Source organism: Thermostichus sp. MS-CIW-15 (genome assembly GCF_054060575.1).
The window spans coordinates 55,355-139,716 of record NZ_JBSSDI010000002.1 but is presented as its reverse complement, the minus strand read 5'-3'; the positions used below and the strand labels follow the sequence as shown (position 1 = coordinate 139,716).

The following is an 84,362-nucleotide window of genomic DNA, read 5'->3' as shown; positions in this document are numbered from 1 at the left end:
CTCCGTCCCGCTAACGCGAATGGAAACAAGCAGAATGCTATCGCTGCATAGTTGAACAGTGATGTTCAGCAGTGTTCAGCGTAAATGTATCAGCGCCCTCAAACAAGCCTTCGACCAAATGCCGCCCATCGAGTGGAACCACTCAGACCCAGCGGATGCCGATCAAGAAGAGCTGATCGACTGAGGGGGGAGATTGGTAGGATAAGGTATCCCTGCTCAGCCCTTGGTATGTCAGCCCACACCTTTCAGGACTTGATCTTTCGCCTGCAGCAGTTTTGGGGGGAGCAAGGCTGCCTCATCCTGCAACCCTACGACCTGGAAAAAGGCGCCGGCACCATGAGCCCCCACACGTTTTTGCGCGCCCTGGGGCCGGATCCCTGGCGGGTGGCTTATGTGGAACCTTGTCGCCGCCCCACCGATGGGCGCTACGGCCAAAACCCCAACCGTCTGCAGCACTACTTTCAGTACCAGGTTCTGATCAAGCCCTCCCCCGACGACATCCAGGAGGTGTACCTGGAGAGCCTGCGGGCCCTGGGCATTGACCCGGCAGAACACGACATTCGCTTTGTGGAAGATGATTGGGAATCTCCCACCTTGGGGGCTTGGGGTGTGGGCTGGGAAGTGTGGCTAGATGGCATGGAAATAACCCAATTCACCTACTTCCAGCAAGTGGGCGGGCTGGATTGTCGCCCCGTTTCTGTGGAGATTACCTACGGCCTAGAGCGCCTGGCCATGTACCTACAGGGGGTGGACTCGGTTTTCGACCTCTGCTGGGGTGAGCACCCTTCCCTAGGCCGGATTACCTATGGGCAAATCTATTTCCAAAACGAGGTGGAGCAGTCCTACTACAACTTCGAGTATTCGGATCCCGAGATGCTGCTGGAGCTGTTCCGCCTCTACGAAGCTGAAGCCAAGCGCCTGATCGAAACCACACAGCAGAAGCTGCAAAAACAGGTGCTTCCCGATCGGCTGGCGGTGTCGCTGCTCCTGCCCGCCTACGACTATGTGCTCAAGTGCTCCCACACCTTCAACCTGCTCGATGCCCGCGGCGTCATTGCCGTAGCCGAGCGCACCCTCTACATTGGGCGCATCCGCAACCTGGCCCGACAATTGGCAGAGCTGTACGTTAGCCAAGCCGACCGCCCTGGATCCAGCTATGCCCTGCGGCAGCCGGAACCCACCCTGATCTCCAAAGGCGCCTGGGCTAATGGCTAGGGAAAAAGATCCCTGTTTTCGCTATGATGGGTGATCGGTATCAGCAGGCGCTGGCCTGCCGTGGCCACCCTTACCTTAGGATAATCGACACTCTCGTTTTCACCCTCTTTTCCTGACCAGTCCACCTTTATTCCGAGAAAAATCTTTATGTTTCGCCATCCCGTCACGCGGGTTTCCATCTTTATCGATGGGAACAATATGTTTTATGCTCAACAAAAAAATGGCTGGTTTTTCGACCCGCGCCGAGTCTTGGATTATTTTGTCAGGTCACAGCCCAACGTCGAGCTAGTCAACGCATTTTGGTACACCGGCATCAAGGATCCCAACGATCAAAGGGCCTTTCGAGATGCTCTGATCAGCTTGGGTTTTACGGTGCGCACCAAGATCCTTAAAGAGTATCGAGACGAAGACTCTGGCCGCTACTCCCAGAAGGCCAACCTGGATATCGAGATCGTCATCGATATGTTCAACACGGTTGGGCAATACGACAGGATCATCTTGTTTAGCGGCGATGGCGATTTTGAGCGGGCCGTTGAGCTGTTGCGCTCCAAAAACACTTTGATTACAGTCGTCTCCACTGAAGGAATGATCGCCCGCGAGCTGCGCAATGCCACCGATCGCTACATCGACCTCAACGACATTCGCCCCTACATCGAGAAGCTGGATAAGTAGGGCCGATCCCTCTACTCTCGAGCTGGCCCCACAGCTCCCCGGCGGAGTTGTCACAACCCACCTGAGGTCCTTCGGGTTTCTCCGCCTTGAGAGAAAGTCTGCTTGGTAAAATTGCTGCCACGCAAGCGACCCATCTGTTACACCGGCCATCGTCGGCGTTGCCGGGAAAAGCTGTCCCAGCCACTTTAACTTCTGGGCAACCTTGGCCCAGGCAGAGGGCCAAAGAGGCTAGCATTGTAAAAAATCTTTGCCCCAACCAGGTTTTTATGACCGACGTTCCCGTCTCCCGCATTCGCAACTTTTCCATCATCGCCCACATCGACCACGGTAAATCCACCCTGGCCGACCGGCTGCTGGAGGCGACCGGCACCGTTTCAGCCCGCGAGATGAAGCCGCAACTGTTGGACAACATGGAACTGGAACGGGAGCGGGGCATCACCATCAAGCTGCAGGCGGCCCGCATGAACTACCGCGCCCAAGACGGCCAAGACTATGTCCTCAACCTCATCGATACGCCGGGGCATGTGGACTTTACCTACGAAGTCTCCCGCTCCCTGGCCGCCTGCGAAGGGGCGCTGCTGGTGGTGGATGCCTCTCAAGGTGTGGAGGCGCAGACCCTGGCCAACGTCTATCTGGCCCTGGAGAACAACCTGGAGATCATCCCGGTCATTAACAAAATCGACCTGCCGGGGGCGGAGCCGGAGCGGGTGATCGCCGAGATCGAGCAGGTCATCGGCCTCGATTGCAGCGGAGCGATCTTGGCCTCTGCCAAGGTGGGTATTGGCATTCAAGAGATTCTGGAGGCCATTGTGCAGCGGGTGCCCCCGCCGCGGGATACAGTGGCGGATCCCTTGCGGGCCCTAATTTTCGATAGCTACTACGACTCCTACCGCGGCGTGATTGTCTATGTGCGCATCATGGATGGGGAGGTGAAGACGGGAGATAAGATCTGCTTCATGGCCTCCGGTCGGGAATACGAAATTACCGAGCTGGGGGTGATGCGCCCTCATCAAGAGTCCGTTGCGTCTCTCCATGCTGGGGAAGTGGGCTACATTGCCGCCGCCATTAAAAGTGTCGAGCACGCCCGTGTCGGGGATACCATCACACTTGTCCATCGCAAGGCCTCTGAGCCTCTGCCCGGCTACAAAGAAGCCAAGCCGATGGTCTTCTGCGGCCTCTTCCCCAGCAACTCCGATCAATACGCCGAACTCAAAGAAGCTCTGGAAAAACTGAAGCTCAACGATGCCGCCCTCTACTTTGAGCCGGAAGTTTCCCCTGCGATGGGCTTTGGCTTCCGCTGTGGTTTCTTGGGCCTGCTGCACATGGAGGTGGTGCAGGAACGCCTGGAGCGGGAATACAACCTGGATTTGGTGATCACCGCTCCGACGGTGGTGTATCAGGTTACCCTCAACGATGGCTCTGTGATTCGGGTAGACAATCCCAGCAAGCTGCCTCCCCCCAACGAGCGCACCAGCATTGAGGAGCCGATTGTGAGGGTAGAGGTGATTCTTCCTGAGGAATTTGTCGGTACCGTGATGGAGCTGTGCGAGACCAAACGCGGCACCTTTAAGGACATGAAATACCTGGCGCAGGGTCGAACTACGCTCGTGTATGAGCTACCGCTGGCAGAAGTGGTCACCGACTTTTTCGATCAACTGAAATCTCGCACCCGCGGCTACGCCAGTATGGATTACCAAATGGTGGGTTACCGCGCCGACGACCTGGTGCGCTTGGACATCCTCATCAACGGCGACGTGGTGGATTCTCTGTCCACCATTGTGCATCGGGACAAAGCCTTTTATGTGGGCCGGTCTTTGGTAGCCAAGCTGCGCGAGCTGATCCCACGCCACCAGTTTGAGGTGCCCATTCAAGCAGCAATTGGCTCTCGGGTGATAGCCCGCGAAACTATTCCTGCCCTGCGCAAAAATGTCCTGGCCAAGTGCTATGGGGGGGATGTGACCCGCAAGCGCAAGCTGTTGGAAAAACAAAAGGAGGGGAAAAAGCGCATGAAGGCGGTGGGAACCGTCGAGGTGCCCCAAGAGGCGTTTATGGCGGTGCTGAAGTTGCAAAATGACTAGCCCGGTCTTACGGCGGGAAGAGGTGTTGGCCTGGCTCCAGGAGCAGGTGCCCCCCCCTCGCCTTCGCCACATCTTGGGGGTAGAGGCGATGGCCCGGCAACTGGCAGCTCACTATGGGCTGGATGAGCAAAAAGCTGCTTGGGCAGGGCTGATGCACGACTTGGCCAAGTCCTTCCCCCCGGAGCAACTGCTGCAGAGCGTCGCTCAGGAGCGGGAGTTGGACGAGATCGAGCGGGCCGAGCCCCACCTTCTCCATGCCGAGGTGGGATCCCTGCTGGCACGGGAGCGATTTCAGGTGCAGGATGCGGAGATCTTGGCAGCCATCGCCAACCACACCCTGGGACGGCCCGGCATGGATCCGCTCAGTTGTGTGGTTTTTGTAGCCGATGCTCTGGAACCCAACCGCGGCAACAGTCCGGAGCTAGAACATCTGCGACGACTAGCTTTTGTAGATTTATCTAAAGCTGTGGTGGGGGTTTGCGATCTCAGCCTGAGATTTCTGCTAAACCGGTATCAGGTGATCCATCCACGCACACTCATGACTCGGAATCATTTTCTGCTGCATCCTTTGGGTAAAAAAGGTTCGGAGGAGATTGTGTCTCCAGTCAATTCAGTCGTTTCAGGAGGGTTTTAGTTGCTACAGTCCATGCCTGTCCGTGCCAGGGATCCCATCTATCGCATGGCGTTGAGCGCAGCTCGCGCAGCAGAAGAAAAAAAAGGCGGCGACATTGTCCTGCTGGATGTATCCCAAATTTCCACGTTGGCGGATTACTTCCTTTTGATCAGTGGCTACTCGCTTACGCAAGTACGGGCCATTGCCCGAGCAATCGAGGAAAAGGTTTGGGAGGAGTGGCAACAGAGTCCGCGCCGCATCGAAGGTCAAGAGTCAGGCTCTTGGATACTGATCGACTATGCCGATCTCATCGTCCATGTGTTCATGCAGGAGGAAAGAGACTATTACGACCTGGAATCTTTCTGGATCCAGGCTCAGCGAGTCGATTTGCCAATAGCAGGCTAGACATAGTTTTAGATCCTTAGATCTTGGCAGCTTTTCAGAGCTTGTAGCCAGGCGAAGAGTTGCTCCGCTTAGCTCTTCAAGTGGGTGTCTTTGCCAAACGAAAGTGTTAGCCGATCGTCAAGAAATGTGCAAACTTCTTAATAGTCCCATAACTTCCTACATAGTTACGTGTTAGCGTATTGGAGGAGGAGTAGCTGGGTAAGATCTTCTTCCCTCTTGCGGTTGAGTTTCTATAGTCTTTGTTAAATGGCCTACCCTGTCCTTCTCAAAAAGCCGATAATTTTTCGTTGGTACCGGATACCAGCGAAGAGATTTTCCGGCTGCTGATTGTTGGCTGCTTTCAGCGGCAGAGGGGAGGGCAAACGGGGCAAATAGAGGGAGCTAAGGATTGGCCGCAGGGGAGATCTTAGCAGACAAATCCACAACCTCTTCCCGCTGGTGGACTGGATCTGCCGCCGGCTCAGCTATCCGGCCTGTAGGCAAGAGTCCGAGGCAAAGAGCGGCGAAGGAGGAAAGGAGAAAGTTGCACTTTTTGTTTAATGCCTGTTTTAAGAGCGACGGGGATTTTTAGGAGGGACAAATGGAAAAGATGTTGGTTAATATCGTTGAGTACCTGGCTTTGGGAGAACTGGAAAATGTCCTCTGTACTGAGCACCCCCATCAGCAGGTTTTCCACGATGCCAGGGAGCGGGAAGCGCTGATGCAGCAGATCTTAAACCGGGTTCCTGCTGTTTATATGTGGCTGGCTGCCGATGAGTGTCCCAGCCGCGATCAGCTCAACCCTTCTGAGCTGGAATTGCTCCGCTCGGTAGTGCGGGAGGTGGTCAATCAAAAGCTGCAACAAGCTTCTTTTGGCGTTGATCCCTATGCGGGATCCATGTCGGAAGCCTTCTACGGGTAGAGGGAAGATGGGCTTAGGCTAGACTGCAAGAACGCTACCTTGCCCTGGTATGTTGCCCGTTTACTATTCTGAGACTTTTCTCCGCCACGACGCCGGGCCGTTTCACCCCGAGCGTCCGGCTCGCCTGCAGGCCATTGTCAAGGCGCTGCGCGGTGCCTCTTTCGCCGAGCATCTGGAATGGCGGGATCCCCCCTTGGCCGATCTTGCACAACTGGAGCGGGTACACCCGCGCTGGCACATTCAACGGGTGGCCGAGTTGGCTGCGGCAGGAGGGGGTCGCCTCGATGCCGATACCGCCGTTTCCCCAGCGAGCTTTGAGGCGGCGCGGCAGGCAGTTGGAGCCTGGATTGCTGCTTCGGCCTCGGTTTTGACCACGGCTCAGCCTGCTTTGGTGCTGTGTCGTCCGCCGGGGCATCACGCGGAGCCGGAACGGGCAATGGGGTTTTGTCTCTTCAGTAACGCCGCCATTGCCGCCCTCTGGGCCCTGGATCAGCCGGGGGTGAGGCGGGTAGCCATTTTCGATTGGGATGTGCACCACGGCAACGGCACGCAGGCGGTGGTGGAGCGTCACCCCCAACTGGCCTATGCCTCTATCCATCAGTTTCCCCTCTACCCTGGCACGGGCTTGGCCGAGGAAACCGGGATCCACGGCAACCTCTGCAACGTGCCTCTGCCTGCCAGGTCAGACTGGTCGGTCTACAAAAAAGCTCTCGATGAGAAGGTCTTGCCGTTTTTGCGGGCCTTCCAACCGGATTTGCTGCTGGTGAGCGCCGGCTTTGACTGTGCCAAAGGGGATCCCTTGGCCAGTATGCTGCTGGAGCCGGAAGACTTTGGCCGCATGGCCCACCTCTGCCTGGAGGAGGTGACCCGCAAGACCGTCTTCGGGTTAGAAGGGGGCTATGACCTGGAGAATCTGGCCCGCGGCTGGCTGAGCCTGGCCCAAGCTTGCCTGGAGAGCTAGCCCTTCCACTTCACCTTGGGCAGGATCTGCCGCACATCCACGCGGTCTTTGTACTTGAGGGCGAAGTTGAGCAGCGAGTCCAAAAGCGAGTCAGATAGGTAGTGGGGTTGTAGGCCCAGGTCTAGGAGCTTGGTATTTTTGGCGTTGTAGTAGTGCTCCTCCAGCTCGACACGGGGGTTTTCCAAGTAGTTGATTTCCACCTTCAGGCCCATGGCGGCTCCGGCCTTTTGCACCATCAGCGCCAGTTGCTCCACGCTAAATTGCTCGGTGAACTGGTTCATCACCCGGAACTGACCTGGCTCAGGAGGATTGGCGATGGCCAGCTCCACACAGCGCACCGTATCGCGGATATCCAGGAAGCCACGGGTTTGGCCCCCCTTGCCGTACACCGTCAGGGGGTGGCCCACTGCGGCTTGAACGCAAAAGCGGTTCAGGGCCGTGCCGAACACGCCATCGTAGTCGAGGCGGTTGATCAGCACCTCATCCATGCCGGTTTCTTCTGTTAACACGCCGTACACCACCCCTTGATTGAGGTCGGTAGCCCGCAGGCCCCAGACGCGGCAGGCGAAGTGGATGTTGTGGCTGTCGTGCACCTTGGAGAGGTGATACATGGAACCCGGCTGTTTGGGATAGGGCAGGGTATCCTTGCGGCCGTTGTGCTCGATGGTGATGTACCCCTCCTCGATGTCGATGTTGGGGGTGCCATACTCGCCCATGGTGCCCAGCTTCACCAGGTGGCAGTCGGGAAACTCCTCCTTGATGGCGTAGAGGATGTTCAGGGTGCCCACCACGTTGTTGACCTGGGTCATCACCGCATGTTCGCGGCTAATCATCGAGTAGGGAGCAGAGCGCTGCTCGCCAAAGTGGACGATGGCCTCCGGCTCAAAGCGACGCATGCAAGAAATGAGGGCCTCGTAGTTGGTGACGTCGCAAACGAAAATGGGAATATCCTTGCCGGTCAGCCCCTTCCAGCGATCCACCCGCTGCTCGAGCTGGGCAATGGGCGTCAGGGTAGAAACCCCTAGCTGCAGATCCCAGAGGCGGCGCACGTAGGAATCGAGAATGGCCACCTCATAGCCCCTGTTGGACAGGTGTAGGGCCGTTGCCCAGCCGCAGTATCCGTCACCACCAATAACCAGGACTTTCATCGGGGAAGCAAAATTCGGCTGCTCACGAATCTACCAAGTTATGGCACCGAAGACAAATACCCTGGGATCCCACTTTTAATCGCGGATTGGGCCGCCAGATTACTCGACCTGAGGAGGGTTGGCCAGGGTGTAGACGGTGGTCTCAGCAGCAATGGCACGGCGCAGGTGGGCGGGAACCTGGTAGAGTCCCAGGAGGGTGATGCCATCGATGAAGCGCAGCGCTCCGCGGTCGGGATCCAGGTGTTGGGCCAGGATCTGGTCGACCTGTTCGGGCTCCGGCCTGGAAGAGATGGGATCCTGGGCTGCCAGGGCAAACCCCAGCGGCCCGCCGTAGGTGGGGGCGTAGATAGCGTAGGGCTGCACAGCAGCAAACACCGTTTTCAAGGTGTGAACGATGCGAGTGTGCTGCCACAACTCCACTGGACCCGTCGGCCCAGCTTGGATGACAAAAGCCCCAGCGGTCTGCAACTTGGAGCGAACCTGGCGGAAAAACTCCTGGGTAAAGAGGCGGTAGGCCGGGCCGGCCTCAACGGGATCCGACAGATCGGAAAGGATCGCGTCCCAGATCGGCTCCGTCTGGCCAAGAAAGTCCAAGGCGTCGGCGATCACCACCTCTGCCCGCGGATCCGCAAAGGATCCTTGGTGCATTTCCGGCAGATGCTCTCGACAGGCTTCCACCACCTCCCCGTCGATATCCACCATCACCACTTGCTCCACCGAGCGCCAGCGCAGCACCTCCCGCAGCGTCGCCCCTTCCGCACCACCCAATATCAACACTCGCCGCGGGATCCCACCCGCCTGGACGACCTGCACCAGGGCCGGATGAACCAGAGCCTCGTGGTACAGGAATTCGTCCGCCGTGGTGGACTGCCAGTGGCCATCCAGCATCAGGCCCTTGCCATAGGCTCCCGTCTCGGCGATCAGCATCTCCTGAAAACGGGTTTTTCGGTAGGCCAGAATGCGCGTGATGGCACGGGCAGTGTAGTCCCAGGGGGTGAAGTACTCCTGCGCCCAGAAGAAGCTCTTTGGGGTGTTCATAGGACACCTGACAAAAAGTGGCGGGATCTCAGCGCCTTCGTCCGGCCGTTTCACAGCTTAGCGCTTCGGGAAAATCCGCCATCTCTTCAATGGGTGCCGCATCCGTGGTTCGGCGAGGTAGCTTGCGCAGCGAATACCGCCGCGCTTGAAACACCTGGATCAAGTATTCACAGGCTGCTTCGGGCCGCGTGTGGCGACCACAGGTGAACACATCCACCGCTGCATAGCCCGCTTCGGGCCAAGTGTGAATGGAGATATGGGATTCTCCCAAAAGGGCCAGAGCCGTGATCCCCTGTGGCTCAAACGGATGGCAAAGCTCGCCCAAGAGGGTGGAGTTGGAGCGTCTTGCTGCCTCCCGCAAGGCCTGTTGCACCAGGGAAACATCATCCAGAAGTTTGGCCGGGCAGTCGTAAAGCTCTAGGATGCAGTGGATCCCGATCAGAGCCAGAGACCTATCCCCTAATTGGCCAGATAGTGTGTGCAGCATACTATCCCCTAATTGGCCAGATAGACTACCGAAGCCGTGCGAACAAAAAGCACAGCTTTACCATCTTCTCATAGATGCAGCGGGATTACACCCCGCAACGGCTTTTTTCTTAACTGAGAATTAACCTTGACGTTGTCCGCAGCCCTGCCGGCTTGCTCCCACGCAGGGGGAGAGCGGCGATTCTTTCACAACTTGCAGTAGCTGCTGGCAGGCAACCCCCACTTGCTGTGCCACACCATCCTTTGCTGCTCTGCCCGATTTGCCTATCCAGTTGGCCAAGCCCGATATCTGCCCACCCCGCTGGCGGCATCTCGAACGTGGTGCAAGGGGAATTGCTCAGCAGTTCGGCTTCCTACCCAACGACCGGCTGACAGCGCCAAGGAGCGGGGATCCCTGGAAGAGTCCCCCTCTCAAAGCTCCCAGAGCGGTTAGTCTAGACTGTGGACAGTGACGTTCCTCTCAATCCGAGCAGAGGCTGTCGATGGACACCGCCGAGGCCCTCCAAGTTCTCAACCTGCCGCCGGATGCCAGCGAACGGGAGATCCGGAGGAAGTGGTTTCGAGAATATCAAACCCTCAGTGCCGCCCTCTTGGAGCTGGAGGACGAACGGCAAAGGCCCTTGCTGGAGGCGCAACTGGCACGGCTCAACGAGGCGCGGGATGTGTTGCTCGGCGGCGGATCCCAGGCTGAGAAGGAGTTGGCTTGGGCTAGCCCGGAAGACTTGCCTTCCCAGGTCATCGTGCTGCTTTACCAAGCCAATGGCCAAGAGGGGATCTGCACACGCCAGATCGGGGGGCAGGACATTGTCATTGCGTTTGAGAGCGCCTTTGGGGCGAAAAAATATGCCCAAAGGCTGGCCCAGCAGGGGCTGCCCAAGCCGCTGGCCGAGCGCTTTGATACTCAGGAGATCGTCGATTTTTGTCGCGAAGGGGGCTATGGGTTGATGGTGGTTCCAGCCAGCGAGGTGCTGGAGCCGCTGGAGGAGAGTACGGAAGCCGCGCGGAATTGGCAGGGCAAATCCTAACGGCCTGGACTTCAACCCAGATTGCGTTGCGAGGGTCTTCGATGATCACTGCCGAACCAATCTCTCTAGAGGAGTTTCGCCAGATCATGGATGCGGATCTGGAGGCTTGCTGTGAAGCATTTGGCCTGAGGGAAGGGTACCTGCGTCTGCAACAACAACAACTGCGCTTCTGGGTTATGCTGGCCCTCTGCCTGTTGGTGGTTGCCCTGGTGATCTTTTTGGGGATGCGGGATCCCGGCTATTGGCTACTGTATACAGTGGCCGTCGTGTTGCTGGCGGTGGTTTTGCTGGGGCTCCTCTGGGCCAGCTTGGAGCTGCAGCAGAGCCTGCGCCGCATTCGCCAGCGCTGGCAGGAGGCCCACCTCCTAAATAGCCCTCCCAAGATCATGGAGTTTGCCAGCGATCTCGCCCGCAAGGTAAAAGAGTACAACCGCTGGGTGCAAGAGCTCCAACAATCGCTGGAGGGGGGCCAGTATTGGCGAGATTTTCGCCAACTGAGCGAGGCCGAGCAGCGGTATATCCAGTCGCTCTTTTTGCAGGTGCGGGCCCAGTTGATCACGGCTTTGCAGATGTGCAGAGCCTTGATCGAAGACCCACGGGTTCCCGTAGAGCAGTACTTTAACCAGATGGTTGCCCGGGATCAGCAACTGCTGGAGCAATTTATCGCCAAAAACTTGACTGCCAACCGCTACGCAGCCATAGCTCGCGAGCTATCTGCCCTGGAAGCAGATCTGCAAACCCAGCTCAGAGCCCTGGGATCCCGGTGATAGTCTGGTGTCGATGCTCGGCAGCTTGTTCATGAGAAGCAGAGGCACCGCAACGCTGTACATCCTGCTGGGGCTGGGCCTGCTGGGGTGCGGGGATCCCAATGTGCCGCTGACCCAACCTCCCCCCGATGCTTTTCGGGTCAGCACCCCCCGTCCGCCGCGCTTGGATCTGTACCCCACCCCACCACCAACGCCCACCCCTACTCCCACACCGCCCCCCAGCCTGCTGGAGCTCACGGCCCGTTGGCTGGGGATCCCGTGGCCGCCGCAACGGCGCGAGATCAGCCCGGTGCGGTTGAGCGCCCGTTTCCTTGAGATCCCACTGCCGCCCAAGCCTCGCCCCTCACCCCAACCTTCCCCTAGCCCGGAAAGAGAGGAGAGAAAGGAGCAAGGTCGCGAGACCTAGTCCACACCGCTGGCCTCGGGGCATCTAGGCGCCCACCGTCACCGGCTCCGTCTCTCGCACGCGCAGCTTTTCGCAAGGGATGATATCCGTCAGGATGGAGCTGGCCATCATGCCCGTGTGGATCTCCAGTTTGGCTCCCAGCACTGCCTCAAACAGCAGCCGCTGCCCTGGGAAGACCACCCGCTCAAAGTACCAGTTCTCGATATTTGTGATGCGAACCACCTGAACGGAGCTGGTCGCGTTGATGTAGCTACAGGTTATTCGCTCTACTCGTTTTTTGTCGGGGATCGCATCAAGTGTTTGCATAATTAGATCACCAGCCCACTCTGCTCAGCCTATTATCTACCCTAACACCGCCTGGGGATCGCTGCAGTAGCCTTTGATACGGCGATCCCAACCAGCAAAAATGAATCCTGGAAAAGTAATTTCTGTATTTTATCTTACAGTTTTGATTTTTCAGAATGGCCCTTCAAATCAGGAGGGATTTGGATTGAAATTTCTCCCTGCGGCGAGGCAATTTCTCACAGAGAATCTCCGCAGAGCAGTAGTTAAGATTACATTTTGAGTCCCCTTGGGAGTTTGGGGATCACGGCTCGTGGAGGCTCGCTCCGGTCGTCGGCTTCGGCGAGGACTGGCGGGGATCCCAGTTCAGGCCCTCCACCCGCAGCTCCAGCGCCCCCGACTGACGCACCGGATTGTATTGCAAGCTAAATCCATAGGTGCGGCGGTCGTAACCCAGGCGATAGGTGGTATCCACCTGCTGGCCGGATTGGAGATCCAGTGTGGTTTCGGCCCCCACCCGCAGCGGGCCGTACAGTTGCTGTAAAAAGCCCAGAACAAGCTGCTCCCGCGTGGTGATGCGGTCGAACAAAAACGGCGAGGCCCCCGCCAAAAAGCCATTGGAGTAGGTCACCCTCAGGTTGGTGTAGTCGAAGGTATCGGCCACGAAAGCCCCGATTACCGCGTCGAGGCCAATGCTGCCGGCAGTATAGCTTTGGGCACGGCCATTGGAGTAGAACGACTGGCTGCTGCTGAGGCCGGTGTTGAGCCAGATTCCCTGTTCGATGGGCAAAGCGGAAAAGCGGGGTGGGGGATCTGCTGCCGTCTTGGGGGGCCGCCAAATGGGAAAGGAGCGGCTCACGGTTGCCCCCAGTTGCAGTCGGGTGAGCTGGATGCGGTCGGTGGTCTTGGCCAGGGCTAGATCGGGATCGGTGTCGATGTCGCCGAGTTGTCCTAGGGCGTCGATGGAGTCGGCGGCTATGCGGTAGCTGAAATTCAAGCCGGTGTCGCCGAGAAGGAGGGTGGGCGAGTTGTAGCTGACACCGAAGCGATTTTCCACGATCTGAAACCCCAGCCGCCCGCTGAAAAAACGCTCCCGATAAGCATAGGTGTAGGTGACTTGGCCGCCGTCGCCGGTGGTAACGCGGTGTTCGACCTGCGCCCGCAAGCGCCGAGCAAATTCCTCGAAGACGATCCCGCGCAGCTCGGCAAACAGCGAGGTTTGGGCATTGGCTTCCGGTTGCCGCCAACGAAAATCCGTCCGCAGCCCAACCCCATCGCGGATCCCTTGGAGGCTCCCCCAGAGGCGCTGCGGATACAGTTGGGGGGAGAGCACCAAGCTGAGGTTGGGATCCTGCAGCAGCTCGATGTTGGCTTGCAGGATCAGGCCGCGCCGCAGTTCTTCCCGGTCGAAGTCATCGTAAAAAAGGCTGACCGGAGGCTGACGGTTGAAGGAGTCAAGACGCAGCCGAATGGGCAGGGGCAAAAGAAAGACCTGGTCGAAAACCAGTTGCCCCGCCTCGGCCATCAGCAGGCTGGAACCATCCGGCTGCAGGGCGGAGGTCACTCGCGGGCTGCGAATCTCCAGCTCTGGCGGATCTAGCGGGTCGTTGGTCAACTGCACTTGCTCTCCTTCCCAGTTGTTGGCAGCGAAGCGGATGCGAACGGCGCGAAAGCGCACCAGCCGCTGCGGCGAGAGGGCCGCTGCCGGGGATCCGGCGGCCTGCAACTGGCCGATATCCACCTGCCCGAAGGCCTCTTCCAAAACTCCCTGCTCCCGCTCAAAGTCGTATTCCAGGCGGGATCCCTGGATGCGCTGCCGATGCAGCTCCACCGAGACATTGCCCTCGGCCACGGCTCGCCGCTGTTGCAGCTCGATGCGCAGGCGGTCTGCCCGCAGCACAGAGCGGCCCAGCCGCATCTCCACATTTCCTTCCGCCTGGAAAACCTGCGCCCGTTGGTCGAAGGTTTGGCGGTCGGAGCGCAGCCGTAACGTGCGATCCGCAAGGGTATCGGGGGCACTCGTATCCCCAGGCTGAGCGGCTGCCACCTGGTCTTTCTGGGCTGAGGCAGGAGCAGCCGTTGCCAGGCCAAACACCCCCAAGCAAAGCCAGAGCCACCAAAACCCTTTCATACTCCCCCAAACCTGCGCAAAACTTCAGCCCAAGCCCCCGGGCTGGCTCAGCCCGTTGTCGGCGGGGGCGGGTTGAGGGCGCGGTTGAGCTTGCCGCTGCGGTAGCCCTCCAAATCGAGACTGACGTAGAGGTAGCCGAAGGATTGCAGAGCCCTGACCAGCGCTTCCAGATCGGTTTTTTGCACAAACTCTCGGATCTGGTGAGGGGGCAGTTCGATGCGAGCAGTATCTTTCTCGGAGCGCACCCGCACCTGGTGCCAGCCCAAGCTGCGCAAATAGCGCTCTGCCGCCCCCACTCGGCCCAGCTTCTCGGCAGTGATGGCCTCGCCATAGGGAAAGCGGGAGCTGAGGCAGGGCTGAGCCGGCTTATCCCACCAGGGCAGGCCCAGATGGCGAGACAGTTGCCGCACCTCCAGCTTGCTCATCCCCACCTCCGCCAGGGGGGAACGCACGCCCCGCTCTCGAGCTGCCTGCACTCCCGGCCGGTAGTCGGCCAGATCGTCGGCGTTGAGGCCATCCACCACGTAGTCGTATCCTTGGGCTTGCGCCAGCCGGCACAGCAGGTCATGCAAGTGGCTTTTGCAGAAGTAGCAGCGGTTAGCGGGGTTGGCGGCGTAGCGGGGATCCTGCAGCTCCTGGGTCTCGACGATCTGGTGGCGGATGCCGATGGATTGGGCTTGCCAGATGGCCTCCTCCAGATCTTCGGGCAAAAGGGCAGGGGAGGCGGCAGTGACGGCCAGGGCCCCCTCCCCCAACTGATCCCAGGCCAGCTTGGCCACCAGGCTGCTATCCACCCCGCCTGAGTAGGCCACCAAGACCCGCCCCATCTTGGCCAAGATCTGGGCAAGCTGCTCAAACTTTTGCTGCAGCACGGGATCCCACTCCGTCGCCAGAGCTGGGGCGGGGGAAGGGATGTTCCTGTCTTGGTTGGTGTCCATGGGTCCAGGACATGCCGAAGAGGGAGTCGCTTGGGGGGATCCCCTCTTTACTTCTCCTATTCTTCCGCAGAGCTTCTCGACTTTCCAACGCTTTTCTCCCAAAGAAGGTGCCGGATCCCTCCTAGAGCCCCTAACCCTTAGACCAGCAAGTCGTCGAGGCGGTAGGCTGGATTGCAGTTGGGGTTGTTGCCGTCCTTAACCGTTTTCTTCCCTTGACACGCCATGGCTCTGCAGCTCGAACCCGCCGGCCCGTCGGAAGTGTCCGTCTATCAGCCCTATTACGCGGTTGCCCGCCGGCAGTACCTGCCCCTGGCCGTGGGCCTTTACAAAAAAGGCAGCCTGGAAGGACAGAGGGCCATCGAGGGAGACAAGCCCGTGCGTTTCCTGGCCAGTTGGCACACGTCGCTGTTGCCCGCAGATCTGACCGTGGTGCAGGTGGTCTTCGATCAGGATGCCGAGCTCACTTACCAGCTCTCCATCGTCAACTACGAGTTTGTGGACTACCTCATCGACGTGGTAGCGCTGGTGCAGCGGGGGCAGCCGCCGGATTTCACCACCGCCTTTTACAAAAAGTTGATGCGGTATGAAGACTGAAGCAGATTCTCCGGTCGCCATCACCCTCTACGACACCACGCTGCGGGATGGGGCGCAGCGGGAGGGGCTGTCGCTGTCGGTGCCAGATAAGGTGCAGATTGCCAAGCTGCTGGATCGGCTGGGGATCCCCTTTATTGAGGGGGGCTGGCCGGGGGCCAATCCCAAAGATGGACAATTTTTCTGGCAACTGCGGGAAGAGCCGCTGGAGCAGGCGGAGCTGGTGGCCTTTTGCTCCACCCGCAAGCCGGGGCGGCGGGCAGCCGATGACCCCCTGCTGCAGGCCATCTTGGCGGCGGGAACCCGCTACGTGACGGTTTTTGGCAAGTCTTGGGATCTGCATGTTACGGAGGGGCTGGGCACCACGCTGCAGGAAAACCTGGCCATGATCCGCGACACCATCGCCTATTTGCGCTCCCAAGGGCGGCGGGTGATCTACGATGCCGAGCACTGGTTCGACGCCTACCGCCACAACCCCGACTACGCCCTGCAAACCCTCGTGGCGGCTGCCGAGGCAGGGGCGGAGTGGCTGGTTCTCTGCGATACCAACGGCGGATCCCTGCCCCACGAGATCGCCGCCATCACGGCAGCCGTCTTGGCCGAATCCCATCACCTGGGGCATTTGCCCTTGGGGATCCACACCCACAACGACTCTGGCACTGCTGTGGCCAATGCCCTGGCGGCAGTACAGTCGGGGGCGCGCATGGTGCAGGGCACCATCAACGGCTACGGGGAGCGCTGTGGCAATGCCGACCTGTGCAGCGTTATCCCCAACTTACAACTCAAGCTAGGCTACCGCTGTCTGCCCGAGGGAAAGCTGCAACACCTAACAGAGATCTCCCGCGCCATCAGTGAGGTGGTCAACCTGGCCCCGGACGACCATGCTCCTTTCGTGGGCCGATCCGCCTTTGCCCACAAGGGTGGGATCCATGTCAGCGCTGTTCAGAAAAACCCTCTTACCTACGAGCACATTGCTCCGGAGCAGGTGGGCAACTGCCGGCGCATCGTCGTCTCGGAACAGGCGGGGCTGAGCAATATCCTCAGCAAGGTGGCCGAGTTCGGGATCCGGCTGGACAAGTCGGATCCCCAGGCCCGCTTGATCCTAGAGCGGCTGAAGACCTTGGAGCTGCAGGGCTACCAGTTTGAGGCCGCTGAGGCCAGCTTTGAGCTCTTGGTGCGGGAGCTGTTGGGGCAGCGCTCGCATCCGTTTGAGGTGCTCAGCTTCCATGTCAGCGCTACCACCCGCTCCGACTGGAGCAGCAAAGACTGGGATCCCAGCGGCGAGGCAACGGAGGTGCAGTCCTTGGCGGCGGTGAAGATTGCGGTGCGGGGGCAGACGCGGGTGACGGCAGCGGAAGGCAATGGGCCGGTGGCGGCTTTGGATGGGGCGCTGCGCAAAGCCTTGCTGGAGTTTTACCCGCAACTGGAGGCCATTCACCTGGCCGACTACAAGGTGCGCATCTTGGACGGGCGGGCCGGCACCTCGGCCAAGACGCGGGTGCTGGTGGAGTTTAGCGACGGCCACCGCCGTTGGACCACGGTGGGAGTTTCCACCAACATCATCGAAGCCTCCTGCCGGGCCTTGGTGGAAGGCTTTGAGTATAGTCTCTTAACAGAACCTTGCCTTTCCCCACCCTCTGCCCAAAGGGCCTCGCCTTGAAGGGGATCTCCCCTCTCCCTCTGGGAGAGGGGCTGGGGGTGAGGGCCGGCGCGGAGCGCTTGGGCCTGTCTCCAACTCATTTGAAATCACCCAGCTCCCATGAGAATCATCGGCCTGACGGGCGGCATAGCCACAGGCAAATCCACGGTGGCCCGCATCTTGGAACGGCACGGGATCCCGGTGGCCGATGCAGATCAGATGGCGCGGCAAGCCCTAGCGGTGGGATCCCCCATCCGCGAGCGGGTGCTGCAGCGCTACGGCCGGGCCATCCAGGATCCCTCTGGAGCGCTGGATCGCCGCCAGTTGGGGCGGATTGTCTTTGCCGATGCCGCCGAGCGGGCCTGGCTGGAAGCCCAGATCCATCCTTTTGTCAAAGCGCGGCTGCGGGAGTTTCTCGAGGCCCACGGGGCATCTGCGCCGCCTGAGGAAGCGACTGAGGCTCGACCCAGTTGCCAATGTCCTCACGGGGAAGGCCATCCCACCGTTTGCCTGATGATCCCGCTCCTGTTTGAGGCCCACATGGAAAACTGGGCCAGCGAGATCTGGGTGGTGACCTGTACCCCGGAGCAGCAGCGGCAGCGGCTGGCGCAGCGGGATCTGCTGACGGCGGCAGAAATCGAGGCGCGCCTGGCCAGCCAGTGGCCCCTAGAAGAAAAGGCCCGTCGCGCCCATGTAGTGCTGGACAATTCCGGATCCCTGGCGCAGCTGGAAGCCCAGGTTAGGCAAGCCCTGGGGGCTCACCCCAGAGAAGGAGGGGCCATTTGCCCCACCCCGCCGAGCCGGATAGAGTGACGGGGGAGGGATCCCTTTCTTTGCAGCTATGTCTGGATGGATCGAGAAAGAGGCGATGCAGGAAGCACTTTGTGGCAGCGGGAGAGAGTCTTTGTGGACCTCAGCGCTGGCGGCGCGGGAGCGGGAGATCCAGCTTTTGCGGGAGCGCAACCGCCTGCTGCAGAGCCAGATCGACCTGTTGGAGCTGCGCCAAGAAAAGCAACAGCGGCAAATTCGCAGCTACGAGGCCGAGATCGAGCAGCTCTACCAAGAAAAGCAGGTGTTGGAGCAGATGCTCCAGGAGCTGCCGGAGCTCTACCGGCGCAAACTTCAGGCCCGCCTGCAGCCCATCCGCGAGCGCATCGCCGCCATGCAGGCAGAAAATCGCCGGCTCAAGAGGGAACTGTACCAGCTCAGCTACCGGCTGCAGCACGTGGATCAACTGGATGCCCCCGGCTGGAAGGTGCAATTGCCGCAGATCCCTCCGCTGCGCCGCCGGGATCCCAAAGCTCTGCCCGCCCAGGGAGCGACATCTCCTCCCAGGCCCAGTATCGCTCTTGAGGGACAAAGGGAGAAGCCAGAATAGGGGAGCCCCCCTGGGATGCCTCAGCATTGCCCAGCAAGAGCGGTTTCGGCGGGGGCGCGCTTGCAAGGCGACTGGAGAGCTCGAAAAAATGGCCGTTGCTGGCAAGTACGAACCCCTTCATTTGAAATACCGCCCGCAGCGCTTTGCCGAGGTGGTGGGCCAAGGGGCAGTCGTGCAGACTTTGGCCAATGCCATCCGGCTGGGGCGGGTGGCGCCGGCCTACTTGTTCTGTGGGCCGCGGGGCACCGGAAAAACCTCCAGCGCCCGCATCTTGGCCAAGTCTTTAAATTGCGAGCAGGGGCCAACGCCGGATCCCTGTCAGGTATGCAGCCAGTGCCGCGCCATCACCGCCGGCTCTTCTTTGGACGTGATTGAGATCGACGCGGCCAGCAACACCGGCGTGGACAACATCCGCGAGCTGATCGAGCGGGCCCAATTTGCGCCGGTAAATAGCCGCTACAAGGTCTATGTCATCGACGAGTGCCACATGCTCAGCAATGCCGCCTTCAACGCGTTGCTGAAGACGCTGGAAGAGCCGCCTCCTCGCGTGGTGTTTGTGCTGGCCACCACCGACCCCCAGCGGGTTCTGCCCACCATCGTTTCCCGCTGTCAGCGGTTTGACTTCCGCCGCATCCCCCTCGACGACATGGTGGCCCACCTGGGCCAGATCGCCGCCCAGGAAGGGATCCCCATTGCACCAGAAGCCTTGCACCTGGTGGCCCAACTGGCCCAGGGCGGGCTGCGGGACGCCGAGCGCCTGTTGGATCAGCTCAGCTTGCTGGAGGGATCCATCACCCCAGAAGCCGTATGGGACTTGGTGGGCGGGATCCCGGAGCGGCAGCTTTTGGATTTGACCGATGCGTTGCTGGCTCAGGATGTGCAGGCGGTGCTGGCCCAGACGCGACAATTGCTGGAGCGGGGCAGAGAGCCCCTGGTGGTGCTGCAGAGCCTGGTGGTTTTTTACCGGGATCTGCTGCTGGCCAAGACGGCCCCCCAACAGCGGCAGTTGGCGGCCGTAACGGATCCCACCTGGGCAGCTCTGCAGCAGCGGGCTCCTCGCTACTCGGTGGAGATGCTGCTGGTGGCCCAGAGCCACCTGCGCCAGTGCGAGCCGCAAATTCGCCAGAGCGGGCAACCCCAGCTTTGGTTGGAGATCGCCCTGCTGGATCTGCTGGGCCAGCTTCGCCAGAGTGCCGTCCCGCTGCCGTCAATAGAGGCCAAAGGCGGAGAGCCGCTCCCAGCCGTCGGCCCGCCAACGGTCGGAAAGACCCCTAGCCCCACCGTCCCAGCCAGCGAGGAGCTGACAGCTCCTACGACAACCCTTCCAGAGACCCCAGCCCCTTCCCCTGCTGCAACAGGGGGATCCCTCCCGCCGTCGCAAACGGCAAAGCCAAGTCGGGAGAAGCCGGCCAGCCCGGAAAAAGCGAAAGATCCGCATCCCCTCAAGCTGCTGCGGCCCCGGTGGGAGGAGTTTCTTGAAAACCTTCGCCCCATCACCAGAGGCCTATTGGCATCCGGCTATTTGCAGCAGGAGTCTCTCGTTGGCTCTGACGGGACGGAGACCTTAGAGATTACCCTTGCTTTTCCCAATAAGGGCTTAGTGGACAAGGTGCGCAGCAAAGAAGCCGAGCTCTGCTCTGCGCTCCACAACCTGCTGCAGCGCCCGGTGCGGCTAAATTTGGTGGTGCAGCAGGGACCTTCGTCCCGCCATCGTGAGGGGAGTGCTGGCGAAACCTCAGGTCGCGAAAAGGCTCCACCCCTCGCCCCTGCAAAGTTGCAGAGCCGAACCCCCAGGGGCGACAACCTCCCCAAAGACTTATCGCCATCTCCCAAGGCGGGATCCCAAAGCTACGGTAGAGTCGGGCAACCTCCTCCTGCTGAGCCAGAGACCCCTGGCGAGAACTCCATCCCGCCAGCGCAAGCGGCAAAGCCTTCCTCCTACCACCTTGCCCACGAGCTGGCGGAGGTGGCCCGCCGCTTTGCCGACCATTTCAACGGCAGCCTGATAGATTTGCAAGGGATCCTGGCCTCGCCCGAGGAGGCGACGGCAGAACTGTCCGCTCTCGAGAGCCTGGAAGCAGAGGGATCCCCGGATCTGGGTGAAGCCTACGGCCCGCCGGCAACCCAGTCCCCCCTAGCCCCCGCAGAGGAGGAGCATGACTCTAGTCAATAATAAGCTCAACTATACTGAAAATAATGTATAATATGTTCAGTACGGATTACTACCAGTTGATCTTTCTGTTTACTTTCGAGTCTGCCAACATGGCAGCCAAAGCAAAGCAGAAAATTGGTAGTAAGACGACACGGAAACTGCGCTTTGGGTATTCTACTCAAAGCTTTGCGGGATACCGCCATTCTGTTTGGACTCCGTCCCGCTAACGCGAATGGAAACAAGCAGAATGCTATCGCTGCATAGTTGAACAGTGATGTTCAGCAGTGTTCAGCGTAAATGTATCAGCTACCTTTCTAGGCGTTACTTTGGGATTGTCTTGACCCTTGGGCCCCATGATCTGATCCGCTTCTCGGCGCAGGCGCCGGACTGGGCGCTGGTTCTGCCCCTGCCACTTTGGCTGGCCCATCAAGGAACGCCTCTAGCGCTGGGATCCTTAAGGGCCAGCCCAGCTAGAGAGAGCGACCGCCTCCACCCGTTCCGTCAATTGAGGAGATATCTCCTGGATCCCTGCGTCGGGGCAAACCTTATTCTGATCCTGGGCATCCCTGGGGGCGGATGAGTTCGATCGGCAGGCCATCGGGATCGGCGATGAACGCCACCTCATAGACTTGGCCGCCAATTTGCTGGCACTGCGGCGGCAACAGCAAGGTAAGGGGCACCTGTGCCTCCAGATGCTGTAGATAGTCGGCCAGGGATCCCCATTCAGGGCCGATCTCCAAAGAGGGATGGTAGTAGCCCACATAGTGGGGATCCCCGAAAGGATCCGGCGCAGGATGGGGCTGCGGCACCTGCATCAGCTCCAGGCGACCCCAGGGGCTGAGCATCCAGCAGGCTAAGGTGATCCCAGCGGTAAACCGTTCTTCCACCACAAAGCCCAGACCCTCGTAAAAGGCGATGGAGCGAAAAATATCGGCGGTGCGAATGGAAAAGTGATGCAGCTTCATGGTTGTGCTAAGAGGTCGAATAGGAGCAGACTGCCCAGGTCAACCGCCCAGGATCGCTAGCCAAGCACAAGCAGACTTGCTAGGCTCCAGAAGAAGTAGCGATAGATCCATAGGTAGACCCGATTGTGGGCGCCGATCCGCCGCACCCCTGGGTCGGGAGGCTCACCACCTTCAGTCGATTCCTTCTAGTCAACATCATCATGCCCAAGCTGGTCATTGTCGAATCTCCCACCAAAGCCCGTACCATCCGCGGCTTCTTGCCCGCCGGCTATGAGGTGCAAGCCTCGATGGGACATGTACGCGATCTGCCGGAGTCGGCCTCTGACATTCCCGAAGAGGTGAAGGGAGAAGAGTGGAGCCGTCTCGGGGTCAATGTCCACGCCAACTTCGAGCCTCTCTACGTGATCCCCAAGGACAAAAGAAAGGTAGTCAAACAGCTGAAGGAGGCGCTTAAGAAAGCCGACGAGCTAATTCTGGCCACTGACGAAGACCGGGAGGGGGAAAGTATCAGTTGGCACCTGCAACAGGTGCTGCAGCCCAAGGTGCCCACCCGCCGCATGGTGTTCCACGAGATCACCCGCGAGGCCATTCAGGAGGCGCTGCAAAATTGCCGTGAGGTGGACGAGCAACTGGTGCGGGCCCAAGAGACGCGCCGCATCTTGGATCGCCTGGTGGGTTACACTCTGTCGCCGCTGCTGTGGAAAAAAATTGCCCCCAAACTCTCGGCAGGTCGGGTGCAGTCGGTGGCGGTGAAGCTCTTGGTGGATCGGGAGCGGGAGCGTCGCGCCTTTAAAAAAGCCACCTACTGGGATCTGAAAGCGGATTTGCAACCGAGGACAGCAAGCCAAGCGGCCTCTTTCCCGGCAGAGCTGGTGAGCCTGGGCGGCAAACGTCTGGCCAGCGGGCAAGACTTCGATCCCAGCACCGGGCAGCTCATAGCCGGACGGGATGTGGTGCTGTTGGATCAAGCCCAGGCCGAGGCCCTACGGGATCGCCTGCTGGGGAAAGCTTGGGTCGTCAGCTCGGTCGAAGAACGCCCCTCCACCCGCAAGCCCGCCCCTCCCTTCACCACTTCCACGCTGCAACAGGAGGCCAACCGCAAGCTGCGCCTGTCGGCTCAGCAGACGATGCGCATCGCCCAAAAGCTCTACGAAGAGGGCTACATCACCTACATGCGCACCGACTCGGTACACCTGTCGGAACAGGCCATCCGCGCCGCCCGCGCCTGCGTGGAGTCGATGTACGGCAAGGAGTACCTCAGCCCCGAACCTCGGCAGTACACCACCAAAACCAAAGGGGCGCAAGAAGCCCACGAGGCCATTCGTCCCGCCGGCTCGGAGTTTCGCCTGCCCAGCCAAACCCCCCTCACAGGGCAGGAGCTGGCCCTCTACGACCTGATCTGGAAGCGCACTGTCGCCAGCCAAATGGCCGAGGCGCGGCAGACCCACACCATCGTGCTCATCGCGGTGGACGATGCGGTGTTTCGGGCCAGCGGCAAGCGCATTGACTTTCCCGGCTTCTTCCGCGCCTATGTGGAGGGATCCGACGACCCAGAGGCGGCTTTGGAAGATCGGGAAGTGCATCTGCCCCTGTTGCGGCAGGGGGATCCCTTGAGCTGCCTGCAGTTGGAGCCGGTGGGCCACGAAACCCAGCCGCCGCCTCGCTATACGGAAGCATCCTTGGTCAAGGTGTTGGAAAGCGAGGGCATTGGCCGCCCCAGCACCTACGCCACCATCCTGAACACCATCATGAGCCGCGGCTACGTCAGGTCGATGGGGAACGCCCTCGTGCCCACCTACACCGCCTTTGCGGTGACCGAGCTGCTGGAAAAATACTTTCCCAACCTGGTGAACACCCGCTTCACTGCCGAGATGGAGCAAACCCTCGATGACATCGCTTCTGGCCAGGCAGACTGGTTGCCCTACTTGCGCCATTTCTTCCTGGGCGAGCAGGGCCTAGAAGGCCAGGTGAAGGCGCGCGAGTTGGAAATCGACTCCGGCCTGGCCCGCTCCATTTACCTGGAGAACCTGCCCGTCAAGATCGGCATCGGCCCCTACGGCCCCTATGTGTCGGTAGAGACTGAATCAGGAGAGGTGCGCGCCAACCTGCCGGAGGATATTCCCCCCGCCGATCTCAGCGCCGAACACATCGAGGAGCTCATCCGGCGCAAGCAGGAAGGTCCCAAGCCCATCGCCTTCCACCCGGAAACCCAAGAGCCGGTCTACGTAATTCCCCAGGGTCCCTACGGCCCCTATGTGCAGTTGGGAGAGGTGTCGGAGGAGAACAAAAAGCCCAAGCGCACCTCCCTGCCCAAAGGGCTGAAGCCGGAGCAGGTCACCCCTGAGATTGCCCTGGGGCTGCTCAGCCTGCCCCGCACGTTGGGGGAGCACCCGGAATCGGGGAAAAAGGTGCAGGCCGGCATTGGCCGCTTCGGCCCCTACGTGGTCTGCGACGGGGATTTCCGCTCGCTGCCTGCCGATGAGGATGTGCTGACCATCAGCCTAGAGCGGGCGCTAGAGCTGCTGGCCCAGCCCAAAAAAGGCCGTGGGCGCGGCCCGGCCAAGCCCCTGCGCGAGCTGGGATCCCATCCTGAGGATGGCGAGCCGGTCACCTTGCACGACGGCCCCTATGGTCTGTATGTCAAGCACGGCAAGGTAAACGCCTCACTGCCCAAAGATCTCTCCCCGGAAGCCGTGACGCTGGAGATGGCGCTGGAGTTGCTGGGTTCCTCCGCCAAAGGGAAGGGTCGCTCAACCGGCAAGGCGCAGGCAAAAGCCAGCACCACGGCCAGGAAGGCTGAGGGAGCTGTCCCGTCGGCAGGATCCCAAAAGGAGCGCACCTCGCAAAGCCGCCCTAGCAGCAATGGGACGGCCAAGGCGAGCCATGTTCAAGAGACGGCCCAAACGGGATCCCGTCCCACCATCCCAGAGGTCACTCCCAAAGCGCGGGCCTGAGAACCGTTTCTCCAGCTTGTTACCCCAAAAAATGGGTCCAAAGCCCCGTCCTACCGCTGCGCGGTTCGCCTTTGGCGGGCCGTAGGCCCTAAAGACGCAGGTTCAAGGTTTTGGTCTTTGAAGCTGCCCAGTACCGTGGGGCATAGGGGAACTGACTCGGCCTCGCATGACTCGGCGCGGAGTGCTCCAGCCAACGACTGGGGAGACCCACCTGGGTTAGCGGGCCGTAGACCCCAACGGTAGGCGCCGCTGCTGCTCGCCCAAGCGGAACAGAGTTCTCACCGGTAATCCTGACGCGGGGAGATTCGGCGGCTCCATTGGAGGGCAGCTCGTCTCAGCCTCTCTCCCTCCCGCAAGGGGGGATGTAGGGGGGGCGGTCGGAGCCGGGTAGTTTACGAGAAATTCAAGCCTAGCTGGCTTGCTCGAAGACGCGCTGAACCAAGCCGCTGACGATGGAGAGCACGATGGCGCCGACAAACGAAAGTCGGCAATGGCTAAGCAGATGCCGTTTAAAATCAGCCAAAACAAACCTAGCGTCAGGATTGTAATCGGCAGGGTGATCAACTGCAGAAACGGCTTCACCAAGCTGTTGACTAGCCCAATGGCCAGCGCCGCCACCAAGGCACCTCCAAACCCGGAGACGTGGATCCCGGGCAAAAGCCAGGCCAAAATCATCACGCTCAAGGCCGACATCAGCCAGGTGGCCAAAAGAGCTGCCATACTTCCTCCCTTACCCCGCTGGGGCAGCCATTTCGCCCTCTATGCTATCCAATTGTGAGGGATCCCGGCTGTCGGCACCTCTTCCGGGCTGTAAGTTTGCAACGCCAAAGCATGGATACTCTGCCCCATCTCCTCGGCCAGGGCGGCGTACACCAGGCGATGCCGTTGCAGAGAAGTTTTGCCGGCAAACAGAGGCGACACCACCTGCACGCGGTAGTGCCCCCCGGATCCCTGTTGCCGTTCCCCATGGCCGGCATGGCGGTGTGATTCGTCCTCCACGTGGACGTAGAGGGCTTGCAGCTTCTCAGCCAAGAGCTGCCGAAGGCGGTTCGAGGTGAGCATGGGATCCTTTAAGATTGAGTGCCGGCCTTGGCAAAAGCCGCCTCGACCAGGGGACGCAACTCGTTGCGGGCGTGCATCTCTTGGAGGATGTCGCAGCCGCCCACAAACTCCCCGTCAATATAGATCTGCGGAATGGTCGGCCAGTTGGAAAACTCTTTGATCCCTTGGCGAAGCTCAGGATCCTCCAGCACGTTAATTGCCGTGTAGGGGAAGCCCAAGCTATCCAATATGCGAACGGCGGCGTAGGAAAACCCACACAGGGGCATTTCTGGGGTGCCCTTCATGTAAATCAGCACCTTGTGCGTGCGGACCTGGTTGCGGATTTTCTCTTCCAAAAGGGGATCCAGCATGGTAGCCAGCCAGTTTAGCGACAACAGGGGACAGGCCAATTCGGCTCCTATCGTGATCTCATTTTCATCTGCTTTTGACGAAAAGCGTCAACAGGCATCCTGGAGCTTGGCGGGGGATCCCCCTGCTGACAACAAAAAGTGCTAGAAGGGGAAGCAGTGGAGGTTTCTCACCGGAGGCCATTCATGCTAACGGAGTCCTCTCGTGTTAGCGGGACGAAGTCCTTGCCGTCGGCGGTGGAAAGCCCCGAGACAGGGGGGAGTGATTCTCCCTCTTCTGCCAAGCCGGAGCCAAAACTGGGGTTCTGGCAGCAATTCTGGGAAGACATCGACTGTGTCTTCGAGCGGGATCCGGCGGCGCGCAACCGCTGGGAGGTGCTTCTCACCTACCCAGGGGTACATGCTCTCTTCCTGCACCGCATCGCCCATTGGCTGTGGAAACGGCGCTGCTTTTTTCTGGCCCGCTTGCTCAGTTTCATTTCTCGCTCCTTTACGTTGATCGAAATTCACCCGGCAGCCCGGATTGGACGGCGCTTTTTCATCGACCATGGTTGTGGCGTGGTGATCGGGGAGACGGCGGAAATTGGCGATGACGTCACCCTCTACCACGGGGTTACCTTGGGGGGCACCTCTTGGACCAAAGGTAAACGGCATCCCACCCTAGAAGATGGGGTGATTGTGGGCACAGGGGCGAAGATCCTGGGGCCGGTTCGCATCGGTGCTAGAGCCCGCATCGGAGCCAACGCAGTGGTGATTCAAGATGTGGCCCCCGGCATGACGGTGGTCGGGATCCCAGGTCGAGCGGTCATCCCACCCCATCAACGCCGCATCCCCGCCCATGGCATCGACCTAGATCACCACCTCATGCCTGACCCAGTGGGACGGGCGATCGAGCAGTTGTTGCACCGCATTCAAGAGCTGGAAGCCCAGGTGGCCCGCCTCAACCAAGAGCGGGAACAGGACCGCCAGGATCAGGTCAGATGCGAATGAGGCTGCGGCTATGGCGGGGAGCATCCTTGGTGCCGGCTAACTGTAGGGCAGGTTGGCGGCTCAGAACTCCTGGGAAAAGGGGCAGCACCCAGGGCGGTTCTGCTCAGCTTTGCCCGTCTGGCTGCCTGCCCGGGATAACCCCTCGAGCCCAGTCGGCCTGTTTGCCCTCAACCCCGATTGGGCTGTCCAGAATTTTTGCCCACAACCTTTTTGCAGCTTCCTGAGAGGAGGAGGGCGTTTCTGCAAGCTCTCTGTGCCCAGGAGAAATTTTGCTCTAGAGCGTAGCTTTTTTTGCGGCAAGTCGATAGAGCTTTTTGGATGGAACTAGCTAAGGTGCCGGCGTCCCAGCATTTTGGAGAGGAAGGCTGATGTTGCCGAGCAAGCTCATCTTTTCTGGTCTGGCAGCTCTGCTCAGTTTGGGATCCGCTCCAGCCGCTCTGGCCCAGACACTCCTCCCGCAGCAAACAGTGCTCCTCGACAGCAGACAGAACAGCGCCACCCCTCTACAAGGCAATGTCCTACAAAACATCGTCTTCGTTGTGCCCAGCGCCCCAACGCGGCACTTCGCCGGCAGGTGGGGTTGGCACAGCAGCCCCTCACCGCCCCCCGCCCCCATGACAATTCTTATCCTCAACTCCCAAGCCAACCTGTCCGCCGAGGCAGCCGAGCCCCAGGCCTGTGGCCAGCGCTGCCAGGGATCCCTGCGCCTGCCGTAAAGAAGAGGCTGCTGCTTGTACTTCAGCTAGAAGCCGCAGGAGCCCCGCACTGGACTCCCCACCCCCCACACCCCCCGTGTACGGGGGGCGAAGGGGGACTGGGGGCCGCTCCGTTATGTCAACTCGGCCTGTGGCTGGGGAAAGGATGTAGATGGTGCCAAGGGGATTGCGCTTTTGGGGGCTACTGAAAGCCTGCTTCGTGCCGCCTAGCGGTTGGAGTCGGGTAGTTTACACTGCCCAAGCCCGCAATCCGGCTCGCGGCAATGCTCAGCTCTGCCCGGGTCGGGGTTGATATAATTCAGGGCAATTGTCCGCTGCCGGGCAATAAGAAGTTCTGCAACTTAGCTCTTTGGATTTTGGCGGTGTGTGAGGGATCCCTATGAACCGTTCCCAGCAACTCGGACTCCGGCTTGCTTCAGTGTTCGCCTGTGGGGTAGTGCTACGCACCGCTTTCGCGAACGGTCTGTCGATGCGATCCGCGGCTTGGGCGCAATCAGCTCCCCCGCCCGGCACCCTGGATCTGCGCACCAATGGCGATACCCCCGCCCAACCCTCCCCTACACCTACCCCAGCCGCTGGCGAGCCAGAAGTTTTGGTAGCGGAAGTGGTGGTGGAAGGAACCGACGACCCAGAGTTGATCGAGCAGGTTTACAAGGCTATTCGCACGCGGGCCGGCGAGGTCTCCACTCGCTCCCAACTGCGGGAAGACATCAATGCTGTGTTTGCCACTGGGTTTTTTGCCGATGTGCGGGCGGTGCCCTCCGATACGCCCCTGGGGGTGCGGGTTACCTTTGAGGTCAAGCCCAATCCGATCCTCAAAGCCGTGCGCACAGAAGGGGCAAAAGTTCTGGATCCGGAGGTGCTCAAGAAGGCCTTTGCCGATCAAGAAGGGCGGGTGCTCAACTTTGGCGAGCTGCAAGCGGCAGTGGCCGAGATCGAGCAGTGGTACGCCGACAAGGGCTACGTGCTGGCCAAGGTGACCGACGTGCGCTCCTCCGAAGATGGCACCCTCACTCTGGAAATTGCCGAAGGGGAGATCGAGGACATTCGCGTTCAAGGCAACACCAGAACCCGCGACTTCATCATCACCCGCGAGCTCAAGACCAAGCCAGGGGATGTGTTTAACCGCAACCAAATCCAGAAGGATCTCCAGGCAGTTTTCGACCTTAACCTTTTTCAAGATGTGAATGTTGGGCTCAACCCTGGCCAGGATCCCAACAAGGTGGTGGTGGTGGTGAACGTGGAAGAGCGCCGCACCGGCACCTTGAGCGGCACCATCGGCGTCAGCTCGGCCACAGGGGTCTTTGCCGGCCTCAACGTCTCGGAAGAAAACTTGGGCGGCAACAACCAAAGCGCCAGCTTCAACGTGCAGGTGGGCACCAACGAAACTCTGTTCGATTTGAACTTCACCGACCCGCGCATTGCCACGCTGGAGATCCCCACCTCCTACAACGTCAACATCGCCAACCAGCAGAGCTCCAGCTTTGTCTTCAACGAGGGATTGACCCTGCCCAACGGGGATCCCGTGCGCATCAACCGGCTGGGCGGCGGCGTCACCTTCTCCCGTCCCATTGGGGGCAATTGGCGGGCCAGCCTGGGCACCCGCGTCCAATTTGTGGAAGCCCGCAACAGCAACGGCGAGCAGGAGCGCTTCGATGTGCTGGGCAACCCGATTACCTTCAGCGCAAGCGGCCAAGACAGCTACACCACCCTGCGGTTCGGCCTTGTCCACGACAGCCGCGACAACCCCAACAGCCCCAGCCAGGGATCCGTCTTTCGCCTCTCCACCGAACAGTCGGTCCGTCTGTTGGAGAACGGCCTCAACGCCAACCGCCTCGAGACCAGCTACAGCCAGTTCATTCCCGTCAAGCTGTTCGAGACGCGCAGCGAGCGACCGCAGGTGCTGGCTTTTGACGTGCGGGCGGGCACCACGATTGGCGACTTGGCTCCCTACGATGCTTTCCCCATCGGCGGGGGCAGCTCGGTGCGGGGATTTTTTGAGGGCGGCGTCGGCTCCGGTCGCAGCTTTGCCACGGCGACGGCGGAGTTGCGCTTCCCCCTGTTCGACCCGGTGGGGGCGGTGGTCTTCGCCGACTACGGCACCGATCTGGGCAGCGGCGCGGCGGTCATCGGCAATCCGGCGGCGGTGCGCAACAAGCCGGGCAGCGGCTTGGGGCTGGGGGCCGGCATCCGCATCCAATCTCCCTTGGGGCCGCTGCGCATCGACTACGCCATCGGGCAAGGGGAGGCCGGCCGGCCTCAACTGCACTTTGGCATTGGCGAGAAGTTCTAGCTTGGCGGTGGATCTGCTGCCGGCTTGCTATGGTGAGAGCAAGGGCTCGTGAGGGAAGCAACCCATGAAACGGCAACTCGGCCAATCGTTCCGCGGTGGATCCCTGGTACTCTTGTTCTGTGCCAGCCTAGCCCTGACAGGATGTGGGCCGTTGGCGCGCTTAGGCATTGGCACAACCCCGATTGCCCAGATCGAACAAAATCCTTCCCGCTACACCAATGTGTACGTCCGCGGTCGCGTGGTCAACCAGATAGGGGTGTTCGGCCAGGGTGTGTACGAGATCCAAGACAGCAGCGGCTCCCTCTGGGTCATCACGGACAAGGGGCTGCCAGCTATGAACAGCACCATAACTGTGCGCGGCAAGGCCCAGGAAGGGATCCTGTTGGCAGGGCGCCGCTTTGGGGTGTCGCTGGTGGAAGTCGAGCGCTTCTAGCCGGCCCCGAGAGCTACCATGGAAACTCGGCCCGCCAAGGCTTTGGCAATCTGCTGGAGCGCCTGGGCTGAGGCAGACTTGGGCTTGTCAACAACAATAGGCTTGCCCGCATCTCCACCCTGGCGCAGAGCAATCTCCAACGGGATCCGTCCTAGCAGCGGAACCCCCAGCTCGCGGGCGGTGGTCTCTCCCCCTGCCGAGCCAAAGATATCGTACTGGCGATCCGGCAGGTCGGGGGGAATGAAGTAGCTCATGTTCTCCACAATGCCGAGGATGGGCACCCCCAGCTGCCGGAACATGTTCAAGCCCTTGCGGCTGTCGAGGAGGGCAACCGACTGGGGGGTGGTGACGATGACAGCGCCCGCTAGCGGCACCGCTTGGGCCAAAGTCAACTGGGCATCGCCAGTGCCGGGGGGCATGTCCACGAGGAGATAGTCCAACTCGCCCCACTGCACCTGGTAGAGAAACTGCCGGATGACGCCGTTGAGCATTGGCCCCCGCCAGATTACTGGCTGATCCCGCCCCACCAGCAGGCCCATCGACACCATCTTGACGCCGTAATTTTCCAGGGGGAAGATGTCTTCGCCGCCGTCCTCCCGCTTGCGCACCAACAAAGAGCGATCCTGGAGGCCCAGCATCAGCGGCACATTGGGGCCGTAGATATCGGCATCCAGCAGCCCCACCCGCGCTCCGCTCTGGGCCAGGGCCACGGCCACATTGACCGAGACGGAGGTTTTGCCCACGCCTCCCTTGCCGCTGGAGATGGCGATGATGTTGCGCACGCCGGGGACAGACTGGCGATCCGGCAGAGAAGGGGAGCGGGGGGTTTCCGCCGTTACTGTGACATCAATGGCTTCAACTGGGGCCAAGCGGCGGATGGCAGCTTTGCACTCGTCCACAATGAATTCCCGCAAGGGGCAGGCCGGCGTGGTCAGCACCAGGGTAAAGGCCACCCGCTTGGGCTCGACGCGAATGTCGCGGATCATGTTCAGTTCCACCAGGCTGCGGCGCAGCTCCGGATCTTGAACCGGGCGCAACGCCTCAAGGATGGCGGCAGCATCGAGGGTGGAGGTGGTCATGGCATTCAAAAACGAGGTAACGGCTCCATTTCTCACTCTAGTCGTTTTTTCTCCCGGCTCTTCGCTGGCTAACCAGGACAGTTGCGAAACTGTCTGCCAAGGCTGGCCCTCTGCCAACCGGCTGGCCTAGGCTGGTTCTGGTTGGAAGACAAGGCTGTTGGCCGACGGAGGAGGGCAATGGTGCCAGCGCTGATCCTGGGAGTCGGTTTGTGGTTGGGCCTGACGTTCTTGGCCCAGTTGCTCCCTCTGCTGGAAAAGAGAGGCTCCCGTCGCCCCTCAAGCTGGGATGAGCCCACTCCCTCCCGCCAGCTGCAGCCCACCTCGAGTTGGGATCCCTCCTGCCGCTACTTTTCTCGCTCGCCCTATCTGCCCTGTGCTGTGAACCCCCTGGGCCCCTGTCGCTGCCCCCACTACGTCGCGCGTTGCCAGAGCTCCACCGACCCAGGAGCGGGGTCAACAGGTTAGTCCCCCTGGTCTCGTGCGGGTATCTTACAGAATTCGTGTGTGGATCTAGACAAGAGTGTGACATCCTCTCCCGCTAAGCCCTGACGGGCTGTAGACGGGAGCTTCCGAGAATCACTTCCCGCAGTTGCTGCTTCAACGGACTGGTAAACCAGGATCCTCCACAGCCAGAGAGCGGCAGTCCCACCGCCCCCCTATATCCCCCCGTATACGGGGGGACCTGAGTCCTCGCTTCAAAATCTCGATAGCAGCGTTCAAGTCTCTGTCCCACGACCCGCAACGAGGGCAATCATGCACCCGTTCCGACAAGGTCTTGGGAACACGCTCCTCACAAACACAACAATTTTGGGACGTACCACGGGGATCCACTCTCAACACCTGTTTGCCGCGTTTGACCGCCACTGCTGTCAGAATGTCAAGAAATTGTCCCCAAGCCGCATCCAAAATCGATTTAGCCAACCGAGTCCGTGCCAGCCCTCGGACGTTGAGATCCTCCACCACCAACAGGTCGTATTGCCCCACCAGCCAGTGCGCCACTTGGTAGTGGAACGCTTTGCGTTGTCGGGCAACGTGCAACTGCAAACAAGCAACTTTCGTGGCCTGTTTCTTCCAGTTGGCGGACCCCTTCACTTTGCGGCTCAGTTGCCGCTGCTGTCGAGCCAAGTGTTTTTGGGCTCGGCGGTAGTACCGCGGGATAGGCACCACCTCCCCATCGCCGGTGGTGAGAAACCTATCCAATCCCACATCAATACCCACCGCCTTTTTGACCGGCACAGGCTCTGGGAGAGGAACGCTTTTGTCTTCCAAGGTGATGCAGACATACCACCCATCGGCCTTGCGCACCACTGTGCAGGTTTTGGGCACAAACCCCTCCGGCAAGGGGCGGTGCAGCACCACAGGCATCGAGCCAATCTTGCTCAGCCGCAGAGTCTCCCCTTCCAGATGCGCTCCCGCCTTGGGGCAATTGATGCGGGGAAATGTGAAGGATCTCAACTCCCCCGCTTTTTTGAAGCGAGGCCGCCCCCGCCGCTTGCCTGTGCTATCCGGCTCCCGCCACGCTTTCCACGCCTTGTCCAGCCGCATCAAGTTTTGCTGCAGCACCTCGGCGTAAATGCCCCGGTAGGCCGGAAATAGTTGCTTGATTGGTTTGAGGGATCCCGCCTGCCGATAATAATTCGGCTCCAGCGGAGCTTCTGACACAGGCAACGGGCACGAGACAAGGCTGCAGCGGTCAATTGGACAACGGGTTGCGGTCAGCCAATCCAGTCTCTGCCCCAGAGCGTCGTTCCACTGCCGCCGCAACAATTCCAGCCACTCGGTCATCAGAGCGGCTTGGTCGTCGCTGGGCAGGATCCGGTACTCGTGGGTGAGAATCATGAGACGGTTCTAGCATTTAGCGCAATGAGCTACAACATAGGCCATCGTTCTGTTTACAGCCTACAAATCCACTTGGTGCTGGTGACAAAGTACCGTCGTCGGGTGATAACTGCTCCAATGTTGCAGAGGCTGGAAGATATATTTCGAGCGACCTGCCAAAAGTGGCGCTGTTCCTTGGTGGAGTTCAACGGTGAGGCGGATTATGTGCATCTGTTGGTGAGTTTTCCGCCGGATGTCCAGGTCTCAAGGCTGGTGAACAACCTGAAAACAGTCTCCAGCCGGTTGATTCGCAAAGAGTTCGCCACAGAGGTGGCACGGTTCTACAGCAAGCCTGTATTTTGGACAGGGGCCTATTTTGTTGCCTCTTGTGGTGGGGTCACCGTTGAGGAGTTGAAGAAGTATGTCGAGCAGCAGGCAACGCCCAGATTGTGAGACTCAGGGGCATTGAACCCCTTCGTCTCACCGCCTATCCCCCATCCCGCCAAGCTGCGCTGTGGCGGGAGTACCCCGGAGGTTCTGATGGAAATCCGCCCTGCCACCCCTGAGGATGCGCCCGTTCTGTTTGATCTCATTTGTGCTTTGGCCGAGTACGAGAAGCTGAGCCACTTGGTAACGGGATCCGCTGAGCTGCTGCGACAGCATCTGTTTGGCCCCGAGGCCTTCGTTTCGGCGTTGCTGGCGGAGGTAGAAGGGCAGGCGGTGGGCTTTGCTCTTTACTTTCGCAATTTCTCCACCTTCCTCACCCGGCCGGGAATCTACCTGGAAGACCTGTTCGTGTTGCCGGAGTTCCGGGGCAGGGGCATCGGCAGGGCGCTCTTGGCGCGGGTGGCCCAGGAGGCGGTGGCCAAAGGATACGGGCGGCTGGAGTGGATGGTTTTGGATTGGAACCAGCCGGCATTGGAGTTCTACCGGCGCCTGGGCGCCAAGCCACATCCCGAGTGGATCCTGCACCGCGTGGTGGGTGCTGATTTGGAAGCTTTGGCTCGGCTGGCCGAGGATCCCTGGCGAGCTTGAGCAAGTCTTCTGGGATCGCAATTCGGAATGGCCGACGACCAGCCAAAAATCTGAGGGCGTGAAGGGGGGCCGAGACCTCTATGCTTGTATACTTGCGGCTGAGCTGAGCTCAAGGCCAAGCATGAGCCCACCGCAAACCGCTATTCCCCAGGGGGCTGAGATCCTCTGCATTGGCACAGAGTTGCTCTTGGGAGAGATCACCAACACCAACGCCCAATATCTGGCAGCCGAGCTGGCCAAGCTGGGGATCCCCCATTATTACCAAACGGTGGTGGGGGACAACGAAGCCCGCATCCACCACGCCCTGGAGGTGGCCTGCAACCGCTCCCGTTTGATTTTGATCACCGGCGGCCTGGGGCCGACCCCTGATGATCTGACCCACGCGGCGCTGGCCTCTTTCTTCGGGGTGGAGATGGTGGAGCACCCGCAGGTTTGGGAGGAGATCCGGCAGAAGTACGGCCAGCGAGGTATGGAGCCCTCCCCCAGCAACCGCAAGCAGGCCTTTTTGCCTCAGGGGGCAACCGTCCTGCCCAACCCGGTCGGCAGCGCCTGTGGCCTCATCTGGCAGCCGCGGCCCGACCTGCACATCCTCACCTTTCCCGGGGTGCCGCGGGAGATGCAGCAGATGTGGCAGGAGACGGCTGTGCCCTATTTGCGCTCCCTGGGCTGGGGCCAGGAGGTGTTCTACAGCCGCGTGTTGCGCTACTGGGGCATTCCCGAATCGACCTTGGCCGAACGGGTGGGATCCCTGCTGGCGGGGGAAAATCCCACCGTGGCACCCTACGCCAGCCAGGGGGAGGTGCGCCTGCGGGTTACCGGACGCGCCCCCACGCGCGAGGCGGCGGAAGCGTTGATTGCCCCGGTGGTGGAGCAGATTTTACAGGTTTCTGGGGAAGACTACTTCGGCAGCGACGAGGCCACCTTGGCCAGCGTGGTGGGGGAGCTGCTGCTGCAGCGGGGGCAAACGCTGGCGGTGGCGGAATCCTGCACCGGCGGGCTCCTGGGGCAATTGGTGACCGGGATCCCGGGCAGCTCCCGCTATTTTGTCGGCGGGATTGTTGCCTACGACAACCGCATCAAGGAGCAGCTTTTGCGGGTGGATCCAGAGACGCTGCGGCAGCACGGGGCCGTGAGCGAGCCGGTGGCGGCCCAGATGGCCCTGGGGGCCAAGCAAGTCCTCGGCTCCGACTGGGCCCTGAGCATTACCGGCATTGCCGGCCCAGAGGGGGGAACATCCACCAAGCCGGTTGGCCTGGTCTATCTGGGCTTGGCCGACCCGGAGGGGAAAGTGGAAGTCCACGAGTACCGCTTCGGCAGCTTGCGGGGCCGAGAGGGGGTGCGCTGGTGGAGCGCCCAGACGGCGCTGGATTGCCTGCGGCGGCGCTTGCTCCACTACCCCCTTTCGGGGGGATCCACCTCAGCAAGGCCAAATCCTTGAGTAAGCTGGGGGAGCAGGCAGATCTCGGAGCAGGCTGATGACCCCCTATGCCCTTCAGGCCGGCAGGGAGGCGCTGCAGCAGGGCCGTTTCCAAGAAGCCATCCAACTGCTGGAGGCCTACTTGGCGCAGTCTCGCCAGCGGGGCGAAGCAGGCGCATCCGACAGCCAAGCCCTGGAGGCCCAGATGAACCTGGTGCGGGCCTACCATCAGTTGGGCGAGACGGAGAAGGCGCGGGCGCTTTGTCTGGAACTGCTGCAGCACCCGGATCCGCAGGCGCGAGGCTGGGCCCAAAAAATCCTGCCCCGCCTGCCCCAAACGGTGGAAAAACCCGCTGCTTCCCCACCCTCCCCAGAGCCAGCTCCTGAGGCTCAGCCGCTCTCCAGCCGCCAACGGGCCGGTCAATTGGGCCTGAAGATCCCCCTGCCGGAGCGGGCCGGCCCTCTGCGCTGGGCCAAGTGGGGATCCCTGGGGGTGGGCATTCTGTTCCTCTGGTGGCTGAGTTTTGTGCTGGTGGGCGCTCACCTGGATTTCGGACGGCTGAGTTTTCCGCGGCAGCTTTGGTTTTTGCAGGGGTTGCTGCCCTGGCTGCGCAATGGCCTGCGCTGGTTGGTAGCCGGCAGCCTGGCGGTCAACTTTGGCGTCGGCCTTTTGTTTTTTGCCCCCTGGCTGATGGATCACCTGCACCGGCGGCTGCACAAGCTGCGCTGGGCCACCTTGGGGGAAATCGAGCGCCACAGTCCCGAGACTGCCCGTCTGCTGCAGCGCCTCTGCGCCCAAAAACAGCTAAAACTGCCTCGGCTGGGGGTGATCCCGGAAGGGGGGCCGCTGGCTTTTGTCTATGGCACGCTTCCCGACGGCGGCCGCATCGTGGTCACCCAGGCCCTGTTGCAGCAGCTTGCCCCGGATGAGATTGCCGCCGTCTATGCCCAAGCCCTGGGGCGCATCCTCAACGGCGACATCTTGATCCTGACCCTACTGGGATCCCCCGTTCAACTGGTTTACTTGGCCCTGGAGCAGGTGAGCCAACTGGCAAACAAGCGGCGGGATCTGATCGGGCATGTGGCTCCGCTGCTCTACCTGATCTACACGGTGCTCTCCTATCCCCTGTTTTTCCTCTGTCGCCTCGGCACCTACCACGCCGACCATTTTGCAGTGGAAGCGACGGGCAATCCCAACGGTCTGATGGCCGCTCTGCTCAAAGCGGCTGCCGGCCTGCAGGAGGCCCACAAAAACGACCGCCGCCCCTCTTCGCTGCTGCACTGCACCCGCCTCTTCAGCTTCTTGGACTTCAAAACCACCGCCGCCGCCAGTGCCGCCAGCCGCCTGCGGGATCCCGCCCAAGCCGGCCAAGTCTTTCTCTGGGATCAGCTCAACCCCTGGGCCCGCTGGATGCAGGTCAACTCCAGCCATCCGTTGCTGGGGCACCGCTTCCAGGTCTTGGCGGGGTATGCCCAACGGCTGCGCCTGCTGCCAGAGTTGAGCCTGGGATCCGGACCCAAGTTGGATGGGGCCCGTCTGCAAAGCCGCTTCTGGCTGGATCTGGCTATCTATGCTGCCGAAGTGAGCGGGATGGTAATTGGCTGGCTCCTGGGGCTGATCCTCTATCTGGCGCTGCCAGATCGCCTCGATCCCAAGGTGATTGCGGCAACAGCGGTGGTGGGCTATGGCCTGGGCCTGGGATCCAAGGCGGTCTTGATGTACCGCGGATCCCTGTCGCCCCAGCCGACCGATGTGCTGCACTTGCTGGCCGATCCCGAGGCGGATCCCTGCCGCAGCCAGCCGGTGGAGTTGGAGGGGGAATTGGTGGGGCTGGGACAGGCTGGCTACCAACTGGGGGCAGAGCTGAAGCTGCAAGATGCCACTGGGCTGATGCCGCTGCGCTTCACCTCTCCCCTGGGGCCGGTGGGCAATGTCTTTTCCGGCCTGAAGCGGCTCCGCGCCCTCATGGGTCAGCGCGTCAAGGTGGTGGGCTGGTTCCGCCGCGGCAACACCGCCTGGGTGGATCTGGCCTACGTCCAGGCGGGATCCCAGCAGCTCCACAGCCGTCCCCGCCTGTGGCTGGCGTTGTTCGGCCTGGGAGTCGTCTTGTTCGGCGTCTGGGGGGCCTTCTCTTTTCCCAACCTGCGCTTCTACCTGCGACGGTAGGAGCCGACCGCTAGCGGCGAGAGGCCGTCAACTGCGCCTTGCGCAGCCGCACCGACTTCGGTGTAACCTCCACCAGCTCGTCCTCGCCGATGTACTCCAGCGCCCGCTCCAGGTTCATCTCCACCGGCGCCTGCAAATGCACCAGCTCCTCCCCGCCGGCAGCGCGGTGGTTGGTCAGTTGCTTAGTTTTACAGACGTTCAACTCCAAGTCCTGCGGCCGGTTGTGCTCGCCCACGATCATGCCCTTGTAAACGCGGGTACCTGGCGTAATAAAGAACACCCCTCGGTCTTCCGCATTTTTCAGGGCATAGGTGGTGGCCACCCCCTCTTCAAAGGCGATCAGCACGCCGTTGCGGCGGGTCTCGATCCCCGGCGTCAGGGGACGGTACTCCAAAAAGCTGTGGCTCATGATCCCCTCGCCGCGGGTAATGCGGATGAACTCGCTGCGGAAGCCGATCAGCCCTCGGGCCGGGATGACAAACTCCAACTGGGCCCGTCCGTCCGCGCCTACCATCATGTTCTGCATCTCTCCCCGCCGCTGCCCCAGCCGTTCAATGCAGGCGCCCACCGTGGATTCCGGCACATCCAGCACCAAGCACTCGTAGGGCTCGTAGGGCTGGCCATTTACCTCGCGGAAGATCACCTTCGGCTGCCCCACCTGAAACTCGTAGCCCTCCCGCCGCATGGTCTCCAGCAAAATGCCCAGGTGCAGCTCGCCCCGCCCGGAGACCAAAAAGCAATCGGGGGAGTCGGTTTCTTCCACCCGCAGCGCCACGTTGGTTTCTAGCTCCCGCAGCAGGCGCTCCCGCAATTGCCGCGAAGTAACAAAGGTGCCCTCCTGGCCGGCAAAGGGAGAGTCGTTGACGCAGATCATCACCTGCAACGTCGGCTCGTCCACCTTAATGAGCGGCAGGGCCTGCGGGTTTTCGGGAGAGGTGAGGGTGTAGCCGATGTTGGCCTCGGCAAACCCCGCCACGGCGACGATATGGCCGGCAGTAGCCTCGGTCAGCTCAACACGCTGCAAGCCCTGGAAGCCAAACAGCTTGGTTACCTTGCCCTTGGCAATCGACCCATCTTCTTTGACCACCGCCAACTGATCCCCAAGGCGGATGGTGCCGTTGTGGATCTTGCCGATCACGATCCGGCCCAAGTACTCCGAGTACTCCAGCGTGGTGACCTGTAGTTGCAGCGGCTTGGCCGGATCCCCAATCGGCGGTGGGACATGCTTGAGGATGGCTTCAAAGAGGGGCTTCATGTCCAAGGGGCCGCTGTACCTCCCTTCCAAAAAGGCTTTCAGGTCGGCTTCTTCCAGGGCAAAGCCCTGCAGCCCCGAGGCAAAGAGGTAAGGGAAATCGCACTGGTCTTCGTCTGCCCCCAGCTCCAAAAACAGATCCAGAACCTTGTCGACAACTTTGTAGGGCTCGGCGCGAGGGCGGTCGATTTTGTTGACCACTACGAGCGGGCGCAGGCCTTTTTCCAACGCCTTGCGCAGCACAAAGCGGGTTTGCGGCATCGGGCCTTCGTTGGCGTCCACAACCAACAGACAGCCCTCCACCATGCCCAGCACCCGCTCCACCTCCCCGCCGAAGTCGGCGTGGCCGGGGGTATCGACAATGTTGATCAGGGTTTCGCCGTAGCGGACGGCTGTATTTTTGGCCAGGATGGTGATGCCCCGCTCCCGCTCCAGCGTGTTGCAGTCCAGCACGCAGGCGGGAATGTCCTCTCCCTCGCGGAAGGTGCCCGCCTGGCGCAACAGGGCGTCCACAAGTGTGGTTTTGCCGTGGTCGACGTGGGCGATGATGGCGACGTTGCGGATGGGGAGTGACATAAATAATCAACCCATAAAGTATTGCCCTACAGGGGAGTTTGCCCTAGGGCTGTCTCTATAACTGTAGCGCAAAGAAGCGTTACATTAAGAGATAACAAAGAAACAAGCCGAACTCCCTGGTCGATGCCGACAGGGGCTGGTCAGGGGGTTCTGTCAACTGCGCCGGCAACCAGCCTGGCTCGCCTACATATCGGCGCCGCGCAGGTAAAGCAGCAGAATGACCGCTGGCCCTGCCAGGACGATCAAGGCCAACAGCAGCAACTGCACAAACACTTCGTACTGTCCGAACATGCCCCCAACTCCCAGCGCTTACGTTTTGTATCCTAAGGGCAGCTCTCCCCCTGAGATGAGAGAGCTGTTACAATTCTTCAACACCTGACCCCACTTCACCCCCTGGGGATCCCTAGCGCTCCTGCTGCGCCTGAAACGGCATTGGATCGAGGTTAAACAGCTCCTGCAGAATTTGCATAGCCCTGCGCCGCGCCTCGATGTCCCGCTGGGCCCGCAGTTGCACCATGGGATCATGCAGGATCTTGTTGACAATGCCGCGGGTGAGCGCCTCAATGACCTCCAGGTGCTTTTCGGCGAAGTCTTTGCCCAGGCGGGAGAGGGCTTTTTCCATCTCCTGCTCGCGGATGGACTCCACCTTGTGGCGCAGGCTGGAAATGGTGGGCACCGTCTCCAAGGAGCGCCACCACTCCATAAACTGTTCTACTTCTTCTTCCACCAAGGCTTCGGCGGCCAGGGCCAGCTTTTGCCGTTGGGCGCGGTTTTCTTCCACGATACGGGAGAGGTGATCCACGTTGAACACCTGTACCCCTCTTAGCTTTTCCACGCCGGGATCGATGTTGCGGGGCACCGAGATGTCCACCAACAGCAGCGGCTGATCCGGCTGCAGCACCCCCGCCAGTTGCTCGTAGGTGAGGATGGGCTGGGTGGCGCCGGTGCTGGTGAAGACCAGGTTGGACTCCGCTATGCTACTCAGCAGCGACTCCCAAGGCAATACTTGAATTGGCTGCTCAAATTGCTTGGCCAGCGCTTCTGCCCGCTCCAAGGAGCGGTTGACCACGGTGATATCCACCGCCCCTTTGGCCAAGAGGTGCTGCACCAACAGGCGAGCCATTTTCCCCGCCCCCACCACGGTCACCTTGCCCTGAGAAAGGGATCCCTGCTCCTGCAAGGCCAACTCCACCGCTGCCGAGCTGATGGACATGGCGCCAGTGCCGATCCCCGTCTCGGTGCGGATGCGCTTGCCGGCGGTGATGGCCGCCTTGAAGAGGCGGTTGAGGATGCGATCCATGCCGTTGCAGGCCTGGCCCAGTTGCTGCGCTTTTTTCACTTGCGACAGGATCTGCCCTTCCCCTAATACCAAGCTGTCCAGCCCGGCGGCCACCCGCATCAGGTGCGTCACCGCATCCTGGTAGAGCAGCGTAAACAGGTGCGGGCGCAGTTGGGGCAGCGGGATCCCTTTCGCCTCGGCCAAGAACTGCATCGTCTGTCGGACACCACTTTCCATTTCTGGAGTGACGATGTAGACCTCCAGCCGGTTACAGGTGCTGAGGATCGCCGCTTCCTCAATGTGGGGGTGGGCACGGAGCTGCTGGATCCGCTCCCCCACCTCGGCCTCGGGAATGCTGAGGCGCTCCCGGATCTCCACAGGAGCTGTGCGATGGCTAAGACCGACAACCGCGATAAACATGCCTCTCCGTCGTCTGTACAGCAACAGTTATTAAAAACAGAAACTATGAACAAAAGCAAACTCACCTAGCTAGGACAAGGAAGGCAAGACCGATGTCAAGGGATTGCCTTGTCTCGGCTGCAGCAAGCTTAGGTAACTTTTCTCAGCCTACCTAAACCCTAAGAACAGTATCGAGCCGGTTTTGCAGGATTTTGCTGAAGAGTTATTACGTTTTTTCGGGCGACTGACTGATAGATTTCTTAACTTCCCAAAGGACAAGAGCGACCTTCGCCAGAGGAAAGCCGCCCTTGCCGAGGGAGATGTCGGGCCGGGGATCCGTCAGCGCAGTTGCAGGCTGCGGGGCTGTTGGCCGTCTTTCATATGGATGGTATCCACAAAGCGCACCGTGCGCGACTGGCTGGAGATCACCAAGGTCTCGGTGCGTGCCCCGCCGCCGAAGAAACGCACCCCGCGCATCAGGTCGCCATCAGTAATCCCGGTGGCCGCAAAGAGGACTTCCTTGCCGCTGGCTAGCTCTTCGCATTCCCACACCTTGTCGGGATCCTCGATGCCCTGTTCTTTCAGTTGCCGTCGTGTCTCTTCCACCGGCGGCAGGTAGGTGCCCGCCTGCACCACCTCGGGGTCGTAGATCAGCCGACCTTGGAAGTGGGCGCCGAGGCAGCGCAGCGCCGCCGCCGAGATCACCCCCTCTGGGGCTGCCCCGATCCCCATCAGGGCGTGGATGCCGGTGCCGTTGAAGCCTGCCGAGAGGGCCGCCGAGATGTCGCCGTCGGTAATCAGCTTTACCCGCGCCCCCGCCTCCCGGATTTGGCGAATGAGATCGACGTGGCGCTTGCGGTCCATGACCACCACCGTCAGATCGGAGACCTCCCGATCCAGGCTTTCGGCGATAATCTGAAGATTCTTTTCCGGCGGATAGTCGAGATGTACCTTGCCCTTGGCCTGGGGCGGAGCCGCCAGCTTCTGCATGTAGATGTCCGGCGCGTGCAGAAGGCCGCCTTTTTCGGAGATGGCCAGCACCGCCATGGAGCCGTTTTGGCCCTTGGCCACCAGGTTGGTGCCTTCGCAGGGATCCACGGCAATATCGATTTCCACCAGCTCTTCCACGCGGCAGAACTGCTCGGCGTCCGGGCGCGTACAGATGCCCACCTCTTCCCCGATGTAGAGCATGGGGGCCTCATCGCGGGTTCCCTCCCCAATGACGATGCGGCCGCGCATGGGGATCTGGTTCAGTTTCTCCCGCATGGCCTCGACGGCCACCTGATCGGCGGTCTTGTTGTCGCCTTTGCCCATCCAACGGGCGGCGGCGATGGCAGCCTGCTCCACCACTTCGATGATCTCTAGCCCCAACTTGTTGTCCACGGCGTGCCCCCTTGGTATGTCGGAACGATGAAGGCCAATTAAGGATATCTTCAGACTCTTCCCCTCAGTTTACCAGGCGGGCTTCTTCTCGGGATCCCCTTGCCTCAGCTTTCATAAGCTGAGAAAACAAATCGGCCAAAGTCAAGCAGAAAGAGCGATCCCCGTCTTGCTCGTTGGCTATTGTCGGCTGGGGATCAAGAGTGATAGCCTGGCTTAAAGCCAATAATTTTTTCTTAAGGCGATTAAAAAAAACGCAATGAAAAGATACGTTTTCGTCAACCGTTCTCAGCAGGTTCAGGTCATCCGAACAATTCCCGGCCACTGGGAGCGCACCCTCTTCCCCGGCCAGTATGCCATTTTCGAGGCAGAGCCGGACGACTACCTGGAGGTTTATAGCTGCTGCTGTTCTACCACCATTTTGGAAGAGCGCCACCCCTGCCGCCGTTTGTTGGACTCCTCACTGCCTGAGGCTGACCCCCACCTGGACAGGCTGGCAGATGCAGTGAACGGATGAATCAGCTTGGGGATCCCGGCTCCTGAGGCCGAGCCTCGGTTTCCTCGCAGGGCAGCTCGGCAGAGGGGGCATCGGGAGGACGGGTGAGGCAACTGCCTCGCGCGGCGTCGCGAAAGGTATCGATGCGCTCCACGCAATTGTGATAGCCACAGTAGGGGCAATAGAGGCGATCCCCTGGCTGGGGCTCCACCACCGCCGGCAGCGGTCACAACAGAAGTGGTAGAGAAACTCCAGCGCCACCCTCATGGCAACCGACTCCCTGACCTGGCAGAGCCGAAAAACGGAAAGAAATGGGGATCCCCTGGATCGCGGCGCTCCAGCTTAGCCAGCCAGTAAGACAAAGTCATTATGAGTATGGTATGTTAGGTTTAGTTTACATTTGTACTTTACCGTAAGGAGCGTCGACTGATGTCTCAGGAAGGATGTCTGCGGGTGGGGCAGCCCGCTCCCGATTTTTCGGCCACTGCCGTTTACGACATGGAATTTAAGACGGTGAGGCTCTCCGACTACCGGGGCAAGAAGTACGTGGTGCTGTTCTTCTACCCCTTGGACTTCACCTTCGTCTGCCCGACGGAGATCACGGCTTTCAGCGATCGCTACGACGAGTTTGCCAAGCTGGACACGGAGATCCTCGGCGTCTCGGTGGATAGCGAGTACTCTCACCTGGCCTGGATTCAGACCGACCGCAAAGCCGGAGGGGTGGGCGAGCTGAGGTATCCGCTGGTCTCCGACCTGAAAAAGGAGATCAGCGCTGCCTACAATGTCCTGGATCCGGCGGCAGGGGTGGCTTTGCGCGGCCTGTTCATCATCGACAAGGAAGGGATCATCCAGCACGCCACCATCAACAACCTGGCCTTTGGCCGCAGCGTGGATGAAACCCTGCGCACCCTGCAGGCCATCCAGTACGTGCAAGCTCACCCCGATGAAGTTTGCCCGGCTAACTGGCAGCCCGGCCAGAGAACCCTGAACCCCGACCCGGTGAAATCCAAGGAGTTCTTCGCGGCGGTTGCCAAGTAGGCTTGTCCAGGCCCTGTCAGGGATCCCGGGTTTTGACACTCCCCCGCCTGAAGGCGGGGGATTCTCACGTAGTCCATAAACGGACTCGTAAAGGCGCTGTCAAGACACCTCTAGACAGTTCCGTGTAGGTATGCTTTGCTGGAGCTTTTTTTTAGCAAAAGGCAGCCCGACAAAGGATCCGACTCTTCTCAACATGACCTTCCCCCTCCCCTCTCCCTCGGGGAGAGGGGCCGGGGGTGAGGGCTAACAGCGCCGAACCCTTTCAAACCGGTTGCCAGTGGAGACGAACAAATGTGGAGACGAACAAATAAAGATCCCCTGGGCTGGCCAGGGGATCAGAAAGACAAAGGTCGCCGGAATTAGTCCCAGGGTTTCCCGTTGGTGAATTTGTAGGTAACCGGCTCTTTGTTCTTGCCGATGTTGTGATCCACCTTGCCGACGGGCTGGCGCCCCTCGTTGACCTTCTCGGGAAAGACACCATCCTTGGGATGCACCAGTTCCGGCTGTCCACCCGCCGGGATGCGGAAGATCTGGTAGTCCTTGATCTTGAACTCGGAGATCAACTGAGCGCCGAGCGCCAGGCACTGCTCTTTGCGGGCGAAGGTGAGGTAGTTTTTGCCCTCCACCATCTCGGCGGCGCCGCCGGTGGGCATTTCAAACACTTGCCCCGGCTTGCCTGTCCAGGTGATCACATATTTTTCTTCGGTTTCGGCTGCGCTCAACAGCCCTCCGGTGGATCCCCCGAATAGGGGCAACTTTGCCCCCTGACGGGGATCGCCTTCCATCACAGCCATAGCCTACCTTCTCGTCGTCGTTTGCGTTGTTGGGCCGCGCTTGGGGTTGAGGCGCGGAGCACTTTGAATGTACCATCGGCCCGATTTTTGACCCCAGATCTGCCGGCGAACTGTAATTTTTCGTAGCAGATCCAGCTCTGGCGCGGGCGGATCCCGGCTTACTCTCTGAGCCACCATAGAAGCAGGCGGCAGAGCCCCACGTTTGCAACAGGAACGACGCCCATGGCCCAGTGGTCCCTCCATCCCAGTTCCCAGTCCAACGCCAGGGTTGTCCTCATTCCCACTGCCTTTGGCCCAGATACGCAGGCGCCGCTGGCCATCCTCAACGCCGGTGCTGAGCTGTGTGCTTTTGAGCCGCGGTTGGGGATCAATGTGGATGAGATAGCAGTGGCGCAGTTGCCGGGGCTGGTGGATGAGCCGCCCTATGGCATGTGTGAGGCGGCGGTTATTCAGGCTTGGCGACGACAACAGTGGCCGGTGCTGTTGCCTTCGGTCTTGGCGGCCAGTTGGGGAGCCATTCGTGCCCTTTGGAAGCACTACCTCGCCCTGAGTGTGGTGCATTGCAGCGCCCATGCCAACCTGATGCCGCCCGAGGAGATGACCCAGCCGGAGCAAGACATGGGCTATGGCAACGCTGCCTGGGTGGAGTTGCTCTACCAGCATAGGCTGCCGGTGGTGCATGTGGGGCTGCGCAGCGGCAGTGCCCGCGCCTACGCCTGGCTGAAAAACCACGCCAGCCCGATCTTTTGGGCCCAGGATGGCTGGGATCCGCAGCAGGTGGTGGAGGCTTTGCCGGAGCAGCCGGTGTTTTTGGTGGTGGACTGCAGTGTGCTGGATCCCTCTTTGGCGCCGGCGGTGCACCACCCGGAGCCGGGGGGGCTGAGTTGGTTTCAACTGTTAACAACCTGTGAGGCCATCTTCGCCGCCCGCCCTGTGATCGGCCTTTCCTTGGGAGGAGTGGCGGTGGGAGCGGCGACGCGGCCAACCGCCCGCGTGGTGGCCCGCCTGCTCAATTGGCTGCTGGCCTGCTACGGCCTCTACTCCCTGAAGCTGGCCCCCAACCCCGCTACGCTCGAACGGCCCGAAAATAGATCGCGAACCTCTTGAGCCCGGCTTATGAAGGCTTTCTACCGGCAGGTGCTTTTTCCGAGGTTGCTGGATTGGGCTCTGGCCAGCGAGCGTCTGGAGAGCTATCGGCGGCAGCTTCTGGCCCAGGTGCGGGGAGCGGTCTTGGAGATCGGCTTTGGCACCGGCCTCAACCTGGCCTGCTACCCAGAGCACATTCAAAAAATTACAGTGGCAGATCCCAACCCCGGCATGGGATCCCTGGCCCGCCGCCGCATCGCGGCTTCCTCCATCGCCGTCGATTGGCTGGTGGCGGACGCCCAAGAGCTGCCTTTTTCGAACCAGAGTTTTGACAGCGTGGTCAGCACCTGGACCCTGTGTAGCATCCCCGATTTGGCCAAGGCTTTGGGGGAAATCCGGCGGGTGCTGCGGGTGGGGGGCAAGCTGTTTTTTCTCGAGCACGGCCTCAGCCCGGATCCCCAGGTGCAAAGCTGGCAAAGGCGTCTCAACCCTATCCAGAGGGCGATCGGAGATGGCTGCAACCTAGACCGAGATATGGCTGGCCCTGGCAACCGTTAGCCTGCCCTCAACTAGCTCTTTGATTGGCGTTCTCCCCCCTTTCATCCCCCGTATACGGGGGGAAAGGGGAAGAGCGGGATCTGCGCCGCCAAGGTTTCGGTCAAGACTCCGCTAGACTAAAACCTGTACCTGGCAATTCCCACCTTCTATGGGCGATCCTCTCACCCCTCAAGTTAGCGAGCGCATCTGCAAGCACATGAACGAAGACCACGCCGATGCCGTGGCCCTCTACGCCAGGGTCTTCGGCCAGGTGGAAGGAGTGGTCCAGGCCCGTATGGAGGCCATCGACGCGGAAGGAATGGACTTACAGGTGGAGGTGGATGGGGCTGTGCGGAAGCTGCGCATCCCCTTTGATCACCCTCTCAAAGATTCTGAAGATGCCCACCACACCCTGATTGCCATGCTCAAACAAGCCCGTGCCCAGCTCAGGCAGGCCGCCGGTTAGCCACAAGTTAACGGGTTTGGATCCCGCCCAGGCTAGCAGGAAAGCAGGCAGCTAGCTGGCCTGCTGCAGGAGCAAATCCAGCTTGCCCTGGGCCTCAAGGGCGTAGAGGTCGTCGCAGCCGCCGATGTGCTGGTTGTTGATGAAAATCTGGGGCACGGAGCGGCGCCCGTTGGCCCGCTTGGCCATCTCCGCCCGCGCCGCCTCATCTCCATCGATGGCGTATTCGATGTACTTCACCCCTTTGCGATCCAACAGTTGCTTGGCGCGGATGCAGAAGGGACAAAAACGCCACGTGTAGATCTCAACGGCCATAGGGAGATAACCAACACTTTCACACACTTTTACATAGCTTAACATTTCTCCGAGGCCGGGATCCCTTAGTTGGCCTCCTTCCAGTTGTGGCCAATTTGAATGTCCACCACCAGCGGTATGGAAAGGGGCACTGCCTCTTCCATTTCTCTTTGAATGAGGGGCCGTAAGTCCTGCCATTCGGAGGGCTCTACTTCAAACACCAGCTCGTCGTGAACCTGCAAAAGCAAACGCGAGCGAAAATGCTGCAGCTTTTCCTGCAAGCGCACCATGGCCACTTTGATGATGTCTGAGGCGGATCCCTGGATGGGGGCGTTCACGGCAGCCCGCAGCTCGGCCTGTTTGCGATGGCCGGATAGCTGAGACAAATTGGGAAAATAGCGACGGCGGCCTAAAAGGGTTTCCACATAGCCGTGCTTTTCCACAAAGGCTTCGGTGGCGCGGAGATAGGCAAAAACGCCGGCGTAGCGCTCGTTAAATCGCCGCAAAAATTCCTTCGCCTCCGCTAGAGAGACGCCGGCAGTGCGGGCAAAACGCTGCGCCCCCATGCCGTAGATCACCCCATAGTTAATCGTCTTGGCCAGGCGGCGTTCTTCGCTGGTTACTTCTTGTTTTTCAAAGAGCAAGCGAGCGGTAAGGGTGTGCACATCTTCCCCTGAGCGAAAGCCCTCGATGAGCGTTGGCTCTTGGCTGAGGTGGGCCAAGATGCGCAGCTCAATTTGCGAGTAGTCAGCCGAGGCCAATAGCCACCCCTCCTGGGGAATGAAGGCCTGGCGAATGCGGCGGCTAAACTCGCTGCGGATGGGGATGTTTTGCAGGTTGGGGTTAGAGGAGCTGAGTCGGCCAGTAGCGGTAACAGTCTGGTTGAAGTTGGTGTGCACCCTACCCGTATCGCGTCTTACCAGAGCCGGCAGCGCGTCCACATAGGTGGATTTGAGCTTGGCCAGGGTGCGGTACTGGAGAATGGTTTCAATGACTGGGTGATCCCCTTCCAGCTTTTCCAAAACCGAGGCGTCGGTGGAGTAGCCGGTGGCCGTCTTGCGAGTTTTGCGGACATCTAGCTTGAGCTTTTCAAAGAGCAGGGATCCCAGTTGTTTGGGAGAGTTGAGGTTAAACACCTCGCCTGCTTGAGCATAGGCTTTCTGCTCTAGACTGTGTAGCTCTTTTTCCAGCTCCTGGGAAAACTGCCGAAGAAACTCAGTGTCGATGCGGATGCCGACCCACTCCATTTCTTCCAAAACGTGAGCCAAGGGCAGCTCCACCTGGATAAAAAGATTCCAGAGGCGTGGGTCAGTTTGCTTTAGCTTTTCGGTGAGGATGGGCACCAAACGATAGGCGCAGTAGGCGTCGGTTCCGCAATATTCTGCCACTTTGGCAATGGGCAGATCGGCAATGGAGTCTGCTTTGCCCAGCAGCTTTTCATAGCTGGTGGTGGGTAAATTTAGATAGGTAGCTGCCAAATCAGCCAAGTTGTGGCTAGCTTCTGGATTGAGCACATAGCTAGCCAACATGGGATCAAATTGGATCCCTTGCAGGCGGATGCTATGGGCGCGAAAAATGCTGAGATCATACTTGCAGTTTTGCAGGCTTTTGGGCCGATTGGGATCCTCCCAAATGGGCTGTAGGCTCTGTTTGACTAGGTTCCAGTCCAAGTTGGATCCCTGGCGGTGGCCAATGGGCAAATAGGCAACATCCCGCTCTGACCAGCAGCAGCCAATCCCCACCAGTTGGGCGTCGCGGGGATCCAGACTCGTAGTTTCTGTGTCCCAGGCTACGATCCCGGAACAGGCCAACAGCTCCTGCCGCAACAGCTCCAATTTCTCCGCTGTATCCACGATGCACACTGCTGGCAAAGAGGGAGCGGGAGCAGCGGGAAAATCAAACCAAAGAGCCTCGTCGTAGGTAGAGCCATCCTTTGAAGTTGTCCTTGCTTGAGAGGCTTGGGCTGGGATCCCGCCCAAAGTGGCCTGCAGTTGGCGCACTTGAGCAATGAAACTGCGAAACTCCAATTTCTCCAGCAGCGGCAGCACTTCCTCTGGGTCAAACCCAGTTAACCTCATGCTCTCCCAGTCAGGCGAAAGGGGGACATCGCAGTGAATTCGAGCCAGAAATTGGGAGTGCTGGGCTGCTGGGATCCCTTCCCTGAGGTACTGCTGGATTTTGCCAGGGATCTCCCCCAGATGGTTGAAAATCTCCTCCAGACTGCCATAGCGCTGCAAGAGCTCCGCCGCTCGCTTGGGGCCGATCCCCTTGACACCGGGAATGTTGTCGGAAGGGTCACCGCAGAGGGCTTTGTAGTCGACCACCTGCCAAGGCCAGATGCCGAGTTTCTCTTTGACCTCTTGGGGGCCAAATTCGCTGACGCGATCTTTGCTGTTGAGGTGCAAAACCCGAATCCTTCCCTCGCGGTCAATGAGTTGAAACAGATCCTGGTCGCCGCTTAAGATCTGCACCCGATACTCTTGGGGGGCAAGCCTGCAGAGCGTACCCAGAACGTCGTCAGCCTCAAAGCCGGGCACTGCCAAAATCGGAATGCGCAGCGCCGCCAACACCTGCTGGAGGTTCTCCACATCCTCAACGAACTCCGGCGGTGTTTCCGGACGGCCTGCTTTGTAGGTTTCATCCGCCTCGTGGCGAAAGGTGGGCTGCCGGGTATCAAAGGCAACAGCTACATGGGTGGGGGGGTATTTCTCCAAGACCTCCAGCAGCGATTTCAAAAAGCCAAAGCTGACACTGGTCGGGATCCCCGTGGAGGTGCGCAAGCCCCCCTCGCGGCTGTAGGCAAAGGCATAAAAAGAGCGGTAGGCCAGGGAGTGGCCATCGACCAAGAGCAGCCTCGGAGGGTGGGAAGCCATCGGCCAAGACCAACAACTGAGTCCAGCCTATCGTTTGCTGCCCCCTAGGGCCGCCAGGGAAACTGGCGAAAGTTGGGAGGACGCTTCTCCAAAAAAGCGCGTCTGCCCTCGGCAGCTTCCTCGGTCATGTAATACAGGAGCGTCGCGTCTCCCGCCAGCTCCTGCAGTCCCATCTGGCCGTCGCAATCGGCGTTGAAAGCAGCCTTGAGGCAGCGGATGGCCAGAGGACTGTGTTGGAGGATCTCCCGCGCCCAGCGGATCCCTTCTGCCTCTAGTTCCTCCACGGGCACCACCGCATTGACCAGGCCCATCTCCAGCGCCTGGGCGGCTGTGTACTGGCGGCAGAGAAACCAGATTTCGCGCGCTTTCTTCTGCCCCACCACCCGCGCCAGGTAGCTGGCCCCAAAGCCGCCGTCGAAGCTGCCCACGCGAGGCCCGGTCTGGCCAAAGATGGCGTTGTCGGCGGCAATGGTGAGATCGCAGAGGAGATGCAAAACATGGCCTCCCCCAATGGCGTAGCCGGCCACTAGGGCAATCACCACCTTGGGCAAGGAGCGGATGAGGCGCTGCAGATCCAGCACATTGAGGCGCGGGATCCCCGCCTCGTCCAGGTAGCCGGCCTCTCCCCGCACGCTCTGATCCCCGCCGGCGCAGAAGGCATATTTTCCGTCCGTGTGGGGCCCGGCGCCCGTCAAGAGCACGACTCCAATCTTGGGATCCTCCCGCGCATCTACAAAGGCATCGATCATCTCGGCAACGGTCTTGGGGCGGAAGGCGTTGCGCTTGTGGGGGCGGTTGATGGTGATCTTGGCAATGCCGTCGGTCTTCTCGTAGAGGATGTCTTCGTAGAGCTTGGCCGTCTGCCACATGGTGTCCAGCGTCCCAACTGCCCTCCCATTATCCCGCTAGGGGACAGTCTGCAGGAGGGATCCCACCAGCCCTTCCAGGGTGTACTCCTGGGCCACCACATCTACCCGCCCCAAGATCTGCCTGCAGGTTGCCGCCGTTTTGGGGCCGATGGCCGCAATCTGCACCGGCGGATCCCAGACCTCAGGGCCTAGCCCTGCCTGGCGTAGGAGATGGGCAAAATGCTGCACCGTTTTGGAGCTGGCAAAGGTGAGGATATCCACCTGGCGATCTTTGAGAGCCTCCACCACCTGGGGATCCGCCGCTGTCGGACAGGCCGACTGGTAGGCGGCCACCTCCACCACCTCGGCTCCGCGTTGCCGCAGCCCCTGCACCAGCTCCTCCCGTCCTCCGGATTCGACGCGGGGAAAGAGGATGCGCTGCCCCTGCACCGGCTCTGGCCAAATGGGCAGCAGGGCCTCGGCCACAAACTCAGAGGGCATCAGATCCGGGCGGATGCCGTACTGGGCCAGCACCGCCGCCGTTTTGGATCCCACCACCGCCACCTGTAGGGAGTGGAGCGCCCGGCTGTCTCGCCCCTGCTGCTGCAGCCGCTCGAAGAAAGCCTGCACCCCATTGGCCGAAGTCAGCAGCAGCCAGTCGAACTGTTGCAAGTTGGCAATGGCCGCGTCCAAGGGATCCCAACTGCTAGGCGGCTGGATGACCAGGGCAGGCATTTCCAGCACCCGCGCCCCCTGAGCCTGCAGCAGCTCGCGCAGAGCCGGCGACTGCCCTTCGGAACGGGTGACAAGAACGGTCTTGCCTGCCAAAGGAGCCGGTGGCGGCAACGGTGGGATCCCCGGCCCAAACTCCTGCCGCAGCCGCACCACCTCGCCCACCACCAGCAGGCCGGGCAACTTCTCCCCAGCTTCTGGCCCTTCCCCCTGTTGCAGCTCTGCCAGGGTGCCCACCCAAACCTGCTGCTCCGCCTGCCCCGCCCCCCAGATCAAGGCCACGGCTCGCTGCGGTGGGATCCCTGCTGCCATCAACTGGGCCGCAATCTGCTGCCGCTGCCGGGATCCCATCAAAATAACCAACGTATCCAACTGGGCCAGGGCGCTCCAGGGCAGGGCCTCCAGCTCGTGGGCCGTCAGCACGGCAAAGGCGCGGCTCAAGTGCTTGTCCGTCAGGGGGATCCCCGCCCACAGGGGGCCGGCCAAGGCCGAAGATAGACCTGGCCAGATCTCAAACGGACAGCCTGCCTCCCGCAGGGCCTGCACTTCCTCACGGGCGCGGCCAAAGATCAAGGGATCCCCCGCCTTGAGGTGAACCACCTGCTTGCCCTCGCGGCAGCGCTGGATGAGCCAGCGAAGGCCCTCCTGCAAACCCGCTGCTCCTGAACGTCGCCACACCTGCGCTTGGGCGGGGAGCTCCGCCAACAAGCGCTCGTCCACCAGCTCGTCCACCCAGACTGCCTCGGCCCGCCGCAGGATCTCCAACGCCCCTTGCGTCAGGCCCGCCCGCCCGCCCAGCCCCGCGCCCACCAGATACACCTTGCCCATGCCGCACCCCTTATCTTGCCCTCTACCTGTTGATCCTGCCGCAAAAGCGGGATCCCGCTCCCCTCTCCCTCTGGGAGAGGGGCTGGGGGTGAGGGTCCTCAGGGAGAGGGGTTGGGGCCACTTGGGCCAAGCTGAGGCAAAAACCGCCTGCCTGCGAGATACTGAAAGCGTTGCAGCCTGAGGATCCCTGCCCATGTCTGGTGTAACTCCAGAGCCTTGGCCGCGGCGGCGTTTTTTGGCCAGTGGAGCTGCTCTGCTAGCAGTAGGAGCGGGCTCCCGCCCCTCTTCGGCCAGATCCCGGCCCTTGCGACTGGTCACCAACTGGTACGCCCAGGCCGAACACGGCGGCTTCTACCAGGCCCTGGCCCTAGGCATCTACGCCGACTACGGTCTGCAGGTGGAAATCCGCATGGGGGGAACGGCGGTTAACGTGCTGCAACTGCTAGCCGGGGGAGCGGCAGATTTTGTGCTCGGCGGCAGCCCCGACGCTCTGGCGGCTCTGCAAGCTGGGATCCCTGTTCTCACCGTGGCCGCCTTTTTCCAGAAGGATCCCCAGTGTCTTTTGGCCCATCCGGGGGTGGGCATCGAGCGCCTAGAAGACCTGCGGGGCAAGCCCATCTGGGTCTCTCCAGGGGCCAACCTCACCTACTGGCCTTTCTTGCGGGCCAAATTTGGCTTTACCGACGAGCAGAAGCGCCCCTACAACCTCAGCCTCACGCCCTTCTTGCTGGACAAGTCTTCTGCCCAGCAGGGCTATGTGACCTCCGAGCCCTTCCGCGTGCGCCAGGAGGGGGGCTTTGATCCCGTCGTTTTTCTGCTGGCCGACTACGGCTATTCCCCCTACGCCACCACCCTGGAGACCACCCGCCCCTTTGCCGAACAGCACCCGGAGCAGGTGCGAAAATTTGTAGCTGCCTCCATCCAGGGCTGGCAGAGCTACCTAGAGGATCCCCGCCCCGGCAACCGCCTCATCCGCCAGGACAACCCCAACATGAGCGAGGCCCTTCTGGCCTATGCCCACCAAGCCCTGCAAGACTACAACCTCCTCACCGGCGGCGACGCCGCCACCCTGGGGATCGGCGCCATGACCCACCAGCGCTGGCAGACCTATTTTCAGGAAATGGTTGCCCTGGGAATTGTCGAAGCTGGCCTGAATGTCCGCCAGGCCTACAGCCTCGACTTTCTCCCCGGCCCCACCGCCTGAGGGATCCCACCTCCCTCCATCACCGCCAAGCTCTGCAGCCGCGGCGATCCCTGCATCCCCAGCTCATGGCGCCGGTGCATTTGGTTTGTCAGCAAGTAGGCCAAAGGTGGGTGGCCGCTCAGCCGTTGGCGGGGGTGGGGCAGATGGTCGTTGCCGAACTGGTGGCGGTATTCCTCAGAGTCGATAAAGGCATTGACCATGGCCTGCAAGCCCTGGTGCACCAAAATGTCGTGGTAGGTGGCCACCTCAGCTTTGCTGGCCGGGGCCCGCCCCAAAAAGTGCTTGAAACCCTGCTCCACACAGCGGGTGTTGCAGCCGGCACTGAAAAAGAGTTGCCGGTAGAGCCGGGATCCCCCAATCTGGCGAACCAAGCGCTTAATCCCGATCCGCCCCCGCAAGAAGTCCTGCTCGATTTTCTCCAGCTCTCCTGTTTTCTCGTGCTGGTAGGGCTGGCGTTCCAAAAGCTGTTGGTAGGCAGCCCGCAACAGGTTTTGCAACGTTTGCGGATCCCGCTGGCGTGGTTCCATGGCAATAGCTCCCAATCGACAGAACTGACAAAAACAGACAAAACGAGGGGCTACTTTAAAGAAATGGCCAAGAGAGTAGCGAATGGCTCAATACGCTTTTACGGCAAACTTCAGCACATCCTTCTGTAACAAAATTGCCAATAAAAGACCGTGAAGGTTCTACTTAAGATTTACCTTGCCGACAGAACGACCGGGGGAGATCTGCGATAAATATTTACGAAAGGGTTGTCATTTTCTCCAATTTACGTGATTTCACTTTGTAACTTTCTAGCCGATAAAAAAAATTCCGTGTTTATTCGTAGTTAAGTATTATGACACTTCCATAAGTATTATGACACTTCCATCCAGAATAACCTGCTCCAGATAGATCCAGAATATAAGTTAAGTAAAGAATGCAGTCTCTCCCAGGGTCACAGGTGCAGGGCTCATCATTTGAAGTGCTCTGGTGAAGTGCTCTGGTTTGATTGACTGGGGACTCAGGTGTTGCCGTAGACCTGCAGAAGGACTGCAGGGAAGGGAGTTAATTGTTGTGATTTGTTTGCGTTGCTTATGCAGTAGATCTTGCCCGCCGGGGTTTCTTGCCTGCCCTTAGCGTTTGGATCCCATCTATGGTTAAACAAATCCGGCTAGAGCCTTTATCTCGTGTCTCGGAGGTCGATACCTACAGCAATCTTCTGTCGGCCATTTTGTCGGAGGAGCTGCAGGTTTCGCGGGAATGTAACGGTCGCGGCCTCTGCGCCACCTGTCATGTTTACGTCAAAGAGGGAATGGAAAGCCTCACTCCCATCACCCCCCGCGAGGCGAAAACCCTGGAGACAATCACCAGCGCCCGCAGCAATTCCCGGCTGGCCTGTCAGGCGCGGGTGGTGGCCGATGGCGTGGTGGTGGAGCTGCCGCCGGGGATGTACGTGAACTCGCTGAGGGATATCGAAGTGCTCATCGGTCGGCGGGCCGAACAAGACCTGCTGCACCCACGGACGGGGAAGGTTTTGGTGGAGCAGGGCAAGATCATCACTCGCTCTACTGTTAAGCAGCTAGAAAATGAGGACTTCCGCATCATTGGCAATACGCTGGCCCAAACTCGGGAAGTTTGATGGATTGTCGATATTCAGGGATCCCTTGGGCTCGGCAGGTGTTGTTTTATAAACAATCAAAAAAAGAGTTGAACAATGTTGGATCCCTCAGATAGCTGACCAAGTTTATCGAATGCTTAGCCATTCATTTTGTTGACTCATTGGCATTATCTGGCCCAGTTGATCCCTACAAATCCCACCAAAATCCTGTTGCTTTGCAATCTAAAATTATCCATTTTTTATCAGGAGAGCACCATGGTCACCACTCCATCTCGACCGGATCCCCGTCCTGCAGTCACCCTGCCTGTGGGCCGCGACAAGCATGCCCACTACAGTTACCGCGATTTCTTCCGCTTCAACCGAGATCAGGGCACGATCATCGACTGGAACAACACGCAAAATCTCCTGCTCAGCGAAGACTTTATTGTGGGCCTGCAAACAGGCTTGGAACGGGAGGTGGGGGATGCTTCGGCGGCGGTGATGTACACGATTGGCAGAGATTGGGGCATCCGCGATGCCAAGCACTTCTCCGAGTGGTACGAGCGGGAGTATGGGATTGGCGTAAAACAGTCCAACCTTTTGTTTTTGCTGGAGACTTGGTGGTGGCCTTTTACGGCTCAGGGCTGGGGCAAGTGGGAGGTGGAAACCGAATCCAAACAAAAAGGCTTCCTGTTTATCAACTTGTTTGACTCGATGGTGGCTCGCACCCTAGGGGATGTGGGCAAGCCGGTTTGCCATCTCTATGCCGGTTTGTTTGCCGGATTTTTCACCGCCATGACCTCGCGAGAACTGGGCTGCATTGAGATCCAGTGCTACGCCATGGGGGAAACCTACTGCAAATTCCTGTTGGGCGGGCAAGAACGCATTGATGCCGCCAATTTTTGGATCACCGAAGGGGCCAGCGCCCGCGAGATCGAGCAGCGTTTGCACCAGTTGTGAGGCTTGCTTGTGGCTTTTGAAGGCTCTCTGGGATCCCTCGACACTTTGGAGAAACGCCCATGGTCACCTTCAACTTAGACACCGATCTGGACTTAACCCAGCCGCTGGCGGTCTTTTTGCAGGGGTTGAACTGGGATAATCGACCCCCAGCCAAGGCTCCCTTTGCTCAAGAGCCGCCGCCGCAGTCCCCCATGCTTTTTGCCCAATCGGTGGGACAGTTTTTTGCCGGCTTCAATTGGTCGGGCATCTGCCCACGCTCAGAGCCGCTGCCGGAATTGCCGGCAGAGGATCCCTTTACCCTTGAGGATTTTGCCGCTTTGTTTGGCGGAGCTTTGCTCTAGCTCTGGTTTGTTCAGGGCTCTCAGTTGTGCTCTCTCGATTCGTGCTCTAAGGAGACTTCACCCATGGATGACCTTCACTCTTGGCCGGAGCGCATTGCCGAGCGAGAAGGGGATTACTTAACACCCGACGATCTGCAAGACCTGATTCGCTACTCTCTCTCTTTTCAAGAACGGCTGGAGCTCTACCAAGTCTTACAACAGCAAGAGCTGACCTGGATCCAAAAGGTTTTGCAACAGCAGGGGCACAGCGGTGGAACAGAGTCCCCTCTGACACCATCTCAGCGCCTCTTGGCTCGTCAATTGGCCTTTTGTTTGCGCTCCCTGGGCCTGAGTCTGTTGCTGGGGGATCCCACCCCTCTGCAGCAGGGGACCCTTGGCGCGATGGAACAGTATTTGGGGCTGCCGCAGGCGCTGGATCAACTAGGTGCAGTGGTGCAGGGATCCCTGTCAGCAGAGCAATGGGAACTGCTTGCCCCCTACTGGCAACTCCTGCGGGCTACTGGGGATCCCTCTTCTGCCCCTTTGCCTAAAGCCAAGGCAGAAGGGGCCTCGGAACCGGCACCTACCCTGATGGAAATGTTCGCGTAAGACCAGCCAACGGAGGCTCCCGATGATGCTGATGAATTCAAGCGTGGCCGAGCTGATGCAGCAAAGCGAGGGTCGCTATCTGCGCCCAGATGAGTTGAAAACCCTACACGCCTACGTGGAAGGGATCCCCAAACGAGTCCGCCTGTATCAAGTCCTGCAGGCCAAGGAGCAGGAGCTGGTGGATTGGGTGATGGAAAAGTTCCAACAGATGATGCCGAATTTGCCCCGCCAGCATGGTCACCTGGCCTGGGAGCGCTGCCGCCGGGATCTGAGCATGGTGTGGCGCTACTGCTGCATGGCCATGCTGCTCAACGACGAAGACTACCTGAGGGATAAATTGCTCTACTGGCTGGAGACGATCCTGAAATCGTTCAAGATGCGCGACCAATGCCAGCCTGCCTACAAGTTAATGCTCGACTCCCTGACCTACATCTTTGGGGCAGAAGAGAGCGAGATGATCCGCCCTTATCTGCTTTTGGCCAAATCCATGCTGGTTAACTGAGTCCATTCGCCCTCAATCTATTCACCAAAGTTCCCTGCGCCCTCCGATAGCGACCTCCTTCTCCCGATTTACTGTATACAGCTTATACAGCTCACTCCTTAATCATTCATTCCCTCACGCCAAAAATTCCAGCCGCTCCCCAATCTATCCATCCCCGCCCTCTTGTCCACCTGACTGCGAGAATAGCCATGATCTCCCTGCAAGAGATTCTGCAAGACCAGATCTTGCCCGGACACTGCTTCAGCCCTGCCTACTACATCCGCCCCGACATCCACAGCGGCCTGCTCTACAGCCGCGGAGGATACCGCTTGGCGGCCTTTCCCATGCCCCTGCTGGAAGCTCTCTACTCCGGCCTGCGCTATGAAACTGGCCAAGCCACCCGCGTCATTCTCTACAACTGTGGCCGCGATTGGGGAGAGGCATTTTTCCGCCGTGTTGAAGACGAGCTTTCCGGCTACTACCAGCAGCCGCTGCAGGAATTGCCGATGGGGATCTTCCTGGATGCCCTCAGCGATCTCTGGGCTACCCACGGCTGGGGACGCCTGGAGCTGGATTTTTCCGCCGCCGACCGCGGCCTGGTTCAAGCCAAGATCCGCAACTCCGGCTTTGCCCTGGCTGCTCGTGCCAGCCTTAGGCCGGAGGAACTGTCTGCGCGGCGGGAGCCGGCTGGCCATCTGGAGGCGGGCATGCTGGCCGGCCTCTTCTCCTTGCTCTCGGAACGGGATCTAGTCTGTGTGCAGACCACCTGCGAGTCCCTGGGGGCCGACCTCAACCGCTTCCTCATCGGCACCGCCCAGCGCCTGCACAATTGTGAAGAATGGGTGCGCAAAGGCCTCTCCCACGAGGAGATTTGGGATCGGCTGGCCGCCGGTTCCTAGGGAGGGATCCCTGCTGAAGACCCATGTTTCCAGGCTGGCAGAGAAGGAGAGAATTGAATTTTTCTGGGTCTTAAGACTTGTAAAGACAAAGACAAATCTCCCTGCTCAATCTTTCATCTTTTGCAAAGTTTTTTGGGCTCCTCGGCCAGTAGGTCCTCAACTGAGCAGCCGTCGAGATCCCAATTGCTAAGAAAGTTAGCTGTCCTTAGGGATCCCTGCGTAATATATTTTTTCACACGCTCCCCTACAAATTCGCCATCCTAAATATTAGCTATTCCAAGTCTTGAGCAGTTGCGAAGGGGGAGAGGCAATGAATGCTCAGCAACGGAGCCAAATCATCGCTTCGGAGTGGATGATCGACAGCCAAAATCCGGTTCATTCCATTTCCCGGCTGAAGCGGCGGGCAACTTACTCCGACGTTACCCTTTGGTGGCTGGTGGTGCAGCTCAATCTGAGCGAGCACAACTCCATTCATTCTGATCCTCGCTAGGATTGACAGCCCAAGGAGAGTCGGTTAGAAGGGAATTCCAGCCCAAAACATCCTCACTCACGAGTCCAACTCGAAAGTTAAAGCAAGCTAAAAAAACAAAAGAAGAGCTGAAACTTGAGGTAAGCAACTTCTCAAGCAACAGCTCTTCCGTTCAAGGCGAGACCAATAGAGAGAAGCGGGGATCCCGATGCTCCCTAATCTGTCGGGGGCAAAGCCGCCACCTGAGCCGGTTGCACCGGCAGGAGGGGCCGTTGCACAATTTCCGTCGGCAGGGCACTGCGCAACTGAGCAGCTACCGCCACCGTTGTAACGTCGTAGGTTTGGGTAGCCAGCCGCGGGTAGAGGCCAATGCCGAGAATCGGCAACAGCAGACAGAGAGCCACTGCCATTTCCCGCGGGCGCAGATCGCCCAGGTAGTCTTCCAACACCAAGCCGGGATCCTGAGCCCCATAGAACACCTGCCGCAGCATAGAGAGCAAGTAAATGGGCGTCAGAATAATGCCCACTGCCGCCAGCAGAGCAATTCCTGCCTTGAAGGTCGGCGCATAGGCATCGCTGGTGATCAAGCCCAAGAACACCGTCAGCTCGCCCACAAATCCGCTCATTCCGGGTAGCGCCAACGAGGCCAGGGATCCTGCTGTAAACAGGGCAAAGGCCTTCGGCATTTGCTTAGCCAACCCGCCCAACTTGTCGAGGGCAAGGGTGTGGGTGCGCTCGTAGGTGATCCCCGTCAGGAAGAACAAAACCGCAGCGATCAGACCGTGGGAGATCATCTGCAAGAGGGCGCCGTTGAGACCTAGCTCCGTAAAAGCGGCAATGCCGATCAAGACAAAGCCCATATGGGCAATGGAGGAATAGGCCAAGCGCCGCTTGAGGTAGTTTTGCCCCAGGGCGGCCAGGGCTCCGTAGACGATGTTCACTGTCCCCAGCACCGCCAGCACTGGCGCGAAGTACACATGCGCCTCCGACAAGATGCCCACGTTTAGGCGGATCAGGCCGTAGCCCCCCATCTTGAGCAGCACCCCGGCCAGGATCATGGAAATGGGCGCCGAGGCTTCGCTATGAGCATCCGGCAGCCAGGTGTGCAGCGGAAAGACCGGCAGCTTCACCCCAAAGGCAATTAGGAAAGCTGCATACGCCAAGATCTGGAGAGCCAGCGGATAGGACTTGGCCCCCAGCTCTGCCATCTCCAAGCTAAAGCCCTCGCTGCCAAAGGCCATCGCCAGGGATCCCACCAGAATGAAAATAGAGGCGGCAGCGGTGTAGAGGATAAACTTGGTGGCGGCGTACTGGCGCTGTGGCCCACCCCAGATGGCAATCAGGAGATAAACGGGCACCAGCTCGATCTCCCACATCAAGAAAAACAGGAGCAGATCCTGCGCCAAGAACACGCCCACCTGGGCGCCGTACATCAGCAGCAGCAGGAAGAAAAACAAACGCGGCTTGTGGGTGAGATTCCAAGCCGCCACGATCGCCAAAGTCGTAATCAAGCCCGACAGCAGCACCAGCGGGAAGGAGAGGCCATCCACCGCCAGCGACCAGTGGAACCCAATCTGGGGAACCCAGGCGTAGCGCTCCGCCAGTTGCAGCGAAAAATCCCGCAGGTCGTAGCGCTGCCCGAAGACATAGACCATCAGGCCCAAATCCAAAGCCCCCACAGCGAGGGCATACCAACGCGCCCAGCGGCTCTGGGGGAGCAGGGGGATCCCAAAGGCTGCCAGCAGCGGCAAGAGCACCAGGGCCGACAGCCAGGGAAACTCAAGAGAATTGCTCATGACCGGGAATAAATACTCATGCTCGATACCCCAATGATATGAAGCTATGTAAACAAATGGAAAGCGATTTTTACAGATCTGCGCTCTTGCGCAGATCTGGAGAAGGTTTCTCTGAGGCTAAGCCGGGAGGATTGCCAAGGGAGCGGCGATGGCAGCCCGGGTGGAAAGTTGCGCGGAGTTGGGCCCCCGCACTCCCTCGACACTGGGAACCAAGCAGGATCTACTCGTCTTCAGCGAAAACGAAGCGGTGCAACTCGTCCAGGGTAGGCTCAGGGCTTTCCAGCGCGAAAAGGACGGCATCCTCAATCACGGCGCTCACCTTTTCCTGAATGGCCTGGAAGTCCGCTTCAGTCATCAAGTTGTGTTCCAAGGCGTAGCGCTCCAGTCGTTTGATGGGATCCCGCTGCCGCCAGAATTCTTTTTCTTCCGGGCTGCGCAGCTCGTCGGGGTCGGCCAAAGAGTGGCCGCGGAAGCGATAGGTGAGGCACTCCAGCAAGGTGGGGCCTTCTCCGGCACGGGCGCGGGCGATGGCCTGTTGAGCTGCTTCCCGCACCGCCAGCACGTCCATGCCGTCTACTTGGTAGCCAGGCATGCCAAAGGCTGGGCCCTTGAGGTAGATGTCGGTTACCGAAGTGGCACGCCTGTGGGCCATGCCAATAGCCCAGAAGTTGTTCTCCACCACGTAGACGATAGGCAACTTCCAGAGGGCGGCCATGTTGAGACATTCGTAAAATTGGCCGTTGTTGCAGGCCCCATCCCCAAAAAAGCAGACGGTTACCTGGTCAGTGCCGCGGTACTTGGCCGAAAACGCTGCCCCTGTAGCCACAGGGATCCCTTCGGCCACAAAGGCATAGCCCCCCAAAAAGTTGTGCTCTGCCGAAAACAGATGCATGGAGCCGCCCCGACCCTTGCTGCAGCCAGTGGCCTTGCCGAAGAGCTCCGCCATCACCGCTCGCGGCGGGATCCCAGCGCTGAGGGCATGCACGTGATCCCGGTAGGTGCTGCAGACGTAGTCGGTGGGCTTGAGCGCCTTGATCACCCCCGTGGACACAGCCTCCTGCCCGTTGTACAGGTGCACAAAGCCGAACATCTTGCCCTTGTAGTACATCTCGGCGCACTTGTCCTCAAACAGGCGGCCCAGCACCATGTCTTCGTAGAGCATTCGAGCCTCTTCGGCGGAGATGCGGGGACTAGCCACGGGAGGGGTAAGTTCCTGAACCATTCTGAAATTCAATTGAGGGTAACCCGTTCTTGCGGCTTTTCAATTATCCCACGCTCAGGAACACCTGCGATCCCGCCAAGCTGGAGATCGCGGGGGATCCCAGCGGTAGACTGGAAGATTAAGGCAGGAGGCATTGCCGTTGCAGCAGCCACGTCGAAGTCGGAACCCCGTCCCGCTGAGGCGAAGACCTCAAGAGCAGGCACCCTGGCAAGGGTCTCGGGCGGCTGGGATCTCTCCCCCGAACCGGAACGGCTGGCCAACATAGCGGGGTGTGCCTATGGGAGCCCGTTGGGTTAGCGGTTTTGCGGCGGTCCTGTTTGCCCTGACGGTCACCCTGCTGGGGGGCTGGTACTTCACAGCAGCCATGGGGCTGATCATTTTCCTGGCCCAACTGGAGTTCTTCCGCCTGGTGCAGGCCAAGGGCAATGCGCCGGCCATGCGCACCACCATGTTGTCTAGCCAGGTGCTGGTGTTTTTGCAGCAGGCAAAGCCGGAATGGACCAGCCCTGCTTTTATTGTGGCGGGATCCATCATCTGTTTTTATTTGCTCTTTAAGCCCAAGGTGGCCACCATTGCCGACATTGCCACTTCGATTTTGGGGTTGTTTTACTGTGCGCTGTTGCCCAGCTTTTGGATCCGGGTCAGGGCCCTGTCTTTTTCCCAAGAGCTTGGGGAAGGACTGTGGATTACGCTGCTGGCCATCGGCTGTGTCATAGCAGCGGATGTGGCCGCCTATCTGTGTGGGCGGACCTTTGGGCGCACCAAGCTCTCCATCCTCAGCCCCAAGAAGACGGTGGAAGGGGCCGTAGCGGGGATTGCCGCCAGCATGGCCCTGGCTGTGGCGGGAGCCTACTACCTCAAGTGGCCGTGGAGCTGGCTGAGCGGCGGGGTGTTGGGGTTTTTAATTGGGCTGACCAGCCTGCTGGGGGATCTGACCGAATCGCTGATGAAGCGAGATGCCGGCGTCAAGGATTCCGGGGATCTCATCCCCGGCCACGGCGGCATTTTGGATCGGGGAGATAGCTACGTCTTTACCGGGCCCCTGGTGTTTTACTTTATGCAATGCCTGGAGTGGCTTAGCGCCTATTTCAATCGTTGACATACTTTAGCCGCATCTCTCAGGGCTGAGGGTATTGCGATAGCAGCGCGGAGCTGTGGGTCGGCGGCAAAACTCTCAACTGGGTTTGAGATAGCTAGAGTTGCGGGCAGAGGTCCGAGTTATTTTGTTCCTGAGCTTTTCATTGTTGCACTTCAGAGATAAACTGCCTAACATTTTCCAGACAGCAAAACCCCTGCGGGTTGTTGACCTGGCAGCCGCAGCGCTTGGCTTTGATGTGGGCGGCAATTTCCTCCAGAATGGCCTGGGGCGTTTTGGATCCCTTCAGCTCTTGCCGGATGCGCTGGCGCGTCCAGCCAAAACAGTAGCATACGGGCACGTCCTCGCCACTTTCTTTTTGAAAGACTGGAACCTTGAGGTCGTCAACCCCAAAGCTCTGACCTTGCTCAGAAAAATAAACAACAGGACAAATGGGATCCCGACAAAACGCATAGCTGCTGTCGGCATCCAATTGTGCCAAAGCTGGAGGAGATAGCAGGCTCTTCAGGGTAATCAGTTGAATTGAGATCCCCTGCTCCCCACTTCTTGGGCACAAGGGCTGCCAAGCACTAGCAGAAAATGGTACAAGGGGTTCTCTTGTCATGAGTTATCAAGCTGTTGTTGAAAGATGGCGCAAGAAGAGCTTTTCTCTTGCTCAGAAAATTTTTGTTGACACTTTTCAATGAGTGTTGACAACTCCCCTCTGAGTTCCTGCAGATGGGCAATTGACTTATCGATTTGTCTGAGCTTTTCGGTTAGCTTTACGTACACCTGCCAACAGGGCAAAGCCTGCCCATTCTCCTGAAGCAAGAGCAGTTCCTTGATCTCGGCTAGGGTAAGTCCCAAAGCCTTGGCGCGGGCGATGAAAGCCAGCCGCTCCAGCTCAGGCTCCCCGTAGAGGCGGTAGCCCCCCTCTGTCCTACGGGGCTTGGGGATGAGCCCCAGGCGCTCGTAGAAGTAGAGGGTTTGGGGGCTGATGCCCAACTTCTCGGCTACCTGACCCACCCGCAGCAGCTCAGACATGCCGGGTTCTCTACCCTCTCTCCAGAAGCTCTCTTAGCCTAAACCCTGTAGCTAACTACAGGGTCAAGAGGGATCCCCAGAAAGCCCACCTCCCCAAAAGAGCCCGACGGCTGGGAGTAAGCTTGCTAACCTAGTTAGGGTAGTCCCTTGAGCAACCCAGCCTCCGCATGACTGCTGCACCTTCCCTCGCCCACCTGCCCAGCCAGTACAACCCCTTTGAGACCGAGCCGAAGTGGCAGCGCTTTTGGGAGGAAAAGGGGTTTTACGTAGCGGATCCCAAGGCGCCGGGAGAAGCCTTCAGCATGGTGCTGCCCCCGCCCAATGTCACCGGCAGCCTACACATGGGCCATGCCTTTGCCTTTACCCTGCCCGATGTGGTGGTGCGCTACAAGCGCATGCGCGGCTACAACGTCCTCTGGCTGCCGGGCACGGATCACGCCAGCATTGCCGTGCACACCATCCTGGAAAACCAACTGCGCCAGGAGGGCAAGAGCCGCTTTGAGCTGGGCCGCGAGGCTTTTCTGGAGCGGGCCTGGGCCTGGAAGGAGCAATCCCAGGGCACCATCAAAAGCCAACTGCGGCGGCTGGGCCTGTCGCTGGACTGGACGCGGGATCGCTTTACCCTCGACGAGGGCCTGAGCCGGGCAGTTACGGAAGCCTTTGTCCGCCTCTACGAAGCAGGGCTGATCTATCGGGGCGAGTATTTGGTCAACTGGTGTCCGGCCACCCAGTCAGCAGTCTCCGACATCGAGGTGGACAACAAAGAGGTCAAGGGCCACCTCTGGCATTTCCGCTACCCCTTGGCCGCCGATCCCGGCCAGTACCTGGTGGTGGCCACCACCCGCCCGGAGACGATGCTGGGGGATACAGCCGTGGCGGTCCACCCCCAAGACGAGCGCTACCGCCATCTCATCGGCCAGTTTGTGCGGCTGCCCATCAAGGATCGCCTCATCCCCATCATCGCCGACGAGTATGTGGATCCCACCTTTGGGTCTGGCTGCGTCAAGGTCACCCCGGCCCACGACCCCAACGACTTTGAGATGGGCCGGCGCCACCAGTTGCCCTTGATCAACATTCTCAACAAGGACGGCACCCTCAACGAGAACGGGGATCCCTTCACCGGCCTGGATCGCTTTGTGGCCCGCGAGAAGGTGGTGCAGTGGTTTGCTGAGCACGGCCTGCTGGAGAAGGTGGAGGAGTACACCCACAGCGTGCCCTACAGCGACCGCGGGGGTGTGCCCATTGAGCCGCTGCTCTCCATTCAGTGGTTTTGCGATGTTTCCGGGATGGCGGCCCGCTGCTTGCAGGAGGAGCGGGAACACCACAACCCCCGCTTTATTCCGGAGCGCTGGACCAAGGTTTACACGGGCTGGCTGGAGAAGCTGCGCCCCTGGTGTATCTCGCGGCAACTGTGGTGGGGGCACCAGATCCCGGCCTGGTATCCGGTCATCGACGGCCAGCTCCCTGAGGATCCGCAGGCTTTTGTGGTGGCCCGCAACGCCGAAGAGGCGTGGGCCAAGGCGCGGGAGAAGTTCGGCCCCGACGTGGAGCGGCTGGAGCGGGATCCCGATGTGTTGGACACCTGGTTTAGCTCGGCGCTGTGGCCTTTTTCCACGCTGGGCTGGCCAGAGGAGACGGAGGACTTCAAGCGCTACTACCCCACCTCCCTGATGTCTACGGGCTTCGACATCATCTTCTTCTGGGTGGCCCGCATGGCCATGATGGGGGTGCAGTTTACCGGCCAGATCCCCTTCAAAGATGTCTACATCAACGGCCTGGTGCGGGACGAGCACGGGGCGAAGATGTCCAAGTCCAAGGGCAACGGCATCGATCCCATCGAGCTCTTGGACAAGTACGGCACCGACGCCCTGCGCTACGCTCTGGTCAGGGAAGTGGTGGGGGCCGGGCAGGATATCCGCTTGGCTTACGACCGCAAGACCGGCGAGAGCGCCAGCGTCGAGGCGGCCCGCAACTTTGCCAACAAGATCTGGAACGCCTCCCGCTTTGTGCTGCTGAACCTAGAGGGGCAAACCCCCGCCCAACTGGGATCCCCGGCTCCGGAGGGGCTGGAGCTGGCCGATCGCTGGATCCTGTCGCGGCTGCACTCCACGGCCACCCAGGTTATTGAAGAGCTGGAAGCCTACGGCCTGGGCGAGGGGGCGCGGCTCTTGTACTCCCTGATTTGGGATGACTTTTGTGACTGGTACATCGAGCTGGTCAAGCCGCGGCTGCGGCGGGAAGACCCCACCTCCAAGCGCACGGCACAGCAGGTGTTGGCCAGCGTGCTGGAGACCATCCTCCGGCTGCTGCACCCCTGGATGCCCCACGTCACCGAAGAAGTCTGGCAACTCCTCACCCAGGCCAACCAAGCCACCTCCATCTCCGTCCAGCCCTATCCCACCCCCGACCCCAGCTGGGTTAACCCGCAACTGGAGCGGGAGTTTGGCCTGGTGATCCAGACCATCAGCAGCCTGCGCAACCTGCGGGCAGAGGCTGGCCTTAAGCCGCATCAGACCATCGCCGCCTTTCTGGTTACCGCCGATCCGGACGAGCAGCGGATCCTCACCACCGCCCAGGCCTACATCCGCGAGCTGGCCAAGGTGGAGTCCTTAGAAATCACGGGATCCCTGGCCAGGGATCCCAAGCAGGTGGCGGCTGCCGTAGTGGGCACAGTGCAGGTGCTGGTGCCCCTGGCAGGGCTGGTGGATGTGGAGGCGCTGCGGGCCAAGGTGCAAAAAGATCTGGCCAAGCTGGAAAAAGAAGCCCAAGGGATCCGCGCCCGCCTGGAGAACCCCAATTTCCTCAGCCGGGCCAACCCCGAAGTGGTGCAGGCCAGCCGCGAGCAACTGGCGGAGCTGGAGGCCCAGATGCAGCTTTTGCAAGCCCGCATGGAAAAGTTGGGCTAGAGCAGTGGGGAGCGCTCTCCTTGGCGGCTCTTGCCCTGGGCAGCCGACTTTCGTAGCCTCGAGCTTAATGGCACCGGCTATTTTTGCGAAATTGCAGTGGCCATTCCCCATCTCTGTGTTACGATAAGGCTTAGCTCGAGATAAATGTCGGTTGTAGCGTTCGGATCTTCCGGTCTGGACGGGTTTTCACGTTTTGTATTGGCAGACGGCTCTCCGAATATCTCGCTTGTTCCTCTGTCTTTCGGAGATCGTCGATGTCGATTTATGTAGGTAACCTTTCCTTTAAGGTGACGGAAGCGGAATTGGCCGCTGTGTTTGCCGAGTACGGTTCTGTGAAGCGGGTGCAGATCCCCACCGACCGCGAGACGGGCCGCATCCGCGGCTTTGGGTTTGTGGAAATGAGCTCTGAGGCCGAAGAGCAGGCTGCCATTGCCGCTCTGGATGGCGCGGAATGGATGGGCCGCGACCTCAAGGTCAACAAGGCTCGCCCGCGGGAAGAACGCCCCACCTCCGGTTTCCGCTCTGGTAACGGCGGCGAGCGGCGGCGCAACTTCCAATCTCGCTATTAACTCGCTATTAAAACGTCAACCCCTCACCCCCGGCCCCTCTCCCAGAGGGAGAGGGGGGTTGGGGATCGAGACAACGAGCCTTTTCTTGCAACTAAGCCGGCGGTTTGTCCGGCCAGGGCTCTGTCAGGTCAACGGCTAGGGGATCCCAGTCCCAGCCCCAGTCGCGGGCAATGGCCTGGGTGAGGCCCAACTGGCCAGCGCCCGGGTAGCGGGCCAGGGCCAACAGGAGATCCACCAGTTGCTCGCCAGTGGGGGTGCGGCCAAAAATGTGCAGCCCATCCCGGATCTGGGATTCTTTGAGCTCGCAGAGGTAGCCATCGAGGCGGCCCCAGTCTTCCTCTTTCTCCAGGTTGAACTGCCAGTCCAGCTGCTCTCGGCGAACCAGCTCTTGGATCTGGGCGCGAATCAGGGGGCAGCGGCCCGGATCCATCTGCTGGGCCTCGTAGTACTCGTCCATCAGCCGCTCCAACTCTGCCAAGGGGCCGTAGAGCTCGGCGCGGGTCAGGGGCGGGGTGAGGTGGTCGAGGATCACCGCTTGGGCCCGCCGCTTGGCCTGGGATCCTTCGCCGGGGTCGTTGACGATGAAAGGATAGAAGTGGGGCAGAGGCCCTAGGGCAATTTCTGGGTAGCAGGTGGCGGAAAGGGCGGATCCCTTGCCGGGCAGCCACTCCAGGTTGCCGTGCTTGCCCACATGCACCACCGCGTGGACGCCGAACACCTGGCGCAGCCACAGGTAAAAGGCCAGGTACTCGTGGGGTGGCACCAGATCCGGAGCGTGGTAGTTCAAAGAGGGATCCCGGTCGTATCCCCGCGGCGGCTGGATCCCGACAAAAACGTGCTCCAACTGCAGGCCGACAATGGGGATGTCGTGGGCAGGCGGATCCCCCCACTGCCGCAGCAGATCGCCTTGGACAGCGGCAGGCAACTGGGCAAACCACTCCCGATAGAGGGCAGCCGGCAGCACCTGCCGCGCCGGGCGTAGGGATCCCAGCGGATCATAGGTTTGGCCCTGGGTTAGCCAGCGGATGAGCTCATCTCCGCTCTGGGGCAGTGGACAGGCGCGGTAGCCGGCTTGCGCCAGGGCTTTGAGGATCTCGACGCAGCTTGCCGGTGTATCCAACCCTACCCCATTGGCCAGCCGCCCATCCCGGCTGGGGTAGTTGGCCAAAATCAAGGCCAGACGGCGCTGCTCGGCAGGGGTGCGCCGCAGCTTTACCCAGTTGGCCGCCAGCTCGGCCACAAACGCCACCCGATCCGGCACGGCCTCATAGGCCATGATCTCCGTCTGTAGGCGGGGATCCCACTGTTGAACCGTCTTGAACGAGATGGCCCGGCTGAGGATGCGCCCGTCCACCTCTGGCAGCACCACGTTCATGGCCAGATCCCGCGCCCCCAAGCCTCGCGTGGCGTTCTCCCAGCGCTCCCGCGACCCGCTGCTCAAGACCACCTGCACAACCGGCACATCCAGCTCCTGCCAAAGGCGAACATCGGGCTGCTCGCTCTCCAGCCGAGCGAGGGAAAAACTGGTGGTGTTCAACAAAAGTTCAATTTGGCCGCCGAAGTGCTCCCGCATGGCCTGGGGCAAGTCCGGCTCCTGCAGGCTGTAGGTATAAAGACACAGCGGCTGCAACCCCCGCTCCTGCAGGGCTTCGGCCAGGGCATCTATGGGCTGCGTATTCCCCGCCAAAACATGGGCCCGGTAGAGCAGGATCCCTACCTTGGGGGCGTGGGGATCCCTGGGCAGGGGGGGATGGTAGATCCCCAGGCGGGGCAGCACCTGCGGCTCCGGCACGGCGTACTCCTGCCCCAGGAACTCCCTGGCCAAGAGTTTCAAGCAGGCCGCCACATTGGCCGCCCCCCCTTCCAGCCAGTACTGCCACACCCGGTCTGCCACCGCTAGGGGCACGGTGGAGTGGCTGACCAAATCCCAGTCGGGGCGGTCATCCCCAGGGATCACAATCAGGGTGGATCCCGCTGCTGCCGCTACCTCTTTGGCCACCTCCAGGCCATAGCTCCAGTAGGCCCTTCCCCCCAAAAGGCGAAGGAGCACCACCTGGGCCCGCCGCAACACTTTCTCGGCGTAGTCGTCGATGCTCAGGGGCTGTTGCAACTGCAGCAAATTGGCCGCCCGCACCGCTGGAAAATCAGCCGGCAGCAGCCGCATCGCCGCGCTCAAGGCCGTCAGATCCGTGTCGGCTGCCGACAGGACAACGATGGGGGCCGGATCCTGCTCCAGGAAAACGACCCCGCCTTGCGAAGGATCCCATCCCCCTGGCAAAGCGGCTATCCGATGCATAGAGCCAGCGCCAAGCGCTCCGCCAGTAACTTCTCCTCAGCGTACACCTCAGCTTAGCGACCGTACTTAAGCACAAAAGCAGCCTGCCCGCCGGCGCTGGTCTGGCCGGGAAAAGTTCCCTGGTTGACACTCCCACCCAGGGGATTCTTACGCAGCCCAAAATGGACTCGCGAAGGCGCTGTCAAGACGCCCCTAGACAGTCCTTTGAGGCATAACCTCAAAGTTCTGCTTACTTCGGACTTAAGTTCCTCCAGGTTAGTTATTGCCGCGCGGGTTTTGCACCGCAGTAGGTTGTTTTCCTGGAGAAGCTCTGTACTAACTATAACAAAGAAGCAACTAAAGTTGCTCAAGGGCTTTTCCGCCCCGCACTCAAGTACGGGGCTACCAAGCTATCCTCTTGTGTACTTGCGCAAGAAAACATCGCTGCTCCCCGCCGAGCTTTGGCCAAAAAAGTTTCCCTCGGTTACCCCTGCCACCCAAACATTTCCCTGGGCATCAATCGCGATGGCGCGGGCTTCGTCAGAGGAAGGGGTGCCCAACTGGCGCAGCCAAGGGCCGCGACCACACCCAAAACCTAAGCCGACACAAGCTAAGCCGCCCAGAACTGCTCTAGCCAGTGCCTGTCTCCTGCTCATAGGCCCTCTTTTCCGAGCTACTCCCCGTTTCATTCCCTCCCACACCCCTGTCTGGTCGAGGGCAATCAAATCCTCCGCTGGAATATCCCTGACTTCTTGACTATAAGCTAGTCGTTCTCTTTGCACCTCTTCTTCTTGGTCTCTCGCACTGCGGTAAGTCTTTTTTTAGAGTCATTCCTTGCTTTTTCAAGAGATTGTGTATCGTGACGGTACTCACATCAATCGCTAAGCCCTCCCGCAAGAGTTCTTGATACTGCCACAGGTAGAAGTCTGGTTGTTCCGCAATAATTGCCATCACTTTCTTGAGAATCTTCCCTCAAAGCGATCCCCGCCCGGAAGGGCTAGGAAGAGCTGAAAATCCTCTTCCCTACCATTGTGGGAGGTAGCTGTCATTAGCAAGAAATGGCGCGTTAGCTGGGAGAGCAACTTACCTAGCTTATAGCGCTTGGTTTCCTTGACTTCTCCGCCGAAAAAAGAGGCCGAGAGCTTGTGAGCCTCATTGACAGCAATCAAATCCCAATCTGTTGCCTTCAGCTTTTCTTGCAGCGCCTCATCTCGGCTCAGTTTATCCAGCCGGGCAATCAGCAAAGGGATCTCTTGAAACAAATTTCCCGTTCGCGCAGCTTCAATCCGCTGCAGCACTAGGCTGCCAGGACAGACAATGAGACAACGGTGCAGATTGCCGCGAATCAAGAGCCCCGCCATAACTCTCTTGCCGGCGCCGGGATCTTCAGCCAGCAAAAAGCGCAGCGGCTGCCGCGTCAGCATTTTTTCATAGACGGCGCTAATCTGGTAGGGCAGAGGTTCCGCCAGGGAGGTATGAACTGGAAGTAGGGGATTGAAAAGTGGGCTAGACGAATTCGTTAGGCTTCGGAAACCAGCGGGAACAGAGCCTCATCTCCCTTGAAGTTCCAGAAAAATCCCTCGGCTACAACTTCTGGGGCCGTCTCTTTGTCCCGAAACACTCCCCCGACTAAAGTCGGGGGATTCCTACGCAGTCCACAAGCGGACTCATCAAGTCGTTGTCAAGACGCCCCTACACAGTTCTCTAGGGCAAAGCCCTAAGGTTCTGCTTACTTCTCTGAGCAACGCCCCCACCCCAGGCACTGGAAGGAAGAAAGCCGGGATCGCCTACAGAGATAGGCCCAGCTTCAGTCCCAGCAAAGCATGGGCGAAGAGCACGCAGAGGATGAGGCTGCCTAAGTAGGCATGGGTGGTGCGCAGGGCCTCGCGGTTGCCCCCAAAGCCACTTAGGGACAGGGCACCGTTGGCTGCCAACAGCAGCAACACCAGGGATCCCGTCCAAAAATGGGGGCTGCTCAGCAGGGGCTGGCCCTGCATGACCAAGGAGAGAAGGCCGCCGGTGTAGCCTAGGGCAATGAAGGTGGCCATCCAAGGGGCCAGCTTGCGGTGATCCCAAAGCGGCTTTTGGGCCGATTCCGGCAGGGATCCCTCGGCTGCTAGGCGCAAGACCCGCCCCCGCCAGCCGGTCAGGCCGACAAAGCTGCCCATGACCACTACCACAATGCCCATCATCAAAGGATGTCCCCATTCCACGATTGGCTGGGGCAGGTTGAAGCCGGCAAAAAACTGGGCCACCGGCTGCAAGGCAGCCGTCAACCTCTCCGAAGTTGCCGACAGATCGGGCAGAGCCACACTCAGCATAGGGATCCCTCCACCTTCGGGACAACTACAACTTCTTAACAAATCTACAACAAACCCACTTTCGATGACAGATGCCGGCGGGAAGCTTCAGGGGGTGTAGCCGCAACGGTAAAATGTCTAGCGGTGAAGCCGTGGTCGGCCACAGATCTTCGGCTGCCGCCTGCTGATGAGCAAAACGGAGTTATTCACATGGCCAAGTTGTTGTTGGGGGATCAGTCCTTTGAAGTTGAGCTGCTGACGGATGTGCCCACCAATTGGCCTGGAATTAAAGTCATGTCCAAGGGCGCCAAACTGGATATCCCAGCAGGAACAGTGGTGAGGGTGGAGTCGGAAGATGACCATGTAACCGGCTCTTACAAGGTGGTTTATCGTCTGGCTCCCGCCTATCCTCGCAGTTGGCGGCTGCTTCTGGAGCGGGAGAGTGCCGCTGCACCGCAAGCGGAAGCGGCTCCAGCGACCAAACCTGCTCAGGTTGCCCCTTCGGCAGCCTCGTCCCTGCCCAACAGCGACAAGATCTTCACCATCAAGGTAGCCGGTCTGGTGGGAGGGGGCGTGCGCAAAAGCGTTGTCGAGTACAAAGTGCCCTTCAGCCGCCTTTCTCAAGAAGTAAAGCGGATTACCCAAAGGGGGGGCAAGATCGTCAGCATTACGGAGTCCAATTTGTTGAGCAACCTCGACTAACTTGCCTGGAAGGCATCTGGGGCGGTGGGCTTTGGCTCTGCTGCCACTTCTATGGGCTGGGGTGCTACCTGGGCGAGGAAAGGGATCCCTGGGCGTTTTGGAGGGAACCACGGGCAAGGGCTTCCCTATCCCCAACCAGGAGATGGGGGTGGTAGGCTGACGTTGGTTTTGCCGGTGAGGAGGAGGACATGACGTCTCGACAGCCGCCGACGCGCCGGGGCGGCCATCCAGTTCCTAGGGCAAAAAGGGGATCCCCCTTCCTGGGCCGAAGTCTTTCTAGCTCTGCGCAGCGACCGCCAACCCAGTTGCGCTTCCGGCTGCTCCGCTTCTTGGCTTTGTTGACCACAGTGCTGGGATTTGGGACGGGAGCCCTGGTGGCCTGGGCCACTGCCCATCCTGGTTGGGTGAGCCGCCTGTCGGGGCTGCTGCCACCCCCAGCCGAGTTGCCAGCGCCTCGGGCCGAGGCCAAGGCAGCCCGACAGCGCCCGCCCCTCCCCCAACAGCCGCAACTGCAGCGGGATCCCTTTGCGTTGGATCCCTTGGCCAGCCTCTCCTACGTGCCCGCCATCATGTATCACGATGTGGTGGCCGGCCGCAAAGAGGTTTGGTTTGACACCACGGCGGCGGAGCTGCGACAGCACTTTGAAGCCATCAAGCAGGCGGGGCTGATTCCCATCCACATCGACCAGCTTTACAAACACCTGCGAGATGGGGATCCCTTGCCGGAAAAGGCCATTTTGCTCACCTTTGACGACGCCTACCTTGGGCTTTACGAAAACGCCTACCCGCTTTTGAAGGAGTACAACTACCCCGCCACCTACTTTGTGCAGACCGGCTTTGTCGGCGTGCCCACCAGCAAAGATCACTTCACCTGGGATCAGATGCGGGAGATGGACGCCAGTGGGTTGATCGACTTTGCCGCCCACACCGTTAACCATCCCCCTGACCTACGGGTGCTAGACGATGCCCGCCTGCGGCGAGAGGTGTTTGACTGCAAGACCAAGCTGGAAGAGGAGCTGGGCCACCCCATCCACTACTTCGCCTATCCGGAAGGCAATCGGGACGAGCGGGTAAAGCAATACCTGGCCGAGGCGGGTTACTGGATGGCCTTTACGATGGATCCCGGCTTTACGGGACAGTCGCCCAACTTGCTGGAGGTACGGCGCTTTAACCAGTTTCGCATCACCGAGGCCATCATCGGCGCCCGCACCTTCACCCTCAGCCGCAGCCCCGACTACTGGCTGGATGTGACTCAGCCCCTGGCCCCGACCGATGAGGTCATTGACGGGGTGAGGATCCTCACCATCCGCGGCGGACGGGCAGCCACGGTGCACGCGGAGCGGCGCTACGAGGTGAGAACCTTGGCCCAGCGCTACCAGGCCGATGCCGGCATCAACGGCAGCTTCTTCTCCATTCCTTGGATCAACTCCGCCAGCAACGTCATGGTGGGACCGGTGATGGCCGCCAACCACAAGACGTTCATCCCCGGTCGCCCCGAAGACGACAAGGTGGTGCGCGGTCGCCCCCTGGTGCTGCTGGGCAGGGATCGGCTGCGCTTTGTGCCTTTTGATCCCGACACGATGACTCAGCTCGACAACCTTCGCCAGCTCATGCCGGATGTCACGGACCTGTTTGTGGCGGGCTTGTGGCTGGTCAAGGATGGCCGGGCCCTTTCGCCAGCGGAGATTGACTCGTTTCGCCTCTCTAGCGCCGCCGAGTTCCGACCCCGCGCCTTTTTTGGGGTGGACGACCAGGATCAGGTGGTAATCGGAGTTACCAAAACCCACGTCAACGCCGCCATCCTGGCTAGCCTATTGCCCAAAATCGGGATCCGCGAGGCGGTGCTGCTGGACTCTGGCTTTAGCACTTCGTTGGTTTACCGAGGAGAAATTCTGGCCACTGGCCATGCCGGCCCCAACCAGCCCAGCCGCCCGGTGCCCCATGCCATTTTGCTCTACGACCTAACCCGTTTGTGGAGGGAGGATCCCCAGCAGCAGGCAAGCGCCAACTCTCCCGGCAGCCGGCTGGAGGGGCTGGTGCAGTTGCTCCCCAGCGGCGACCAGGAAGTGGCCAAGGCGCAGCTGGAGAGCATCCTGGCCGGCCAGCGCACCCTCAAGCGGGGGGAGCGGGGCCCGGCCGTGGTGGCGGTGCAACTGGGCTTAAGCCGCCTGGCCGCTCAGCAGGGACGGCTGGATCTGCTCCCCTCTGGCCCCGATGGGGTGTATGGCAATGAGGTGGCCCAGGCAGTGGCAGAGTTGCTGTTGACCGATCGCGTCAGCGGGACGGAGTCCTTAGCTGGGGGCGGTGAGACGGGATCCCCGCAAACAACCCCCACTCCCCTGGTGGCGGGAACGGCAACCCTGTCCCGATCGCGTCCGTGGGACGGAGTCCTTAGGGTGGATGCCATCGATGCTCAACTGCTGCAACGCTTACTGGAGCGGGTTAATCTCGCCCCAGCCTCTGTGTTGGTGGATACCCGTCTGGAGCGGCCAACTTGGCCTCTGGAGCGCAAGCCGACCCGGAAGCTGCTGCCGAGAGCGGCTCTGGATTGACATACTCCCCACAGCCATAGCTGCAAAGAGTTGGTGAGCGCAGCGATTTAACCTCAAGCTGAGGCCAAAGCCAGGCTAGGCCCCCCTGGTTTGCAGGGTGAAGTTTCTCCCGGCAGAAGCCAGGCTGGTCGCGACTGTTGCGCGTGAAAGTGGCCGAGCGGGGTTGGGATCTGGGGGGAGTGAGAGATATCCTTTCTGGGGCGAGTTCTGCTATCCTGCTTTCAGGAATCTTTAACCTTTCTGATTTTCTGCCGCCTTTGATGGTTGTTGCTTCGGCCTCTCTTGCTTCAGCAAATCTGCCCCGCACTCTTCTGCCGGCGGAGATCGCCCATCTAGACAACCTCAGCTACAACGAACAGGGTTTGATCCCGGCCATCGTGCAGGACTACCTGGACGGGACGGTGCTGATGATGGCCTGGATGAACCGCGAGTCGCTGCAGAAGACTCTGGAAACGGGCCGCACCTGGTTCTGGAGCCGCTCCCGCCAGACGCTGTGGCCCAAGGGGGAAACTTCTGGCCACGTGCAGTGGGTCAAGCAAATCCGCTACGACTGCGACAGCGACGCGCTGGTTATCTTGGTGGAGCAGGTGGGAGAGGCGGCCTGCCACACAGGGGCGCGAAGCTGCTTCTTCCGCACTCTCCCCGAGAAGGAAGGGGATCCCATGCCGGCCGCCGATACCCTGTCGCAGGTGTTTGCCGTGGTCAAGGCCCGCCAGGCGGATCCCCGGCCCGATTCCTACACCAGCAGCTTGCTAGCCAAGGGGGAAAATGCCATTTTGAAGAAACTTGGCGAGGAGACGGCTGAGGTGGTGATGGCGGCTAAGGATCAAGACCGCGTGGCTTTGGCCCGTGAGATGGCCGACCTCTGGTACCACTGCCTCGTGGCCCTTGCTCACTATCAGGTAGATGTTAGGGATGTCTATCGCCAGCTCCAAGCCCGCCGTTCCGCCAAGTGAAAGGGCCGTGTCCTCCGAAGGCGGTGCTCCCGCAGATCCCTCTCCGTCCTCTTGGGATCCCTCCCTGGACAAAGCCCACCTGGATTTGCGAGCCGCGCGCTGTGGCCAAGTGGATCTGGAAACCGATCGGGAGACCTTGGCCCGTTACCTGAGAGGCCATGCCCAGTGGATCCAGCGGTGCTTCAGGCCATTGCAGGTGGAAGCTTTGTCTGCCGAGACTTACAGGTTGCAGTTTTTCCGCATGGGCGGGCTGGGGTTTGAGCTGGAGCCCAGTTTTGGGGTCAAGATCTGGCCGGATAAAGATTACCGGTTTTGTCTGACCTCGATTGAGTTGCCCGGCGATGAAGGAATGCCTTACCGGGTCAGCTGCCAAGCCGATTTCCAGCTGGAGGAGCTACAGGGATCCCTGAAAGACCTGCCCACAACTCGTGTTCACTGGGCTCTTCATCTGGAGATCTGGCTGGCTTTGCCCAGGTTTTTGCAGGTTCTGCCCCGCAAGTTGGTTTATCGGGTGGCCCATCAAGTGGTGCAGCAGGTAACCCGGGGTATGAGTGACCGCCTCACCCACAATGTGTGCAGCGATTTCTATCGCTCTATTGGGTGTCCCGATCACCCCTATCGCTTAATTGCAGTGGAAGACAAAGCGTGATATCTTAGGTGCCAAGTAAGTTGCCGGTCAGCTTTCGAGTAGTGCTCCGGCAACCGGCGATGGAGTTCGCCGCAACCGCCTCACTTGGAATTTTTCTATAGAGGAAGAGGGTTCTAACCTCAAAAGCTGAGGCTGATGACTCCTACACTTCTGGGCAAGTCCAGGGGGTAGGGGTCTTTGGCTTTGTTTGAGGCCCCACCCTGCGGACGCGATGGTGCTCCCACTCCTGACGCGGATGGCTTTTTCTCCCTGGGCTGCCCTTCAACACCCTGACGACAAGGAGATGAGGATCTGGTGATGCTGGGCAGTTGGCTGTGGATCTTGGTGATGGGCTTTTTTGTCGGCCAAATCGTGGGTCGGTTGGGGATGCCCCCCCTGCTGGGGATGATCCTCGTGGGGATCTTGCTGGGAGATGTCCTATCCCCGGAGGTGCTGGCAGCGGCGGGGGATCTGCGGGTGGTGGCGGTGATGATCATTTTGATGAAGGCGGGCCTGGGGCTGGATCGGGAGAAGCTGGCCCAGCAAGGGTCTGTAGCCCTGCGGCTGGGTTTTTTGCCGGCCGCCTGTGAGGCGGTGGCAGTGGCCCTGTTGAGCACTGGGATCCTGGGGTTAGACTGGCCTACCGGTTTGCTGCTGGGCTGTGTGATCGGGGCAGAGTCGCCGGCTGTGATCGTGCCGGGGATGTTGCGCCTCAAGAGTTTGGGCTGGGGAGTAACCAAAGGGATCCCGGATGCCATTTTGACCGGCAGCGCCCTTTCCGATGTGCTGCTGCTCTTAGGGTTTAGCCTGTTGCTCAGCTTTTTGGGCCAGGGCTCTGCAGAGAGCGTTCGCCTGCTGGGGCTGGAGCTATCGCCGCTGCAGTGGCTGCCGTTCCAAGTGGGGATGGAGATCCTGCTGGGCATAGCCATAGGCTACCTGGGGGCGCGGGTTCTGGTGTCGCTGCTAACCCAACAAAACTGGACTCGCAACAGCGTGCAGGAAGTGCTGCTGGCTGCCTGCATGGCCTTGGGCTTGGTGCTGGCGCCGCAGGTGTGGCCCTATTTTTCCGGCTATCTGGCGGTGATGGCCATGGGGTTTTTTCTGATTGAGCTGGATGCCCCTTTGGCGCGGCGGCTGCGGGGTGGGTTCGATGCCCTCTGGACAGTGGCGGAGATCGTGTTGTTTGTGCTACTGGGAGCGTCGCTGGATCTGGGGGTGCTGGGATCCCTGCTCTTGCCCGGCTTGCTGCTTTTGACCCTGAGCCTGCTGTTGGGCCGGGGCCTGGGCTGGTGGCTTTCCACGGTAGGGAGCAACTGGAACTGGCGGGAGCGGCTCTTTTTGCTGCCGGGCAACATGGCCAAGGCCACGGTGCAGGCGGCCATCGGCGGCATCCCCTTGGCCCAAGGGATCCCTGGCGGAGAGACCATCCTGGCCATAGCGGCCTTGTCGATTCTGGCCACAGCACCCCTGGGCGCTTGGCTGACCCAGGTTTGCGCCCCCCGGCTTTTGGAAAAAGGAGAGGTGGATCCCACCAAAGTGGGCAGCCAAGGCAAGGTGAGCTTTTTGGCAGCCGTGGATACCTCTCCTCTAGCCGAGGTGGTGTTGCGCAAGGCAGCCGATTTGGCGCGGCGGGTGGATGGGGAAGTGATTGTGCTGCATGTTACCGATGAGCTGCAGGGGAAAGGGGTGGAACTGTTGCGGCAACTCACCCAGCGTCTTTTGGCGGACATTCGCCACCAGTTTTGCTTGGCCTCGGGGCCCTTTGCAGAGACCATCGTAACCCTAGCTCAGGAGCGGCAGGTAACCGACATCGTCATGGGCAAGCGGGGCCACCGCGGCTGGGAGCAAGTATTGCTGGGATCCACTTCGCAAGCGGTGTTGGAGACCAGCCCCATCCCGGTGATTTTGGTGGAATAAGAGGAGTTCGGGAAAGCCAGAATTGACACTCCCACCGCCTAAAGGCGGGGGATTCTTACGCAGTCCACAAAAGAACCCGTAACGGCGTTGTCAAAGCGCCTCTAGACAGTTCCTTCACGCAAAGCCCCAAGGTTCTGCTGACTTTCTTAAGTAGGTTGGTGGCAGCATTCGCCTCAGCCTAGAGGGTCTCCACCCGTCGGGTTTTTCACCATAATTAGGTAGCTCATCTCCATCTAGGAAGCTTGCCTGCGAGCTGTACGCCTCCTCTACCTCAATAAACTCCATGCCATAATGCTGACATAATTGCGCAATACGCTCCTTGAACCGACCTGTTGGAATGAAAACAAAGTTTTGGTTAAAGCCGCATTCTTGTTTTTGTTCTTTGTTCCAACCAAAGACGATTCTCCCAATTGAGTGGTGTAAACAGAAGTCAATGACCTTGCGCGCAGCTTTGTGGATTGCATCCCGCATCCGCCGGTTTCTTTTTTCCGTAATTCGACCAAGCTTTTGCAATCAAAACCCCGGCAGCTTGTGAGTCTTGAGCCTAGCCAGCTCCTTGTTGTACCCCTGGTTAAAGGACTTGACTTTGCGGCCGTCAATGATGAAGCTATGTCCTAAGTTGCTAACGCACGTAAGCCAGTTGTTGACTCCGTGGTCAATTGCTAAAGCTTTTCTCGGATCCAGCGATTGAGGTCGAGCAGGCTTGGCATAGACCCACTTCAGCTACAGACTTGCAGGTCTGTTGCGCGGCGGAAACATACATTGCGATGAAGTGCTTGCTTTGGGTTCTCCCCATCTCAGCGCAAAGCTCACCATAGCTTGCCCATCGCTTCGTTTTGAAATAGACTTGTCTCGCATAGTACAAAGCACAGTTGCTTATTAGACTGTTGACACACTAATAGGGGGACTAGCTCTCTGTTCCTGACTATAACCTGCTGACAGCCGTACTCCATCATTGTTGGCAAGCGGCATGACAACCGCAGTCTGACATGGGCAAGCGATAGTGCGAGAGGAAAGTCAACGGTACAATCACTACAACCATGGTGTGGGGCTAGCGGTTGTTTATCTTATTTTTTGGCTAAAGAGAAGGAAAGAGGTCTTGGTAGGAGAAGTCAGGAAGAGGTTGTTTGAGCTATGAAACTATATCAACGACCCCCATCATGGGTAAGCGACCAAAGTCGCTAGCGGGCTTTTCCGCCCCGCACTCAAGTGCGGGGCTACCAAGCTATCCTTTTGTGTGGCTCGGCAAGCCCTAGGGGAAGTGGTGGAGCCTGTCTAGGCGAATCTAAGTCAGGTTTGAACTGGGGATCTGGTGGGGGGCAGGCACCGGACTGAGAAGCGCCCACCGTTGGGCAAAGGCTTAGCCAACAAGCTGGCAGAGGGTCTCTTGTCTTTCTCGGTCTTGTTCGGCCAGCTCCTGAATGGCCCGTTGGTACACCTGGGCGGGTGTGGATCCCTGGTCGACCTGCTTCAGCCAGCGCTGGGCCTCGTTGCCCTGTTGGAGCAGAGTTTGCAGGGGAGCCAAAAAGCAGCCCAGGCCCTGGGGTTGGCCGAGGCGCCACGCTTCGGTCAGCAGCTCTTCAATCCACTCCTGGGCCACCCGTTCTCGGCCCGTGCGCCAATCGACCAGACGGGCTCGCAAGGACTCGCGAGCAGCGGCCTGCTCGTTGGCCTCGCAAAGGCTCTCCAGCTCCGTCGGTGTCAAAGGCCCCCGCAACGGATCCAGCGCTTCTGGCTGGGCCAGCAACTGCCAGAGACGGGCCTCTACCAAGGCAGTGATGGCCAGGGTCATCACCGGATCTGCCACCAGGTCGCAGATGCGCAGCTCCACCCGGTTGAGATGGTAGGGCCGCTCTGGGCCGTTGGGCCGCACAGAGGCCCAGAGGTGGCGCACATTCTGCATCGTGCCCAGGGCCAGTTGCTCCCGCATCCAGGCGATGTAATGGGCGTGATCCCGGAAGAAGGGCACCTGGGCCGGCGTTTTGGGAAACACCTGCCAACGGCTGGAATGGTAGCCTGTCACCTGGCCGTCCAGAAACGGAGAAGAAGCGCTCAGGGCCAAGTACAGGGGAGCTTCCGCCCGCAGCAAACGGCAGGCAAGAAAAATGGCCTCGCTATCCGGCAGGCCAACATTGATGTGGATGCTGGCGGTCACCACCCGCGTGCCGTAGGTGCGCTCGATGTAGTCGTGGTAGGGGTTGTCCGGATCCGAGCGCTCAAAGTGGTCGCTGCCGCCCAAAGCCAGCGTGCTCCCCGGCAACAGGGTGTAGGGGCCAAGGCGGCGCAAAAATTGCCGCAGTTGCAGCCGAGGCCGCAGCAGGGCACAGAGCAGATCCTCGTAGCGGCGAAGGGGCGGGGTGATGTACTCCACGTTGCGCCGATCTGGTTCTCGCATGAACCCCGGCAAGGCCCGGCAGATGCGCTCCGACAGCCCCACCACTTCCCCGGCGGCGGTGCCGGTGTACATTTCTACCTCAAAGCCCTTGGTCAACAGCACAGGCCAGCCTCCAGCCGCAGCCTCCTCTGCCTATTTTCCCAGGGTTTCGCAGGTACTACAATGTCGGCAAGGCTTGAAGGCGAGCGCAAGGCCAGATGCGGGATCCCATCTATATCCTGGGGGCAGGGCCGGCGGGCATGGCGGCTGCCTACCGCTTGACCCAGCTGGGCTTCCCCGTGGTGGTAGTGGAACGAGAAGAGGGAGTCGGGGGCTTGGCCAAAAGCATTCGCTACCAGGGGTTCATTCTCGACTATGGCCCGCACCGGTTTTTTACCAAGATCCCAGCGGTGCTGGAGTTGTGGAACCAGGTTTTGGGATCCGAACAAGTAACTGTCCGGCGGCTTACCCGCATCTACTACCGCAAGCAATATTTTCAGTACCCCATTCAAGCTTGGGAAGTCCTGCGCAAAGTGGGGTGGTGGGAAAGCCTGCGCATTGTCCTTTCCTATCTTTGGGCACAACTCATTCCGCGGCCAGCTCCCCGCAACTTTGCCGATTGGGTCAAGGGCAAATTTGGCGCTCGACTCTTTCAGATTTTCTTTGAAGGCTATACAGAAAAGCTTTGGGGGATCCCTTGCACCGAGATCAGTGCTGATTGGGCTGCCCAGCGCATCAAAGGTCTCAGTCTTGGAGAGGCCATACGAAAAGCATTGGGGTGGAATCGAGGTTTGGTGAAATCTCTAATCGATCAGTTTCAGTTTCCTCGGCTGGGATCCGGCCAGCTCTACGAAAAAATGCAGGAGTTTTTGCTGGCCGAAGGTCAAAAAGTTTGGCTAAATACAGAGGTCATTGCCCTTAGGCATGAGGGATCCCGGATTGTCAAGCTGCAATTGCGCAATCTTCAGGATGGAAGTGAAACATGGGTCTCCCCCTCCCACGTCATCTCCTCGATCCCTCTGACAGTTTTGGTGCAGAGCCTACAGGAGTTGCCTCCTCCAGAGGTACTGCAGGCAGCCCGCAACCTCAAGTTTCGCAACACCGTTTTGGTTTATCTGATTGTGGAGGGATCCCAGCTTTTCCCCGATAACTGGCTGTATATCAATGAACCAACAGTACAAGTTGGTCGGGTAACCAATTTTGCCAATTGGTCGCCGGCTATGCTCCCCAACCGAGAACAAACCCCCTTGTGCTGTGAGTATTGGTGCAACTTTGAGGATCCCTTGTGGCAAGCCCCTGAGGAGGAATTGCTGGCTTTGGCTGAGAGGGAGCTGCGCCAAATTGGCCTGCTCCAGGATCAGAAGATCTGCGGTGGCTTTGTGGTGCGCCTGCCCCGCACCTATCCCATCTACGCCGGCAGCTACAAAGAAGACTTGGCCATTTTGCGAAGGTACCTCGGCCAGTTTGAAAACTTGCAACTGGTGGGCCGCTATGGCTCGTTTAAGTACAACAACCAGGATCACAGCCTGCTGATGGGCCTGCTGGCTGCTGAGAACATTCTCCAACCCGGCAGCCACGATCTCTGGCAGGTGAACTCCGATGACGATTACCAAGAGGAGATTAAAGTGCCATCCCCACCCGCAAAGGTGCGACAATGAGCTTCCCTCCTAGCCACCTCTTGCAGCACAGCCGGCAGCATCTGGTCTCTTTTGCCGTCCAAGTTTTGCTTCCCGCTGTGGCTTTGACGCTGCTGCAGATTTTCTTGATCTCCTTTTGGAGCCAGGAGGATGACTATGCTTCCATCTTCAAGGGTTTAACCCAGTGGGATAGCCATTGGTACCTGGGCATTGTGCGGCGAGGGTACCAGTTTGTGGGCTTTGACAAGATTGCCTACGAGCAGAGCAACGTGGCTTTCTTTCCGGGCTATCCTCTGGCGGTGGCCGCCATAAGCCGCCTGTTGGGAGTTGACCCTGAACTGGGGCTGTATCTGACTGCCCAGCTCTTTTGCTGGCTGATGTGGATTTACTTTTTCCTGTTTTGCCGCCGCTGGCAGATCCCCCCTCTTGGGCAAGTTTTGGCCAGCTTAATCATCCTGGTCTATCCCAGTAGCTTCTACTTGGTAGTGGGCTACAGCGAGTCTCTGTTTCTGGCTAGCCTGCTGGGTTTTTTCTACTGGTCCATGGACTTGAACGCTCCCTGGCCGGCGTTTCTAGCCGGGATCCACGGTTTGGTGATGAGCGCCACCCGCATTGTGGGTTTGCCGGTGGCGCTGGTTCCTCTGCTGCGACTATCCCACCCTTGGTTTTGGACAGCCAGCGCTGTTGTTCTGGCCTTGTTGGGTGGGCTGGGCTTTTTCCTCTACTGCCAGCTCCGCTTTGGCCGTTGGGATCTCTACCTGGAAATGCAGCGCTACTTTGGCCCCAGTTCTTTCGATTATTTGGCTATTATTCGACCTCGTACTTATGCCCCCCTCTTTATCTAGTGGCTATTGGCAGTCCTTGCTCTCCTTTTCCGAGGCTTTGGGGGCTGGGATATGGGCCATTTCCCT

Annotated in this window: 83 protein-coding genes, 4 pseudogenes and 1 riboswitch (1 of these 88 cut by a window edge); of the genes and pseudogenes, 52 read left to right on the top strand and 35 right to left on the bottom strand. The window is 59.9% G+C overall.

All coding sequences use genetic code 11. The annotated features are described in order from the left end of the window. The first annotated feature begins 61 nt into the window (after positions 1-61). The 8 genes from ACVW0R_RS01440 (at position 62) to ACVW0R_RS01405 (ending at position 6,845) form a co-directional block, all read left to right on the top strand. Positions 62-184, top strand: coding sequence for a hypothetical protein (locus tag ACVW0R_RS01440; RefSeq protein ID WP_276307358.1), 123 nt, complete (start codon positions 62-64; stop codon positions 182-184). 44 nt (positions 185-228) lie between these two features. Then, complete coding sequence (glyQ, locus tag ACVW0R_RS01435; RefSeq protein ID WP_011429487.1) at positions 229-1,215, top strand: glycine--tRNA ligase subunit alpha; 987 nt, start codon at positions 229-231, stop codon at positions 1,213-1,215. Between the two features lie 147 nt (positions 1,216-1,362). After that, positions 1,363-1,887 carry a low amplitude/bright protein LabA gene (locus ACVW0R_RS01430; RefSeq protein ID WP_011429486.1) on the top strand — a complete coding sequence of 175 codons (525 nt, stop codon included), beginning with the start codon at positions 1,363-1,365 and terminating at the stop codon, positions 1,885-1,887. Positions 1,888-2,153: 266 nt separating this feature from the next. Further along, entirely contained in the window at positions 2,154-3,965 is a 1,812-nt protein-coding gene (gene lepA, locus ACVW0R_RS01425) for a translation elongation factor 4 (RefSeq protein ID WP_457501519.1), read from the top strand. Continuing rightward, positions 3,958-4,599 (top strand): bis(5'-nucleosyl)-tetraphosphatase (symmetrical) YqeK, encoded by a 642-nt coding sequence (gene yqeK, locus ACVW0R_RS01420; RefSeq protein ID WP_011429484.1) that lies wholly within the window; start codon positions 3,958-3,960, stop codon positions 4,597-4,599. The genes lepA and yqeK overlap by 8 nt, the downstream gene beginning before the upstream one ends. Positions 4,600-4,611: 12 nt before the next feature. After that, positions 4,612-4,983: a ribosome silencing factor gene (gene rsfS, locus ACVW0R_RS01415; RefSeq protein WP_041438093.1), complete on the top strand. Its 372-nt coding sequence runs from the start codon at positions 4,612-4,614 to the stop codon at positions 4,981-4,983. Positions 4,984-5,563: 580 nt separating this feature from the next. Next, positions 5,564-5,884, top strand: a complete 321-nt coding sequence (locus ACVW0R_RS01410) for a hypothetical protein (protein WP_011429481.1) — start codon at positions 5,564-5,566, stop codon at positions 5,882-5,884. Positions 5,885-5,933: 49 nt separating this feature from the next. Beyond that, complete coding sequence (locus ACVW0R_RS01405; protein WP_457501518.1) at positions 5,934-6,845, top strand: histone deacetylase family protein; 912 nt, start codon at positions 5,934-5,936, stop codon at positions 6,843-6,845. On the opposite strand, the gene ACVW0R_RS01400 is transcribed toward ACVW0R_RS01405, so the two are convergent. The 3 genes from ACVW0R_RS01400 to speD all read right to left on the bottom strand — a co-directional run bounded on the left by ACVW0R_RS01400 (position 6,842) and on the right by speD (position 9,518). Beyond that, entirely contained in the window at positions 6,842-7,993 is a 1,152-nt protein-coding gene (locus ACVW0R_RS01400; protein WP_011429479.1) for an NAD-dependent epimerase/dehydratase family protein, read from the bottom strand. The two genes, ACVW0R_RS01405 and ACVW0R_RS01400, sit on opposite strands and share 4 nt — an antisense overlap. A 99-nt stretch (positions 7,994-8,092) precedes the next feature. Then, positions 8,093-9,031, bottom strand: coding sequence for a spermine/spermidine synthase domain-containing protein (locus ACVW0R_RS01395; RefSeq protein ID WP_011429478.1), 939 nt, complete (start codon positions 9,029-9,031; stop codon positions 8,093-8,095). A 28-nt stretch (positions 9,032-9,059) separates the two neighbouring features. After that, complete coding sequence (gene speD, locus ACVW0R_RS01390; protein ID WP_099812417.1) at positions 9,060-9,518, bottom strand: adenosylmethionine decarboxylase; 459 nt, start codon at positions 9,516-9,518, stop codon at positions 9,060-9,062. Between the two features lie 481 nt (positions 9,519-9,999). On the opposite strand from speD, the gene ACVW0R_RS01385 reads away from it, so the two are divergent. The 3 genes from ACVW0R_RS01385 to ACVW0R_RS01375 are packed head-to-tail and all read left to right on the top strand — an operon-like array spanning position 10,000 to position 11,715. Continuing rightward, positions 10,000-10,542, top strand: a complete 543-nt coding sequence (locus ACVW0R_RS01385) for a DUF3110 domain-containing protein (protein WP_011429476.1) — start codon at positions 10,000-10,002, stop codon at positions 10,540-10,542. A 41-nt stretch (positions 10,543-10,583) separates the two neighbouring features. Further along, positions 10,584-11,309, top strand: coding sequence for a hypothetical protein (locus tag ACVW0R_RS01380; RefSeq protein WP_041438088.1), 726 nt, complete (start codon positions 10,584-10,586; stop codon positions 11,307-11,309). A 31-nt stretch (positions 11,310-11,340) separates the two neighbouring features. Further along, complete coding sequence (locus tag ACVW0R_RS01375; RefSeq protein ID WP_011429474.1) at positions 11,341-11,715, top strand: hypothetical protein; 375 nt, start codon at positions 11,341-11,343, stop codon at positions 11,713-11,715. 24 nt (positions 11,716-11,739) lie between these two features. Here ACVW0R_RS01375 and ACVW0R_RS01370 read toward each other — a convergent pair whose 3' ends face one another. From ACVW0R_RS01370 to larE, 3 genes are all read right to left on the bottom strand, one after another. Beyond that, complete coding sequence (locus tag ACVW0R_RS01370) at positions 11,740-12,021, bottom strand: DUF1830 domain-containing protein (protein ID WP_011429473.1); 282 nt, start codon at positions 12,019-12,021, stop codon at positions 11,740-11,742. Positions 12,022-12,301: 280 nt separating this feature from the next. Further along, positions 12,302-14,128: a DUF3769 domain-containing protein gene (locus ACVW0R_RS01365; protein WP_457501517.1), complete on the bottom strand. Its 1,827-nt coding sequence runs from the start codon at positions 14,126-14,128 to the stop codon at positions 12,302-12,304. Between the two features lie 47 nt (positions 14,129-14,175). Beyond that, complete coding sequence (gene larE / locus ACVW0R_RS01360; protein WP_457501522.1) at positions 14,176-15,000, bottom strand: ATP-dependent sacrificial sulfur transferase LarE; 825 nt, start codon at positions 14,998-15,000, stop codon at positions 14,176-14,178. A gap of 288 nt (positions 15,001-15,288) precedes the next feature. On the opposite strand from larE, the gene ebsA reads away from it, so the two are divergent. The 6 genes and pseudogenes from ebsA to ACVW0R_RS01330 all read left to right on the top strand — a co-directional run. Then, positions 15,289-15,660: a type IV pilus biogenesis protein EbsA gene (gene ebsA, locus ACVW0R_RS01355; RefSeq protein WP_099834657.1), complete on the top strand. Its 372-nt coding sequence runs from the start codon at positions 15,289-15,291 to the stop codon at positions 15,658-15,660. Next, positions 15,650-17,317, top strand: coding sequence for a citramalate synthase (gene cimA / locus ACVW0R_RS01350; protein ID WP_414389665.1), 1,668 nt, complete (start codon positions 15,650-15,652; stop codon positions 17,315-17,317). Before ebsA ends, cimA begins: the two co-directional genes overlap by 11 nt. A 99-nt stretch (positions 17,318-17,416) precedes the next feature. Further along, a complete protein-coding gene (gene coaE, locus ACVW0R_RS01345) occupies positions 17,417-18,109 on the top strand; it encodes a dephospho-CoA kinase (protein WP_011429468.1) in 693 nt (230 codons plus the stop codon). 91 nt (positions 18,110-18,200) lie between these two features. Next, positions 18,201-18,674 carry a hypothetical protein gene (locus ACVW0R_RS01340; protein WP_187147164.1) on the top strand — a complete coding sequence of 158 codons (474 nt, stop codon included), beginning with the start codon at positions 18,201-18,203 and terminating at the stop codon, positions 18,672-18,674. An 88-nt stretch (positions 18,675-18,762) separates the two neighbouring features. After that, positions 18,763-20,847, top strand: coding sequence for a DNA polymerase III subunit gamma/tau (locus tag ACVW0R_RS01335; RefSeq protein WP_457501516.1), 2,085 nt, complete (start codon positions 18,763-18,765; stop codon positions 20,845-20,847). 35 nt (positions 20,848-20,882) lie between these two features. Further along, a pseudogene (locus ACVW0R_RS01330) lies at positions 20,883-21,090 on the top strand (hypothetical protein); the annotation flags it as partial. Positions 21,091-21,371: 281 nt separating this feature from the next. Here ACVW0R_RS01330 and ACVW0R_RS01325 read toward each other — a convergent pair. Then, positions 21,372-21,791: a VOC family protein gene (locus tag ACVW0R_RS01325; protein WP_011429465.1), complete on the bottom strand. Its 420-nt coding sequence runs from the start codon at positions 21,789-21,791 to the stop codon at positions 21,372-21,374. A gap of 200 nt (positions 21,792-21,991) precedes the next feature. Here ACVW0R_RS01325 and topA point away from each other — a divergent pair, with 200 nt between their 5' ends. Continuing rightward, positions 21,992-24,745: a type I DNA topoisomerase gene (topA, locus tag ACVW0R_RS01320; RefSeq protein ID WP_457501515.1), complete on the top strand. Its 2,754-nt coding sequence runs from the start codon at positions 21,992-21,994 to the stop codon at positions 24,743-24,745. Positions 24,746-24,961: 216 nt separating this feature from the next. On the opposite strand, the gene ACVW0R_RS01315 is transcribed toward topA, so the two are convergent. From ACVW0R_RS01315 to grxD, 3 genes are all read right to left on the bottom strand, one after another. Further along, complete coding sequence (locus ACVW0R_RS01315) at positions 24,962-25,420, bottom strand: phage holin family protein (protein WP_457501521.1); 459 nt, start codon at positions 25,418-25,420, stop codon at positions 24,962-24,964. 84 nt (positions 25,421-25,504) lie between these two features. Beyond that, a complete protein-coding gene (locus tag ACVW0R_RS01310; RefSeq protein ID WP_099812425.1) occupies positions 25,505-25,807 on the bottom strand; it encodes a BolA family protein in 303 nt (100 codons plus the stop codon). An 8-nt stretch (positions 25,808-25,815) separates the two neighbouring features. Then, positions 25,816-26,157 (bottom strand): Grx4 family monothiol glutaredoxin, encoded by a 342-nt coding sequence (gene grxD / locus ACVW0R_RS01305; protein WP_099813250.1) that lies wholly within the window; start codon positions 26,155-26,157, stop codon positions 25,816-25,818. A gap of 183 nt (positions 26,158-26,340) precedes the next feature. Between grxD and cysE the strand changes: the two genes are divergently transcribed. From cysE to ACVW0R_RS01285, 4 genes are all read left to right on the top strand, one after another. Next, positions 26,341-27,144, top strand: coding sequence for a serine O-acetyltransferase (cysE, locus tag ACVW0R_RS01300; RefSeq protein WP_011429460.1), 804 nt, complete (start codon positions 26,341-26,343; stop codon positions 27,142-27,144). A gap of 368 nt (positions 27,145-27,512) precedes the next feature. Then, positions 27,513-27,860, top strand: a complete 348-nt coding sequence (locus ACVW0R_RS01295; protein WP_099812426.1) for a hypothetical protein — start codon at positions 27,513-27,515, stop codon at positions 27,858-27,860. A 469-nt stretch (positions 27,861-28,329) separates the two neighbouring features. Beyond that, positions 28,330-30,153, top strand: coding sequence for a BamA/TamA family outer membrane protein (locus tag ACVW0R_RS01290; protein ID WP_228375416.1), 1,824 nt, complete (start codon positions 28,330-28,332; stop codon positions 30,151-30,153). A gap of 64 nt (positions 30,154-30,217) precedes the next feature. Then, positions 30,218-30,586 (top strand): hypothetical protein, encoded by a 369-nt coding sequence (locus ACVW0R_RS01285; RefSeq protein ID WP_457501514.1) that lies wholly within the window; start codon positions 30,218-30,220, stop codon positions 30,584-30,586. Here ACVW0R_RS01285 and ACVW0R_RS01280 read toward each other — a convergent pair. Then, positions 30,583-31,665: an Mrp/NBP35 family ATP-binding protein gene (locus tag ACVW0R_RS01280; RefSeq protein ID WP_457501520.1), complete on the bottom strand. Its 1,083-nt coding sequence runs from the start codon at positions 31,663-31,665 to the stop codon at positions 30,583-30,585. The genes ACVW0R_RS01285 and ACVW0R_RS01280 overlap by 4 nt on opposite strands. Before the next feature lie 177 nt (positions 31,666-31,842). On the opposite strand from ACVW0R_RS01280, the gene ACVW0R_RS01275 reads away from it, so the two are divergent. Beyond that, positions 31,843-32,130, top strand: a complete 288-nt coding sequence (locus ACVW0R_RS01275) for a DUF6464 family protein (RefSeq protein ID WP_228375415.1) — start codon at positions 31,843-31,845, stop codon at positions 32,128-32,130. A gap of 132 nt (positions 32,131-32,262) precedes the next feature. Here ACVW0R_RS01275 and ACVW0R_RS01270 read toward each other — a convergent pair whose 3' ends face one another. Beyond that, the gene (locus tag ACVW0R_RS01270) at positions 32,263-33,504 is read right to left on the bottom strand and encodes an RNA-guided endonuclease InsQ/TnpB family protein (RefSeq protein ID WP_457501513.1); all 1,242 of its coding nucleotides are present in this window, start codon (positions 33,502-33,504) and stop codon (positions 32,263-32,265) included. Here ACVW0R_RS01270 and tnpA point away from each other — a divergent pair. The 4 genes from tnpA (at position 33,460) to ACVW0R_RS01250 (ending at position 38,102) form a co-directional block, all read left to right on the top strand. Further along, positions 33,460-33,936, top strand: a complete 477-nt coding sequence (gene tnpA / locus ACVW0R_RS01265; RefSeq protein ID WP_457501512.1) for an IS200/IS605 family transposase — start codon at positions 33,460-33,462, stop codon at positions 33,934-33,936. The genes ACVW0R_RS01270 and tnpA overlap by 45 nt on opposite strands. 87 nt (positions 33,937-34,023) lie before the next feature. After that, positions 34,024-34,518 (top strand): GNAT family N-acetyltransferase, encoded by a 495-nt coding sequence (locus tag ACVW0R_RS01260; RefSeq protein ID WP_011429452.1) that lies wholly within the window; start codon positions 34,024-34,026, stop codon positions 34,516-34,518. 121 nt (positions 34,519-34,639) lie between these two features. Beyond that, complete coding sequence (locus ACVW0R_RS01255) at positions 34,640-35,956, top strand: competence/damage-inducible protein A (protein WP_011429451.1); 1,317 nt, start codon at positions 34,640-34,642, stop codon at positions 35,954-35,956. Positions 35,957-35,993: 37 nt separating this feature from the next. Next, positions 35,994-38,102, top strand: a complete 2,109-nt coding sequence (locus ACVW0R_RS01250; protein WP_457501511.1) for a M48 family metalloprotease — start codon at positions 35,994-35,996, stop codon at positions 38,100-38,102. A gap of 10 nt (positions 38,103-38,112) precedes the next feature. Here the strand turns inward: ACVW0R_RS01250 and typA are convergent, their stop codons facing one another. From typA to glpX, 4 genes are all read right to left on the bottom strand, one after another. Next, positions 38,113-39,930 (bottom strand): translational GTPase TypA, encoded by a 1,818-nt coding sequence (typA, locus tag ACVW0R_RS01245; protein WP_011429449.1) that lies wholly within the window; start codon positions 39,928-39,930, stop codon positions 38,113-38,115. A 183-nt stretch (positions 39,931-40,113) separates the two neighbouring features. Then, positions 40,114-40,221, bottom strand: coding sequence for a photosystem II reaction center protein Ycf12/Psb30 (gene psb30 / locus ACVW0R_RS01240; protein WP_011429448.1), 108 nt, complete (start codon positions 40,219-40,221; stop codon positions 40,114-40,116). A gap of 112 nt (positions 40,222-40,333) precedes the next feature. Next, a complete protein-coding gene (locus ACVW0R_RS01235) occupies positions 40,334-41,629 on the bottom strand; it encodes a glutamyl-tRNA reductase (protein WP_011429447.1) in 1,296 nt (431 codons plus the stop codon). Between the two features lie 318 nt (positions 41,630-41,947). Continuing rightward, positions 41,948-42,991, bottom strand: a complete 1,044-nt coding sequence (glpX, locus tag ACVW0R_RS01230; protein ID WP_011429446.1) for a class II fructose-bisphosphatase — start codon at positions 42,989-42,991, stop codon at positions 41,948-41,950. A gap of 256 nt (positions 42,992-43,247) precedes the next feature. On the opposite strand from glpX, the gene ACVW0R_RS01225 reads away from it, so the two are divergent. Next, on the top strand, positions 43,248-43,505 hold the full coding sequence (locus ACVW0R_RS01225) for a DUF1830 domain-containing protein (protein ID WP_011429444.1): 258 nt from the start codon (positions 43,248-43,250) through the stop codon (positions 43,503-43,505). A gap of 1 nt (position 43,506) precedes the next feature. On the opposite strand, the gene ACVW0R_RS01220 is transcribed toward ACVW0R_RS01225, so the two are convergent. Continuing rightward, positions 43,507-43,698, bottom strand: a complete 192-nt coding sequence (locus ACVW0R_RS01220) for a hypothetical protein (RefSeq protein ID WP_414346927.1) — start codon at positions 43,696-43,698, stop codon at positions 43,507-43,509. Positions 43,699-43,913: 215 nt separating this feature from the next. On the opposite strand from ACVW0R_RS01220, the gene ACVW0R_RS01215 reads away from it, so the two are divergent. Further along, positions 43,914-44,522: a peroxiredoxin gene (locus ACVW0R_RS01215; RefSeq protein WP_011429441.1), complete on the top strand. Its 609-nt coding sequence runs from the start codon at positions 43,914-43,916 to the stop codon at positions 44,520-44,522. Positions 44,523-44,881: 359 nt separating this feature from the next. On the opposite strand, the gene ACVW0R_RS01210 is transcribed toward ACVW0R_RS01215, so the two are convergent. After that, the gene (locus ACVW0R_RS01210; protein ID WP_041438839.1) at positions 44,882-45,307 is read right to left on the bottom strand and encodes a photosystem I reaction center subunit II PsaD; all 426 of its coding nucleotides are present in this window, start codon (positions 45,305-45,307) and stop codon (positions 44,882-44,884) included. Positions 45,308-45,538: 231 nt separating this feature from the next. Here ACVW0R_RS01210 and ACVW0R_RS01205 point away from each other — a divergent pair, with 231 nt between their 5' ends. The 3 genes from ACVW0R_RS01205 to ACVW0R_RS01195 all read left to right on the top strand — a co-directional run bounded on the left by ACVW0R_RS01205 (position 45,539) and on the right by ACVW0R_RS01195 (position 47,405). Continuing rightward, positions 45,539-46,423, top strand: a complete 885-nt coding sequence (locus ACVW0R_RS01205) for an arginase family protein (protein ID WP_011429439.1) — start codon at positions 45,539-45,541, stop codon at positions 46,421-46,423. A 9-nt stretch (positions 46,424-46,432) separates the two neighbouring features. Then, a complete protein-coding gene (locus ACVW0R_RS01200; protein ID WP_011429438.1) occupies positions 46,433-46,960 on the top strand; it encodes a class I SAM-dependent methyltransferase in 528 nt (175 codons plus the stop codon). 148 nt (positions 46,961-47,108) lie between these two features. Then, entirely contained in the window at positions 47,109-47,405 is a 297-nt protein-coding gene (locus ACVW0R_RS01195) for a DUF2470 domain-containing protein (protein ID WP_011429437.1), read from the top strand. Between the two features lie 51 nt (positions 47,406-47,456). Here the strand turns inward: ACVW0R_RS01195 and grxC are convergent, their stop codons facing one another. From grxC to cobA, 4 genes are all read right to left on the bottom strand, one after another. Continuing rightward, positions 47,457-47,717 (bottom strand): glutaredoxin 3, encoded by a 261-nt coding sequence (gene grxC, locus ACVW0R_RS01190; protein WP_011429436.1) that lies wholly within the window; start codon positions 47,715-47,717, stop codon positions 47,457-47,459. Positions 47,718-47,782: 65 nt separating this feature from the next. Next, on the bottom strand, positions 47,783-50,569 hold the full coding sequence (gene polA, locus ACVW0R_RS01185) for a DNA polymerase I (protein ID WP_457501510.1): 2,787 nt from the start codon (positions 50,567-50,569) through the stop codon (positions 47,783-47,785). Between the two features lie 44 nt (positions 50,570-50,613). Continuing rightward, positions 50,614-51,447 carry a 1,4-dihydroxy-2-naphthoyl-CoA synthase gene (gene menB, locus ACVW0R_RS01180; protein WP_099834661.1) on the bottom strand — a complete coding sequence of 278 codons (834 nt, stop codon included), beginning with the start codon at positions 51,445-51,447 and terminating at the stop codon, positions 50,614-50,616. 27 nt (positions 51,448-51,474) lie between these two features. After that, positions 51,475-52,977 (bottom strand): uroporphyrinogen-III C-methyltransferase, encoded by a 1,503-nt coding sequence (gene cobA / locus ACVW0R_RS01175; protein WP_457501509.1) that lies wholly within the window; start codon positions 52,975-52,977, stop codon positions 51,475-51,477. Positions 52,978-53,170: 193 nt separating this feature from the next. Here cobA and ACVW0R_RS01170 point away from each other — a divergent pair, with 193 nt between their 5' ends. Further along, positions 53,171-54,181: an ABC transporter substrate-binding protein gene (locus ACVW0R_RS01170; protein WP_457501508.1), complete on the top strand. Its 1,011-nt coding sequence runs from the start codon at positions 53,171-53,173 to the stop codon at positions 54,179-54,181. Here the strand turns inward: ACVW0R_RS01170 and ACVW0R_RS01165 are convergent. Further along, positions 54,145-54,708 carry a phycobilisome rod-core linker polypeptide gene (locus tag ACVW0R_RS01165; protein ID WP_457501507.1) on the bottom strand — a complete coding sequence of 188 codons (564 nt, stop codon included), beginning with the start codon at positions 54,706-54,708 and terminating at the stop codon, positions 54,145-54,147. The genes ACVW0R_RS01170 and ACVW0R_RS01165 overlap by 37 nt on opposite strands. A gap of 608 nt (positions 54,709-55,316) precedes the next feature. Here ACVW0R_RS01165 and ACVW0R_RS01160 point away from each other — a divergent pair. The 7 genes from ACVW0R_RS01160 to ACVW0R_RS01130 all read left to right on the top strand — a co-directional run bounded on the left by ACVW0R_RS01160 (position 55,317) and on the right by ACVW0R_RS01130 (position 59,519). Beyond that, complete coding sequence (locus tag ACVW0R_RS01160; protein WP_457501506.1) at positions 55,317-55,802, top strand: 2Fe-2S iron-sulfur cluster-binding protein; 486 nt, start codon at positions 55,317-55,319, stop codon at positions 55,800-55,802. A 234-nt stretch (positions 55,803-56,036) separates the two neighbouring features. Further along, positions 56,037-56,720: a V4R domain-containing protein gene (locus ACVW0R_RS01155; RefSeq protein WP_457390878.1), complete on the top strand. Its 684-nt coding sequence runs from the start codon at positions 56,037-56,039 to the stop codon at positions 56,718-56,720. A 59-nt stretch (positions 56,721-56,779) separates the two neighbouring features. Continuing rightward, complete coding sequence (locus tag ACVW0R_RS01150) at positions 56,780-57,061, top strand: hypothetical protein (RefSeq protein WP_414331880.1); 282 nt, start codon at positions 56,780-56,782, stop codon at positions 57,059-57,061. 63 nt (positions 57,062-57,124) lie between these two features. Beyond that, the gene (locus ACVW0R_RS01145) at positions 57,125-57,649 is read left to right on the top strand and encodes a hypothetical protein (protein WP_457501505.1); all 525 of its coding nucleotides are present in this window, start codon (positions 57,125-57,127) and stop codon (positions 57,647-57,649) included. A gap of 31 nt (positions 57,650-57,680) precedes the next feature. Further along, complete coding sequence (locus tag ACVW0R_RS01140) at positions 57,681-58,151, top strand: phycobilisome protein (protein WP_457501504.1); 471 nt, start codon at positions 57,681-57,683, stop codon at positions 58,149-58,151. Positions 58,152-58,339: 188 nt separating this feature from the next. After that, positions 58,340-59,029, top strand: coding sequence for a V4R domain-containing protein (locus tag ACVW0R_RS01135; RefSeq protein WP_457390875.1), 690 nt, complete (start codon positions 58,340-58,342; stop codon positions 59,027-59,029). A gap of 310 nt (positions 59,030-59,339) precedes the next feature. Then, a complete protein-coding gene (locus tag ACVW0R_RS01130; protein WP_011429425.1) occupies positions 59,340-59,519 on the top strand; it encodes a hypothetical protein in 180 nt (59 codons plus the stop codon). Between the two features lie 194 nt (positions 59,520-59,713). Here ACVW0R_RS01130 and ACVW0R_RS01125 read toward each other — a convergent pair whose 3' ends face one another. After that, positions 59,714-61,294, bottom strand: coding sequence for an NAD(P)H-quinone oxidoreductase subunit 4 (locus ACVW0R_RS01125; RefSeq protein ID WP_457501503.1), 1,581 nt, complete (start codon positions 61,292-61,294; stop codon positions 59,714-59,716). Positions 61,295-61,514: 220 nt separating this feature from the next. After that, the gene (gene pdhA, locus ACVW0R_RS01120) at positions 61,515-62,516 is read right to left on the bottom strand and encodes a pyruvate dehydrogenase (acetyl-transferring) E1 component subunit alpha (protein ID WP_457501502.1); all 1,002 of its coding nucleotides are present in this window, start codon (positions 62,514-62,516) and stop codon (positions 61,515-61,517) included. A gap of 277 nt (positions 62,517-62,793) precedes the next feature. Between pdhA and ACVW0R_RS01115 the strand changes: the two genes are divergently transcribed. Then, complete coding sequence (locus ACVW0R_RS01115) at positions 62,794-63,615, top strand: phosphatidate cytidylyltransferase (RefSeq protein WP_011429420.1); 822 nt, start codon at positions 62,794-62,796, stop codon at positions 63,613-63,615. 139 nt (positions 63,616-63,754) lie between these two features. On the opposite strand, the gene ACVW0R_RS01110 is transcribed toward ACVW0R_RS01115, so the two are convergent. Both ACVW0R_RS01110 and ACVW0R_RS01105 read right to left on the bottom strand, forming a co-directional pair. Then, complete coding sequence (locus ACVW0R_RS01110) at positions 63,755-64,216, bottom strand: putative iron-sulfur cluster-binding metallochaperone (protein WP_049749709.1); 462 nt, start codon at positions 64,214-64,216, stop codon at positions 63,755-63,757. Further along, complete coding sequence (locus ACVW0R_RS01105; protein ID WP_457501501.1) at positions 64,213-64,635, bottom strand: heavy metal-responsive transcriptional regulator; 423 nt, start codon at positions 64,633-64,635, stop codon at positions 64,213-64,215. The genes ACVW0R_RS01110 and ACVW0R_RS01105 overlap by 4 nt, the downstream gene beginning before the upstream one ends. Before the next feature lie 167 nt (positions 64,636-64,802). On the opposite strand from ACVW0R_RS01105, the gene ACVW0R_RS01100 reads away from it, so the two are divergent. Together ACVW0R_RS01100 and ACVW0R_RS01095 are read left to right on the top strand one after the other, a co-directional pair. Then, positions 64,803-67,541: a valine--tRNA ligase gene (locus ACVW0R_RS01100; RefSeq protein ID WP_457501500.1), complete on the top strand. Its 2,739-nt coding sequence runs from the start codon at positions 64,803-64,805 to the stop codon at positions 67,539-67,541. Between the two features lie 254 nt (positions 67,542-67,795). Beyond that, positions 67,796-68,110: an RNA recognition motif domain-containing protein gene (locus ACVW0R_RS01095; RefSeq protein ID WP_457501499.1), complete on the top strand. Its 315-nt coding sequence runs from the start codon at positions 67,796-67,798 to the stop codon at positions 68,108-68,110. A 91-nt stretch (positions 68,111-68,201) separates the two neighbouring features. On the opposite strand, the gene cobN is transcribed toward ACVW0R_RS01095, so the two are convergent. From cobN to ACVW0R_RS01070, 5 genes and pseudogenes are all read right to left on the bottom strand, one after another. Further along, positions 68,202-70,406 (bottom strand): cobaltochelatase subunit CobN, encoded by a 2,205-nt coding sequence (gene cobN / locus ACVW0R_RS01090; protein ID WP_099812448.1) that lies wholly within the window; start codon positions 70,404-70,406, stop codon positions 68,202-68,204. Positions 70,407-70,795: 389 nt separating this feature from the next. Continuing rightward, on the bottom strand, positions 70,796-71,041 hold the full coding sequence (locus ACVW0R_RS01085; RefSeq protein ID WP_071813496.1) for an SBBP repeat-containing protein: 246 nt from the start codon (positions 71,039-71,041) through the stop codon (positions 70,796-70,798). 12 nt (positions 71,042-71,053) lie between these two features. Next, positions 71,054-71,345, bottom strand: a pseudogene (locus ACVW0R_RS01080) (IS630 family transposase); the annotation flags it as partial. A gap of 2 nt (positions 71,346-71,347) precedes the next feature. Then, positions 71,348-72,006: pseudogene (locus ACVW0R_RS01075) on the bottom strand (DEAD/DEAH box helicase); the annotation flags it as partial. 166 nt (positions 72,007-72,172) lie between these two features. Continuing rightward, positions 72,173-72,706 (bottom strand): DUF4079 domain-containing protein, encoded by a 534-nt coding sequence (locus tag ACVW0R_RS01070; protein WP_457501498.1) that lies wholly within the window; start codon positions 72,704-72,706, stop codon positions 72,173-72,175. 189 nt (positions 72,707-72,895) lie between these two features. Between ACVW0R_RS01070 and ACVW0R_RS01065 the strand changes: the two genes are divergently transcribed. The 5 genes from ACVW0R_RS01065 to ACVW0R_RS01045 all read left to right on the top strand — a co-directional run bounded on the left by ACVW0R_RS01065 (position 72,896) and on the right by ACVW0R_RS01045 (position 79,440). After that, positions 72,896-73,387, top strand: a complete 492-nt coding sequence (locus ACVW0R_RS01065; protein ID WP_099812449.1) for a phycobilisome linker polypeptide — start codon at positions 72,896-72,898, stop codon at positions 73,385-73,387. A gap of 188 nt (positions 73,388-73,575) precedes the next feature. Further along, the gene (locus ACVW0R_RS01060; RefSeq protein ID WP_414389985.1) at positions 73,576-75,939 is read left to right on the top strand and encodes a polysaccharide deacetylase family protein; all 2,364 of its coding nucleotides are present in this window, start codon (positions 73,576-73,578) and stop codon (positions 75,937-75,939) included. A gap of 260 nt (positions 75,940-76,199) precedes the next feature. After that, positions 76,200-76,895: a bifunctional phosphoribosyl-AMP cyclohydrolase/phosphoribosyl-ATP diphosphatase HisIE gene (gene hisIE / locus ACVW0R_RS01055; RefSeq protein WP_457501497.1), complete on the top strand. Its 696-nt coding sequence runs from the start codon at positions 76,200-76,202 to the stop codon at positions 76,893-76,895. A gap of 7 nt (positions 76,896-76,902) precedes the next feature. Next, the gene (locus ACVW0R_RS01050; protein WP_457501496.1) at positions 76,903-77,544 is read left to right on the top strand and encodes a DUF1997 domain-containing protein; all 642 of its coding nucleotides are present in this window, start codon (positions 76,903-76,905) and stop codon (positions 77,542-77,544) included. A gap of 46 nt (positions 77,545-77,590) precedes the next feature. After that, a riboswitch (Fluoride riboswitch) is annotated at positions 77,591-77,696 on the top strand. Positions 77,697-77,841: 145 nt separating this feature from the next. Then, positions 77,842-79,440, top strand: a complete 1,599-nt coding sequence (locus tag ACVW0R_RS01045) for a cation:proton antiporter domain-containing protein (RefSeq protein ID WP_457501495.1) — start codon at positions 77,842-77,844, stop codon at positions 79,438-79,440. A 114-nt stretch (positions 79,441-79,554) separates the two neighbouring features. Here the strand turns inward: ACVW0R_RS01045 and ACVW0R_RS01040 are convergent, their stop codons facing one another. Together ACVW0R_RS01040 and ACVW0R_RS01035 are read right to left on the bottom strand one after the other, a co-directional pair. Beyond that, complete coding sequence (locus ACVW0R_RS01040) at positions 79,555-79,911, bottom strand: IS200/IS605 family accessory protein TnpB-related protein (protein WP_049749708.1); 357 nt, start codon at positions 79,909-79,911, stop codon at positions 79,555-79,557. A 42-nt stretch (positions 79,912-79,953) separates the two neighbouring features. After that, positions 79,954-80,100: a hypothetical protein gene (locus ACVW0R_RS01035; protein WP_346426101.1), complete on the bottom strand. Its 147-nt coding sequence runs from the start codon at positions 80,098-80,100 to the stop codon at positions 79,954-79,956. A gap of 343 nt (positions 80,101-80,443) precedes the next feature. Between ACVW0R_RS01035 and ACVW0R_RS01030 the strand changes: the two are divergent. Continuing rightward, positions 80,444-80,575, top strand: a pseudogene (locus ACVW0R_RS01030) (IS200/IS605 family transposase); the annotation flags it as partial. A 225-nt stretch (positions 80,576-80,800) separates the two neighbouring features. Here the strand turns inward: ACVW0R_RS01030 and gshA are convergent. Further along, complete coding sequence (gene gshA / locus ACVW0R_RS01025) at positions 80,801-81,937, bottom strand: glutamate--cysteine ligase (protein ID WP_099884253.1); 1,137 nt, start codon at positions 81,935-81,937, stop codon at positions 80,801-80,803. A gap of 95 nt (positions 81,938-82,032) precedes the next feature. On the opposite strand from gshA, the gene ACVW0R_RS01020 reads away from it, so the two are divergent. The 3 genes in view from ACVW0R_RS01020 to ACVW0R_RS01010 are tightly spaced (each overlapping or abutting the next) and all read left to right on the top strand, a layout consistent with a single transcriptional unit that may run on beyond the window. Then, the gene (locus tag ACVW0R_RS01020) at positions 82,033-83,472 is read left to right on the top strand and encodes an NAD(P)/FAD-dependent oxidoreductase (protein ID WP_457501494.1); all 1,440 of its coding nucleotides are present in this window, start codon (positions 82,033-82,035) and stop codon (positions 83,470-83,472) included. Then, positions 83,469-84,296: a mannosyltransferase family protein gene (locus ACVW0R_RS01015; RefSeq protein ID WP_457501493.1), complete on the top strand. Its 828-nt coding sequence runs from the start codon at positions 83,469-83,471 to the stop codon at positions 84,294-84,296. The genes ACVW0R_RS01020 and ACVW0R_RS01015 overlap by 4 nt, the downstream gene beginning before the upstream one ends. Next, positions 84,277-84,362, top strand: the 5' end (the start) of a protein-coding gene (locus ACVW0R_RS01010) for a hypothetical protein (RefSeq protein WP_457501492.1). Its footprint extends 388 nt past the window's final position; only the first 86 of its 474 coding nucleotides appear in the window; the start codon lies at positions 84,277-84,279; its stop codon lies beyond the right edge, outside the window. The genes ACVW0R_RS01015 and ACVW0R_RS01010 overlap by 20 nt, the downstream gene beginning before the upstream one ends.

Excerpts from the sequence above, each read along its gene's own strand:
- ACVW0R_RS01335 (WP_457501516.1), top strand. The coding sequence starts at position 18,763 with ATGGCCGTTGCTGGCAAGTACGAACCCCTTCATTTGAAATACCGCCCG.
- hisIE (WP_457501497.1), top strand. The coding sequence starts at position 76,200 with ATGGTTGTTGCTTCGGCCTCTCTTGCTTCAGCAAATCTGCCCCGCACT.
- rsfS (WP_041438093.1), top strand. The coding sequence starts at position 4,612 with ATGCCTGTCCGTGCCAGGGATCCCATCTATCGCATGGCGTTGAGCGCA.
- ACVW0R_RS01285 (WP_457501514.1), top strand. The coding sequence starts at position 30,218 with ATGAAACGGCAACTCGGCCAATCGTTCCGCGGTGGATCCCTGGTACTC.
- ACVW0R_RS01150 (WP_414331880.1), top strand. The coding sequence starts at position 56,780 with ATGGTCACCTTCAACTTAGACACCGATCTGGACTTAACCCAGCCGCTG.
- ACVW0R_RS01135 (WP_457390875.1), top strand. The coding sequence starts at position 58,340 with ATGATCTCCCTGCAAGAGATTCTGCAAGACCAGATCTTGCCCGGACAC.
- lepA (WP_457501519.1), top strand. The coding sequence starts at position 2,154 with ATGACCGACGTTCCCGTCTCCCGCATTCGCAACTTTTCCATCATCGCC.
- ACVW0R_RS01200 (WP_011429438.1), top strand. The coding sequence starts at position 46,433 with ATGAAGGCTTTCTACCGGCAGGTGCTTTTTCCGAGGTTGCTGGATTGG.
- psb30 (WP_011429448.1), bottom strand. The coding sequence starts at position 40,221 with ATGTTCGGACAGTACGAAGTGTTTGTGCAGTTGCTGCTGTTGGCCTTG.
- ACVW0R_RS01225 (WP_011429444.1), top strand. The coding sequence starts at position 43,248 with ATGAAAAGATACGTTTTCGTCAACCGTTCTCAGCAGGTTCAGGTCATC.
- ACVW0R_RS01165 (WP_457501507.1), bottom strand. The coding sequence starts at position 54,708 with ATGGAACCACGCCAGCGGGATCCGCAAACGTTGCAAAACCTGTTGCGG.
- grxC (WP_011429436.1), bottom strand. The coding sequence starts at position 47,717 with ATGGCCGTTGAGATCTACACGTGGCGTTTTTGTCCCTTCTGCATCCGC.
- topA (WP_457501515.1), top strand. The coding sequence starts at position 21,992 with ATGCCCAAGCTGGTCATTGTCGAATCTCCCACCAAAGCCCGTACCATC.
- speD (WP_099812417.1), bottom strand. The coding sequence starts at position 9,518 with ATGCTGCACACACTATCTGGCCAATTAGGGGATAGGTCTCTGGCTCTG.
- ACVW0R_RS01405 (WP_457501518.1), top strand. The coding sequence starts at position 5,934 with ATGTTGCCCGTTTACTATTCTGAGACTTTTCTCCGCCACGACGCCGGG.
- cobA (WP_457501509.1), bottom strand. The coding sequence starts at position 52,977 with ATGGGCAAGGTGTATCTGGTGGGCGCGGGGCTGGGCGGGCGGGCGGGC.
- ACVW0R_RS01115 (WP_011429420.1), top strand. The coding sequence starts at position 62,794 with ATGGGAGCCCGTTGGGTTAGCGGTTTTGCGGCGGTCCTGTTTGCCCTG.
- ACVW0R_RS01095 (WP_457501499.1), top strand. The coding sequence starts at position 67,796 with ATGTCGATTTATGTAGGTAACCTTTCCTTTAAGGTGACGGAAGCGGAA.
- ACVW0R_RS01270 (WP_457501513.1), bottom strand. The coding sequence starts at position 33,504 with ATGATTCTCACCCACGAGTACCGGATCCTGCCCAGCGACGACCAAGCC.
- glyQ (WP_011429487.1), top strand. The coding sequence starts at position 229 with ATGTCAGCCCACACCTTTCAGGACTTGATCTTTCGCCTGCAGCAGTTT.
- ACVW0R_RS01385 (WP_011429476.1), top strand. The coding sequence starts at position 10,000 with ATGGACACCGCCGAGGCCCTCCAAGTTCTCAACCTGCCGCCGGATGCC.
- ACVW0R_RS01155 (WP_457390878.1), top strand. The coding sequence starts at position 56,037 with ATGGTCACCACTCCATCTCGACCGGATCCCCGTCCTGCAGTCACCCTG.
- ACVW0R_RS01380 (WP_041438088.1), top strand. The coding sequence starts at position 10,584 with ATGATCACTGCCGAACCAATCTCTCTAGAGGAGTTTCGCCAGATCATG.
- ACVW0R_RS01400 (WP_011429479.1), bottom strand. The coding sequence starts at position 7,993 with ATGAAAGTCCTGGTTATTGGTGGTGACGGATACTGCGGCTGGGCAACG.
- ACVW0R_RS01235 (WP_011429447.1), bottom strand. The coding sequence starts at position 41,629 with ATGTTTATCGCGGTTGTCGGTCTTAGCCATCGCACAGCTCCTGTGGAG.
- ACVW0R_RS01065 (WP_099812449.1), top strand. The coding sequence starts at position 72,896 with ATGGCCAAGTTGTTGTTGGGGGATCAGTCCTTTGAAGTTGAGCTGCTG.
- ACVW0R_RS01375 (WP_011429474.1), top strand. The coding sequence starts at position 11,341 with ATGAGAAGCAGAGGCACCGCAACGCTGTACATCCTGCTGGGGCTGGGC.
- ACVW0R_RS01310 (WP_099812425.1), bottom strand. The coding sequence starts at position 25,807 with ATGCTCACCTCGAACCGCCTTCGGCAGCTCTTGGCTGAGAAGCTGCAA.
- cobN (WP_099812448.1), bottom strand. The coding sequence starts at position 70,406 with ATGCATCGGATAGCCGCTTTGCCAGGGGGATGGGATCCTTCGCAAGGC.
- ACVW0R_RS01195 (WP_011429437.1), top strand. The coding sequence starts at position 47,109 with ATGGGCGATCCTCTCACCCCTCAAGTTAGCGAGCGCATCTGCAAGCAC.
- pdhA (WP_457501502.1), bottom strand. The coding sequence starts at position 62,516 with ATGGTTCAGGAACTTACCCCTCCCGTGGCTAGTCCCCGCATCTCCGCC.
- ACVW0R_RS01110 (WP_049749709.1), bottom strand. The coding sequence starts at position 64,216 with ATGACAAGAGAACCCCTTGTACCATTTTCTGCTAGTGCTTGGCAGCCC.
- ACVW0R_RS01255 (WP_011429451.1), top strand. The coding sequence starts at position 34,640 with ATGAGCCCACCGCAAACCGCTATTCCCCAGGGGGCTGAGATCCTCTGC.
- ACVW0R_RS01410 (WP_011429481.1), top strand. The coding sequence starts at position 5,564 with ATGGAAAAGATGTTGGTTAATATCGTTGAGTACCTGGCTTTGGGAGAA.
- ACVW0R_RS01260 (WP_011429452.1), top strand. The coding sequence starts at position 34,024 with ATGGAAATCCGCCCTGCCACCCCTGAGGATGCGCCCGTTCTGTTTGAT.
- ACVW0R_RS01325 (WP_011429465.1), bottom strand. The coding sequence starts at position 21,791 with ATGAAGCTGCATCACTTTTCCATTCGCACCGCCGATATTTTTCGCTCC.
- cysE (WP_011429460.1), top strand. The coding sequence starts at position 26,341 with ATGCTAACGGAGTCCTCTCGTGTTAGCGGGACGAAGTCCTTGCCGTCG.
- ACVW0R_RS01290 (WP_228375416.1), top strand. The coding sequence starts at position 28,330 with ATGCGATCCGCGGCTTGGGCGCAATCAGCTCCCCCGCCCGGCACCCTG.
- ACVW0R_RS01060 (WP_414389985.1), top strand. The coding sequence starts at position 73,576 with ATGACGTCTCGACAGCCGCCGACGCGCCGGGGCGGCCATCCAGTTCCT.
- ACVW0R_RS01250 (WP_457501511.1), top strand. The coding sequence starts at position 35,994 with ATGACCCCCTATGCCCTTCAGGCCGGCAGGGAGGCGCTGCAGCAGGGC.
- ebsA (WP_099834657.1), top strand. The coding sequence starts at position 15,289 with ATGGCTCTGCAGCTCGAACCCGCCGGCCCGTCGGAAGTGTCCGTCTAT.
- typA (WP_011429449.1), bottom strand. The coding sequence starts at position 39,930 with ATGTCACTCCCCATCCGCAACGTCGCCATCATCGCCCACGTCGACCAC.
- ACVW0R_RS01125 (WP_457501503.1), bottom strand. The coding sequence starts at position 61,294 with ATGAGCAATTCTCTTGAGTTTCCCTGGCTGTCGGCCCTGGTGCTCTTG.
- ACVW0R_RS01160 (WP_457501506.1), top strand. The coding sequence starts at position 55,317 with ATGGTTAAACAAATCCGGCTAGAGCCTTTATCTCGTGTCTCGGAGGTC.
- ACVW0R_RS01205 (WP_011429439.1), top strand. The coding sequence starts at position 45,539 with ATGGCCCAGTGGTCCCTCCATCCCAGTTCCCAGTCCAACGCCAGGGTT.
- ACVW0R_RS01045 (WP_457501495.1), top strand. The coding sequence starts at position 77,842 with ATGCTGGGCAGTTGGCTGTGGATCTTGGTGATGGGCTTTTTTGTCGGC.
- ACVW0R_RS01085 (WP_071813496.1), bottom strand. The coding sequence starts at position 71,041 with ATGAGCAGGAGACAGGCACTGGCTAGAGCAGTTCTGGGCGGCTTAGCT.
- ACVW0R_RS01020 (WP_457501494.1), top strand. The coding sequence starts at position 82,033 with ATGCGGGATCCCATCTATATCCTGGGGGCAGGGCCGGCGGGCATGGCG.
- ACVW0R_RS01295 (WP_099812426.1), top strand. The coding sequence starts at position 27,513 with ATGTTGCCGAGCAAGCTCATCTTTTCTGGTCTGGCAGCTCTGCTCAGT.
- ACVW0R_RS01210 (WP_041438839.1), bottom strand. The coding sequence starts at position 45,307 with ATGGAAGGCGATCCCCGTCAGGGGGCAAAGTTGCCCCTATTCGGGGGA.
- ACVW0R_RS01370 (WP_011429473.1), bottom strand. The coding sequence starts at position 12,021 with ATGCAAACACTTGATGCGATCCCCGACAAAAAACGAGTAGAGCGAATA.
- ACVW0R_RS01315 (WP_457501521.1), bottom strand. The coding sequence starts at position 25,420 with ATGATTTTGGCCTGGCTTTTGCCCGGGATCCACGTCTCCGGGTTTGGA.
- coaE (WP_011429468.1), top strand. The coding sequence starts at position 17,417 with ATGAGAATCATCGGCCTGACGGGCGGCATAGCCACAGGCAAATCCACG.
- ACVW0R_RS01100 (WP_457501500.1), top strand. The coding sequence starts at position 64,803 with ATGACTGCTGCACCTTCCCTCGCCCACCTGCCCAGCCAGTACAACCCC.
- ACVW0R_RS01275 (WP_228375415.1), top strand. The coding sequence starts at position 31,843 with ATGGTGCCAGCGCTGATCCTGGGAGTCGGTTTGTGGTTGGGCCTGACG.
- ACVW0R_RS01280 (WP_457501520.1), bottom strand. The coding sequence starts at position 31,665 with ATGACCACCTCCACCCTCGATGCTGCCGCCATCCTTGAGGCGTTGCGC.
- ACVW0R_RS01015 (WP_457501493.1), top strand. The coding sequence starts at position 83,469 with ATGAGCTTCCCTCCTAGCCACCTCTTGCAGCACAGCCGGCAGCATCTG.
- grxD (WP_099813250.1), bottom strand. The coding sequence starts at position 26,157 with ATGCTGGATCCCCTTTTGGAAGAGAAAATCCGCAACCAGGTCCGCACG.
- ACVW0R_RS01170 (WP_457501508.1), top strand. The coding sequence starts at position 53,171 with ATGTCTGGTGTAACTCCAGAGCCTTGGCCGCGGCGGCGTTTTTTGGCC.
- ACVW0R_RS01140 (WP_457501504.1), top strand. The coding sequence starts at position 57,681 with ATGAATTCAAGCGTGGCCGAGCTGATGCAGCAAAGCGAGGGTCGCTAT.
- ACVW0R_RS01145 (WP_457501505.1), top strand. The coding sequence starts at position 57,125 with ATGGATGACCTTCACTCTTGGCCGGAGCGCATTGCCGAGCGAGAAGGG.
- ACVW0R_RS01215 (WP_011429441.1), top strand. The coding sequence starts at position 43,914 with ATGTCTCAGGAAGGATGTCTGCGGGTGGGGCAGCCCGCTCCCGATTTT.
- yqeK (WP_011429484.1), top strand. The coding sequence starts at position 3,958 with ATGACTAGCCCGGTCTTACGGCGGGAAGAGGTGTTGGCCTGGCTCCAG.
- ACVW0R_RS01105 (WP_457501501.1), bottom strand. The coding sequence starts at position 64,635 with ATGTCTGAGCTGCTGCGGGTGGGTCAGGTAGCCGAGAAGTTGGGCATC.
- ACVW0R_RS01040 (WP_049749708.1), bottom strand. The coding sequence starts at position 79,911 with ATGCGGGATGCAATCCACAAAGCTGCGCGCAAGGTCATTGACTTCTGT.
- polA (WP_457501510.1), bottom strand. The coding sequence starts at position 50,569 with ATGGCTTCCCACCCTCCGAGGCTGCTCTTGGTCGATGGCCACTCCCTG.
- ACVW0R_RS01440 (WP_276307358.1), top strand. The coding sequence starts at position 62 with ATGTTCAGCAGTGTTCAGCGTAAATGTATCAGCGCCCTCAAACAAGCC.
- ACVW0R_RS01070 (WP_457501498.1), bottom strand. The coding sequence starts at position 72,706 with ATGCTGAGTGTGGCTCTGCCCGATCTGTCGGCAACTTCGGAGAGGTTG.
- ACVW0R_RS01395 (WP_011429478.1), bottom strand. The coding sequence starts at position 9,031 with ATGAACACCCCAAAGAGCTTCTTCTGGGCGCAGGAGTACTTCACCCCC.
- ACVW0R_RS01430 (WP_011429486.1), top strand. The coding sequence starts at position 1,363 with ATGTTTCGCCATCCCGTCACGCGGGTTTCCATCTTTATCGATGGGAAC.
- ACVW0R_RS01130 (WP_011429425.1), top strand. The coding sequence starts at position 59,340 with ATGAATGCTCAGCAACGGAGCCAAATCATCGCTTCGGAGTGGATGATC.
- ACVW0R_RS01365 (WP_457501517.1), bottom strand. The coding sequence starts at position 14,128 with ATGAAAGGGTTTTGGTGGCTCTGGCTTTGCTTGGGGGTGTTTGGCCTG.
- cimA (WP_414389665.1), top strand. The coding sequence starts at position 15,650 with ATGAAGACTGAAGCAGATTCTCCGGTCGCCATCACCCTCTACGACACC.